Annotated in this window: 74 protein-coding genes and 3 pseudogenes; 27 read left to right on the top strand and 50 right to left on the bottom strand. The window is 71.0% G+C overall.

Annotated features, from left to right (window positions below):
• Window positions 1-182 precede the first annotated feature (182 nt).
• The 3 genes from AB0G04_RS39905 (at window position 183) to AB0G04_RS39895 (ending at window position 3588) form a co-directional block, all read left to right on the top strand.
• Window positions 183-1898 carry a PHP domain-containing protein gene (locus AB0G04_RS39905; RefSeq protein WP_360994474.1) on the top strand — a complete coding sequence of 572 codons (1716 nt, stop codon included), beginning with the start codon at window positions 183-185 and terminating at the stop codon, window positions 1896-1898.
• Window positions 1895-2416: a hypothetical protein gene (locus tag AB0G04_RS39900; RefSeq protein ID WP_360994471.1), complete on the top strand. Its 522-nt coding sequence runs from the start codon at window positions 1895-1897 to the stop codon at window positions 2414-2416. The genes AB0G04_RS39905 and AB0G04_RS39900 overlap by 4 nt, the downstream gene beginning before the upstream one ends.
• Before the next feature lie 251 nt (window positions 2417-2667).
• The gene (locus AB0G04_RS39895) at window positions 2668-3588 is read left to right on the top strand and encodes a 5,10-methylenetetrahydrofolate reductase (RefSeq protein WP_360994468.1); all 921 of its coding nucleotides are present in this window, start codon (window positions 2668-2670) and stop codon (window positions 3586-3588) included.
• Here AB0G04_RS39895 and AB0G04_RS39890 read toward each other — a convergent pair.
• The gene (locus AB0G04_RS39890; RefSeq protein ID WP_360994465.1) at window positions 3576-4478 is read right to left on the bottom strand and encodes an aldo/keto reductase; all 903 of its coding nucleotides are present in this window, start codon (window positions 4476-4478) and stop codon (window positions 3576-3578) included. The genes AB0G04_RS39895 and AB0G04_RS39890 overlap by 13 nt on opposite strands.
• Window positions 4479-4613: 135 nt before the next feature.
• Here AB0G04_RS39890 and AB0G04_RS39885 point away from each other — a divergent pair, with 135 nt between their 5' ends.
• Together AB0G04_RS39885 and AB0G04_RS39880 are read left to right on the top strand one after the other, a co-directional pair.
• Entirely contained in the window at window positions 4614-4910 is a 297-nt protein-coding gene (locus tag AB0G04_RS39885) for an MTH1187 family thiamine-binding protein (protein ID WP_360994463.1), read from the top strand.
• A complete protein-coding gene (locus AB0G04_RS39880) occupies window positions 4907-5581 on the top strand; it encodes an HAD family hydrolase (RefSeq protein WP_360994461.1) in 675 nt (224 codons plus the stop codon). Before AB0G04_RS39885 ends, AB0G04_RS39880 begins: the two co-directional genes overlap by 4 nt.
• Before the next feature lie 46 nt (window positions 5582-5627).
• On the opposite strand, the gene AB0G04_RS39875 is transcribed toward AB0G04_RS39880, so the two are convergent.
• Window positions 5628-6410 (bottom strand): isoprenyl transferase, encoded by a 783-nt coding sequence (locus AB0G04_RS39875; RefSeq protein ID WP_360994458.1) that lies wholly within the window; start codon window positions 6408-6410, stop codon window positions 5628-5630.
• Window positions 6407-7183: a DNA repair protein RecO gene (gene recO, locus AB0G04_RS39870; protein WP_360994456.1), complete on the bottom strand. Its 777-nt coding sequence runs from the start codon at window positions 7181-7183 to the stop codon at window positions 6407-6409. The genes AB0G04_RS39875 and recO overlap by 4 nt, the downstream gene beginning before the upstream one ends.
• Window positions 7184-7289: 106 nt before the next feature.
• Here recO and AB0G04_RS39865 point away from each other — a divergent pair, with 106 nt between their 5' ends.
• Window positions 7290-8060 (top strand): DUF4097 family beta strand repeat-containing protein, encoded by a 771-nt coding sequence (locus AB0G04_RS39865; RefSeq protein WP_360994453.1) that lies wholly within the window; start codon window positions 7290-7292, stop codon window positions 8058-8060.
• Here AB0G04_RS39865 and AB0G04_RS39860 read toward each other — a convergent pair.
• The 8 genes from AB0G04_RS39860 to AB0G04_RS39825 form a co-directional block, all read right to left on the bottom strand.
• The gene (locus tag AB0G04_RS39860) at window positions 8047-9093 is read right to left on the bottom strand and encodes an acyltransferase (protein WP_360994450.1); all 1047 of its coding nucleotides are present in this window, start codon (window positions 9091-9093) and stop codon (window positions 8047-8049) included. The genes AB0G04_RS39865 and AB0G04_RS39860 overlap by 14 nt on opposite strands.
• An 83-nt stretch (window positions 9094-9176) precedes the next feature.
• Complete coding sequence (era, locus tag AB0G04_RS39855) at window positions 9177-10052, bottom strand: GTPase Era (protein ID WP_360994481.1); 876 nt, start codon at window positions 10050-10052, stop codon at window positions 9177-9179.
• Between the two features lie 551 nt (window positions 10053-10603).
• Window positions 10604-10960: a cytidine deaminase gene (locus tag AB0G04_RS39850; protein WP_360994447.1), complete on the bottom strand. Its 357-nt coding sequence runs from the start codon at window positions 10958-10960 to the stop codon at window positions 10604-10606.
• A complete protein-coding gene (locus AB0G04_RS39845) occupies window positions 10953-12299 on the bottom strand; it encodes a hemolysin family protein (protein WP_360994445.1) in 1347 nt (448 codons plus the stop codon). The genes AB0G04_RS39850 and AB0G04_RS39845 overlap by 8 nt, the downstream gene beginning before the upstream one ends.
• Window positions 12300-12301: 2 nt before the next feature.
• Window positions 12302-12772, bottom strand: coding sequence for an rRNA maturation RNase YbeY (gene ybeY / locus AB0G04_RS39840; RefSeq protein ID WP_360994442.1), 471 nt, complete (start codon window positions 12770-12772; stop codon window positions 12302-12304).
• Window positions 12773-12796: 24 nt separating this feature from the next.
• Window positions 12797-13876, bottom strand: coding sequence for a PhoH family protein (locus tag AB0G04_RS39835; RefSeq protein ID WP_360994439.1), 1080 nt, complete (start codon window positions 13874-13876; stop codon window positions 12797-12799).
• 144 nt (window positions 13877-14020) lie between these two features.
• Entirely contained in the window at window positions 14021-15403 is a 1383-nt protein-coding gene (locus AB0G04_RS39830; protein ID WP_360994437.1) for a serine hydrolase domain-containing protein, read from the bottom strand.
• Window positions 15400-15747: an HIT domain-containing protein gene (locus AB0G04_RS39825; RefSeq protein ID WP_360994434.1), complete on the bottom strand. Its 348-nt coding sequence runs from the start codon at window positions 15745-15747 to the stop codon at window positions 15400-15402. Before AB0G04_RS39825 ends, AB0G04_RS39830 begins: the two co-directional genes overlap by 4 nt.
• Window positions 15748-15821: 74 nt before the next feature.
• On the opposite strand from AB0G04_RS39825, the gene AB0G04_RS39820 reads away from it, so the two are divergent.
• Together AB0G04_RS39820 and AB0G04_RS39815 are read left to right on the top strand one after the other, a co-directional pair.
• A complete protein-coding gene (locus tag AB0G04_RS39820; RefSeq protein WP_360994431.1) occupies window positions 15822-18278 on the top strand; it encodes a glycoside hydrolase family 3 C-terminal domain-containing protein in 2457 nt (818 codons plus the stop codon).
• A 49-nt stretch (window positions 18279-18327) separates the two neighbouring features.
• On the top strand, window positions 18328-19113 hold the full coding sequence (locus AB0G04_RS39815) for a class I SAM-dependent methyltransferase (RefSeq protein ID WP_360994428.1): 786 nt from the start codon (window positions 18328-18330) through the stop codon (window positions 19111-19113).
• Window positions 19114-19260: 147 nt separating this feature from the next.
• Here the strand turns inward: AB0G04_RS39815 and AB0G04_RS39810 are convergent, their stop codons facing one another.
• The 3 genes from AB0G04_RS39810 to hrcA form a co-directional block, all read right to left on the bottom strand.
• On the bottom strand, window positions 19261-19995 hold the full coding sequence (locus AB0G04_RS39810) for a 16S rRNA (uracil(1498)-N(3))-methyltransferase (protein WP_360994425.1): 735 nt from the start codon (window positions 19993-19995) through the stop codon (window positions 19261-19263).
• Window positions 19996-20258: 263 nt separating this feature from the next.
• Window positions 20259-21395, bottom strand: a complete 1137-nt coding sequence (gene dnaJ, locus AB0G04_RS39805; RefSeq protein ID WP_360994422.1) for a molecular chaperone DnaJ — start codon at window positions 21393-21395, stop codon at window positions 20259-20261.
• 34 nt (window positions 21396-21429) lie between these two features.
• Window positions 21430-22452 (bottom strand): heat-inducible transcriptional repressor HrcA, encoded by a 1023-nt coding sequence (gene hrcA, locus AB0G04_RS39800; RefSeq protein ID WP_360994419.1) that lies wholly within the window; start codon window positions 22450-22452, stop codon window positions 21430-21432.
• A 153-nt stretch (window positions 22453-22605) separates the two neighbouring features.
• Between hrcA and AB0G04_RS39795 the strand changes: the two genes are divergently transcribed.
• Window positions 22606-23127 (top strand): DUF4870 domain-containing protein, encoded by a 522-nt coding sequence (locus AB0G04_RS39795; protein WP_360994416.1) that lies wholly within the window; start codon window positions 22606-22608, stop codon window positions 23125-23127.
• Window positions 23128-23133: 6 nt separating this feature from the next.
• Here the strand turns inward: AB0G04_RS39795 and hemW are convergent, their stop codons facing one another.
• The gene (hemW, locus tag AB0G04_RS39790; RefSeq protein ID WP_360994413.1) at window positions 23134-24333 is read right to left on the bottom strand and encodes a radical SAM family heme chaperone HemW; all 1200 of its coding nucleotides are present in this window, start codon (window positions 24331-24333) and stop codon (window positions 23134-23136) included.
• Between the two features lie 31 nt (window positions 24334-24364).
• Here hemW and AB0G04_RS39785 point away from each other — a divergent pair, with 31 nt between their 5' ends.
• The 3 genes from AB0G04_RS39785 (at window position 24365) to AB0G04_RS39775 (ending at window position 27834) form a co-directional block, all read left to right on the top strand.
• Window positions 24365-25129, top strand: a complete 765-nt coding sequence (locus tag AB0G04_RS39785; RefSeq protein ID WP_360994410.1) for an enoyl-CoA hydratase-related protein — start codon at window positions 24365-24367, stop codon at window positions 25127-25129.
• Window positions 25130-25279: 150 nt separating this feature from the next.
• Window positions 25280-26080, top strand: coding sequence for a hypothetical protein (locus AB0G04_RS39780; RefSeq protein ID WP_360994479.1), 801 nt, complete (start codon window positions 25280-25282; stop codon window positions 26078-26080).
• A 113-nt stretch (window positions 26081-26193) separates the two neighbouring features.
• The gene (locus tag AB0G04_RS39775; RefSeq protein WP_360994408.1) at window positions 26194-27834 is read left to right on the top strand and encodes a PAS domain-containing protein; all 1641 of its coding nucleotides are present in this window, start codon (window positions 26194-26196) and stop codon (window positions 27832-27834) included.
• A gap of 236 nt (window positions 27835-28070) precedes the next feature.
• Here AB0G04_RS39775 and AB0G04_RS39770 read toward each other — a convergent pair whose 3' ends face one another.
• From AB0G04_RS39770 to AB0G04_RS39755, 4 genes are all read right to left on the bottom strand, one after another.
• A complete protein-coding gene (locus AB0G04_RS39770; protein WP_360994405.1) occupies window positions 28071-28352 on the bottom strand; it encodes a GlsB/YeaQ/YmgE family stress response membrane protein in 282 nt (93 codons plus the stop codon).
• An 81-nt stretch (window positions 28353-28433) separates the two neighbouring features.
• The gene (gene lepA / locus AB0G04_RS39765) at window positions 28434-30314 is read right to left on the bottom strand and encodes a translation elongation factor 4 (RefSeq protein WP_360994402.1); all 1881 of its coding nucleotides are present in this window, start codon (window positions 30312-30314) and stop codon (window positions 28434-28436) included.
• Between the two features lie 315 nt (window positions 30315-30629).
• The gene (locus tag AB0G04_RS39760; RefSeq protein ID WP_360994400.1) at window positions 30630-31367 is read right to left on the bottom strand and encodes an MOSC domain-containing protein; all 738 of its coding nucleotides are present in this window, start codon (window positions 31365-31367) and stop codon (window positions 30630-30632) included.
• A gap of 153 nt (window positions 31368-31520) precedes the next feature.
• Complete coding sequence (locus AB0G04_RS39755) at window positions 31521-32054, bottom strand: DUF4240 domain-containing protein (protein WP_360994397.1); 534 nt, start codon at window positions 32052-32054, stop codon at window positions 31521-31523.
• Between the two features lie 54 nt (window positions 32055-32108).
• On the opposite strand from AB0G04_RS39755, the gene AB0G04_RS39750 reads away from it, so the two are divergent.
• The 4 genes from AB0G04_RS39750 to AB0G04_RS39735 all read left to right on the top strand — a co-directional run bounded on the left by AB0G04_RS39750 (window position 32109) and on the right by AB0G04_RS39735 (window position 35345).
• Window positions 32109-33113, top strand: coding sequence for a phosphotransferase (locus tag AB0G04_RS39750; RefSeq protein WP_360994394.1), 1005 nt, complete (start codon window positions 32109-32111; stop codon window positions 33111-33113).
• Window positions 33114-33303: 190 nt separating this feature from the next.
• Complete coding sequence (rpsT, locus tag AB0G04_RS39745) at window positions 33304-33570, top strand: 30S ribosomal protein S20 (RefSeq protein WP_360994392.1); 267 nt, start codon at window positions 33304-33306, stop codon at window positions 33568-33570.
• 368 nt (window positions 33571-33938) lie between these two features.
• On the top strand, window positions 33939-34550 hold the full coding sequence (locus tag AB0G04_RS39740; RefSeq protein WP_360994390.1) for a tetratricopeptide repeat protein: 612 nt from the start codon (window positions 33939-33941) through the stop codon (window positions 34548-34550).
• 162 nt (window positions 34551-34712) lie between these two features.
• Window positions 34713-35345: a DinB family protein gene (locus AB0G04_RS39735; RefSeq protein ID WP_360994387.1), complete on the top strand. Its 633-nt coding sequence runs from the start codon at window positions 34713-34715 to the stop codon at window positions 35343-35345.
• A gap of 678 nt (window positions 35346-36023) precedes the next feature.
• Here AB0G04_RS39735 and AB0G04_RS39730 read toward each other — a convergent pair.
• From AB0G04_RS39730 to AB0G04_RS39715, 4 genes and pseudogenes are all read right to left on the bottom strand, one after another.
• A pseudogene (locus tag AB0G04_RS39730) lies at window positions 36024-36254 on the bottom strand (hypothetical protein); the annotation flags it as partial.
• Entirely contained in the window at window positions 36251-37234 is a 984-nt protein-coding gene (gene holA, locus AB0G04_RS39725; protein WP_360994385.1) for a DNA polymerase III subunit delta, read from the bottom strand. The pseudogene AB0G04_RS39730 and the gene holA, both read right to left, overlap by 4 nt.
• 387 nt (window positions 37235-37621) lie before the next feature.
• The gene (locus AB0G04_RS39720) at window positions 37622-39985 is read right to left on the bottom strand and encodes a ComEC/Rec2 family competence protein (protein WP_360994382.1); all 2364 of its coding nucleotides are present in this window, start codon (window positions 39983-39985) and stop codon (window positions 37622-37624) included.
• Complete coding sequence (locus AB0G04_RS39715; RefSeq protein WP_360994380.1) at window positions 39985-40767, bottom strand: ComEA family DNA-binding protein; 783 nt, start codon at window positions 40765-40767, stop codon at window positions 39985-39987. The genes AB0G04_RS39720 and AB0G04_RS39715 overlap by 1 nt, the downstream gene beginning before the upstream one ends.
• Window positions 40768-41019: 252 nt before the next feature.
• On the opposite strand from AB0G04_RS39715, the gene AB0G04_RS39710 reads away from it, so the two are divergent.
• Window positions 41020-41787: a putative protein N(5)-glutamine methyltransferase gene (locus AB0G04_RS39710; protein WP_360994378.1), complete on the top strand. Its 768-nt coding sequence runs from the start codon at window positions 41020-41022 to the stop codon at window positions 41785-41787.
• A 9-nt stretch (window positions 41788-41796) separates the two neighbouring features.
• On the top strand, window positions 41797-42828 hold the full coding sequence (locus AB0G04_RS39705; RefSeq protein WP_360994375.1) for a hypothetical protein: 1032 nt from the start codon (window positions 41797-41799) through the stop codon (window positions 42826-42828).
• 30 nt (window positions 42829-42858) lie between these two features.
• On the opposite strand, the gene AB0G04_RS39700 is transcribed toward AB0G04_RS39705, so the two are convergent.
• From AB0G04_RS39700 to pepN, 7 genes are all read right to left on the bottom strand, one after another.
• Complete coding sequence (locus AB0G04_RS39700) at window positions 42859-43707, bottom strand: DegV family protein (RefSeq protein WP_360994373.1); 849 nt, start codon at window positions 43705-43707, stop codon at window positions 42859-42861.
• Between the two features lie 29 nt (window positions 43708-43736).
• Window positions 43737-44108, bottom strand: a complete 372-nt coding sequence (locus AB0G04_RS39695) for a hypothetical protein (RefSeq protein ID WP_360994370.1) — start codon at window positions 44106-44108, stop codon at window positions 43737-43739.
• 35 nt (window positions 44109-44143) lie between these two features.
• Window positions 44144-44776 carry a histidine phosphatase family protein gene (locus AB0G04_RS39690; RefSeq protein WP_360994368.1) on the bottom strand — a complete coding sequence of 211 codons (633 nt, stop codon included), beginning with the start codon at window positions 44774-44776 and terminating at the stop codon, window positions 44144-44146.
• Window positions 44773-45168: a ribosome silencing factor gene (gene rsfS, locus AB0G04_RS39685; protein WP_360994364.1), complete on the bottom strand. Its 396-nt coding sequence runs from the start codon at window positions 45166-45168 to the stop codon at window positions 44773-44775. Before rsfS ends, AB0G04_RS39690 begins: the two co-directional genes overlap by 4 nt.
• A gap of 40 nt (window positions 45169-45208) precedes the next feature.
• Window positions 45209-45814, bottom strand: a complete 606-nt coding sequence (nadD, locus tag AB0G04_RS39680; RefSeq protein ID WP_360994361.1) for a nicotinate-nucleotide adenylyltransferase — start codon at window positions 45812-45814, stop codon at window positions 45209-45211.
• Between the two features lie 22 nt (window positions 45815-45836).
• A complete protein-coding gene (locus tag AB0G04_RS39675) occupies window positions 45837-47339 on the bottom strand; it encodes an ATP-binding protein (RefSeq protein WP_360994358.1) in 1503 nt (500 codons plus the stop codon).
• A 68-nt stretch (window positions 47340-47407) separates the two neighbouring features.
• Window positions 47408-49903, bottom strand: coding sequence for an aminopeptidase N (pepN, locus tag AB0G04_RS39670; protein WP_360994355.1), 2496 nt, complete (start codon window positions 49901-49903; stop codon window positions 47408-47410).
• 215 nt (window positions 49904-50118) lie between these two features.
• Between pepN and trpS the strand changes: the two genes are divergently transcribed.
• Window positions 50119-51084 (top strand): tryptophan--tRNA ligase, encoded by a 966-nt coding sequence (gene trpS / locus AB0G04_RS39665; protein ID WP_360994353.1) that lies wholly within the window; start codon window positions 50119-50121, stop codon window positions 51082-51084.
• Here the strand turns inward: trpS and AB0G04_RS39660 are convergent.
• From AB0G04_RS39660 to AB0G04_RS39610, 11 genes are all read right to left on the bottom strand, one after another.
• On the bottom strand, window positions 51073-51510 hold the full coding sequence (locus tag AB0G04_RS39660; RefSeq protein WP_360994350.1) for a GNAT family N-acetyltransferase: 438 nt from the start codon (window positions 51508-51510) through the stop codon (window positions 51073-51075). The two genes, trpS and AB0G04_RS39660, sit on opposite strands and share 12 nt — an antisense overlap.
• Before the next feature lie 57 nt (window positions 51511-51567).
• Window positions 51568-53070: a GTPase ObgE gene (obgE, locus tag AB0G04_RS39655; protein WP_360994347.1), complete on the bottom strand. Its 1503-nt coding sequence runs from the start codon at window positions 53068-53070 to the stop codon at window positions 51568-51570.
• A gap of 140 nt (window positions 53071-53210) precedes the next feature.
• A complete protein-coding gene (gene rpmA / locus AB0G04_RS39650) occupies window positions 53211-53468 on the bottom strand; it encodes a 50S ribosomal protein L27 (RefSeq protein WP_360994344.1) in 258 nt (85 codons plus the stop codon).
• Window positions 53469-53476: 8 nt separating this feature from the next.
• Window positions 53477-53791, bottom strand: a complete 315-nt coding sequence (rplU, locus tag AB0G04_RS39645) for a 50S ribosomal protein L21 (protein ID WP_106316506.1) — start codon at window positions 53789-53791, stop codon at window positions 53477-53479.
• A gap of 178 nt (window positions 53792-53969) precedes the next feature.
• Window positions 53970-54470: a hypothetical protein gene (locus AB0G04_RS39640; protein ID WP_360994341.1), complete on the bottom strand. Its 501-nt coding sequence runs from the start codon at window positions 54468-54470 to the stop codon at window positions 53970-53972.
• A 109-nt stretch (window positions 54471-54579) separates the two neighbouring features.
• Window positions 54580-57888, bottom strand: a complete 3309-nt coding sequence (locus AB0G04_RS39635) for an Rne/Rng family ribonuclease (protein WP_360994339.1) — start codon at window positions 57886-57888, stop codon at window positions 54580-54582.
• Window positions 57889-58024: 136 nt separating this feature from the next.
• Window positions 58025-58801: a TIGR03936 family radical SAM-associated protein gene (locus AB0G04_RS39630; RefSeq protein ID WP_360994477.1), complete on the bottom strand. Its 777-nt coding sequence runs from the start codon at window positions 58799-58801 to the stop codon at window positions 58025-58027.
• Window positions 58802-58810: 9 nt separating this feature from the next.
• On the bottom strand, window positions 58811-60799 hold the full coding sequence (locus AB0G04_RS39625; RefSeq protein ID WP_360994336.1) for a TIGR03960 family B12-binding radical SAM protein: 1989 nt from the start codon (window positions 60797-60799) through the stop codon (window positions 58811-58813).
• 20 nt (window positions 60800-60819) lie between these two features.
• On the bottom strand, window positions 60820-61167 hold the full coding sequence (locus AB0G04_RS39620) for an STAS domain-containing protein (protein ID WP_360994334.1): 348 nt from the start codon (window positions 61165-61167) through the stop codon (window positions 60820-60822).
• On the bottom strand, window positions 61164-63683 hold the full coding sequence (locus AB0G04_RS39615; protein ID WP_360994331.1) for a SpoIIE family protein phosphatase: 2520 nt from the start codon (window positions 63681-63683) through the stop codon (window positions 61164-61166). Before AB0G04_RS39615 ends, AB0G04_RS39620 begins: the two co-directional genes overlap by 4 nt.
• Window positions 63684-63709: 26 nt before the next feature.
• Window positions 63710-64495, bottom strand: a complete 786-nt coding sequence (locus tag AB0G04_RS39610) for an alpha/beta hydrolase (RefSeq protein ID WP_360994328.1) — start codon at window positions 64493-64495, stop codon at window positions 63710-63712.
• A gap of 301 nt (window positions 64496-64796) precedes the next feature.
• Between AB0G04_RS39610 and AB0G04_RS39605 the strand changes: the two genes are divergently transcribed.
• On the top strand, window positions 64797-66311 hold the full coding sequence (locus AB0G04_RS39605) for a hypothetical protein (RefSeq protein ID WP_360994325.1): 1515 nt from the start codon (window positions 64797-64799) through the stop codon (window positions 66309-66311).
• A gap of 207 nt (window positions 66312-66518) precedes the next feature.
• Here the strand turns inward: AB0G04_RS39605 and AB0G04_RS39600 are convergent, their stop codons facing one another.
• The 3 genes and pseudogenes from AB0G04_RS39600 to AB0G04_RS39590 all read right to left on the bottom strand — a co-directional run bounded on the left by AB0G04_RS39600 (window position 66519) and on the right by AB0G04_RS39590 (window position 72240).
• On the bottom strand, window positions 66519-67199 hold the full coding sequence (locus AB0G04_RS39600; RefSeq protein ID WP_360994323.1) for a lysophospholipid acyltransferase family protein: 681 nt from the start codon (window positions 67197-67199) through the stop codon (window positions 66519-66521).
• Window positions 67200-67331: 132 nt separating this feature from the next.
• The gene (ileS, locus tag AB0G04_RS39595) at window positions 67332-70472 is read right to left on the bottom strand and encodes an isoleucine--tRNA ligase (protein ID WP_360994320.1); all 3141 of its coding nucleotides are present in this window, start codon (window positions 70470-70472) and stop codon (window positions 67332-67334) included.
• A 246-nt stretch (window positions 70473-70718) separates the two neighbouring features.
• Window positions 70719-72240: pseudogene (locus AB0G04_RS39590) on the bottom strand (alkaline phosphatase D family protein).
• 23 nt (window positions 72241-72263) lie between these two features.
• Between AB0G04_RS39590 and AB0G04_RS39585 the strand changes: the two are divergent.
• The 4 genes from AB0G04_RS39585 to AB0G04_RS39570 are packed head-to-tail and all read left to right on the top strand — an operon-like array spanning window position 72264 to window position 75853.
• Window positions 72264-73298, top strand: a complete 1035-nt coding sequence (locus AB0G04_RS39585; protein WP_360994317.1) for a hypothetical protein — start codon at window positions 72264-72266, stop codon at window positions 73296-73298.
• Between the two features lie 28 nt (window positions 73299-73326).
• The gene (locus tag AB0G04_RS39580; RefSeq protein ID WP_360994314.1) at window positions 73327-74304 is read left to right on the top strand and encodes an ABC transporter ATP-binding protein; all 978 of its coding nucleotides are present in this window, start codon (window positions 73327-73329) and stop codon (window positions 74302-74304) included.
• Window positions 74301-75071, top strand: coding sequence for an ABC transporter permease (locus tag AB0G04_RS39575; RefSeq protein WP_360994311.1), 771 nt, complete (start codon window positions 74301-74303; stop codon window positions 75069-75071). The genes AB0G04_RS39580 and AB0G04_RS39575 overlap by 4 nt, the downstream gene beginning before the upstream one ends.
• Window positions 75068-75853: an ABC transporter permease gene (locus tag AB0G04_RS39570; RefSeq protein ID WP_360994308.1), complete on the top strand. Its 786-nt coding sequence runs from the start codon at window positions 75068-75070 to the stop codon at window positions 75851-75853. The genes AB0G04_RS39575 and AB0G04_RS39570 overlap by 4 nt, the downstream gene beginning before the upstream one ends.
• A 6-nt stretch (window positions 75854-75859) precedes the next feature.
• Here the strand turns inward: AB0G04_RS39570 and ndk are convergent, their stop codons facing one another.
• A complete protein-coding gene (ndk, locus tag AB0G04_RS39565) occupies window positions 75860-76276 on the bottom strand; it encodes a nucleoside-diphosphate kinase (RefSeq protein WP_360994305.1) in 417 nt (138 codons plus the stop codon).
• A gap of 3406 nt (window positions 76277-79682) precedes the next feature.
• On the opposite strand from ndk, the pseudogene AB0G04_RS39560 reads away from it, so the two are divergent.
• Window positions 79683-80042: pseudogene (locus AB0G04_RS39560) on the top strand (VOC family protein); the annotation flags it as partial.
• Between the two features lie 12 nt (window positions 80043-80054).
• Here AB0G04_RS39560 and AB0G04_RS39555 read toward each other — a convergent pair.
• Window positions 80055-80423: a MerR family transcriptional regulator gene (locus AB0G04_RS39555; protein WP_360994302.1), complete on the bottom strand. Its 369-nt coding sequence runs from the start codon at window positions 80421-80423 to the stop codon at window positions 80055-80057.
• A 58-nt stretch (window positions 80424-80481) separates the two neighbouring features.
• Here AB0G04_RS39555 and AB0G04_RS39550 point away from each other — a divergent pair, with 58 nt between their 5' ends.
• Window positions 80482-81171: an SDR family oxidoreductase gene (locus AB0G04_RS39550; protein WP_360994300.1), complete on the top strand. Its 690-nt coding sequence runs from the start codon at window positions 80482-80484 to the stop codon at window positions 81169-81171.
• On the opposite strand, the gene AB0G04_RS39545 is transcribed toward AB0G04_RS39550, so the two are convergent.
• Genes AB0G04_RS39545 through AB0G04_RS39535 form a run of 3 tightly spaced genes read right to left on the bottom strand, consistent with a single transcriptional unit; the run spans window position 81172 to window position 85528 of the window.
• Entirely contained in the window at window positions 81172-81567 is a 396-nt protein-coding gene (locus AB0G04_RS39545; protein WP_360994297.1) for a DUF4233 domain-containing protein, read from the bottom strand.
• Window positions 81564-82892 (bottom strand): folylpolyglutamate synthase/dihydrofolate synthase family protein, encoded by a 1329-nt coding sequence (locus AB0G04_RS39540; RefSeq protein ID WP_360994294.1) that lies wholly within the window; start codon window positions 82890-82892, stop codon window positions 81564-81566. The genes AB0G04_RS39545 and AB0G04_RS39540 overlap by 4 nt, the downstream gene beginning before the upstream one ends.
• Window positions 82889-85528, bottom strand: a complete 2640-nt coding sequence (locus AB0G04_RS39535; RefSeq protein WP_360994291.1) for a valine--tRNA ligase — start codon at window positions 85526-85528, stop codon at window positions 82889-82891. Before AB0G04_RS39535 ends, AB0G04_RS39540 begins: the two co-directional genes overlap by 4 nt.
• Before the next feature lie 219 nt (window positions 85529-85747).
• On the opposite strand from AB0G04_RS39535, the gene AB0G04_RS39530 reads away from it, so the two are divergent.
• Window positions 85748-86521 carry a hypothetical protein gene (locus AB0G04_RS39530; protein ID WP_360994288.1) on the top strand — a complete coding sequence of 258 codons (774 nt, stop codon included), beginning with the start codon at window positions 85748-85750 and terminating at the stop codon, window positions 86519-86521.
• A 416-nt stretch (window positions 86522-86937) separates the two neighbouring features.
• Here AB0G04_RS39530 and AB0G04_RS39525 read toward each other — a convergent pair whose 3' ends face one another.
• The gene (locus tag AB0G04_RS39525; RefSeq protein WP_360994285.1) at window positions 86938-87321 is read right to left on the bottom strand and encodes a hypothetical protein; all 384 of its coding nucleotides are present in this window, start codon (window positions 87319-87321) and stop codon (window positions 86938-86940) included.
• Window positions 87322-88090: the final 769 nt, after the last annotated feature.

Genomic DNA, 88090 nt, shown 5'->3' with positions numbered 1-88090 from the left:
GCCGCCTGAACAACCCGACCTCACCCGGCTCCGCTGCGCTACGCCGGGCGCTGCCGCCTGCCCACTTACTCACCTATTTTCGAGTCAGCGGTGCGCGCCAGCCGGGTTCGGTTCTTGATCGTTCGCCGGGTGGTCACTCGACCGACAACGGGTGTTGTCCTGTTCGGACGAGGGTGACGCCCATGGGTCACGGCCACGATCATTCTCATCACCACTCGCACGACGCAGCCACCGGGGGCGATCTCCCCGAGGCTCTCGACCTCTCCGTACCGGCGTCCGAACTGGCACCGTCCGACGCGTCCCGCCGCCGCTTCCTGCTCGGCGCGGGCCTGCTCGGCGCGGGCGCGGCCGCCTCCGTGCTGGCCCACCCGGGCGCCGCCGAGGCTGCCGGCCTGCCGCACACCCACGGCCACGTCGGCGGGGGCACCGGCAAGGGCGGGTTCCGCTGGCTCGCCGGCGACCACCACATCCACACCCAGTACAGCTCCGACGGCCAGTACCGGGTTCTCGACCAGGCGCAGAAGGGCCACGCGTACGGCCTGGACTGGCTCGTCATCACCGACCACGGCAGCGCCGCCCACGCCAAGATCGGTGTGGACAAGGTCAACCCGGACATCGTGAAGACGCGCGCCGAGCTGCCCGAGTTGCTCACGTTCCAGGGCCTGGAGTGGAACATCCCGGCCGCCGAGCACGCCACCGTGTTCGTGCACCCGGGCCGCAACGAGGTCGCGGTACTCAAGCAGTTCGAGAACGCGTACGACGGCTCGATGCTGCCCTCAACCAACACGACCGCCCAGAACGAGGCGCTGGCGATCGCCGGCATCCAGTTCCTCGGCGAGCAGGTCCGCAAGCGCAAGATCGACGGCGCGCTGTTCTTCGCCAACCACCCGGCCCGGCGCGGCATCGACTCCCCGCACGAGATCCGCAACTGGCGCGACGCGGACCCCACGGTCGCCGTGGGCTTCGAGGGCGCGCCCGGCCACCAGGCCGCCGGCATCCCCGCCCCGAACGGTCGTGGCGGTGCCCGCGGCTACTACGACAACAACCCGTCGGCCGCGTCGTTCCCCGGTTACCCGCTGGAGAGCTACCGGACGTGGGGCGGCTTCGACTGGATGACCGCCACCGTCGGCGGTCTCTGGGACAGCCTGCTCGCCGAGGGCAAGGCGTGGTGGATCACCGTCAACTCGGACAGCCACGTCAACTACCTGGACCAGACCGAACGCGGGCCGGGGAGCGACTTCAACGCCAACGGCAAGTACAACGACCCGGTCTACAACGGATCGATCAACACGCAGGCCGGTGACTTCTGGCCCGGCTACTACGGCCGGACCAACGTGGGCGCCTCGTCGTTCTCGTACAAGGCGGTCATCGACGGTCTGCGCGCCGGCCGCGTCTGGGTCGACCACGGGCGCCTCATCAAGGGCCTGGACGCCCGGGTACGCGTCGCCGGCGACCGCCGCCCGTCGAACGGCACCCCGCTCGGTGGTGTCCTGCAGGTCCGGCGTGGCACCTCGACGGAGCTGGTCCTCGACATCGACCTGCAGGACGTTCCGAACTGGGCCGGTTTCGTGCCGACGCTCAAGCGGGTCGACGTGATCGTCGGGACGGTCACCGGCCCGGTGGCGGACAAGGACAGCTTCACCGCCCCGGACACGCGTGTGGTCAAGTCGTTCGAGGTCACGAAGACCGGCGGCCGGATCACGTTCAGCCACCCGCTGGGCCGCCTGGACAAGCCTTTCTACCTGCGGGTACGCGGTACGGACGGTAACCGTACCCAGCCGGGTCTGCTCGGTGCCGGCGTGGACCCGTACGGTCCCCAGCTCGATGTCGCCGGTGCCGCCGACCCGTGGGCCGACCTGTGGTTCTACACCAACCCCATCTGGGTCCTGCCCCGATGACACCGCTCTCCGGATACAGCGTGCCGGCCGCACCCGCGGCCGGCACCGCCCGGATCGTCGGTGTCAGCCTCGGGCACGCCACACTCGCCGAGGCCGACCACTGGATCCGGTCGCTGAGTCCAGCACCGGTGCTCGCCTGCACCCATCTGGTCGCCGACCCGTACCCGCACGTCGCGATCAGTCTGCTCACGGCGAACGCGTTCGAGACCGCGCCGGAACTGGCCGTCGCCGCCACCGCGGCGGCGTTCGGCACGTCCGGCCGGGCGGTGCGTTTCCCGGGGGTGGAACGGCTCACCGGCGCGCTCACTGTCAGCGAGATCCTGCAGCGCAGCTCGATCGCCCGGGTCGAGGTGCTCGGTGGTGGCCTGCCCGATCCGGCGACCGTCGTCGAGACCGGTGATTTCGTGCGGCCGCAGTTCCGCAACGGCGAGCTGGTGCTGGTGACGACTCCGGCCGCGGGCGGAACCCTGATTCCGTTCGAGACCCGGAATCCGACCCCCTGCTGCGTGAGCCACTGAAGATCAACCCCGGGCCGGCGCTCACCGCTGTCTCAGCGGCCGCGAGACAGCGGTGCGAGCCAGCCCGGGGTTCGGGCGGGACCGGCGCCGCCTGTGTTCGGCGGGGACAGCGGTGGGAGGCGCGGCCGGTGGTGGGGTCGCTCGGAGCTCCGCGCGGGGCGGGACGCGTAGCCGTACAGCTGAAGCTCGCACTGCGGGACGGGGCGCCCGCGGTGACCGGACCGCATCGCCGGACCCTTTACGGTTGTCGGATGTCTCGTCTCCCCCTGCGACAGCTCCTGGCCGAGGCGCGCAGCGGCGCGCTCGTGTTCAGCATCACGCCGCCGAAGCGTGCCGCCACCGAGGAGCGGATCAAGGAGATCGCCGAGGTCACCCTCGACCGTCTGTCGGCGCTCGACCTCGACGGCCTGATCCTGTACGACATCGACGACGAGTCGGACCGGATCCCGGAAGCCCGGCCGTTCCCCTACCTGCCGACGCTGGATCCGGCCCGCTACCACGCCGACCACCTGACCGGCTGGCGACTGCCGACGATCATCTATCGCTGCGTCGGGAAGTATTCGGAGCAGGAGCTCCGCGACTGGATGACCGGCGCCGGCGAGCAGGTGCTCGGCGTCTTCGTCGGCCCGTCGTCGGGTGGCAAGAGCGTCCGCACCAGCCTGCGGCGAGCCCAGGAGCTGCGCGCCGAGGTTCGTCCCGATCTGCCGCTCGGCGCCGTGGTGATCGGTGAGCGTCCCGACGAGCACCTGCGCATGCTCGCGAAACAGGAGCGGGGCGCGTCGTTCTTCGTCAGCCAGGTCGTCTACCACCTGAACGAGACGAAGAACCTGCTCAGCGACTATTTCTACGAGTGCCGGGCCCGTGGGGTCCAACCCCGGACGGTGATCTTCACGCTGTCGCTGTGCGGCTCGTTGAAGACGCTCGAGTTCGTCCGGTGGCTGGGCGTGGACGTGCCGCGCTGGCTGGAGAACTCGATCCGGCACGCGGAGGACCCGCTCGCCGAGTCGTACCGGCAGTGCCTGGCGATCGCCCGCGACCTGATCGACTTCTGCGAGCACATGGGCCTGCCCTACGGTTTCAACATCGAGAGCGTGTCGATCCGTAAGGCGGAGATCCAGGCCAGTACGGAACTCGCTGCCGAGGTGGCCGGGATGCTCCGCTACCGTCGCTGATCTACTTCGGCCAGCTCGTCCTCGGTGAGCCGTAGCGCGCCGGCGGCGACGTTCTCCTCCAGATGGGCGACGTCGCCGGTGCCCGGGATCACCAGCACGTGCTCACCCTGCTGCAGCGTCCAGGCCAGCCGCACCTGATGCCCGGTGACGCCGCGCGCCGCCGCGATCCGCCATTCCGCGCCGTCCGTACCGAGGCCGGCGCCGGCCTCCCGAGCCGGCCCGGCGATCGTGAAGAAGGGCACGAAGGCGATTCCCCGCTCGCCGCATTCCCGCAGCAATGCGTCATGGCGCCGCAGATCCACGGCATGAGCGTTCTGCACGCACACCACCGGCGCGACCCGCTGAGCCGCGTCGACATGCTCCACCCCGACGTTGGAGAGTCCGAGATGGCGGATCAGTCCTTCGGCGCGCATCTCCGCGAGCGCCCCGAACCGCTCGGCGGTCTCTTCCGGCCCGATCGGTCGTACGATCCGCAGATTGACCAGGTCCAGTGCCTCGACCCCGAGGCGGCTGAGGTTCTCCTCGACCTGCCGGCGCAACTGCGCCGCCGTGACCGCCTCACCCCATCCGCCGTCCGGGTGCGGGTCCGGTCCGACCTTCGTCGCGATGAGAACCTCCCGGCGGTACGGCCCGAGCGCCTCCCGGATCAGGTCGGTCGCATACCGGACCGTTCCCGGCTGCCCGTCGAGAATCCCGCCCGGGGAGAAGTAGAACGCGGCCGTATCGATGTGGTCGACCCCCAACTCGACGGCCCGCCGGAGCACTTCGACAGCCCGTTCCCGGTCGGCCCGCACCGTGAGCCGCATCGACCCGAACCCCATCCGTCTGACGACCCGGTCCCCGAGTCGCCACTCCCCCGCCGCCGACGCATCGATCCGCTCCGCTGTCACCGGGCGAACCTAAACGGCTTCCCGGGCGGCCGCACTCCCCCGCCGACCCGATACCGACAAAGTGAATCACCTGATACTTTTCAGACAGGCAAGCACCTCTCTCCACCCGTGCGGGTGGGCTGGGAGGATGGGGGCATGCTGGTTGCCTTTTCCGTCACGCCCATCGGGTCCGGCGATTCCGTGGGCGACGCCGTCGCCGAGGCGGTCCGGGTGGTCCGGGCCTCCGGACTCCCGAACCGGACCGATGCCATGTTCACCACGGTCGAGGGCGAGTGGGACGAGGTGATGGCCGTGGTCAAGCAGGCCGTCGACGCCGTCGCGCAGGTCTCGCCGCGGGTCAGTCTCTCGCTGAAGGCGGACGTCCGGCCGGGCGTCACCGGCGCGCTGACCGCCAAGGTCGAGCACATCGAGCGGGTGCTGTCCGAGCCGTGAGACGACTGGTGATGTGGGACATCGACTACACCCTGCTGCGCGGCGGCGGCGTCGCTGCCAAGGCGTGGAAGGCCGCGTTCACCGAGTTGACCGGGGTTCCGTGGCGGGACACCCCGATCTTCGGCGGCCGGACCGACACGGACATCTGCACCGAGGTCTTCGCCGCGCACGGGGTGACCGACTGCACACACGAACGGTTCTTCGCCCGCTACGTCGAGCGGGTGGACGAGATCAAGCACGAGTTCGCGGCGCAGGGGCAGCTGATGCCGGGCGTCCGGGAGGTGCTGGCACACCTGGGTGACGACCCGCGGGTGGTGCAGACCCTGGTGACCGGGAACATCCCGGAGGTGGCCGCGTTCAAGGTGGCGGCGTTCGGCCTGAGCGGGGCGTTCGATGCCGAGGTCGGCGGTTACGGCACCGACGACAGCGTGCGCGCCACCCTGGTACGCCGCAGCCTGGAACGGGCCCGCGTGAAGTACGGCGAGCACTTCCACCCGGTGGTGATCGGCGACACCGTGAACGACGTGACGGCGGCGCTGGCCAACGGCGCGGTCGCGGTCGCGGTGGCGACCGGGGCCACCCCGGCGGCCGAGCTGACCGCCGCGGGCGCGCACGTGGTGCTCCCGGACCTGAGTGACCTGGAAGCGACCGTGAAGGCTCTCACCACCTGAGTTCGGGTGGGCGGTCCACCGGAATGCGCCGGGCGGCTGCGGGAGATCAGGTGGGGCTGACGGGATTGGGCAGCGCCCCGCCGAACCTCCGGTCCCGCTGGGCGAACAGTTCGCAGGCGTACCACAGGTGGCGGCGGTCGAAGTCGGGCCACAGCGTGTCGAGGTAGACCATCTCGGCGTAGGCCGACTGCCAGAGCAGGAAGTTCGACGTACGCTGCTCGCCGGACGGCCGCAGGAACATGTCCACCTCGGGGATCTCCGGGTGGTAGAGGTATTTCGCGATCGTCTTCTCGTTGACCTTGTCGGCCTTCAGCTTGCCGGCTGCGACGTCCCGCGCGATGGCGGCCGCCGCGTCGGCGATCTCGGCCTGCCCGCCGTAGTTGACGCAGAACTGCAGGGTCAGCGTCTTGTTGTTACGGCTCATCTCCTCGGCGGTCTGCAGTTCGGAGATGACGCTCTTCCACAGCCGCCCGGCGCGCCCGGACCAGACCACCCGCACTCCGAGGTCGACCAGCTGGTCCCGGCGGCGGCGGATGACGTCCCGGTTGAAGCCCATCAGGAAGCGCACCTCCTCGGGCGACCGCTTCCAGTTCTCGGTGGAGAACGCATAGGCCGACAGGTAGGGGATGCCGAGCTCGATGGCGCCCTCGATGGTGTCGAAGAGCGAGTGTTCCCCCTGCTCGTGCCCCTTGGTGCGGGACAACCCGCGTTCCTTCGCCCAGCGGCCGTTGCCGTCCATGACGATCGCCACGTGCTTGGGCAGCGCCGCGGCGGGCAACCGGGGTGGCCGGGCGCCGGAGATGTGCGGGGTGGGCGGACGCGGGCTCAAGGGTTCAACTCCCGTCGATCGACAAGCGGAAGCGAGCGCAGCGCCCGTTCCATGTGCCATTGGAGGTGGGCGGCGACCAGTCCGCTGCACTCACGGCGCACCGACGGCGCGGACGCGTCCGCCACCGGCCAGTTCCCGGAGGTGAGGGCGGACATCAGGCCGAGGGTGTCCGGGCTGGGGTGGGCGGAGCCGGGTGGCCGGCAGTCGGGGCAGACCGCGCCGCCGGCCGGCACCGAGAACGCCGCGTGCTGCCCGGCGGTGCCGCAGACGGCACATTCGGTGATCGCCGGCGCCCAGCCCGCGAACGACATGGCCCGCAGCAGGTAGGCGTCGAGGACCAGGCTGCTCGCGTGCTCGCCGGCCGCCAGGGCCTTGAACGCGCCCAGGGTGAGCTGGAAGAGCCGCAGCGCGGGCTCCCGCTCGACCGGGGTGAGCCGCTCGGCGGTCTCGCAGATGGCGCTGGCCGCCGTGTAGCGCGGGTAGTCGGTGAGGAAACTCTTGCCGTACAGCGAGACTGCCTCGACCTGGCTGACCGAGTGCAGTGAGCTGCCCAGTCCTTCGGGCGAGCCGGCGAGTTGCAGGTCGATGTGCCCGAAGGGCTCGAGCCGGGCGCCGAACCGGGAGCTCGTCCGCCGCACCCCGCGGGCCACGGCGCGCAGCCGTCCGTGCCGCCGGGTCAGCAGGGTGACGATCCGGTCGCTCTCGCCGAGTTTCTGCACACGCAGCACCACCGCGTCGTCGCGGTAGAGCTGGCGGCGGTATCCGGCGGGCACCCCGCCATTCTGCCCCCTGCCTACGACAGACCCTGACCCGGATCTCAGGGTCGTCTCCGGGGCCGGTCCGGTGTTGCCCCGGGCATGGGCGGAATAGCGTCAGCCCATGACCCGCAGAGTTGCCCTGATTCTCGCCGCCGCCGTCTCGGCGGGCGCCCTCGCCGGCTGTGACGGGGTGGCGGGTGCTCGGATGACCTTCGACGACACCGAGAACACCAAGATCACCGAAGTCGTGCTCTCCGGCGGCGCCAGTGACGTCACGGTGGAGACCGACGCCACCGCGACCGGCACCCGGATCCGGCGCGTGATCCACGGCGGCACCGACCCGGGTCCGTCCTACCAGCTGGCCGGCGGCGTGCTCACCCTCAGCGGGACCTGCGTGCCCGACTGCCGGGTCGACTTCGTGGTCACCGCGCCACCGGGGGTGGCGGTCAAGGGCGAGCTGCGGTCCGGAGACGTCACCCTGTCCGGGACCGGTCCGGTCGATCTGCGGCTGACCTCCGGCGACGTGATGGTGGAGAACAGCACCGGCGCGGTGAAGGTGCGAGCCACCTCCGGCGACCTCAACGTGGTCGGCGGCTCCGAGGTGAACCTCGAGTCGCAGTCCGGCGACCTCTCGGTGCTGGACGCGGCCGGTCCGGTGACGGTCCGGGCGACCTCCGGCGACATCGGCCTCAAGCTGAACTCGGTGGCCTCGGTGACCGCCTCGGTGGGCAACGGCGACGTCGACGTGATGGTCCCGCCCGGCGACTACCGGCTGCGCACCGTGACCGGCTCGGGCGACCAGGAGATCACCGGGATCAGGGACAACCCCACCTCGAAGGACGTTCTCGACCTGCGGACCGGCAGCGGGGATCTGCGGGTCATCGCAGGCTGACGGCGGGTTCCGGTCTCGGCGTCCCGGTGGGGGCCGGGGAGACCGGGATCGGGATCCGCCGTCCGGGGACCAGCACCGGGCGTCGTCCGGCGGCCACGTCCTCGATCCAGCCGAACGCCGCGATCAGGAACGCCAGCAGCACCGAGACGGCCACGACCCGCCAGCTGATGCCCACCCAGCCGACGATCGGCAGGCCGTGCCGCTCGCCCCACTGGGTGACCGCCACGACCACCGGCACGTGCCACAGATAGATCGTCAAGGCGCGGGCGTTGAGCACGGTCAGCACCCGGTTCTCCCGGATCACCGGCCGCACGCAGCCCAGCACGACCAGGATGAAGGCGGCCGACCAGAGCGCGTTGCCGAGCGGGACGTCGTTGAGGTCCCAGCCGCGCGGGCCGGGATGGGCGGCGGTCCAGGCGAGGGCCGGCACGGCAAGTGCCGCGGCGATGCCGAGCAGTCGCTTACGGCCGAGGCGTTCCAGGTGCCCGTCGTGGTGGGCGAACCCGAGCAGCCACGCTCCACCGTAGAGGGCGAGACTCTGCGCGACCGGCGGCACGGTCACGCCGGCCACGGTGATCACGGCCAGAGCGGCGTACGGCGTGATGATCGTGGCCAGCGGAAAGCGGCGATAGACCGGCCGCACCAGTGGCGAGAGCAACACCATCCAGAGGAAGTCCCGCAGGTACCAGGTGTGGCTGAGCCCCTGGACCCACCATCCGGTGGCCTCCGGGGTGTCGATCGGGAACCCCCAGAGCAGGAGCATCGGATTCCAGGTGGAACTGCCGGTGGCGAGCATGGTGGCGACCGCGATCACCGCGATCGCCCACAGCGAGGGCAGCAGGCGGCGGATCCGGCGTTCCACCGCCCACACCCCGGCCCGGTCCAGCGAGGCGGCCATCAGCGAGCCGGCCAGGGCGAACATGATCGACATCGCCGGGAGGACCACGGTGAACGCGGCCCACCCGGTGATGTGGTAGATCACCACCCGGACGGTCGCGACGGCACGCAGCAGGTCCAGGTACCGATTTCGCATGGCACAAGGTGTTACCCGCGTGCGTCCGTCCTGTGCAAACTATGGTGAAGAACACCATAGTCAGCGAATGTCCACGTTTCGATCTAAAATCCCAGTTTACGAAGCTGTTTGGGATCGCGCTGCCATTCCTTGGCCACCCGTACGTGAAGATCCAGATAGACCCGCCGGCCGAGCAGCTGTTCGATCTCCGCCCGGGCGCGCGTGCCGACGTCCTTGAGGCGTACCCCGCGCGTACCGATCACAATCGACTTCTGGCTGTCGCGTTCCACGTACAGATCGGCATAGATCTTCGTGAGGTTGCCCTCCACGAGCATCTCCTCGACCATCACGGCGATCGAGTGCGGCAGCTCGTCGCGGACCCCCTCGAGCGCCGCCTCCCGGATCAGCTCGCCGATCAGCACCTGCTCCGGCTCGTCGGTGAGCACGTCGTCCGGATAGAGCTGCGGCGACTCCGGCATGTGACGGATCATGACGTCGGTCAGGGCCTCCACCTGGTGCCCGGAAACCGCGCTGACCGGGACGATCTCCGCGAAGTCGTACAGCTCGGAAACGGCGAGCAGCCGCTGCGCCAGAGTCTGCGGATCGACCAGGTCCACCTTGGTCACCACGGCGATGACCTTGGCCTTGAGCGCGCTGACCTCCGACGAGATGAACCGGTCGCCACGCCCGATCGGCTCGTCCGCGGGGAAGCACACCCCGATCACGTCGACCTCGCTCCACACCTCGCGGACCAGGTCGTTCAGCCGCTCGCCGAGCAGGGTCCGGGGCCGGTGCAGACCCGGCGTGTCGACAAGCACCAGCTGTGCGTCCGGCCGGTGCAGAATGCCCCGGATCACGTGCCGGGTGGTCTGCGGCTTGTTCGAGGTGATCGCGATCTTCTGGCCCACGATCGCATTGGTCAGCGTCGACTTGCCGGCGTTGGGCCGGCCCACGAAACAGGCGAAACCCGCACGGTAGATGTCGTCCTGCGGTTTCTCGACACGTGCGGCCTTGTGCCGGTGCTTCTTCCTCGGAGGAAATCCTTTGCCGGTACGGACGTCGCCGTCCACAGGCGCACCGGCACCTCCCGGGCTGACACCACCTTCGGCGCGCCCGGCGGAACCGGACTGGACCGCGTCGCCACGGCCACCCTGATCGCTCCGCCGCGCCGACGGTGCCGCGCCACGGCCGCCCTGATCGCCCCGGCCCGCCGACGGTGCCGCGCCACGGCCGCCACGGGCGCCCTGCTCGCTGCGCCCGGCCGACGGTCCCGGCCCACGGCCGCCCTGATCGCTCCGCCCGGCCGACGGTGCCGCGCCACGGCCGCCACGGGGCTGTGACTCGCCCGTACCGGAGGCTCCTGAGGTTCTGCCTCCGGCCGGCCCGCCGGGTTTGCGCCCACCCGGCACCGCGCCCTGATCGGCGGCTCGCCGGGCCGCCCTGCGCTCCTGCCGGCGCTGCTCGTTACGCTCGCCGGCCGTCAGCCGGCGTTCACCCGGGGCGGGACGCCGGTCCTCGGAGTTCTCCGGCATCAGAGGACCGTGCCGGCGAGAGAGCCGTCCGGACCCGCGAGGTACACCGGCGCGTCGGCGGCCAGGTCGCGCACCGCCGCAAGGCCCGCGCTCTCCAGCTCGGCGGCTCCGGTGACCACGGCGGCCGCCTCGATCTTCGTGGCGCCGGACGAAACGGCGTGCGCCACGGCGAGTTGCAGGGCGCTCAGGGTCAGGCTGGGCAGCGTCACCGAGGCGGCCGCGTAGGTGCGCCCGTCCTGGTCGCGTACCGCCGCACCCTCGGCCGCACCCACCCGGGTGCGGGAATGGCGCGCAAGGGTCACCAGTTTGGTGTCCTCGGCGCTCAGTGCGTTGTCGGTAACGGTCTGCTCAGGCATCTGCGGGCTGTCTTTCCTCGTTCTCGGCAACGTTCTCATCGTCCTGCTCGGCCGGTTCCGGCCGGATCCGGCGCACGAGCACCGAGTCGATCCGGTTCCGTCGGCCGGTGGTGCCCTCAGCGGTCAGGTGCAGGCCCCTGACCTCCGCTTTCGCGCCGGGGATCGGCACGCGGCCGAGCGTCTGCGCCAGCAGGCCGCCGACCGTCTCGACCTCCTCGGCGGGAAGTTCCACGCCGAACACGTCACCGAGGTCCTCGATCGGCAGGCGTGCGGTGACGCGTACCGCTCCGTCCTCGAGGTGCTCGATCGGTGGCCGCTCGACGTCGTACTCGTCGGTGATCTCCCCGACGATCTCCTCGAGAATGTCCTCGATGGTGACCAGGCCCGCGGTGCCGCCGTACTCGTCGACCACGATGACCAGGTGATTGCGGGCCGCCTGCATCTCGGAGAGCAGATCGTCGACCGGTTTCGACTCGGGCACGAAGTTGGCCGGGCGCATCGCCTCGGACACCGGCTGCGAGGTCGCGGCCGGATCACCGTTCTGCGTGCGGCGGATCACATCCTTGAGATAGAGAACGCCGAGCACATCGTCGACGCTCTCCCCGATCACCGGGATCCGGGAGAACCCGGACCGCAGGAACAGGTAGAGCGCCTGCTGGAGTGTTTTCGGCCCCTCGATCCACACCATCTCGGTGCGCGGCACCATCACCTCGCGGGCGATGGTGTCACCGAGCGTGAAGACCGAGTGGATCATCTCGCGCTCGCCGTGTTCCACCACGCCGCGCTGCTCGGCCAGGTCGACCAGCTCACGCAGCTCCACCTGGCTGCCGAACGGCCCCTCCGGGAATCCCTTGCCCGGGGTCACCGCGTTACCGATCAGGATCAGCAACTGGGCGAGCGGGTTGAGGACCTTGCCCAGCCAGCGCACCAGCGGGGCGGTCGCCCGCCCCACCGCGTAGGCGTGCTGGCGGCCGAGCGTGCGCGGCGCCACCCCGACCACGACGAAGCTGACCAGGGTCATGGCACCCGCCGAGACCAGCGCGGCCTGCCATCCGATCCCCCATGTGTCCACGGCCACCAGCGCGACCAGCGTCGTCGCGGTCAGCTCGGACAGCAGGCGCAGCAGGAGCAGCAGGTTGACGTACCGGACCACGTCGGAGGCGACCGCCTCCAGAGCGCCGGCACCCCGCCGTCCCTCCCGGGCCAGTTCGGCGGCCCGGGCCTGGGAGACGGTCGCCAGCGCGGCGTCGGTCATCGAGGCCACGCCGGCGAGGAGCACCAGCAGGATCGCAAGGGTGATCAGTTGCAGGTCCGGCAGGCCGACCGAGGCGGGGTCCATGATCAGCCGGCTTTGCGTCCGGCTCGCCAGCTCTGCAGAAGCTTGTTCTGCAGAGCGAACATCTCCCGCTCCTCGTCCGGCTCGGCATGGTCGTAGCCGAGCAGGTGCAGAGCGCCGTGCACGGTCAGCAGGTGCAGCTCGTCGGCGGCGGCGTGCCCCGCCGCGACGGCCTGCTTGGCGGCCACCTCCGGCGAGAGCACGATGTCGCCGAGCAGCGCCGGCTCACCGGCCCCGGACTCGCCCGGGCCGTGGTCGACGCTGCCCTCGTCCATCGGGAAAGCGAGCACGTCGGTGGGGCCGTCGCTGCCCATCCACCGATGGTTCAGCTCGGCCATGTAGTCGATGTCGACGAGCAGGATCGACAGCTCGGCGAGCGGGTTGACCCCCATCTCGTCCAGGGCGTGCCGGGCAACCGCGAGGATCGCGTCGGTGTCGACCTCGACTCCCGACTCGTTGGCGATCTCGATGGACATAGTGGTGCGATTACCCCTTGCGAATCAGCGCCGTCGACCCGGTGTCCGGCCACCGCTGGCGGCCCGGCCCGGCACGGCGTGGACGGATTGTGCTGCCTGTTGCTCCTGCGCCTCGTCGAATCGTGCGTAGGCGTCGACGATCTCGGCGACCAGCCGGTGCCGCACCACGTCGGAGCTGGACAGCTCCGCGAAGTGCACGTCCTCCACGTTGCGCAGGATCTCCCGCACGACCTTGAGACCGCTGCTGGTGCCACCGGGCAGGTCGACCTGGGTGACGTCACCGGTCACCACGATCTTCGCCCCGAAGCCGAGCCGGGTCAGGAACATCTTCATCTGCTCGGGCGTGGTGTTCTGCGCCTCGTCGAGGATGATGAACGCGTCGTTGAGCGTGCGGCCACGCATGTACGCCAGCGGCGCGACCTCGATCGTCCCGGCCGCCATGAGGCGCGGGATGGTCTCCGGGTCGAGCATGTCGTGCAGCGCGTCGTAGAGCGGCCGCAGATAGGGGTCGATCTTCTCGGTGAGCGTGCCGGGCAGGAAGCCCAGCCGCTCGCCCGCCTCGACCGCCGGCCGGGTCAGGATGATCCGGTTGATCAGCTTGGCCTGCAGTGCCTGCACCGCCTTGGCCATGGCCAGGTATGTCTTACCGGTACCGGCGGGGCCGATGCCGAAGACGATGGTGTTCTTGTCGATGGCGTCGACGTAGTGCTTCTGGCCCAGGGTCTTGGGCCGGATGTTGCGCCCGCGCCGGGACAGGATGTTCAGAGTGAGCACCTCAGCGGGACGCTCGGAGGTGTTCTCCTCGAGCATCCGGAGGGTGCGGCGGACGGCATCGACGCTGAGCGTCTCGCCCTTCTCGATGAGCTCGATCAGCTCGGAGAAAAGGCGCTCAGCGGTCGCGTTCTCGGCCGGGTCACCGGTGATGGTGATCTCGTTGCCGCGAACGTGCACGTCACTGTCGAGGTTGCGCTCGATGAGCCGGAGGATCTCGTCCTTGGCGCCGAGCAGGTTCACCATGATCTTCGGGTCGTTCACCGAGATCTTGGTCTGCGCCCGCACCGGGCTGGTCGAGCCAGTGCTGGATTCGTTCGGCGTACCGGTCATAGGGTGGCCCGAAGGGCCTCCGCCACCTGCTCTCTTTCTCTGCGCCACCCGGGGCCGGGCGGCTCGCTCAAGGATCGTGCCATCCTATCCGCTCCCCGCCCCGCTCGCCGATGCCATTATCGCCGGTCCGTGTAGCGGGCCCGCCTATCCGGGGCCGTCGGAGGCCGGACCGCCGTCGAACCCCTCCTGCCGGCGGGTGAAGCGATACGTCGCCCAGTGCATCCGGATCACCGCGCCGTCACCGTCCCGGGTCAGCCGCAGCAGCTCGCCGGCCTCCCGCCCGGAGACCGTCCGCAGCACGTCGGTCCCGCCCGGCAGCACCTCGAACACCGCCGGCGGCCGGCCCGCCGGGGCCTCGGCGGCGCGCGCCTGCAGGCACCCGTCGTGCCAGGCGAAGACGAATTCCATCCCCTCGCTCCACCAGCGGCCCAGCACCGGCCGGTAGGCCGCCGGGGCGGGCGCTGCCGGGCGCCACGGCACGATGTCCGCCGGGTCCGCCTCGACGGCCGTCCGCAGAAGTTCGTGGACCAGCTCGTTGGTCTCGCTCGCGGTCCCGGACGAGCCGAGCACGGCGCATCCGAGCGCGCCCGGGTTGCCGTCACCGCCACGTCGCCCGTAGACGCCGGCCAGGAAGCCGGGCATCGCCCCGTCATGGCCGACGTGCATCACCCGCTTGCCGTCCGGGGCGAGGATCAGCCCGAGCCCGAAGCCGGCCGCCCAGAGCGACTCGTCGGTGGTGGTCACCGGCCAGCGCATCTCGTCGAGAGTCGCGGCGGCGAGCACCCGGCCGTCCGGGTCGACGATCTCCGGGCTCGCCAGGAAGGCGGCCCACCGGGCCATGTCTCCCGCGCTGCTCCAGAGCTGGGCCGCCGGCCCGACTCCGGCCAGATCGATCGGCGGTTCCGGCCGGACCGCGTCGGAGTAGGCGTCGACCAGGTACCCGACCGCGGCCTCGGCCGGGCGGGCGACCGTGGTGCGGCGCAGACCGAGCGGGGCGAGGACGAGGTCGGCGACGAGTTCCTCCCAGGTGCCGCCGCGGAGTTTCGCGACGAGCTGCCCGAGGACGGCGATGCCGAGGTTGGAGTAGTGGTAGCGCCGGGCGTTCGGCAGCACCCGTTCGGCCCGGTCGAGCTCGGCGAGCATCCGGCCGGCGTCCGGGGTGATCAGGGTGTCCCAGACGTCACCGTACGGCTCGCGCTGGAACCCGGCGGTGTGCGACAGCAGCCGCCGGATGGTGGCGTCGCCGTGTGCCGGCACGTCGAGGTGGTCCGAGATCGGCTGGTCGAGGTCGAGCATCCCCTCGTCACGGGCCTGCATGACCAGGACGGCGGTGAAGGTCTTGGTGACCGAGCCGATCCGGAACCGGGTGTCCGGGCCGAGGGCGTGGGCCGGGTTGCCGGAGTCGCCGACGGAGAAGACCCACGGTTCCCGGTCGGCGCGGTGCAGCGCCACGGCCAGTGCCGGGATGCGCCCGTCGGCCTGGGCCCGGCGGGCGGCGCGCTCGTAGCGAGGGGTGGGTGCGTTCACGGACGGGCCAGCATCGGTCCGAGCGGAGCGCCGCCGACGACGTGCGCGTGCACGTGGAATACCTCCTGACCGCCGTGCCGGCCGGTGTTGAAGATGACTCGGAAACCGTCGGTGAGGCCCTCCGTCTCGGCGACCTTCGCGGCGGTGGCCAGCACGTCGGCGGCTGCGGCCGGATCACCGGCGAGAGCCACCACGTCGGCATGATGGGTGACCGGGATCACCAGGACATGGGTGGGCGCTTTGGGATCGATGTCCCGGAACGCCACGGTCGTCGGGGTCCGGTGCACGACGGTGGCGGGGATTTCGCCGGCCACGATCCGGCAGAACAGGCAGGAGTTTTCCACCTGACGGATCTTATGGGCCGCCGGTGGGCTTAGATGGTCGTCGGACCCTCCGACACACTCCTGGGAGCGCTCTCATGACCGACCTAGACGACCTTCTCCACCAGCTCAGCCTCGAGGAGAAGGTGTCCCTGCTGACCGGACAGGACTTCTGGTCGCTACCCGCGATCCCGCGGATCGGCCTGCGTTCGCTGGTCATGTCGGACGGGCCGGTCGGCGTACGCGGCACCGGCTACACCCCCGACGACCCGTCGGTCGCCCTGCCCAGCCCCACCGCGCTCGCCGCCACCTGGGACGTCGCCCTGGCCCGCCGGGCCGGCCGCCTGCTCGGGCAGGAGTCCCGCCGCAAGGGCGTCCACCTGCTCCTCGGCCCGACCGTGAACCTGCATCGCACCCCGCTCGGCGGCCGGCACTTCGAGTGCTACTCGGAGGACCCGCTGCTCACCGGCGAGATCGCCGCCGGCTTCGTCGAGGGCGTCCAGCAGCACAACGTCGGCACCACGGTGAAGCACCTGGTCGGCAACGACTTCGAGACCGACCGGATGACCGTCGACGTGCAGATTCCGGAACGGGCGCTGCGCGAGATGTACCTCGCGCCGTTCGAACGGGTGGCCGACGCCGGCGGCTGGGGCGTTATGAGCGCGTACAACGGGGTCAACGGGGCACCGATGGCCGCGAACGGCCGCATCCAGGACGAGATCCTGAAGCGCGAATGGGGCTTCGACGGCATCGTCGTCTCCGACTGGCGGGCCGCCCGGGACACCGTGGCGCCGGCGCTCGGCGGCCTCGACATCGCCATGCCGGCGATGGACAACCCGTGGGGCCCGGCGCTGGTCGAGGCGGTCCGGTCCGGGGCGGTTCCCGAGGACCTGATCGACGAGAAGGTACGCCGGGTGCTGCTCCTCGCCGCCCGGACCGGCGCCCTCGACGGCGCTGCCCTGAAGGACGTCCCGCTCGACGAGGACGGCGACGACGTCGCGCTCGACGTCGCGACCGGCTCGTTCGTGCTGGCCCGCAACGTCGACGGGGCACTCCCGCTCGACCCGGCCGGCCTGACCCGCGTCGCGGTGATCGGCGCCCTGGCCACCGACGCGCGGGTGCTCGGTGGTGGCAGCGCCCAGGTCACCCCACGGCATGTGATCTCCCCGCTCGACGGGCTCCGTCACGACCTGCCCGGAGTCGACGTGGCCTACGCGGTCGGCGCCGATCCCCGGCCGTTCCTGCCGGCCGCCCAGGGCCCCGGCTGGGCGCCGTTCCGCTTCGTCATCCACGATCACGAGATCCCGGTCGGGACCGCGACGATCCGCTGGCTCGGCGACCCGCCCGGCGGCCTCGACGTGGCCGGGATCACCACCCTCGAACTGCGCACCGAACTCACCTCCGAGACGGACGGCGAGCACGTACTGGCAATCTCCGGGTTCGGCGCGTTCGAGCTGGTCGTCGGTGGCGAGAAGCTCTACCAGGGCTCTCTGCACCCGCCCGGCACCGGCCGCGCCGACCTGCTGCTGCACCCGCGCGAGCAGCGGTTCACGGTCACCCTGGAGGCCGGCGTACCGGTTCCGGTGGTACTGCGGCAGTCGTTCGAACCGGGTGCGGCCCACTCCGTCTCCACCACGCTCGGTCACCGCCCGCCGGGCCCGGACGACGAGGGGCTGATCGCCGAGGCGGTCGAACTGGCCGCCCGCTCGGACGTCGCGGTGGTCGTGGTCGGCACCACCGAGCAGGTCGAGTCGGAGGGCTTCGACCGCACCTCGCTGGCCCTGCCGGGACGTCAGGACGAACTGGTGACCCGGGTGGCGGCGGCCAACCCGCGGACCGTCGTGGTGGTCAACGCCGGCTCCCCGGTGCTGCTGCCCTGGGCCGACGAGGTGGCCGCGGTGCTGCTCACCTGGTTCCCGGGACAGGAGGCCGGTGCCGCGCTCGCCGACGTGCTGCTCGGGGTCGCCGAGCCGGGCGGGCGCCTTCCCACGACCTGGCCGCGCCGGCAGGAGGACTGCCCGGTCCTGGAGGTGCGCCCGTCCGGCGGCGCCCTCGCCTACGACGAGGGGATCTTCATCGGCTACCGCGGATGGTTGCGGCAGGCGGCCGACCCGCTGTTCGCTTTCGGTCACGGTCTTGGTTACACCGACTGGTCGTACGACCATCTGGCCTGCTCCGGTTCCGAGGTCCGGGTGACCGTCACCAACACCGGCTGGCGTTCGGGCCGGGAGGTCGTTCAGGTCTACCTGTCGCCCGGTGCCGACACCCTGGCCGCGGACGGCGGCTCACCGGCCCCGGACACCGGATCCCCGGCCCCGGACACCGGATCCCCGGCCCCGGACCACGGATCGCCGCTGGAACGGCCGGAACGCTGGCTCGCCGGGTTCGCGACGGTGGACGCGGAACCGGGCGAATCCGTCACCGTGACGATCCCCCTCCCCGAGCGGGCCTTCCAGGTGTGGAACGACGGCTGGCAGACGATCCCCGGCACCTACACGGTGATCGCCGCCCACGCCCTCGACGACCCGCGACGCTCCACCGAGATCACGGTGTGACCCTCGCCGGGGCGGGACTGCCGGTCCCGCCCCGGCTAGGTTGGCGGCCATGACGACGCGCGAACGTGGACAGGTCTTCGGGGAACTGGCCGAGGAGTACGACCGGGTCCGGCCCGGCTACCCGGCCGAGCTGGTGACCGACGTTCTGGCACTCGCCGGTCCCGGCCCGGTGCTGGAGGTAGGTGCCGGCACCGGCAAGGCGTCGGTGCTGTTCGCCGCCCACGACGTCAACCTGACCTGCCTGGAACCGGACGCGCGGATGGCCGCCGTCCTGCGCCGCCGCGTCCCCGGCGTGCCGGTGGTCGGCACCACCTTCGAGGCATGGGCACCCGACCGGCCGTACGGGCTGATCGTCAGCGCCCAGGCCTGGCACTGGGTCGACGCGGCCCGTCGGCACGAGCTGGCGTTCGCGGCCCTCGCGCCCGGCGGTCTGCTCGCCCCGTTCTGGAACGTCTTCCTCGTCCCCGACGGTGACCTGTACGCCGCCCTGGCCGAGGTCGACGCCCGGCACGGTCTGACCGGCAATCACACCCCGCACTCCATGCACCCCGGCAACCTCCCGGCCGGTCCGGTCCCGTTCGCCGAACAGTGGCCGGAGCTCATCGGTATCGAGGCGCTCTTCACCGACCTGCGCACCCTCGGGTACCGCTCGGCGCGCTCCTACCGGTCCGCCGAGTACCGCGCCTACCTGAGCTCGATCTCGATCTACCGGATGCTCGACGACACCCGGCGGGAGACCGTGCTCGACGACACGATCGCGGTCGTCGACGCCCACGGCGGCACGATCGACTTCACCGTCCACACCTACGTGGCCCTGGCTCGCCGCCCCACCTGACCCTCCCGCCCAGCCGGCCATCCCGGCTGGAGACCACCGCTGTCTCAGCACGCGTGAGACAGCGGTACCGGCCAGCCGGGCGTTTTCGGCTGGACATCACCGCTGTCTCAGCACGCTTGAGACAGCGGTACCGGCCAGCCGGGGGTTTTACCAGCGGTTCAGGCGTGCGGAGAGTACGGCGAGGGCGGCCACCCCGGCCGTCGAGGTCCGGAGCACGGCGTGGCCCAGGCGCACCGGCACGGCGCCCGCCTCCCGGAAGGCGTCCAGCTCGGCGTCACTGATCCCGCCCTCGGGGCCGACCACCAGCACGACGTCCCCCGACTCGGGCAGCTCGGCCGCGGTCAGACGCTCGCTGGCCTCCTCGTGCAGCACGAACGCGGCGGCCGCGGCCGCCAGGCGGGCCGTCACCTGTTTCGTCGAGCAGTCCGGCTCACCGCCCACGATCGGCAGCCACGGGCGCCGCGCCTGTTTGGCGGCCTCCCGGGCGGTGGCCGTCCACTTGTCGCGTGCCTTGAACCCGCGGTCGCCACGCCACTGCGCCACCGATCGCGACGCCGCCCACGGCAGGATCTCGTCCACGCCGACCTCGGTCATCGCCTGTACGGCCAGCTCGCCACGGTCGCCCTTGGCGATGCCCTGCACGACGACGAGCCGCGGGTCGGGGGCCGGTTCCTCGGCGACGCTCAGCACGTCGACGTCGACGCTGCCCCGCCCGACGGCGGACACCTCGGCGCGGGCGGTGCCACCCCGCCCGTCGGCGAGGATCAGCGCCTCGCCCACGCGCAGCCGCTGCACGGTGGCGGCATGATGCCCTTCCGGCCCGTCGAGCGTGAACGACGATCCAGCAGGCAGGCTCTCAACCAGAAACAGCGGCGCCGACATTCCCAGAACGCTACCGCCCCACCCGCAACCACCGGCCGCAGGCGTTCGCTCGTACGCCAAGAGACCGTCTGCCCTGACCGCAACCCCCGCCGCAGGCGTTCGCTCGTACGCCAAGAGACCGTCTGCCCTGACCGCACCCACCACGCGCTGCGCCGCCGACGTCGAGACAGCTGAAGACGGCAAGCGAAGCGTCGTCGTTCTCAGCCGTCCCGACGTGGGTTACCAGGCGCAGCGCAGCGAGCCGGAGGGCGAAGCAATCACATTCAGTGGCCGTTGAAAGCGTCTCGCATGCGGCTGAAGAAGCCGCCCTGCTTGCTCAGTTCGGCCACGTCCTCGCCGCGGGTCTTGGCGAAGTCGCGCAGCATCCGCTCCTGGTCGACGGTGAGCTTGGTCGGCGTCTTCACGTCGAGGTGCACGAAGAGCTCACCACGGCCCTGGCCGCGCAGGTGCGGAACGCCCTTGCCGCGGATGCGCAGCGTGCTGGCCGGCTGGGTGCCCGGTTTGACCTCGATGTTCTCTTCACCGTCGAGGGTCTTGATGGTCATCCGGGTGCCGAGCGCAGCCGCCGTCATCGGGAGTGTGACCCGGCAGTGCAGGTCGTCGCCCTTGCGGGAGTAGACGTCGTGCGGTCGTTCGTGGATCTCCACGTAGAGGTCGCCGGCGGTGCCACCGCCGGGGCCGACCTCGCCCTGCTGGGCCAGGCGGATCCGCATGCCGTCCTCGACGCCCGCCGGGATCTTGACGGTGAGCGAGCGGCGTGTCCTTATCCGGCCGTCGCCCGCGCAGGTGGGGCAGGGGCTCGGGATGACCGTGCCGTGGCCCTGGCAGTTCTGGCAGGGGCGGGACGAGACGACCTGGCCGAGGAAGGTGCGCTGCACCGACTGGACCTCGCCGCGGCCGGAGCAGACCTCACAGGTGGCCAGGTGGCTGCCGGGTGCGGTGCCGGCGCCGGAGCACTGGGTGCACAGCACCGCGGTGTCGACGGTGATCGGGGCTTCCACGCCGAAGGCGGTCTCGACCAGGTCGAGTTCGAGGCGCAGGATCGCGTCGGCGCCGGGGCGCGTGCGTGGCCGGGGCCCGCGCGAGCCACCGCCCGCCGCCGTGCCGAAGAACGCGTCCATGATGTCCTGGAAGCCGACGAACGGGCCGGCGCCACCGGCTCCGCCGGGCATGCCGCCACCCGGCGCGAGCGGGTCACCGCCGAGGTCGACGATCTGCCGCTTCTGGTCGTCGGAGAGGACCTCGTACGCCGCGTTGATCTCTTTGAACTTGTCGTGCGCCTCTGGATCCGGGTTGATGTCCGGGTGGTACTGCCGAGCGAGTTTGCGGTAGGCGCGCTTGATCTCGTCGTCGGTTGCCTCCCGGCTCACACCGAGAATTCCGTAATAGTCCTTGGCCACGGGGTTTGGAGTCCTCAATGTCTGCGCGAATCCGTCAATTCTGTGCCAACAGGTCGCCAACGTAGCGTGCCACTGCACGAACGGTAGCGATAGTGCCGGGGTAGTCCATCCGGGTGGGCCCCAGCACACCGAGCCCACCAACGATCGTGGTACCCGGTCCGTAACCACTGCTCACCACGGACGCCGACCGCAGGTTGTCGATCTGATTCTCGTCGCCGATCAGGACCCGCGTGGTGCGGGGTTCCAGATCGCCGATGAGCTTGAGCAGGATGACCTCCTCCTCGAGGGCTTCGAGGACGGGCCGCAGCGTGCCCTGGAAGTCCAGCACACCCCCACGTGTCAAGTTGGCCGTACCGGCCAGCGCGAGGCGCTCCTCACTCCGCTCGACCAGAGTCTCCAGGAGGACCGAGGCCAGGCAGGTCATCGCGGCGCGCCGCCCGGTGTCGCACTCCTCGACGAGTTTCTGCACCAGGGAGGGGGTGTCGGCGAGTTTCTGCCCGGCGAGTTTCTCGTTCACCCGGAGGCGCAGCTCCCACACCTCGCCGTCGGCGATCGGGCCGGGCATCTCGACGAGGCGCTGCTCGACCCGGCCGGTGTCGGTGATCATCACGAGCATCAGGCGGGTCGTGGAGATCGGTACCAGTTCCAGGTGCCGGACCGCGGAACGGGACAGGCTCGGGTACTGGACGACGGCGACCTGACGGGTGAGCTGGGCCAGCAGGCGGACCGTGCGGTGCACGACGTCGTCGAGGTCGACGGCGCCGATCATGAACCGCTCGATGGCGCGCCGCTCGGCCGGGCTCAGCGGTTTGATCTTGGTGAGCCGGTCGACGAACAGCCGGTAGCCGGCATCGGTGGGCACCCGGCCGGCACTGGTGTGCGGCTGCCGGATGTAGCCCTCCTCCTCGAGCACCGCCATGTCGTTGCGCACGGTGGCCGGGGAGACGCCGAGCTTGTGCCTGTCGACCAGGGCCTTGCTGCCCACCGGTTCCTGGGTCTCGACGTAGTCCTCGACGATCGCCCGGAGCACCTCGAGCTTGCGGTCATCCGGATTCATCCGACCCCTCCCCCTGCTGGCACTCCGGCTAATAGAGTGCCAGTCTACTTCGCTGGTGGCGGCAGCGCGATGATCGAAAGTACGTACCGTTCTCAGATCTTGGGGGCGGCATTGCCCTCGACCGGCTCGAACCGGGGTCCTAGCGTGTCAGACATGACTGAACCGCCCCGCCCGCCCGGCGACGATCCTTACCACCAACCCCCGCCGCAGCCCGGCGGTTACCCGCCTCCTCCGCCACCGCCCGATGCCTACCCGCCTCCGCCGCCGCCCTACGGCACGCCCCAGTACGGGCCTCCGCAGTACGGGCCCCCGCCGCACGGTTACGGCTCGGGTTCGCCCGACGACCGCACCTGGATCCTGATCGCCCACTTCGGCGGGGCGCTCGGCGCCTTCTTCGGGGGTACGCTGATGGGCTGGATCGCGCCGCTCGTGGCCCTGGTGGCCCGCGGCAACCTGTCGCCGGTGGTCCGCGCCGAGGCGGTCAAGGCGCTCAACTTCCACCTGCTCTGGGGCATCATCGGCCTGGTCGGCAGTGTGCTGATCTGTGTCGGGGTCGGCTTCTTCATCGTCCTCGCGGCCTGGGTGGTCGCCACCGTCGTCGGTGTGATCGCGGGCGTCAAGGCGGCCAACAACGAGCCGTTCAACTATCCGCTCACCGCGCGGTTCATCAGGTAGGCCGGTTCAGAGCACGTCACGGATGACCGCGTCGGCAAGCAACCGGCCCCGCAGGGTCAGCACGAGCCGCCCCTGCTCGTAGGCGTGCGGCTCGAGCAGCCCGTCGGACAGTGCCCGCGCGGCGCCCGTGGCGTCGACCCGGTCCAGCGGGATGCCGTCCCGCAGCCGCACCCGGAGCATCACGTCCTCCATGTGCCGGTCGGCGTCGGTCAGCAGCTCCCGCGCGAGTCCCGGCGAGGCGCCGTCGGCGAGGCGTTTCGCGTACGCCGAAGGGTGTTTGACGTTCCACCACCGCACCCCGCCGACGTGGCTGTGCGCGCCCGGCCCCAGACCCCACCAGTCGGCGCCGGTCCAGTACAGCTGGTTGTGACGGCATTCACCGCCCTTGAGCGCCCAGTTCGACACCTCGTACCACTCGAAACCGGCTTCGCCGAGGGCGGACTCGGCGGCCAGGTAGCGGTCGGCGGCCACGTCGTCGGACGGGTACGGCAGCTCGCCCCGCCGCATCCGGCCGGCCATCCGGGTGCCGTCCTCGACGATCAGCGCGTACGCGCTCACGTGGTCGGCGCCGGCCTCGATGACAGCCCGCAGCGACCGGTCGAAGTCGTCCGCGTTCTCCCCCGGCGTGCCGTAGATCAGATCGAGGTTGACGTGCTCGAAGCCGGCCTCGCGCGCCTCGGTCGCGGCCTGCGGTGCCCGCCCGGCGGTGTGCCGGCGGTCGAGCACCCGCAACACGTTCGCGGCCGCCGACTGCATGCCGAGCGAGATCCGCGTGAAACCGGCGCCGCGCAGCCGCCGCAGATAGGCCGGGTCCACCGACTCCGGGTTGGCCTCGGTGGTCACCTCGGCGCCCGGCGCCAGCCCCCACGTCCGGTCGATGCCGTCCAGGATCCGGCCCAGGTCGTCGGTGCTGAGCAGGGTGGGCGTGCCGCCGCCGACGAAGACGGTGTCCACCGGCCCGGGTTCGATCACCCGGGCGGCCAGGGCCAGCTCGGCCAGGACCGTGGCGGCGTACTCGTCGCGGCTCGCCCCGCCGCCCAGTTCGCTCGCCGTGTACGTGTTGAAGTCGCAGTAGCCGCAGCGGCTGGCGCAGAACGGCACGTGGACGTAGACGGCGAACCCGTTCGCGCCCACCGCGCGGGTGGCTTCGTCGGGGAGAGACCCGTCACGGGGTACGGGATCACCATCGGGGAGTGCGCCGGCCATCCGACAAGTGTGCACGTCTTACAGTTCCGGCATGGATCTGGTCCGTACCGTCACCGCCGCCGGCGTGACCACTCTGACAATCGACAACCCCGCCAACCGCAACGCGCTGTCCACCGCCCTGCTCGGCGGGATGCTGGACGCACTGGCCGCGTCGGCCGCCGACCCGGACAGCCGGGTGGTCGTCCTCTCGCACAACGGCCCGGTCTTCTCCTCCGGCGTCGACCTCAAGGAGACAGCCGCGGCCGGCCCCGGCGACCGGCTGCCCGCCGAGATGCTCGCCGACGTGCTGGCCGCGCTCTGGGAGTTCCCGAAACCGGTGGTCGCGCGGATCGCCGGACCGGCCCGGGCCGGTGGTCTCGGCCTGATCGGCGCGGCCGACATCGCGGTCTGCGTCCGGTCGGCCACCTTCGCCTTCACCGAGGTACGGCTCGGGGTGATCCCCGCGGTGATCAGTTCCACCGTGCTGCCCCGGCTGGCGCCACGAGCCGCCGCCGAGCTCTATCTGACCGGCGACGTCTTCGACGGGGCGCGGGCGGCCGAGATCGGCCTGGTCACCGCGGCCGTCGACGAGAAGGACCTGGACGACGCGGTGGAACGCTACTGCGCCTCACTCGTCCGCGGCGGTCCGCTCGCCCTCGCCGGCACCAAACAACTTCTCCGCCGTACGCGCGCCGAGACGATCCGTGCCGATCTCGCTGACCTCGCGCACCGCTCGGCCGGGTACTTCAAGTCGGCCGAGGGCCGCGAGGGTGTGGCCGCCGCCCGGGAGAAGCGGGACCCGGAGTGGATTCGATGATCGACCCGGTCGGGTGCGCGGGACCACAGTGACGCCAGGCCCCGAGCGCTCGTTGTCTAGGCTTGGCGTCCGGCCGCAGAGGAGGTGTGGGTGCGCACGAAGCAGATCGTGGGTGTGGTCACGCTGCTCAGCCTCGCCGTCGTGGCGGGTGTGGTCGTCCTGATCAACAGCCTGGCCGGCAGTATCAAGCTGCCCAGCCTCAACCCCGAGTGCACGGTCAGCGCCGACGGTGAGGTGACCCTCGACTCCGCCCAGATGGCCAACGCGGCGACCATAGCCGCGGTGGGCGTCCGGCGCGGCATGCCCGAGCAGGCGATCGTCGTCGCGCTCGCCACCGCTTTCCAGGAATCCAAGCTGGAGAATCTGGACAGCGGCGACCGCGACTCGGTCGGTCTCTTCCAGCAGCGTCCCAGCCAGGGCTGGGGCACGGTCGAGCAGATCAAGGACCCGAGGTATGCCGCGGGCCGGTTCTACTCCGCGCTCAAGAAGGTCAAGGGCTGGCAGGACATGCGGGTCACCGACGCGGCACAGGTGGTGCAGCGGTCGGCCTACCCGGAGGCGTACGAGAAGTGGGCCGACGAGTCCAAGGTTCTCGCCGCCGCGCTGACCGGGCGGGCCACCGGTGCCGTCGAGTGCGTCGTGCCGGACACCCCCGCGATGCGCGGCCCCGAGGCGGCCTCCGTCCTGCTGAACAATCTGCGGCTGGACTGGGGCAAGAAGCTCTCCGGCAACGCCCGCAGCGCCGAGACGGCCGGGCTGACCGTTCAGGTCACCGACCCGAGCGTCGGCTGGCGGTTCGCGCACTGGCTCGTCTCGCACGCCTCGGCCACCGGTCTCGAACGGGTACGTTTCGGCGATCTCGAGTGGCACGCGCCGGAGGGAAAGTGGCAGCCGGTAACCGATGGCCGTACGGGCGATCCGGCACAGGTGGTAGCCGAGGTCTTTCGGTGAGACGCTCCGGAAATATCGGTGACTGCCCGTAATGTATCGCTTGTCCTACCGCCGATTGCTCTGCGTATACATCGACATGGACAGTGCGCAACCGCCCTGGTACTAAGTAGGTCGTGCTGAGGGCGATCGAGTGGATCCTGCTCGGGGCGGGAAGCGTCGGCGCCATTCTCTACGGAGTTCGCCGGCACCGCCCCGGCAGACGCGCTCCCTGGCTGCTCCTGGCCGGAGCGGTCGCGGCCCTCGCCGTCGGCGACGTCTGGTACGCGTACGACCGGATGGCCTTCGCCGACGCCGCCTACCTGGCGATGTTCGTCCTCGTCGCGCTCAGCCTGCTGCAGTTCACCCGCGGCGGCGCGGTGCTCGTCGACCGGGCCCGGCTGATCGACCTGGTCGCGTTCGCCTGCTCCGGCATGCTCGTGGTCTGGGTCTTCATGATCAGCTCGAACGGTCGCTTCCAGACCGTCTCGCCCGTCGACGTGATCGGCGATCTGCTGCTCATCGGCGTCGCCGTGCGCCTGGTGATCGCCGACCACCGCAACGTCGCGGCGATCCTGCTGCTCATCGGCTCGGCGGGCATGCTCACCGGCGACATCTTCTACCCGCTGACCGGCGAGAATCCTCTGGCCGAGTCCGCCTACGTGGTGCTCTACCTGGCCTGGGGACTGTCCGCCCTGCACCCGTCGATGACCCGGCTCACCGAGCCGCGCCCCGCCCACCTCGCGCCGTGGCGGTTCCGCGACACCGTCCTGCTCGCCGCGTCCGCGGCCACCCCGCCGTGCGTGCTGATCATCGAGGCACTCTCCGGGCCGGTCCGGAACGGAGTGGTCATCGCGGTCACCGGAGCGATCACGCTGCTGCTCACCATCACCAGGCTCGCCGACTCGCTCCTGCATCACAGCCAGGCGCTCGCCCGGGAACGGGGGTTGCGGACCGCCAGCACCGCGCTCGTGGCCGCCGCCGACACGACCGAGGTCGAGAGGGCGGTACGGGCCGCGATCCGCCTGCTGCTGCCGGCGAATGCCGTACGCCGGGTGATCCTCGCCACTGATGACGGGCGCCTGTCCCGCGAAGGGATGCCACCGGCGCCGCCCGGAGCCGGCACGCACAGCTGGTGGATCAGTGCCGCCGACCCGGACGAACGCACCCTGATCTGCCCGCTCCGGCTCGAACCGCTCGCCGTCGCCCGGCCCAGCGGCGGGGCCCTGGTCATCACCGGCCGCCGGGAGGCCCTGATCGCCGGCCGCGACGCTCTCGAGGTGCTGGCCGGCGAGACCGCCCTGGCCCTGGACCGGGTCACGCTGGTCGAGGCGGTCGGACGGCGTGACAGCGACCTCTATCTGCGGGCCGTGACCGGGAACACCGCGGAGATCATGGCGGTGGTCGACTCCGACCACCGGATCCGTTACGCCAGCCCTGGGCTGCACCACCTCATCGGTGACACCGAACTGCCGCCGCTCACCGCCTTCGACGACCTCGTTCACCCCGACGACCAGGCTGCGGTACGCCGCGCGTTGCGCTCCGAGGGCCACGGCAAGGTCTACTGCGCCCTGCCCCGGCCGGACGGCACCCAGATGCTGGTCGAGATGGTGTACCGGGACCTGCGGCAGGACCGGCTCGTCCAGGGCCTTGTCGTGACCCTGCGCCCGGTGGGAAGCCGCGGCGACGTGATCGAACCCGCGCCGCACCACGAGCACCTGGGCGAACTGCCCGCCTGGGCCAACCGGCGCAGCGCCCAGCACAAGTTCCGCTACTGAGGCCGGTCGCCTGTACCGGCGTTCCCGTCCCGGATTCCCCCAGTGGTGCCGACGTCCGGGGCAGGGTTCTCATCCGTACCGGCGGTCGATTGCGGAGGTTCTCATCCGCACCGGCCATCCGGATCGGGATTTCCTCCGCGCCCGGTTTCTAATTCGGGAACGCGAAATGCCGGCCCCATCGTTGGGGCCGGCATTGCGCGTTGTGATTCAGATCGCGTTGTGGAGCAGACCGCGCGTCAGCGGGTCAGGTGGCGACGACCACGGGTGCCGGCGACCAGCGCGACACCGATGGCGGCCAGGGCGACCTGGAAGAAGAGCTCGATCCAGTCGAAACCACGGGTGTTCGCGACGCCGAGCGCACGAGCCAGAACGGTGCCCAGCAGCGCGGCGACAACACCGACGACCATGGTCAGCCACAGCGGGATGTTCTGCTTGCCGGGTACCACGAGCCGGCCGAGCGCACCGACGATCAGACCGACGATCAGGGCGATGATGATGCCGGTAAGCGTGAGTTCCATCGAATCCTCCTCGGGGGTGGAGCTTGTTGGTTGCGTCCGTCGAGCCCCTGAGTTCCCGACCCCCCGAGAAATCAAACCGCCCTATTTTTTTGTCGTCCCCTTGGTGTCAGTGCTATCGGATGTCGAGAGCGCGGCGATGAAGGCCTCCTGCGGCACCTCCACGCGACCGACCATCTTCATCCGCTTCTTGCCTTCCTTCTGCTTCTCCAGCAGCTTCCGCTTCCGGCTGATGTCACCGCCGTAGCACTTCGCGAGCACGTCCTTGCGGATGGCGCGGATCGTCTCGCGGGCGATGATCCGGCTGCCGATGGCCGCCTGGATCGGCACCTCGAACTGCTGCCGTGGGATGAGTTTCTGCAGCTTGGCGGCGATGGAGGTGCCATAGGTGTACGCCTTGTCCTTGTGCACGATCGCACTGAACGCGTCCACCGGCTCGCCGTGCAGCAGGATGTCGACCTTCACCAGGTCGGCGGCCTGCTCCCCGGAGGGCTCGTAGTCGAGTGACGCGTAGCCCTTCGTCTTGCTCTTCAACTGGTCGAAGAAGTCGAAGATGATCTCGGCGAGCGGAAGCGTGTAGCGCAGCTCCACCCGTTCGGAGGACAGATACTCCATACCGAGAAGGCTGCCGCGGCGGCTCTGGCACAGCTCCATGACGGCGCCCACGTACTCGTTCGGCACCAGGACTGTGGCTCTCACCACAGGCTCGTGGATCTCCGCGATCTTGCCGCTCGGGAACTCACTCGGGTTCGTGACGATCGAGTCCTTCCCGTCCTCGGTGAACACCTGGTAGACCACGTTCGGCGCGGTCGAGATCAGGTCGAGGCCGAACTCGCGCTCCAGCCGCTCGCCGATGATCTCCAGGTGCAGCAGGCCCAGGTAGCCGACCCGGAACCCGAAACCGAGTGCTGCCGACGTCTCCGGCTCGTAGGTGAGAGCCGCGTCGTTGAGCTTCAGCTTGTCGAGGGCGTCACGCAGCGCCGGATAGTCCGAGCCGTCGATCGGGTACAGGCCCGAGTAGACCATCGGCTTCGGCTCCTTGTAGCCGCCGAGCGCCTCCTTCGCCTGCCGGATGTGGCCGGTGATGGTGTCGCCGACCTTCGACTGGCGGACGTCCTTCACACCGGTGATCAGGTAACCGACCTCGCCGACGCCGAGCGCAGTCGCCTTCTCCATCTCCGGCGAGACGACACCGATCTCCAGCAGCTCGTGCACCGCGCCGGTGGACATCATCTTGATCTTGTCGCGTGCCTCGATCCGGCCGTCGATGACACGGACGTACGTGACGACGCCGCGATACACGTCGTACACCGAGTCGAAGATCATCGCCCGGGCCGGGGCGGCCGCGTCCCCGACCGGTGCCTTGAACTGCCGGACGATCTCGTCGAGCAGGTGCCCCACGCCGACACCGGTCTTGCCGGAGACCCGCAGCACGTCCGACGGCTCGCAGCCGATCAGCTTGGCGAGCTCCTCGGCGTACTTCTCCGGTTGCGCCGCCGGCAGGTCGATCTTGTTGAGCACCGGGATGATGTGGAGGTCGTTCTCCATCGCCAGGTACAGGTTGGCGAGGGTCTGCGCCTCGATCCCCTGCGCGGCGTCGACCAGCAGAACCGCGCCCTCACAAGCGGCCAGGCTCCGCGACACCTCGTAGGTGAAGTCGACGTGCCCGGGGGTGTCGATCATGTTGAGGACGGCGGTGTCACCCTGCTTGTCGCCCTCACGGACGGTCCAGGGCATACGAACGGCCTGCGACTTGATGGTGATGCCGCGCTCGCGTTCGATGTCCATCCGGTCGAGGTACTGCGCGCGCATCTGACGCGGGTCGACCACCCCGGTGATCTGCAGCATCCGGTCGGCCAGCGTCGACTTGCCGTGGTCGATGTGCGCGATGATGCAGAAGTTGCGGATGCGGCTGGGATCGGTCGATCCGATCACGTTCACGCCGGGGTCGAGCGGTCCAGGCACGGTCTTCCGTTCTTCTCGGGCTGGTCTTCTCGGTCTTGCATGTCAACTCGGGCTCGCCGAACCCGGCCTCGGTACGGCTCGGGCTCTCCTGACGCGGTCCGGCCGGGTTCGAGCTCCGTCCGGCTCCGGCTTCATCCGCCCGGGGCCTGCCGGGCTCGGGCCGGCACTCCCTATCGTCCCACGTCCGCGAGGGCAGCTCCGATCACACCCGTTCGACCGCCCGGCCGGCCCTCGTCGGGACCGCCCCGCAGCCTCATGAGCGCCCCTCCCCCCGGCGCCCGGACCCGGTCACACATCGGTCCGGTCGCCGGCCGCTCACACCCGCTCGAGCGGGCCGTGTTCTCCGGGCGGCAACTCGACGGCGATCGGATCACCCGGGCGGATCCGGCCGCCGCGCAGCACGACGCCCATCACCCCGGCCTTACGCACCACACTGCCGTCCTCGGCGCGGCCCAGTACCTCCTTGAGCAGACCGTCCCGGAAGCCGTTGATCTGCGCACACGGATTGCGCAGACCCGCCACGATCACCGCCGGCCGCGGGTCCTGGACACCGTCGGCCGCGTCACGCTCCACAGCGGCGGCCACCGCAGCCGCGGCTCGCGCCGTCGCCTCATCCAGCGTCGCCGACCCGGCCGCCGCGAGCACCGCCCTCACCGGGCTGTCCGCTCCCGTTGACCCATCCGATCCAGCGCCGCCAGCCGGTTCGGGGGAAGACGTCGCCGGCGGGCCGAAACGCAGGATCGTTCCGCGCGGCAGCCCGAGAAGGTCGATCCCACGGGTGGTGACGTTCTCGCCGAGACCACCCGCCGGGACCTGGTAACCCCTGCCGGCGACCTCCTCGAAAAGCTCGCCGTGGATCAGATGGACCTGCCTGAGGTTCGGCTGGTGCGGATCCGCCGCCACCCGGCTCCGATGTCGCACCGTCACCCCGGCATGCACGTCCCCGTCCACTCCCAGGCCCGCGACCAGGACGATCTCGTCCCGGTTGGGTTTCGTGAACGTGTAGGCCTCATTCCGGCTGACCGCGGCAACCGTCCCCGACTCATCACTCATGCCCGTGAGTCTCGCCAACCTCCGACGTCATCCTCGACCCGTTTCCCAACCGGCGAACCCCGGCGCTCCGCCGGCGGCTCCCGCCGGTCACCGGCCTGCCCGAGGCGGCGCCGTCAACCTGCCCAGGGCGCCGTCAACCGGCCCAAGGCGCCGTCAGTCCGGTGGCTCCAGGAACAACGCGGCCAGGCGTGGCAGCCGGCGGTGCATCTCCTCCTCGTTGTCGAAGTCCCACAGATCGCCCACCTCCGGCCGGATCTTCAAGGGCTCGCCGGCCGGGAACGGATTCCCGGTGGCCTGCTCGTAGGCCTGCCGCGCGATGCCGAGCACCTCCTCCGCCGAGCAGGTCGCGCCGGTGTCGGCGACCGCCTTGACCGACGCCACGGTGGCCAGCACGTCCGGAGAGGCCACCACGGCGGCCACGGCTTTGCGGCCGTGGGCGATCAGCCAGCCACGGAAGGCGTCGAACCCGGCCTCGTCGACGCCGCCGTTGATCAGGTAAGCGGCGGCCCAGAGATCCTCCGTGCCCGAGGCGACCATCACCTTGTCGAGGTGACGGCCCCACGCGACGATCTCCTCCGGATCGCGGGAGGCCAGCTCGGCGACGGCGCGCTCGGCCACCACGGCGGGTGTGGCCGGCCGCTCGGCGGTGGCACGGTCGATGACCGCCCAGAAATCGTCGGTTCGCATGCTGCGATCCTGCCAGTGAGGTACGACATTCACGCGAGCGGCAGGATGATGCCCATGCGGCCGATCACTCTGCCCGATGTTCCGTACGACGCGACTGCCGTACGCCCGGATTGGTCTGACCTGCCGGAAACGGTCCGTGACGCGATCGCCGGGCGCCTCGGATCGCCGGTGTCCGCCGCGCGAAGCGCAGGTGGCGGGTTCACCCGGGCCTTCGCGGCCGTGCTGGAGACCGGGGACGGCGAACGCGTCTTCGTGAAGGCGGCGCCGCTCGGTGACCCGGTCTCGCAGTGGTACGCCCGGGAGGCCGCCGTCACCGGCGCCCTTCCCGCGGAGGTGACCGCCGCCCGGCCGCGATGGACCCTGACCGGATCCGGATGGTTCGTGCTGTGCCTGGACGCGATCGACGGGCGTGTTCCGGCGCTGCCGTGGTCACAGGCCGACCTCGACGCGGCCCTGCGGACCTGGTCGGCGGCGGCGACCGCACTCGCCTACCCGTCGCCGCGGCTGGTGGAGGTGGGGGTGCCCACCCTTCCGGAGATTCTTCGCGACGAGATGTCCTGGTGGTCGCTGATCGCCCGGCGCCGTGAGCCGATGCCGGAACCCGCCCGCGAGACCGTCGCCCCGCATCGGCTCGCCGAACTGGCCGGGCTGGAAAGCGCCCTGCCCGATCTGGCGGCCGGTGACGGGCTGTGCCACGGCGATCTGCGTGTCGACAACGTGCTGATCGACCACGACGGGCGGGCGTGGCTCTGCGACTGGACGTGGCCGTGCCTGGGTGCGCCCTGGTTCGACACCGTCACGTTGCTGGTCAGCGCCTATGCCAGCGGGCTGGACACCGATGCGGTGCTGCGGGCCTGGGGCGCGCCGGACGAGGGGGTGGACGGTGCGCTGGCCGCGCTCGCCGGGTACTGGCTGGTCCGGGCCGGGGACGGGCCCAGCAGTGCGTCGCCGCACAGCCGGCAGCATCAGCGGTTCAGCGGGCAGCAGGCGCTGGCCTGGCTGGCCGAACGTCGCGGCTGGACCGGTGCCCCGGAGAAGCGGCGCTGGTTCCGTCGCTGACGCCCGGCGTGTCCTCGGCGGAACGGTGGCCCGGAGCCGTTTTGGCGGCTCCGAGGCGTGCTGGTAGTCTGATTCCTCGCGTGTGGTGACACGCTGTTGTTTCGTGTACCGGCTTGGCCGGGCGGGACGACGGCGCGGTGACCATTCGTTTGAGACCATTTTTCCGAACTAGTCAGGACAAGGCTGTCGCGTGGCGAACATCAAGTCCCAGATCAAGCGCAACCGGCAGAACGAGAAGGCCCGTCTGCGCAACAAGTCGGTCAAGTCTTCGCTGAAGACCGTGATCCGCAAGCTGCACGAGGCGAGTGACTCGGGCAACGTCGAGTCGGCCGGCGCGCTGCTGCGTGACGCTTCGCGTCAGCTGGACAAGGCCGTCAGCAAGGGCGTCATTCACAAGAACCAGGCGGCCAACCGCAAGTCGGCCATCGCCAAGAAGATCGCCTCGCTGTCCGCCTGATCCGCTCACTCCGGATCAGGTCACGGCCGCACTGACGCGGTCGCTGGCGCGCACCACCTTCTGGTGGGGCGGCATGGACAAACCCCGGGCACCGCTGGACCTCAGGGTCCGTGGCGGTGCCCGGTTTCGTTTCCCATGAACGGGCACGCGCGCAGCCGTCGCCTCACACCGTGGATCACCGCCCCACCTCGACGCGGGATCACGAACCGATGGACGCCCGGCCCGGAGCGGTTGCCGTCGGCGGTGACGACCACGCGAGCGGTGTCCCCTCTAGACTGCACCCCCGGCACGCAGAAGCTATGCCAGCGGGGGCGGCGATGATCACCGACGATCGGATCGTACGAGCCAGAGAACTCTATGAGCGAGCGGTGTACACGGGCGACACCAGTGCGCTCGTGGGCGCCGAGGAGGCCTTGAACGCGGTCGAGGCTGATACGGCGCTGGCCCGTGGGAAGATCCTGCACGCGAGATTTCAGAGCGCACCCCGCGAAGCCGGGTCCCTGACCGCCGAGGATCCCGCGGAACTGCCGTTGTTCGAACGCGCCCTGGAGCTGTACCAGGCACTCGGTGACACGCGGGGCGAGGGAGAGGCGCTGTTCTGGATCGGCTGCCTTCACCAGTTCATCCGGCGTGACGACGAGACCGCCGTGCCGCACCTGGAGCGGTCGTACCGGCTGGCGGCCGCGACCGGCGACAAGGCGACGCAGTCCGAGGCGCTGCGGCATCTGGGCATCGCGGCCCACGCCGCCGGCCGGCTCGACGAAGCCCGCGAACAGCTCGAGAAGTCCTCCCGGTTGCGCCGGGAGACCGGGAACCTTCCGGGCGTGGCCGCCAACCTGATCGGGCTGGCTTACATCGCCGCTGCCCAGAACCGTCGCCCGGACGCGCTCGCCACACTCGACCAGGCGCAAGCCATAGCCGACGCCCACGAAGCCGACGCTGTCCTGCGACATATCGAGCAGGCGCGACAAGCGATCTGAGCGGATGTTCGCCCCATTCGGCGCCACCTCCTACTCCCGATCCTGCGGACGTTGCGCCGGGGGCGCGCCCATCGCTGACCATCGGAAGCGGGGCGAGATCTCTGCGTAGACGCCGTCGCCAGGTGCGATTCCCGATGGCCGGAAGCCGTGAAGGCTGCTCGCATGACGACCTCGATCGGTATTCCTGACAGCGATCTCGTCTCGGCGGCGCTGGAGCACGCACGCGCCGGCCTTGGACAGATGCCGGACGACGGGTGGGGGCTGCAGGCGTCCGGTCTGGATTGGACCTGCCGGGAGACGATCGCGCACATCCTGGATGATCTGGGCGCCTATGCGATGCAGCTGTCCGGGACACACCGCCGCGAGGGCTGGACCCCGCTGATGGAGTTCTCACTGGCCCCCGGACGACCCGCGTGTATGTTCTGGCCGGAGGAAGAGGGTGGAACACCAGCGGTGCTCGACTGTCTCGACGCTGTCGGAGGTCTTCTGGTCGCGGTGATCGCCGGCGCGCCCGCCGATCGCACCGGCTGGCATCCGCACGGAAACCCCGACCGCTCGGCTGTGGCCGCGATGGGGATCGTCGAAGTGGTCCTGCACACCCGCGACATCTTGGGCGCGCACCACATCGGCTATCGAGCGCCGGCGCAGCTCGTGGCACCGTGCCTCGATCGAGTCTTGCCCCACGCCGAACGTTCCGATGACCCCTGGCAAGATCTGCTGGCCGCCACCGGCCGTACCCCGGACAGCCGGGGACATGCCTGGCGCTGGGACTTCACAGCCAAGCGTGTTGCCTGATCCACTTGACGGCGACCCATGGCCCGCATCGAGCCGTGGTGCCGTGCGGCCTGATTCGCGCCGCATCTCACCACGCGGTCCGGCTCATTCGTAGCGGCGGGACGCGGCCTGGCGCGCCATCTGCTGCCGCACGTCCAGCTCATCGGCCCACGCCCGCCGGACCGGCGCGTTAACCCCACGCGGCTCCTCCACGGCCGGCTCGGCCGCGGAACGCACCGGATATCCCGCGTCACCGTCGTAGGAGCGGGCAGCGACAGTCGCCGGATAGGCATTTCCGGACAGACCACGGGAGTACGAACCCGGATAGCCGACCGCCGGTACGTCGGACCCGTACCCGGTGGCTGAGGATTCGTGCGAGATGGCCGGCGCGTACCCCGAACCCCCGGCGGCCCACTCACCGTGAGTGGCCCATCCGGGGAACGACGGCGCCTCGTCGGCGAACGGCGCGACAGCCTCGTCGTGGTGGCCACCGAACCGGCCACCGGCACCGAAGGCCGGCGCACCGGTGGCGGAACGGACGGCACCGGAACCCACTTCGGTGACCGCGTCGGAGACGTACGCGACAGAGGATCCGGCGGCACCCGGCGCCCGGGAGGTCCGGCTCATCGCGGCGGGCCGCAGCACGGACGCCCTGGCCGACGCCGCGGTACCGGCTGGGGCGCGGGGAGTGAGTGCCCCGGCGACCAGGTCGTTGAACTTGACCATCAGCGCGACGGTGACCGGCAGCACGATCACGCCCCACCAGCTGACGAGTTCGGCGAGGGCGAGCAGGACACCGAGGACCACCGCGCCCTCCAGGAAGACGAAGCAGAGCAGGCCGCTCGGGGCGAGGTGGCGCAGGCGGAGCACCCGGGCGTAGAGCGGCTGGTGAGGGCGTTCGGCACGGCGCGAACGGACGGTCCTGGTCATCGGGTGCCTCCGTCCCGGCGGGCGGCCGCGATGGCGAAGACGGTCTGTTCGAGGGCGTAGCCACGGTCCTCGGCGCCGCCCTTGACGGCGGCGTTGCAGTCGGCGGCCGCGCGCATGGCATCGACCAGGCCTTCCGGGGTCCAGCCGCGGCTGCGGCCCTGTGCTTTCTCGATCTTCCAGGCCGGCATGCCGAGGGTCCCGGCCAGCTGGTACGGGTTGCCGCGCCCAGCCGAGGCGACCCGCGCCACGGTGCGCACGCCGTCGGCCAGCGCGTCCGCGATCGGCACCGGGTCGACGCCGACGTGCAGCGCCCAGCGGAGGGCCTCGAGCGCCCCGGGCAGGTCGCCGACCATCGCGGCGTCGGCGACGGCGAACCCGGTGACCTCGGCCCGGCCCCGGTAGTAGCGGGCCACCACGGCCTCGGTGATCTTGCCGTCGGTGTCGGCGAGCAGCTGCGAGCAGGCGGCCGCGATCTCACGCAGATCGGTGCCGACCGCCTGGAGCAGCGCGGAAGCGGCCGCGTCGTCGCACCGGACACCGTTGCGGCGGAACTCGTTGCGGACGAACGCGATCCGCTCGGAGTCCTTCTTCATTTTCATGACCGGCACGACGGTGGCACCCGCGGCGCGGAGACCGTCGGCGAAGGCCTTTCCCTTGGCGCCGCCGACGTGGGTGACGATCAGCGTGACGTCGGGGTCGGGGTTCTTCGCATAGGCAAGCAGCGCCGCCGTGAGGTCCTTCCGAGCGTCCTGACCGCTCCGGATCACCAGCGCGCGCCGGCCGCCGAACAGCGACGGGCTCAGCATCTCGGCGACCTCACCGGCCGCGAGCGAGCCGGCGTCGTACTCCCGCACGTCGGCACCCGGGTCGGCGGCCCGCGCGGCCTCGACCGCCTCGGCGACGGCACGGGCGGCGAGAAGCTCCTCATCGCCTTGGACGAGCAGCAACGAGGGGGGTGGCGCGGCATTCACGTGCAACATCGTCGCACGGGCGGCCGACAGTTCTGTGAGTCTCACTCGTTAGCGCAGGCCGCCGATCACCGAATGCGAAACCAGACATATCGACGAACGAAGATGCGGGTACGCCCGTAGAGTCGCCTGCCCAGGCCTGATGCCTCCGTCAACCGACCCGAATGACAACGCACCTATAGAGCTTCATACCGCCATAAACAGGACATAACAATCCCGCTATCCGGGCGTGTCGCAAGCCCGCGCGAGGCGGCGGCAGGGCACCGCGCAAGCCCGGGCAAGGCGAGCCGGCAGGGCACCGGGCGAGCCGGATGGAGTCAGGGTCGCCGCTCGCGGGCCGCAAGGCGGACCGGCGGGGCAACGCGTGAGCCCGGCACCCGGCGGGCCCGGACGAGGACTTCAGCCGGGCGCCTCGCCCTCACCGTGGGCTGCCACCGCCAGCCCTCCGTCGACCACGACTGCCGCCACATCCCCCGATTCATCGGTACGCAGAACGCGCGCCCCGCCCTCCGAGATCCGCCCGAGCAGCACCGCGTTCGGATGCCCGTAGTCGTTGTCCTTGCCCACCGAGACCAGCGCCACCGCCGGATCGACCGCGTCCAGCAACGACGTCGCCTGCAGCGCGCTGCCGTGGTGCGCCACCTTGAGCACGTCCGCCCGCAGCGCGGCCCCTCCGAGCGCGGCCACGAGATCCTCCTGTTCCTCGGTCTCCGCGTCGCCGAGCAGCAGGACGGTCCGGCCGGCGGCAGCGGCCCGGACGATGAGGGAGTTGTTGTTCGGGTCGGAGTTGGTGCCACGCATCGGCGTGACCGGCCCGAGCACGTCCAGCCGCAGGTCGCCGACGGTGGCCGCCCATCCCGGTCCGGCCGCCTGAACGGTGAGGCCCGTCGCGGCGGCGGCCTCCTCGACGGCGGCCCGCCCGCCCGCGGGTTCCGGCCAGTCGGGTCCGATGACCGCGCTGACCTCCCGGCCCCGGAACACCCCGCCGACACCGCCGATGTGGTCGGCGTGGAAGTGGCTCACGACAAGGATCGCGACGTGCCGGATGCCGAGCCGCCGCAGGCACCTGTCGACCGCGTCCGGTTCGGGGCCGGCGTCGACGACCACGGCCCGCCCCGGCCCGGCGGCCAGCACGACGGCGTCGCCCTGACCGACCGCGCACGCCACGACGAGCCATCCGGGCGGCGGCCAGCCGGGGGCGAGCAGCCGCACCGGCAGGGCGCCGAGGATCGCTCCTAGGGCGACCACGGTGGCGAGCCGCCGGACGACCACCCGGCGTGCCGCCACCAGGAAGGCCACCGTGAGCACGGCGAGCAGCACCCCGCCCGGCGCGCCGCCGGGCCAGGGCAGCGCCCCGGCCGGCACGCGTGCTCCGAGGCGCGCCACGAGCACGAGCCACTCGGTGGGCCAGTGCCCGATCCAGGCGGCGAACCCGGCACCGTCCGGCCAGATGGGGGACAGCACCGCCGAGCCGACGCCCAGCAGGGTGGCCGGGGCGATGGCCGGCACCGCGACCAGGTTGGCGGGTACCGCGACGAGGCTGACACTGCCCGAGATGGCGGCGACCACCGGACCGCAGGCGACCTGGGCCGCCGCCGGTACGGCCAGCGCCTCGGCCACCCCGGCCGGGCATCCGCCACGGCGCAACCCGTCCCGCCAGGCCGGGGCGATCAGCAGCAGACCGGCGGTGGCCAGCACGGACAGTGCGAACCCGGGGTCGGCCGCAAGTTCCGGATCGGCGATCAGGAGCACGGCCGCTCCCGCCGCCAGTGCCGGAACCGCGGCCCGGGTCCGTCCGGTGGCCAGTCCGAGCAGTCCGATGGCACCCATGGCCGCGGCACGGATGACGCTCGGTGACGGCCGGGCCAGGATGACGAACCCGGCCAGGGCGACGGCGCACAGCACGGCGCAGAGCAGTGGCCCGGCCCGCGCCCGCCGGACCACGAAGAGCACCACACCCAGGACGATCGCGACATTGGTGCCGGACACCGCGGTCAGATGGGTCATCCCGGTCGTCCGGAAGTCCTCCTCCAGGGCCGGGTCCAGGCGGCTGGTGTCACCCACGACGAGCCCCGGCAGCAGGCCGCCGGAGTCGTCCGGCAGCGGCTCACAGGCGCGCTGGAGCCCGGCCCGCAGTACGCCGGCGCCACGTTGCACCCACGAGGGCCGGCCGGTCAGGCTCGGCGGCTTCCGGGCGGAGAGGACAGCGGCCCGCAGGTCGCCGGGGCGGGGCGGCATGAGCCGGCCGGTCGCCGTGAACCGCTGGCCCGGCAGCAGCGCACGCCACCCCGGATCCGAGCCCAGCACGAGCCCCCGGGCGGAGAGCCGGATCGGCGGCTCCTCCCCCGCGGTGACCGACTCCAGGTCCACGGCGATCAGGTAGGTCGGCGGTCCGGAGGTCGGGGCCAGCGGCCGCGGATCGTCCCGGATCACCGCCTCCACCCGCACGGTCTCCCCCGCCTCGACGAGAGCCGCGAGTGCCGGCGCCTCCCGTACCGACACCTGCGCCGCGGTGGAGACCGCCCCGCACCCCACCCCGAGCGCGACGGCCACCCCGATCCATCGCACCGTTCCACTGCACCACGGGGTGCCGCGACCGGCGGCCGCCGCACCGGGCCGCCCGGCGGCAAGCAACCCGCCCGCGAGGACGAGTCCCGCTCCACCGACCGCGAGACCGGCCGTGGCGGAGAGATGCAGCGAGGCCAGGGCCGCCGCCCAGAGCCCGATGGTGAACCCCGCCAGCCGCAGGTCGGGCACCGCCATCAGACCGTCACCAGCTCTTTGAGCTGCTCGTACCGCGAGTCACCGATCCCCTCGACCTTGCGCAGGTCGCTGATCCCCCGGAAGCCGCCCTGGGCGTCCCGGGCGTCCAGGATCCGCTGGGCCAGGACGGGTCCGACGCCGGGCAGTGTGTCCAGTTCGGCGAGGGTGGCCGTGTTGAGGTTGACCAGCCCGCCGGAGGCACCCGGAGCGGACTGCCCGGAGGGCGCCGCTGCTCCCACCATGATCAGTTCGCCGTCGACGACCTTCCGGGCAAGGTTGAGCATCGCCACGTCCACACCCGGCTCGGCCCCGCCCGCCGCGGTCAGCGCGTCCGCGACGCGTGCCCCGGGAGCCAGACGCACCAGCCCCGGCTTGCGCACCTTGCCACCGACCGCGACGACGATCTCGGCACCGGCGCCCGGCCCGTGCCCGGGACCCGGGCTGGGCGCGACCGACACGGAGCCGGCCGCGATCGGATCGACCCGTGGCCGCGACCTCCACGCCAGGAACGCCGCGACCAGCACGACGACCACCGCCACCGCGGCCATCGCCCGCACGCCGGGCCGCCCGGGGTCGAAGGCCTGCAGCCACTGCCGCCGCGATCCCCCGAAGGCCCCCTCCCCACCGAGTTCAACGCCGGCGGAGAGATCGGGAGAGGGACCCGGAGAGCGCCGGGAAGGAGGACCGGAAGACGGATCGGAGGAGGGAGCCGAGTCCCAGGGATATCCCGCGCCGGCCCCCGAAGACCTCCGCGAACCGCCGCCGTCCGTGCCGGGCCCCATAGTGGCGCCGTCCCCTAAAGGGGAGACATCGTCCTCCTCCGCCGACCATGCCGGAATCACGTCCGCCCAGTCCAGCGGCCCTTCGTCGGGAACCGTCCGGCCGGCCGGGCCCCCGTCGAGCACCGCCCGCAGGCGCGCTCCGACGACGTCACCGCTATCCTTCGCCTCTCGCACGGCCCGACCGTAGGAAGCGTTCCGCTCCCCCGCTCGCGGCCCTGTGGACAACTCGTCAGTGTGGACAGGGAGCGGCACGTGACACGAGGCCAGGCGGTAGCCGCGCTGAGGGCCGCGGGCTGCGTGTTCGCCGAGGACGAGGCGGACGTCCTGATCGAGGCGGCGCGCGACGACCGCACGCTCGGTGCGATGGTCGGCCGCCGCGCCGCCGGGGAACCACTGGAGCAGGTCGTCGGTTACGCCGACTTCTGCGGCGTACGGGTCCGGCTCCGCCCGGGGGTCTTCGTCCCACGTGTCCGCAGCGAGCTCCTGGTCCGCCTGGGTACCGCGGAGCTCGGCCCGTACGCGCTGGTGGTGGATCTCTGCTGCGGTTCCGGCGCCCTGGGCCTGGCCGTCCGGCACCGGGTGCCGGGCATCACCCTGTACGCCGCGGATCTGGATCCGGTCGCGGTGGCCTGTGCCCGGGACAACCTGGCCGACCCGGGCCGCGTCCATCAGGGCGATCTCTTCGAGGCACTTCCCGCCGAGCTGTACGGCCGGATCGATCTGCTCCTGGCGAACGTCCCGTACGTGGCGACCCGGCACATCCCGTTCCTGCCGTCCGAAGCTCGCGACCACGAACCGCGGACGGCGCTCGACGGCGGTGACGACGGCCTCACGGTGTTCCGGGCGGTGGCCGCCGGGGCGGCGCGCTGGCTGGCCCCGGGCGGACTGCTCGTCTCGGAGATCACCGAGGCACAGACCGCCGCCGCGACGACGGCAGCCGATGGGAACGGATTGACGGCCACCGTCGTCACGGACGATGATCTCGACGCTCGCGCGATCGTGGCGCGCCGACAGCGATAGAGGACTACCGTGGGCCTGCTGCGAAGGATCGCCCGCGCCCGGCTGGCCGGACAGGTGATCCGGCGTCTGCGCCGGGCCGGCATCCGGGATGCGCGCTACTACCCGGTCCCCTTCGAGGTGCGGTTCACCGTCCCCGGCGACGACGAGCACACGATTCTGCCGCTGGCCCCGCTGTCGGCCGGGCGCAAGGCCGTGGACACGGTCATCGCCGGCCTGTTCCGGGTCCCGCCCGGCTGGGCCGAGGCGGCGCCCCTGCTACGGCCGGTGCTGCGAGGCGCCGCGCCGGGAGCACCGATGTGCCGCCCGGTTCTGCCGTTCCTGTCCGAGTTCGCCGTGATCGATCAACCGAACACCATGACCTATGTGACCCCGGCTCAGGCTGCAGCCTGGAAGGTGCCAACCGATCGGGTCTTCGACACCGCCCGTGCCAATCTCACCGGCGCGGTGCTGCAGGGTGTCGCCACCGGCCCGGTGATCGTCCGTTTCGTCGACGACGGCAACTCGTACTGGACCTCGCACCTGCTGCTGCCGGGCTGGCTCATGAGGCTGGCCGGCCAGGTCGGCGGTGTCCCGGTGGCCTTCGCCCCGGAACGCGGGACCCTGCTGGTGACCGCCGCCGAGAGCCCTCTGGTCGCGGCTCTCTTCGCCGAGGCGGAGACCATCTTCGCGATGTCCCCGCATCCGCTGTCCCCGATGGCCTACCGCAGTGACGACAACGGCTGCACGGTGCCGTACACCGTCGCGCCGGACCATCCCCTGCACCAGACCGTCCGCCGGGCCGAGCGGCTGCTGGCCGTCCACGAGTACTCGCGGCAACCTCCGGACCCGTCCGTGCACTGCGCGCCGATCGAACTGCTCGGTTCCGCCGCGGAGGGCTGGCGCACCCGCGCCGTCTGGCCGGAGAACGTCCCGGCGCTCCTGCCCGAGGCCGACGAGGTCCAGGCCGGCGACCGCACCCTCCCCTGGTCCGCGGTAGCTCCGCGGCTCACCCCCACCACGCACAGCCCGGCACGCTGGCTGGCGACCGCCTGGCCGCCCTGAGAATCGGCGGCACGTCGCGGTTCGTACGGCTCAGGTTCTTCGATGGACGACGACCCCGGCCAGACCGGGGCCGGTATGGGCGGCGACCACCGCACCGACCTCGGTGAGATAGCAGTCGCGCAGGCGATCGCCGAGTCGTTCGCTCAGAGCGTCGACCAGCGCGGACGCCCGGTCCGGAGTGCCCAGGTGGTGAACTGCGACGTCGGCCTCACCGTCGCCGGCCGCCTCGGCCGCGAGGTCGACCAGCCGGGTGAGGGCTCGCCCGGCGGTGCGCACCCGGTCCCGCACGACGACCGCACCGTCCTCGACGTGCAGGATCGGTTTGACCGACAATGCCGTGCCGACCAGGGCGGACGCCGCGCCGATCCGGCCGCCGCGACGCAGGAACTCGAGGGTGTCGACGTAGAAGAGGGTCGTGACGCGGGCCGCGTGCTCGGTGGCCGCACGGGTGACCGTCGCCAGGTCGTGACCCTTGCGAGCGGACGCCGCGGCGGCGAGCGCGGGGAAGCCGAGGCCCATCGCGGTGGTCCCGCTGTCGACGACCCGGACCCGGGAACCGACCTCGGCCGCGGCGAGTTGCGCCGCCTCGTAGGTGCCGGAGAGCTTGGCGGACAGGTGCACCGAGACGACACCGCCGGCGCCCGCATCGAGCAGTCGGCGGTACTCGGAGACGAACTGCGAAGGCGCGGGCCTCGACGTGCTGACGGCGGCCCGGCGCGCGGTGAGCGCGCGGGCCACCTCGGCCGGCGAGACCTCGATGCCCTCCAGGCCGTCCCAGCCGTTGATGACGACGGTGAGCGGCACGATGGTCAGGTCATACGTGCCGTTCAGTTCGGCCGGCAGGTACGCGGTGGAGTCGGTGACGACCGCGATGGTCATGCAGGCAAGGTACTTGATTCAGATGTGTGTCACCCGGCGGCCACCGAGGTGACCACGAACGGCTTCCCCTGCATGCAGGTGGTCATCATGCCTTCGGCGCTCTTTCCGGCCACGGTGACCTCGGCGCCCACCTGGAGTGCCGACTTGAGCTTCTCGTCCTCGACGATCAGCAGATGGTCGCCGGTGCCGTCCTTGAGGAGCAGGCATCTCGGCTCGACACCGGCGGTGACGGTGCCGGTGAGGACGGTCTCGCCGGGGGCCGCGGACAGCGCCGGGACCGGGGAGGCCGTGGCCGGTTCGGGGGCGCCACCGGCAGGTTGGGTGGTGGGGTTGTTGTTCGCGCAACCGGCGGTGAGCGCCAGAAGCAGCGCGGCGGGGACGACGGTCTTACGGATCAGCATGGTGTTCAGACGTTCCCTGAGGGTGGACGGTTCCATCAGACCGGCGGCGGGACCGGACGGTCGCTGAGGACCCCGACGTTGTACGAGGCCATCTGCCAGCCCCGGGCGTCGTCGTGGGTGAGCTCCACCCAGTGGCAGTTCTGCAGAGCCCGCAGCGTGCGCATCTGCTCACGCCGCCAGCCGAGCAGGTGACCGACGCCCTGGCGGGCCGCGGCGCCGTGGGTGGCGACCACCACGACACTGCCGGCCGGGGCGAGCAGAGCCGCGTCCTGGAGCGCCTCGGAGACCCGTTTACCCAGGTCGTCGAGGGTCTCCACGTCGCCGCCGACGACGTCCTCACCGGCGGTCCAGCGGGCGTGCTCCTCGGGGCGCCGGGCGGCGACCTCGGCCATCGTCAGGCCCTGCCACTCGCCGAAGAAGCGCTCACGGAGCCGCTCGTCGGTGGTGACGGTGAGACCGGTACGGCCGGCGAGCGCGGCGGCGGTGTCGGCGGCCCGGCGCAGATCGCTGGCGACGATCGCGGCCGGGCGCAGGCGGACGAGCAGCTCGGCGGCTTCGGCGGCCTGACGGCGGCCGAGGTCGTTGAGCGGCACATCGGTCTGTCCCTGCACGCGGGAGCCCGCGTTCCAGTCGGTGTTGCCGTGCCGCCAGACGATCAGGCGGATCACGGCGCCTCGGCGCCGGCTTCGGCCAGGTCCCGGTCGACGAACGGGATGATGGGGCAGTCCTTCCACAGGCGGTCGAGAGCGTAGAACTCGCGCTCCTCGACGTGCTGGACGTGCACCACGATGTCGACGAAGTCGAGCAGCACCCAGCGGCCCTGGCGCTCTCCCTCCCGGCGGGCGGGTTTCGCCTTCTCCGGCAGGTTGAGCAGCGCTTCCTCGATCGCGTCGACGATCGCGATCACCTGACGCTCGTTCGCTCCGGAGGCGATGACGAAGGCGTCGGTGATGTAGATCTGGTCGCCGACGTCGATGATGGAGATGTCCTGCGCCTTCTTGTCCGCAGCGGCCTGCGCGGCCGCCAGGGCTAGTTCGAGAGCGCGTTCATTGACGGGCAAAAGGAGTCCCCTCGGTAGGGTTTTCAGGACTTCAAGCGTCTCACACCGGCCCGGTAATACCCGAGTCCCGATAGAGGCCCCGCTTGTTGATGTACTGCACAACACCGTCCGGTACCAGGTACCAGACCGGCAGGCCGGCTGCCACCCGATTACGGCAGTCGCTGGAGGAGATGGCCATGGCGGGCACCTCGACCAGGGTCACGCTGTCGGCCGGCAGATGCTTGTTGGTCAGCTCGAAACCCGGCCGGGTCACCCCGATGAAGTGGGCCAGGCCGAGCATGGTGAGCGCGTCCTTCCACGACATGATCCGGGCCAGCGCGTCGGCTCCGGTGATGAAGTAGAGCTCCGCCGACTGGCCGTACACGGCACGCATGTCGCGCAGGGTGTCGACGGTGTAGGTGGGGCCGTCGCGGTCGATGTCGGCGCGGCTGACGTGGAAGCGCGGGTTCGAGGCGGTCGCCACGACGGTCATCAGGTAGCGGTCCTCGGCGGGCGACACACGACCCTTCTCGTACGGCTGGCCGGTCGGCACGAACATGACCTCGTCGAGGTCGAAGCGGGCCTGGACCTCGCTCGCCGCGACCAGGTGACCGTGATGGATGGGGTCGAAGGTGCCACCCATGATCCCGATGCGCCGTGCGGACATCAGAGAAGGATAACCGCGAAGGTCAGCCGTCCAGCCGGCGGCGAACCGCGGTGAGCAGGTCACCCGCGGTGAACGGCTTCTCCAGCAGCGCCACCCCCGGGTCGAGGGTGCCCTGGGAGGCCAGGATCGGCTGGGCGTACCCGGACATGAAGAGCACCCGGGTGCTGGGCCGGGCCACCACCAGCCGCTCGGCCAGTTCTTTGCCGAGCATCCCGGGCATCACCACGTCGCTGACCAGCAGGTCGATCTTGCCCTCATGGCGGGCGGCCAGTTCGAGAGCCTGCGCGCCGCCGTCCGCCAGCAGAACCCGGTACCCGGCGCCGGTGAGGATCCGGCCGGCCACGTGGCGCAGCGCGTCCTCGTCCTCGGCGACGAGCAGGGTCTCGCCCTTGCCGCCGGTGGTGGCGGGCCGGGCGGCGGCCTCGGGGTGATGCGCGACGCTACCGGCGGGCAGCAGCACGGTGATCGTGGTGCCGACGCCCACCTCGCTGGTCAGGGAGACCTCGCCACCGGCCTGCGTGACGATGCCGTAGACGGTGGCCAGGCCCAGTCCGGTGGCCTCGCCGCTGCCCTTGGTGGTGTAGAACGGCTCGAAGGCCCGCTCGGCCACGTCCGCGGGCATGCCCCGGCCGGAGTCGCCGACCCGCAGCCGGACCCGGTTGTCGAGCAACCCGGTGTCGATCACCAGCCGGCCGCCGGACGGCATCGCGTCCCGGGCGTTCAGGGCCAGGTTGACCAGCATCTGCTCGATCTGGCCGGGGTCGCAGAGGACCATCGGCAGGTCCGGACCGGGCCGGAAGATCACATCGATGTGCTCGCCGACGGTACGTCGCAGCAGTTCCTGGACCTCGGTGACGAGTGCGTTGAGATCGATCGTCTGGGGCCGGACCACCTCGCGGCGGGCGAAAGCGAGCAGCTGATGGGTGAGCTCGGTGCCCCGGTTGCCGGCCCGGATCACCTGACGGGCGTCCGAGACGATCATCGCGGTGTCCGGCTCGGGCGACTCCGCCTCCTCGATCACGAAGTTCGCGTAGTTCAGGATGACACCGAGCATGTTGTTGAAGTCGTGCGCGATGCCGCCGGCCAGCTGTCCCAGGCTCTCCAGGCGCTGGCTGCGGTGCGTGTGCGCCTCCGCGCGAAGGCGTTCCTGTTCCTGCTCGGCACGCAGGCGTTCGGAGATGTCCCGGACCACAGCGACGGCGAGCCGGCCATGCGCGGTGTCGACGAGCGTGGTGGACGATTCGACCGGGAAGTCGGTGCCGTCCCTGCGCCGGGCGGTGGTCACGAGCCGGCCGATCTCCCCGGCCGCGCCCTCCGTGATCATCTGCTCGCGTTCCGGGAGGAGGGCTCGGGACTCGTCGGTGACCAGCACCTCGACGGACTGACCCACGAGTTCGGCGATGGACCAGCCGTACATCTGCCCGGCCCGGTCGTTGGCCAGCACGATCCGGCCCCCGTCCAGGACCAGGATCGCGTCCGGCGCCGCCCGCAGCAGGCCACCGGACAGCTCCTCGGACCACTCCACGCATCCACCCCCGTAGCCACAGGCTACGAGTATCCCGAGGTCACGGGGGTGGAGACAGGCGAATCCGATCACCCGCGGGCGGCCAGCGCCCGGCGCATGTCGTCGTCGGAGTCCTGCACCACGCGGCGCAGGATCTGGTTCCGGCCGGGGGTGGCGATCAGGGCGGCGGCCAGCTGCCGGGTGCGCTCCGAGACGGCCACCGACGGGTACGCCATCGTCGCGATGTGCTCGGCACTCATCCCGCTGCGGGTCCGCAGCATCTCCGGCATGTCGGTGAAGTACCGCTCGACGTACGGCTCCAGCAGCTCCAGCTGCTCAGGCTGCCAGAAGCCGCTCGCGGTCCGCTCGGCGAGACGGTTGGAGAGCGTGGAGTCGCCGACGATCGCGGTCCAGGCCGCCTCCTTGGCCGCGGCGTCCGGGCGGGCGGCCCGGCAGGCGGCGGCCCACTGCTCGCCGGAGGCGCTGCGGTCGCGTTCCAGCTCGGCGTCGATCTCTTCGCCCCCTGCCGACCCGAGCACCGACAGCCGGTACAGGATCAGCCAGCGCAGATCGGCGTCGATCGCGAGACCGTCCGGCACGTTGTCGCCGGCGAGCCAGCCGCGCAGCCGGGCCGTGTCGGTGGTGGCGCCGATCAGGCCGCGGGCCGCGGCCAGCTGACGCGAGTCACCGGGCTGCACGGCGGCGAGCAGCCGGTCGGCGGCCTGCGCGAGCAGCTGGAGGGCCGCCGGGCGGGTCTCCGGGCCGGCGTAGCGGTCGACGAGTCCGCGGGTGGCGCGCAGCACGTCCTCGACGACGGCGGTCTCGCTCTCCACCGGCAGGGCGGCCAGGACCAGGGTGACGAGCTCGGCGATCGGGCGTTCGCCGTCGACCACGGCGTCCAGGGTGGCGGCCCAGACGACCGCGCGGGCCAGCGAGTCGTCCAGGCGGGGCAGCAGCACCGGAACGGCGGCGGCCGAGTCCTCGTCGAGACGGATCTTCGCGTACGTCAGATCGCCGTCGTTCAACAGCAGCAGGTCCGCGGCCGGCTTGCCGGTGAGTTCGGTCAGCACCGTACGCCCGACCGCCTCCAGTTCCACATCGAGGCGTTCCCGCAGCACCACGCTGCCGTCCGCGGCCCGGTCGTAGAGGCCGACGCCGATCCGGTGCGGCCGCAGGGTCGGGTGTTCCGCCGGGGCACTCTGCAGCACCGCCACCTCGGCGTAGTTCGCACCGTCCCGGGTGACCTCGGCGCGCAGCGTGTTGACCTGTGCCTGGCGCAGCCACACCTCGGCCCAGCCGGAGAGGTCCCGGCCGCTCGCCTTGGACAGTGCGCCGAGCAGGTCGGCCAGGGTGGCGTTGCCGTAGGCGTGCGCCTCGAAGTGGTCGTTGAGCCCGGCCAGGAACGCGTCGTCGCCCAGCCAGGCGACCAGCTGCTTGAGGACGGCGGCGCCCTTGGCGTACGAGATCCCGTCGAAGTTGAGGAGGGCCTCCTCGGTGTCACCGACCCGCGACGGTGCGACCGGATGGGTCGACGGCCGCTGGTCGGCTCGCAAGCCCCACGCCTTGCGCTGCATCGCGAACGTGGTCCAGGCGTCGGAGAAGCGGGTGGCCTCGGCGGTCACCCGGGAACCGAGGTACTCGGCGAACGACTCGTTCAGCCACAGGTCGTCCCACCAGGCCATGGTGACCAGGTCGCCGAACCACATGTGCGCCATCTCGTGGGCGATGACGTTGGCCCGGCGCTCACGTTCGCTGTCGGTCACCGCCGAGCGCGGGATCATCTCGTCCCGGAAGACGACGAGGCCCGGGTACTCCATGGCACCGAAGTTGAACTCGGGCGCGAACGCCTGCTGGTAGTGCCCGAAGGGATAGCGGATCCGGAACATCTCGTGGAACCGGTCCAGCGACTGCCGGGTCAGCTCGAACAGCTCCGCGGCCTGCGCCTCCAGATGCTCGGCGAGCGCGGCGCGGGCGTACAGCGCCAGCGGGATGCCGTCGTGCTCGGCGGTGACCACGTGGTACGGCCCGGCGATCAGGCTGGCCAGATAGGTGGAGATTCGCTTGGTGGGCGCGAACTCCCAGCGGCCGCCGTCGCGGGAGACGAGGGCCCCGTTGGTGGCGACCAGCCAATCCTCGGGGGCGGTGACGCTGACCCGGAAGACCGCTTTCAGGTCGGGCTGGTCGAAGCTGGGCAGCACCCGGCCCGCGTTGTTGATGAACAGGTGCTGGTAGAGGTACGTGTGCCCGTCCGCCGGGTCGGTGTAGCGGTGCAGACCCTCGCCGTCGTTCGAATACCGCATGTGAGCGTCGACGACCAGCTCGTTGGACTCGGCCAGGCCGGTCAGCTCCAGGCGGGCACCGGTCGAGGCGGAGGGCGGCAAGGGTGTTCCGTTGAGCGTCATCGAGACGACGTCGGCCGGCTCGAACTCGAGGAAGGTCGCTGCTCCGGCCCGGGCGCGGAAACGCACCACCGTGCGGGATCGGAAGGTGTCCCCGGAGGCGGTGAGGTCCAGGTCGACGTGGTAGTCCTCGACATCGACGAGGGATGCTCGTTCGACGGCCTCGGAACGGGTCAGGGTCGGCATGACGACAATCATGCCCGGATGGGAGCGCGGCCCCTGCGACGGGCGGGCTACTCTGCATCTCGTGCGCGTTCTCAGCAACAACTGGTGGCTGCCCTGACCGGGCGGCTACCTCTGCACGCGTGACCACTTCGCGGCCGCCCGACCGGGCGGCCGTTTCTGTTCAGCCGGTCTCCCGGAGTGCGCGGTCTGCCCGTACCCGATCCGAGGAGATGGACATGACGACCACCCGCCGCCTGACCGGCTTCAAGCCCACCGGGCATCTGCATCTCGGCAATCTGCTCGGCGCTCTGCGTCCGCTGATCGCCGCGCAGGCCGCCACCGAGTCGATCGCTCTGATCGCCGACCTGCACGCGCTGACCCTGGAACACGATCCCGAGCGGGTACGCGCACACACGCTCGAACAGGCGACGGTGATGCTGGCCGCCGGCGTGGACCCGGAACGCACACCGATCGTCGTGCAGTCGCACGTCCCCGAGCACACCGGCCTGCACTATCTGCTGGAGTGCGTGACCGGGTTCGGCGAGGCGGCCCGCATGATCCAGTTCAAGGAGAAGTCGGCCGGCCGCGGTCACGTCCGGTTGAGCCTACTCACCTACCCGGTGCTGATGGCGGCCGACATCCTGCTGTACGACATCCAGCAGGTACCGGTCGGTGAGGACCAGAATCAGCATCTCGAACTCGCCCGTACGATCGCCACCAGGTTCAACGGCCGCTACGGCGAGACGTTCACGGTGCCCGAGGGGGTCCGCCCGGACTCCGCGGCCCGGGTGATGGACCTGGCCGACCCCACCGCCAAGATGGGCAAGAGTCAGGGAACCGGGCAGATCGGGCTGCTCGATCCCCCGCAGACGGTACGCCGCACCATCGCGCGGGCCGTCACCGACGAGCTCGCGGTGGTCCGGCGGGACCGGGAACGGCAGCCCGGCGTCACCAATCTGATCGACATCCTGGCCGAGTGCACCGGGCGGGAGCCGTCCGACCCGTACTCCTACGGAGCGCTGAAACGCGAGGCCGCCGACGCGGTGGAGGCACTGCTGACGCCCATCCGGAAACGGCACGCCGAGTTCGCCGCCGATCCCGCGCACGTCCGGAAGATCCTGGCGGACGGCGCGGCGCGGATCCGCCCGAGAGCACAGGCGACGGTACGCCGTACGCGTGCCGCTCTGGGCCTACTGGACTGAGGCCAGCAGCCGCTTCTCGAAACGCACCAGTCCCGAACCGGCCGGCGTCACCTGCCGGTACCCCGACGACTGGTACAGGGCGATCGCCGCGGGCAAGCGAGCCTCCACCTCCAGCCGGAGCAGGGGCCGGCCCGCGGCGAGCGCCTCCTCCTCGACCGCGACGATCATCTGCCGGGCCAGGCCGCGGCCACGGAAGGCGGGGCGGACGTACATCCGGCTCAGCCCGGCGGTTCCCGGCTCGAGCGCCTGCCACGACCCGCAGGCCACCGCCCGGCCGTGCACGGCACCGACCAGATACTCGGCGGCGTCGTCCGGCTCGGCGGTCCGGCTTCCCGCCCGGACCCCGAACTCGGCCAGTTCCCACTGCTGAGCAGCGAGGAGGGCGGCGAGTTCCGGGTCCAGGGAGTCGCGGGTCTCAATCAGCACGGACGTGACCCTAGGTGACGTCCCTTTCCGGCGGGTTGCGTGGATCTGGCCGGTGGCCTATTCCTCGATGTCGTCGTCCTCGTCGTCGCTGACCAGCACCGGCCGGCTCGAGTTCGAGATCGTGCTGACCGTGCCGTCGGCTGCCATGTGCATCAACTCGTCCTCGTTGCGGACCCGGCGGGCCTTGCGGGCCGCGAGCCGCTGCGCCGCGGACGGACGGGTGTCGAGCTCCTCGAGCCGGGAGTCGGTGCCGCGCGGGCCGGAGACGTACTCCCCGGAGTTCGGGTGCCAGTCGAACTCCCGCGTGCCGATCCGGACCGGGTCGCCTGCCTGCGCGCCCTTCTTGGCGAGTTCCGCCTCGACCCCGAGACGTTCCAGCCGGTCACCGAGGTAACCGATGGCCTCGTCGTTGTCGAAGTTCGTCTGCTTGATCCAGCGTTCCACCTGGGTGCCGCGGATCACGAAGACGCCGTCCTCGTCCTGCTCGATGGTGAAGCCGGTGTCGTCGACCGCCCGCGGGCGGATCACGACCCGGGTCGCCTCCTCGACCGGCTTGGCAGCGCGGTGCTCGGCGACCAGCTTGGCCAGGGCGAAGCCGAACTCGCGCAGGCCCTCCCGGGTCATCGCGCTGACCTCGAACACCTGGTAACCGCGGGCCTCCAGGTCCGGCCGGACCATCTCGGCGAGGTCACGCCCGTCCGGGATGTCGATCTTGTTGAGCACCACGATCCGCGGCCGGTTCTCCAGCCCGCCGTAGGCCGCGAGCTCGGCCTCGATCGCCTCGAGGTCGGCCAGCGGGTCGCGCTCGATCTCCGGGGCGGCCGCGTCCAGCACGTGCACCAGCACCGAGGTCCGCTCGATGTGGCGCAGGAACTGCATGCCCAGGCCCTTGCCGGTGGCCGCGCCGGGGATCAGGCCGGGCACGTCGGCGATGGTGTAGGTCACCTCGCCGGCCTGCACCACGCCCAGGTTCGGCACCAGGGTCGTGAACGGGTAGTCGGCGATCTTCGGCTTGGCCGCGGACATCACCGAGATCAGCGACGACTTGCCGGCGGACGGGAAGCCGACCAGGCCCACGTCGGCGACGCTCTTCAGCTCCAGCACGACGTCCAGCTGGTCGCCGGGCTCACCGAGCTCGGCGAAACCGGGCACCTTGCGCCGGGCGTTGGCGAGCGACGCGTTGCCACGGCCGCCCCGGCCACCCCGGGCCACGGTGAACTCGGTGCCGGCGCCGACCATGTCGGCCAGCACCTCGCCGTCCTCGGTCTGCACGACTGTGCCGTTCGGCACCTTGAGGATCAGGTCCCGGCCGGTCGCGCCGTCCCGGTTCGACCCGGCGCCACCGCCACCGTTGTTGGCCTTGATGTGCGGATGGAAGTGGAAGTCCAGCAGGGTGTGCTGCTGCGGGTCCACCACCAGGGTGATGCTCCCGCCGTGCCCGCCGTTACCGCCGTCGGGCCCACCGAGCGGCTTGAACTTCTCCCGGTGCACGGAGGCACAGCCGTGGCCGCCGTCACCCGCCTGCAGGTGCAGCACTACCCGGTCGACGAACGTGGTCACTTGCGACTCCTACAACTGCTGGCTGGCTCCCACCGCTGTCTCAGCTGCGCTGAGACAGCGGTGACGACCAACCGCCGGGTTCGAGAAAAAACGACAGCGGGCCGCGGACCCGAGGGTCCACGGCCCGCTGTAGAGAAAATCTACTCCGCGACCGGCACGATGCTGACGGTCTTGCGACCGCGCGCGGTGCCGAACTGGACGTTGCCGGCAGCGAGCGCGAACAGCGTGTCGTCGCCGCCACGGCCGACCAGGTCGCCGGGGTGGAACTTCGTGCCCCGCTGGCGGATCAGGATCTCGCCCGCGTTGACGAGCTGGCCACCGAACCGCTTGACGCCCAGCCGCTGTGCGGCGGAGTCACGGCCGTTACGCGAGCTGGATGCACCCTTTTTATGAGCCATGTCCGCGCCTACTTCCCGCTCTTGATGCCGGTGACCTTGACGCGGGTCAGCGGCTGACGGTGCCCCTGGCGCTTGTGGTAACCGGTCTTGTTCTTGAACTTGTGGATCCGGATCTTCGGACCCTTGGTGTGCTCGGCGATCTCGCCGGACACCGTAACGTTGGCAAGCTTGGCCGCTTCGGTCACCAGGTTGTCACCGTCGACGAGGAGGACCGCGGCGAGGGTCAGGGCATCGCCGGGCTGACCCGCGAGCTTCTCGACCTCGATCACGTCGCCCTCGGCAACCTTGTACTGCTTGCCGCCGGTCTTGACGATCGCGTACATCGGACGCGGACTCCCTGAGACTTACGCAGCCGCATGGCTGCTGGCGGATGTTGCTGAGAATCCGGCAGGCGCTCAAGTGATCCACTCAGGTGATCCCGGAAGCGCGCACGGAACTCGCGCCGAAAAGGCGCCGTCGGAAAGACTACTTCATCGCAGGGGCGAGACCCAAACCGGGCCGTCACTCCCGGCCGCAGGCCTTGTCCAGGACGCTGTGCAGCCGGGCGAGCTTCTTGTCGTCGACCTTGGAGATGTCGCCCTTGAGAGCCGTCACCTGCGCTCCCATTGTGCTCAGCGCCTTCTTGACCGCCGGATCGGCGACCAGCTTCGACATGTCCAGCAGGGCGAAGGAGAAGTTCTCCAGATCACGGGTGACCTTCTGCTGGGCCCTGGCCTTCGACTCCTTGCCCTCGGCGGCCGCCTTGATCAGCAGCTGGTAGTCCTCGGCGAAGGTCTTGCCGAATTCGTTGCTGGTCCGGCTCGCCTGGGCACAGATGGCCTCGGTGTCCTCGGAGAGCGCGGTGTCGGTCGGCTTCTCGGCCTGCTGCGACGCGGCAGCGGCCTCGCCCGCCACGGCGGCGGCAGGCCCCGGTGCGGCGGGCGCCGCCGGTTCGTCGCCGCCGGAGCAGCCGGTCAGCAGGACAGCGGAGATCGCCACCGCGGCGAGGGCAGGAATACGCATGGAACTCGGTCTCCTCGGGGGACAGGGATCGATCCGCCGAGGGTAACGGAAAACCCGGCCCGGCAGTTAACTTTCTTTACAAGTAACTGCCGGGCCGGGTTCAGGCTGCTCAGGGCCGGGTACGGCGCCTCGCGCCACTCCGCCTCGACCGTCGCCGGGTGCCCGTGCCGGCACCGACCGCGTCGTCTTCCTCGTCCTCTTCCTCGTCGGCCGCATCCGGGTCGTCCGCCCCGGCCAGTCGCAGCGGCTCGACGTCCGCGCCGTTCTGCTCGTACCGGGACAGGTCGTAACCGCTGATGTCGTACTCGTCGTCGCTGTCCGCGGTGGTCAGCGCGGGCTGGGCCCGCCGGACGATGCCGGAACCCGAGACCGGAGCCGGCGGCACCTCAGCGACCTCAGCGGCCGGACCCACGTCCGCCACGGCCTCGACCGGGGACTCCACCGGCGCTTCGGCCACGGCCTCCACGGCCACCGGCTGCACGGCCACCGGCTGCACGGCCTCGACGGCCACCGGTTCCACCGGCTGCACGGCCTCCACGGCCGCCGGTTCCACCGGTGCACTGTCGGCGCCACCCCGGCGCCGTCGCTGGCGGGCCGGAGGCTGCTGGACCGGCGCCTCGGTACGCGCCGCTGCCGCCACCGTCTTCACCTGCGTACTCGCCGCGCCGCCGTTGCCACCGCCGCTGCCGCCGCCGCTGCCGCCGTTCGACCGCTTCTCCGGCACCGGCTCCGGGTGAACCACCAGGCCCCGGCCCTTGCAGTGGTCACAGGTCTCGCTGAAGGCCTCCAGAAGCCCGGCACCGATCCGCTTGCGGGTCATCTGCACCAGGCCGAGCGAGGTGATCTCGGTGACCTGGTGTTTCGTCCGGTCCCGGCCCAGACACTCGGTGAGCCGCCGCAGCACCAGCTCGCGGTTGCTCTCCAGCACCATGTCGATGAAGTCGATCACCACGATGCCACCGAGGTCACGCAGCCGCAGCTGGCGCACGATCTCCTCGGCCGCCTCCAGGTTGTTGCGGGTGACGGTCTCCTCCAGGTTGCCGCCCGCGCCGGTGTACTTACCGGTGTTGACGTCGACCACCGTCATCGCCTCGGTCCGGTCGATGACCAGGTGACCGCCGGACGGCAGGAAGACCTTCCGGTCCAGACCCTTGAGGATCTGCTCGTCGATCCGGTGCTCGGCGAAGACGTCGTTGACGCCGGTGTGCCGGCGCAGACGCTCGACGAGGTCCGGAGAGACCGAGTCGAGGTAGTTCTCCACCTCGGCGTACGCCTGCTCGCCCTGCACCACGAGCTCACGGAAGTCCTCGTTGAAGAGGTCCCGGACCACGCGGATGACCAGGTCGGGCTCCTCGGACAGCGCACGGGGGGCGTTACCCTCGGCGGCTCGCGCCTGGATGTCCTCCCACTGCGCCTGCAGCCGCTTGACGTCCCGGGCCAGCTCGTCCTCGGTGGCGCCCTCGGCCGCGGTACGGACGATCACGCCGGCACCGTCCGGGACCAGCTTCTTCAGGATGTCGCGCAGCCGCTTGCGCTCGTTGTCCGGCAGCTTGCGGCTGATGCCCGAGGCGTTGCCGTTCGGCACATAGACCAGGTGCCGGCCGGAGAGCGCGATGTGGCTGGTCAGCCGGGCGCCCTTGTGACCGATCGGGTCCTTGGTGACCTGCACCAGCACCGAGTCGCCGGAACGCAGCGCCTGCTCGATGGAGCGGGCGCGGCCCTCCAGGCCGGTGGCGTCCCAGTTCACCTCACCGGCGTAGAGGACGGCGTTGCGGCCGCGGCCCACGTCGACGAAGGCGGCCTCCATGCTCGGCAGCACGTTCTGCACCTTGCCGAGGTACACGTTGCCGACCATGGTTCCGGAGGTGGCCCGGGCCACGTAGTGCTCGACCAGGATCCCGTCCTCCATGACGGCGATCTGGGTCCGGTCCTGCTTCTGCCGGACGACCATGACGCGGTCGACGGCCTCACGGCGGGCCAGGAACTCCGACTCGCTCAGGATCGGCGGACGGGTCCGGCGCTGCTCGCGGCCGTCCCGGCGGCGCTGGCGCTTGGCCTCCAGCCGGGTCGAACCGGAGACACCCTGCACCTCGTCGGTACGGCGCGGCTCGCGGACGCGGACCACGGTGTGCACGCCGTCCTCGATGCCGCCGGTCTCGGTGTCACCGGAACCCTTACGGCGACGGCGACGGCGGCGGCGGGTGACACCGTCGCCCTCGTCCTCCGGCTCCTCGTCCTCGGCCTCGTCGGCGGACGCCTCGGCGCCCTCCTCGGCCTCGTCGGACTCGGCATCGGCCTCGTCGGATTCGTCGGCCTCGTCGGTCGGGCCCTTGCCACGGCCACGGCCGCGACGGCCACGACGCCGCCGGCGGCGGGCACTGGCCTCGTCGTCCTCGTCACCGTCGTCGTCGGCGCCGTCCTCGACGTCGTCGGCGCTCTCATCGGTCTCGTCCGGCACGGGTTCGGTCTCGGTGACCGCGACCTCGGCGGGTTCCTCGGCCACGCCCCGGCGACGGCGGCGGCTGCGGCGGGTGCCCTCGGCGGGCTCCTCCACCACCGGCTCGGCGACCGGCTCGGCGACAGCCTCCACAGGCTCGGCTACCACCGGAACCACGGGCGCCTCGGCGGCCGGGCGACGACGACGGCTCACCGGCGCGGGGGGCTCGGTCGCCTCCGGCGGCATGAACAGGACGGCGGGCGGCAGGGCGGCCTTGCGGGCCCGGGCGCGGCCGACCGGCTGTTCCTCCACGAAGTCGTCGTCGAGCGGGAGGATGCCGACCACCGGGGCGCCGGCGGCGCGGGCCGCGGACGCGGCCTCCACAGCGGCTTCCTCGATGAGGGCGGCCTCGTCCTCCTCGGAGAGCTCGGCGGTGGCCGGCTCCGGCTCGGCCGGTGTGACCACCACGTCCGCCGGGACGTCGGCAGGAGTCGGGTCCTCGAGCAGAGTGGGCTGCTCAGCAGCCGGTTCGACCTTCTTGCGACGGGTCCGGGTGGCCTTCTTCACCGGCGCGGGCGGGACCTCCGCGATCTCCTGGTCAGGAGAGACGGCAGCGGCCGGAACCGCGGTCTCCGCAGCCGGAGCTGTCTCCTCCGCCGGGCTGGTTCCCTCGGCGACGGGCTCCACCTTCTTGCGGCGGGCCCGGGTCGCCTTCTTCACCGGCGCGGGTGCGGCCTCGGCCGCATCGGCTGCTGCCGCGGCCTCGATCCCGGCACCCGGCTCGGACCCGGCACCCGGCTCGGTGGCGGCGTCAGTGACCGGCGTGCCGGACTCCGGCGGAGGCGCTGCCGCCTTCCGTCGCGGGGCCCGCGTCCGGCGTGCCGGGGTCGTGGTTGCGGCGGCGTCACCGGGCGGAGTGGTTGCTCCGTCCCGTTCACCGCCCTGATCTCCCAGGTTGGCTGGGGGCTCGTTATCGAGCATGGGGCGCTCTCCAGTTCTCGGCGACCCCGGGCGCGGGTAAGCGCTGCCACGCAGGATCGCTGCAAAGTTTTTCGGGCCCGGCCTTCACAAGTCGGGCTTGCCGAAGTCTGCCAATGAACGCCGACCGAGTTACCGGTCAGTGCTCTCCGATGCCGACGTCAACGCGGTCCGCGTCCAACGGATCGACGATCTCCCCCTGCGCGGTGAGTGTGCCCTGGGCCAGCCGGGTCACCCGTGGGGGCACCGGCGGCTCCAGGCCGGCCACCACGCGCAGGCCGGAGAGGACGTCATCGGGCCGAACGGCGGGCGTCACCTGCCGTACGACAAGGTCGATTATCGCACACGGTACCGCAACAGCCTCGGAAGGTAGGTCCGGCACATCGGCCACCTCACAACGCGTGACCGCCGCACGCGCGTCGAAACTGCGCCGGCCCTGCTTGGTCATGCGTTCTACCAGGACTTCCGAGGAGTCGAGGAACGCGGCGACGGCCTTCTCCGCCACCGCCGGATCGACCTGAGGAAGCTCGATCCGCCACTGAGAGGCATCGATGCGGTCGGCGAGGCTGCCCGCGCCGGCGATCACCGCCTCCAGCACGTCCAGGCCCGGCGAGAGCGCGGAGTCCAGTGCGACCCGCAACTGCTCCGGGTCGACCGGGGCCTGCAGGCCGATCTCGAGGTACTCGGCCTCGCTACCTACACCGGTCGGCGCGGCGCTGGCGTACGAGATCTTCGGGTGCGGGGTGAAGCCCTGTGAGAAGGCGATCGGTACGGCGGCCCGGCGCAGCGCCCGCTCGAAGGCGCGAGCGAAGTCCCGGTGTGACGTGAAGCGCAGCGGGCCGCGCTTGGCGTACCGGAGTCGGACCCGCTGGACGACGGGGGCCTGGCCGCCGACGGGTTGGTTCTTCGGAGGAATCGGAGTCTCCTAAGCCGGAACCCTTTGCGAAGGGCTTTCATTCGAGTTCGGGGCGGCGGGCTGGGCGGTCGGATGGGTGACGGGAGTCAGAGGGAGCAGCTTCTTACCGGTGGGACCGATCTGGATCTCGGTGTCCATCGCCGGGCAGACGCCGCAGTCGAAGCAGGGGGTCCAGCGGCAGTCGTCCTGCTCGTACTCACTGAGCGAGTCCTGCCAGTCCTGCCAGAGCCAGTCCTTGTCGAGGCCGGAGTCGAGGTGGTCCCAGGGCAGGACCTCCAGCTCCTCGCGCTCGCGGGTGGTGAACCAGTCCAGGTCCACGCCGAACTCCGGCAGCACCTCGTCACTGGCCTCGACCCACCGGGAGTACGAGAAGTGCTCGGACCAGCCGTCGAAGCGGCCGCCCTTCTCCCAGACCCGGCGGATGACCTTGCCGACCCGGCGGTCACCGCGGGACAGCAGGCCTTCGATCAGCGAGGGTTCGCCGTCGTGGTACCGGAAACCGATCGCCCGGCCGAGCGAACGGTCACTGTTGATCTCGTTCTTGAGCATCCGGAGGCGGCCGTCGATGACCTCGGGACGCTCCATCGCGGCCCACTGGAACGGGGTGTGCGGCTTCGGCACGAAACCGCCGATCGACACCGTGCAACGGATGTCCTTGGTGCCGGCGGCCTCCCGACCGGCCCGGATCACCTCGTGCGCCATGTGCGCGATCTCGAGGACGTCCTCGTCGGTCTCGGTGGGCAGGCCGCACATGAAGTACAGCTTGACCTGCCGCCAGCCGTTCGAGTACGCCGTCACGACCGTACGGATCAGATCCTCCTTGGTCACCATCTTGTTGATGACCTTGCGGATCCGCTCCGAGCCGCCCTCGGGCGCGAAGGTGAGGCCGGTCCGCCGCCCGTTGCGGGACAGCTCCTGGGCCAGGTCGATGTTGAACGCGTCGACCCGGGTGGACGGCAGCGACAGCGACACGTTGCTGTCGCTGTACTGCTCGGCCAGGCCGGAGCACATGTCGCCGATCTCGGAGTGGTCGGCGCTGGAGAGCGAGAGCAGACCGACCTCGTTGAAGCCGGAGAACTCCAGGCCCTCCTTGACCATCTGGCCGACCGTGGTGATCGATCGCTCCCGGACCGGGCGGGTGATCATGCCGGCCTGGCAGAAGCGGCAACCCCGCGTGCAGCCGCGGAAGATCTCCACCGCATAGCGCTCGTGGACCGTCTCGGCCAACGGGACCAGGGGCTTCTTCGGGTACGGCCACGCGTCCAGATCCATGGTGGTCCGCTTGGCGACCCGGAACGGCACGTCGGGCCGGTTCGGCACGACGCGCTGGATCCGGCCGTCCGGCAGGTAGTCGACGTCGTAGAACCGGGGCACGTAGATGCTCTCCGTGCGCGCCAGGCGCAGCAGCAGCTCATCGCGTCCGCCGGGCCGGCCCTCGGCCTTCCAGTCCCGGATGATCCCGGTGATCTCGAGGACCGCCTCCTCGCCGTCACCGAGCACGGCGGCGTCGATGAAGTCGGCGATCGGCTCCGGGTTGAAGCTGGCGTGCCCACCGGCCAGGACGATCGGGTGGTTCTCGTCACGGTCGGCGCTGTTCAGCGGGATGCCGGCCAGGTCGAGCGCGCTGAGCATGTTGGTGTACCCGAGCTCGGTGGCGAACGAGATCCCGAACACGTCGAACGCCTTCACCGGCCGGTGCGCGTCGACGGTGAACTGCGGGACGCCGTTCTCCTTCATGAGCGCCTCGAGGTCGGGCCACACCGAGTAGGTGCGCTCGGCGAGCACGTCCTCCTGCTCGTTGAGGACCTCGTAGAGGATCTGCACGCCCTGGTTGGGCAGGCCGACCTCGTACGCGTCCGGGTACATCAGTGCCCACCGGACGACCGTGGCGTCCCAGTCCTTGACGACGGCCCCGAGCTCGCCGCCCACATACTGGATCGGTTTGCTGACCCTGGGCAGCAGCTGCTCGAGCTGCGGGAAGACGGAACTCACGCTCATGGGTGTCCAGGGTACGCGGGTCAACCGCCAAGTTCCGCCGCGGCCCGGTCGAGGTCGGTCGCCAACAGGTCGGCGCGGAAGGCGCAGAGCTGCAGCGTCATCCGGGCGGCCCCCCGTTCCCCGACGACCAGGCGGATCGGTTTCCCCCGGTCGTCGAGGTCACCGACGATGAAGTCGAGCAGCCGCACGCCGGCGCTGTCCAGGAACGAGACCGCCGTCAGGTCGATCAGCACGGCGTCGGCCACGGTGGTCCGTGCCACGATCGCCCGGCCGATGTCGTTGGCGTTCGCCAGGTCGATCTCGCCCTTGAGGTGTACGAGCTCGGCCGTACCCCGCCGGGAGAAGCTGACCCACTGATCCGCCGTCACGGTTCCCCCACCCGGGACTCAGGACCGCGATGCCGCCGCATGACCACTGTCGTGCCCTCCGCGTCCCGGTCGAAGGACACGTCGTCCATCGACTCGTAGATCAGCTGCAGCCCCCGGCCGCGCGCCTCGTCGTCGCCGGTCCCCCGCCAGTGACCCCGGTCGCTGACCCGGATCTCCACGGTGTCCGGGCTGATCGTGGCGGCCACATCGACCACCCCGAACGGATCGTCGGAGTAACCGTGCTCTATCGAGTTGGCCACCGCCTCGGAACAGGCCAGCAGCACCGCGTTCAAGCAGTCGGTGTCCACGCCGTGACCGGCCAGCCAGCCACGCATGTCGGCACGGAGCAGGGCGATCTGCAGCGGGTCGGCGCCGATCGAGCGTTCCAGGCGCTCCTCGGTACCCAGGGTGAGGCAGAGCAGGCACACGTCGTCTCCATGGTCCCGGCCGACCAGGATGTCGGCGAGCCCGGCGGTCAGTCCCTTGAGCGGCGCGTCACGCAGCCGCGCGTACTCGCGGGCCAGGATCTCGAAACCGCGGTCGATGCCGCGGCCACGGCGTTCGATGAGGCCGTCGGTGTAGAGCAGCAGCCGGCTGCCCGCGGCCAGCCGCATCCGGTGCTCGGCCCGGCGCACGTCACCGGCTCGCGAACCGAGCGGCGCGGAACGCGCCCGCAGCAGGTACTGCGGGGAACCGGCCGGCTCGTGCAGCAACGGCGGCAGATGGCCGGCGCAGGCGTACGCCATCTCGCTGCTGAGCAGGTCGATCTCGGCGTAGACGACGGTGGCCATCCGGGCCGAGTCGACCCGGTCACAGAACCGGTCCAGCCCCTCGAGCAGCCGGGCCGGCCCCGCCTCGGCCGACGCCAGCGCCCGGATGGCGCTGCGCAGCTGGCCCATCGTGGTGGCCGCCTCGATACCGCGCCCGACCACGTCCCCGACGACCACGGCCAGCTTGTTCGCGGTGATCAGGAAGGCGTCGTACCAGTCGCCGCCGACTTCCATGTCCAGCGCGGCCGCCTGGTAGTAGGTCTCCACCGCGAACCGCGGATCGGTGCCCGGCACGTCCGCGGCGAGCAGGCTGCGCTGCAGGGTCCGGGCGATGGCCCGTTCCTGCTCGTAGAGGCGGGCGTTCTCCAGCGCCAGCGCGGCACGGTCGGCCAGGTCGGTCAGGAACAGTCGCTCGGCCTCGGCGCCGCGGCGGTCCGGGGCCATCCGCACCGCCAGCGTGCCGAGCACCCGGCCGCGGACCGTGAGCGGCAGGACCGTGCAGCCCAGACCGTCGGCGTCGGCGGCGAAGATCGGTGCCGCGGTCTCGATCACCTCGGCCGTACGGGTCTCGAGCCGGTCCGGGTCCGGCGCCGGGCCGCCGTGGTGCTCGACCAGACCGGCCGGGCCCACCTGCAGGCGGACCAGCGCCCAGTCGGCGATCTCCGGCACCACCCGCTCGACCAGCCGGCGGGCCCGCTGCAGCAGCCGGTGCTCCTCGTCGAGCGCCCGGGTCGTCCGGGCCAGGAACGAGGCCCGCTCCTCCCGGCGCCGGGCGTCGTCGTAGAGCCGGGCCCGGTCCAGCGCCTGCCCGGCCTGCTGTCCCAGCAACCGGATCACCCGCAGCTCACTGTCGGTGAGAACGCGCTCGTCACGGAAGCTGAACGCGAGGACGCCCAGCACCGTCACCCCGCCCTGCTCCTCGGACGGGCCGGTGGTCAGCGGCAGCAGCACCACGCTGCGGCGCTCGGACCGGCGCATCGACTCGGCCAGGTCCGGGAAGTGTCCCTCGGCGTCGGCCACGGTGCGGATCACGTGCAGATCGCCGCGCCGGGCCACCTCCGCGACCGCTCGCGTCGACGAGCGCGGCATGTCGTCCCAGTTGCCGGTGGTCGGATCGGTCGAGGCGACCGCCACCAGCTGGTCCCGTTCGGCGTCGACCAGGTAGATGCTGCTGCTCGCGGCCTGGAAGGCGGGTTCCGGAGCGCGGAGCACCGCCTCCGCGACCTCGGCCTCGGTGGGCGCGGCGGCCAGGTCGGCCACTATCTGCTGAAGCACCTGGACGCGCTGCTCGGACGCCTCCGCGGCCCGGCGGGCAGCAAGCAGCTCACGCTCGTAGCTGCGCCGCTCGGTGGCGTCGAACACCATCGTGCGGATGATCCGGGGCGCTCCGGCCGGTCCTTTCTCCAGCACCGAGTTGACCAGGGTGGGCAGCCGCCGGCCGTCGGCCCGGACCACCTCGAGCGCGATCTCGTGCACCTCGCCCTGCATCGCCAGTAACGGCGCGTAGTGCGTCTCGTGGTAGATCTGGTCACCCGGCGTCAGCAGGTCACGGAACCGCCGGTGGCCGATCAGGTCGGCCCGGGTGTACCCGCTCCACGTCAGGAAGGTCTCGTTGACCCGCACGACGGTGCCGTCCGGGAGCGTCGTCAGGTAACCACACGGCGCATGTTCGTACAGGTCCTCGGGATCGTCGTCCCAGGGCAATCGCAGCTCGCTCGTCACGTCCGGCACGCCAGATTCACTCACGCCAATCCGCCGATCATGCCCGCTGTCTACAACCAGGACTTGATCGCGTCAACCGTCTCCTCCGGCGCGCTCAAGTTCGGGCAGTGGCCGGTAGCGTTCAGGGCGACGAACGTACTGTCCCGGGTGTTCTTGTACACGTACTCACCGACCACCTCCGGGGCGATCACGTCGTCCGAGCACTGCAGGATCAGCGACGGAACCCGGAGGTTCGGCAGGTCGGTCCGGTTGTCGGAGAGGAAGGTGACCCGGGCGAACTTCCTGGCGATCTCCGGATCGGTACGGCAGAAACTGTTCGTGAGCTCCGCGCCCAGTTCCGGTCGTTCCGGATTGCCCATGATCACCGGAGCCATCGCGCTCGACCAGCCCAGATAGTTGCTGTCCAGCGACTCCAGCATCTCCTCGATGTCGGAAGCGCCGAATCCGCCGAAATACCCGTCCGTGTCGTCGTTGAGGTAGCGCGGCGACGGGCCGATCATCACGATCCCGCCGAACCGCTCCGGCTCCCGGATCGCTGCCAGCACACCGATCATCGCGCTCACCGAGTGGCCGACGAAGATCACGTCACGCAGGTCGTGCTCGCGAATGATCTCCAGGACGTCCTCGGCGTACCCGTCGAGCCGTCCGTGCCGGGAGTCCCGGTAGGCCGACAGGTCCGAGCGGCCGCTCCCGACGTGGTCGAACAGGACGATCCGGTGGGTGTCCTGGAACGCCGGGGTGACGAACCGCCACATGTTCTGATCGCAGCCGTACCCATGGGCGAACAGCATCGGCCGGCCGGACTCCGGGCCCGAGATCGTTACCGCGTTTCTCACCGTCGTGCTCATGCGATTGCGGCGCACCACCGGGCCGAGGGCCCCGGGGACGCCCCTCCCTTCCCAGCTGCACGCGAATGACGTTTCGCGCCCAGGTGACCCCGGGCACTGTCCGGCACGAACGGCCGGCCCGATTTGGCGGGTCGGGGTAACCATACGACTCCGGAGCGTTTCGCACATCGCCCTCGTTGTCCGGCATCCATGTCCGGCGTCCCGATCCGGCCCTGGAGTCCCATTGGCACAACATGCCTAACCTGGGTGGGAAAGCTCGCCTCCAGGCGTGCGGGAGGAGATCAAATCCATGGCCGACCAGCAGCCGGGTGACACCGCCCCGGCCGCCGGAATGCCCGACCCCACCCGGTTCGCGGGTTCCGGCGAACCGGCGACCGCCGACCTGCCCGGCCGATGGAGCGGTGCCGCGGCGGTTCCGGAGGCGTCGCCCCGGCGATCGTTGTGGTCGCGCATGGCGGACCGGATCAACGGCACCGCACCCGGACCCGATCCCGAGGACGACCGCACCGCCGTCCCCGCCGTCGATCCGTGGGCCGACCAGGACACCCCGGTCTGGCAGGACGCCTACAGCACCCCGGCCGCGACCACGCCGCTGCCGGAGACCCGCCTCGACATCCCCGGCCCCCCGCCGCCCCGCCTCGACGTCCCCGGCTCGCCGCCGACCCGTCTCGACGTTCCCGGCCAGCCGCTGACTCGCCTCGACACGCCGCCGGCCCGCCTCGACACCCCCGCGGTGCCGGAACCGGCAGCGGCCCAGCGCCCGGCCGGCACTCCGGATCCCATGCGCGGGGCGCCGTCCATTCCGGCGCCCGGGACCTACCCGCCTCCGGCTGCCGGTGCCGGCCTGCCGCCCCTGCTGCCGCCGAAGCTCCGTGCCTGGGGCCGCCGCGCCGCGGCGAGGAGTCAGCAGGCCGCCGCGGACGCGCCGGAGAAGCTGCGTGCCCTCGGCCAGCAGGCGGCGGCCAAGGGGCAGCAGGTCGCCGCCGGCGCTCCTGACAAACTCCGCCAGGTCACGGCCGGCGCCCCGGAGAAGCTCCGCCAGGTCACGGGCAGCGCCCCCGACAAGCTCCGCCAGGTGACGGGCAGCGCCCCGGAGAAGCTCCGCCAGGTGACGGGCAGCGCCCCGGAGAAGCTCCGCCCGGCCGCCGCGGGCACCCCGCGGAAGCCCGGTCTCTTCAGCCGCCGCCCGGCCGCGCAGCCGGCCCCGGTCCAGCGGCGCCCATCCGCGGCACCGCCCTGGGCTCCTCCGAAGCCTCGCCGCAAACGGCGCCTGCGCCGGTTCGCCGCACTCGCCGTCATCGGCCTGGCACTCGCCTACTGGTTCGTTCCGGGCGTCCGGCAGTACCCGGTCACCGCGTCCCTCCCGAGTTCCTTCGCCGACCTGGAACTGCGTGACAACGCCTCCGGCAGACGGGCCGCCCAGCGCCTCGCCGAGCAGTTGCAGGAGACCGGCGCGGACGGTGGCGCCTTCGCCGGCATCTACGCCGACGGCCGCGGCAAACGGGTCACCGTCTTCGGCGTGACCGGTCTGCGGCTGACCCCCGGCGCCGACGTGCGAGCCCAGCTGGACCGCCTGACCGACGCGATCGATCTGAAGAACGTCCAGTCGTTCGACATCGGCGGCTTCGCCGGTCTCGGCGCCCAGCAGGAATGCGGCACCGGCCGCCTGGACGGCACCTCGGTCGTGGCCTGCACCTGGGCCGACCACGGCAGCCTGGCCACGGTCCTGCTCACCCGCCGCTCGGTCACTGACAGCGCCGACCTGGTGGCCCGCCTGAGAACCAAGGTCCTCAACCCCACCTGAAACCCTCATCCGGTACGCCCCGGCCGCCCGGGTCCCGTGGTGACCTACGCCCACCACCGCACCGCACATCACCACGCGGGTTTGGGGGTGACCGTGACCATCGGCTTCAGCCCCGGCGGTCGCGTTGGGGCCGCGGGCAGGCAGCCACCTCGCGCGGTGGCCACGGGACGTGCGACTGCGGTTGTGGCCGGTGTAGCGCGTACGAGATCAGTCGGAAGTTTGGTCGTCGCGTTTGGGGGCGTACCGCGGGATGTATTCCTGACCCGTCAGCTTCTGGATCTCGGCCATCACGTGGTCGGTGAGTTCGCGCAGGGCGGTGCGGTCGTCGGAGCGGCCGGCCGTCTCGATCGGCTTGCCGAACTTGACCGTGATCACACCGCGCTCGAGCTTGGGCACCATACGGCCGATCGGCTGGACCTTGTCGGTACCGGAGACACCGACCGGGATGATCGGCACCCCGGCCGCGACGGCGAGGCGGGCGACACCGGTCCGGCCGCGGTAGAGGCGGCCGTCAGGTGACCGGGTGCCCTCGGGGTAGACGGCGATCAGGTCGCCGTCACGCAGGGCCGGGATGGCGGCGTCGAAGGCGGTGAGCGCGGCGCGGCCGCCGGCGCGTTCGACCCGGATGGCGCCGAGGCCGTGCATCAGCTGCCGGCTGAGGAATCCCTTGGCGCCGGTGCCGGTGAAGTAGTCCGACTTGGCCCAGAAAGCCAGGTGCCGGGGCACCACGGTGCCGAGGACGAGCTCGTCAGCGACGGAGAGGTGGTTGCCCGCGAAGATCGCGCCGCCGGTGTGCGGGATGTGCTCGATCCCCTCGACGTGCGGACGCCAGCTGATGCTGAGGGCCGTGCCGAGAGTGGCTTTGGCGATCGAGTAGAGCAGGGGCAACTCGTCCTCCGGGACGCATGGGGCGGGTGGTGCTGTGAGGTTAGCTGACAGTTGGCGGGAAGTACCCAGTGACCTTGGACCGGCCCGGACGTTCGCCGACTGCAGGCGAACATCCGGGCCGATCGGGTGAAATCAGACCGCCGTCACGCTCACGGTGACCTGTTCGCCGTCGCCGACCTCGCCGGCGAACCCGCCGGTCAGATCGGTGAACTCCACTGACGTGGCAAGCGTCTCACCGGCGACGAAGTCCTGGAACGCCTCGACCGCCGCCCGGACCGCCGGCGAGGCCGACAGCACGAGCGCGATCCGGTCGCTGACGTCCAGGTCGGCGTCGCGGCGGGCCTGCTGCACGACGCGGATCACGTCGCGGGCCAGACCCTCGGTGGCCAGTTCCTCGGTGACGACCGTGTCGAGGACCACGACACCGCCGCCGGCCGGCAGCGGCGCGGAGTTCTCCACGTCGGAGGCGACCAGCTTCAGCTCGTACTCCCCCTCGGCGAGGGTCACCCCGGCCGCGACCGGGGCGCCGTCGACGAGCTGCCAGTCGCCGCTCTTCACCGCCTTGATCACCTGCTGGACCTGCTTGCCGACCCGGGGGCCGAGCGCCCGCGGGACGACCGTGAGAACCTGCTGGCAGTACGCGGCCACGTCGTCGGTGAAGACCACGTCCTTGACGTTGACCTCGTCCTTGAGCAGGTCACCGAGCCCGGCGAGCGCGGCGCCGCCGAGGGTGGCGACGGTCGCGGACGCCAGCGGCAGCCGGACCCGCAGCCCCTTGGCCTTGCGCAGCGACAGCGCCGCTGACGCCACGTCCCGGATCGCGTCCATCGACGCGACCAGCTCGTGGTCGGCCGGGAACACGTCCGCCGAGGGCCAGTCGGTGAGGTGCACCGAACGGCCGCCGGTCAGGCCGCGCCAGATCTCCTCGGCGGTCAGCGGCGCGAGCGGCGCCACCACCCGGGTGAGGGTCTCCAGCACGGTGGCCAGGGTGTCGAACGCGTCCTCGTCGCCCTCCCAGAACCGGTCCCGCGAGCGGCGGACGTACCAGTTGGTGAGTGCGTCGAGGTACGACCGGATACTGGCCGCAGCGCCCGAGATGTCGTAGTCGTCCATCTGCCGCTGAACGTCCGCGACCAGCTCACCGGTCTTGGCGAGCACATAGCGGTCGAGCAGGTGCTGCGAGTCGGCGCGGAAACGGGCCTCGTAGCCGGACGCGTTCGCGTACAGGCTGAAGAAGTACCAGACGTTCCACAGCGGCAGCAGGACCTGGCGCACCGAGTCGCGGATCGCCGGCTCGGTGACCGGCATGTCCCCGCCCCGGAGCACCGGCGACGACATCAGCATCCAGCGCATCGCGTCCGAGCCGTACGAGTCGAACACCCGGTACACGTCCGGGTAGTTGCGCAGCGACTTCGACATCTTCCGGCCGTCCTCGCCCAGCAGGATGCCGTGGCTCAGGCAGTTCCGGAACGCGGGCCGGTCGAACAGCGCCGTGGCCAGCACGTGCATCGTGTAGAACCAGCCGCGGGTCTGCCCGATGTACTCGACGATGAAGTCGCCCGGGTAGTGGTGCTCGAACCACTCCTTGTTCTCGAACGGGTAGTGCACCTGCGCGAACGGCATCGACCCGGACTCGAACCAGCAGTCCAGCACCTCGGGCACCCGGCGCATGGTCGACTGCCCGGTCGGGTCGTCCGGGTTCGGCCGGGTCAGCTGGTCCACGTACGGCCGGTGCAGGTCGGTGATCCGGACACCGAAGTCCCGTTCCAGTTCCTCGTAGGACCCGTAGACGTCGACGCGCGGGTACTGCGGGTCGTCCGACTTCCACACCGGGATCGGCGAGCCCCAGAATCGGTTCCGGGAGATCGACCAGTCGCGGGCGTTGGACAGCCACTTGCCGAACGAACCGTCCTTGATGTGCGACGGCGTCCAGCTGATCTCCTGGTTCAGCTCGACCATCCGGTCCCGGAACGTCGTCACCGCGACGAACCAGGACGACACCGCCTTGTAGACGAGCGGGGTGTCACAGCGCCAGCAGTGCGGATACGAGTGGGTGTACCCGTCGTGGCGCAGCACGACGCCGCGCTCCTTCAGCGTGGCGATCACCGGCTTGTTGGCGTCGAAGACCTGCAGGCCCTGGTAGTCCGGGACCAGCGAGGTGAAGCGGGTGTGGTCGTCGACGGTCACCACGGTCGGGATGCCGGCCGCGTTGCAGGCGTTCTGGTCCTCCTCACCGAAGGCCGGGGCCATGTGGACGACACCGGTGCCGTCCTCGGTGGTCACGAAGTCGGCGCTGAGCACCTGGAAGGCATTCTCCCCGCCCGCCTCCAGGAGGAAGTCGAACAGCGGGGTGTAGCGGCGGCCGGCCAGGTCCCGGCCCAGCACGGTCCCGGTCTGCTCGAAACCTTCGAGCTCCTTGGCGTACGCGCTGACGCGCCCCGCACCCACGAGGAGCTTCTGCCCGTCCTTCTCCAGCACCGCATACTCGATGTCCGGCCCGACGGCGAGCGCCAGGTTGGACGGCAACGTCCACGGCGTGGTCGTCCACACCGCGATGTCCGCACCCTCCAGAAGCGCCTCCGGCCCTGGGCCGGCCGCGAGCCGGAACTTCACCGTCAGCGCCGGGTCGGTCCGGTCCCGGTAGACGTCGTCCATCCGGGTCTCGGTGTTGGACAGCGGCGTCTCACAGCGGAAGCAGTACGCCAGGACGCGGAACCCCTCGTACACGAGGCCCTTGTCATGAAGCGTCTTGAACGCCCACATGACCGACTCCATGTACTCCGGGTCGAGGGTCTTGTAGTCGTTCTGGAAGTCCACCCACCGGGCCTGGCGCGTGACGTACCGCTCCCAGTCCTTGGTGTAGGCGAGCACCGACGTCCGGCAGGCCTCGTTGAACTTGTCGAGGCCCAGTTCGACGATCTGCGCCTTGCTGGTGATGCCGAGCTGTTTCTCGGCCTCGACCTCGGCGGGCAGGCCGTGGGTGTCCCAGCCGAACCGCCGCTCGACCCGCCGGCCCCGCATCGTCTGGTAACGCGGGACCAGGTCCTTCACGTAACCGGTGAAGAGGTGCCCGTAGTGCGGCAGGCCGTTGGCGAACGGCGGGCCGTCGTAGAAGACGTACTCGTTCGAGCCGTTCTCGCCGGCCGGGCGCTGGTCGACGGAGGCCTCGAACGTCTTGTCGGCCGCCCAGTGGTCGAGGACGGCACGCTCGACCGCCGGCAGGTCCGGGCTGGCCGGAACGCCGGTGGCGTCGGTGTGTTTCGGGTAGGCCATCTGGTGTTCCCCTCAAGCAGTTCACATGATGTGACTGCGAGGACGAGCTCGTGGAGAGCCCGCGGTACCACCTCGCTTGACGGGATGACCCCGCCCGCTCATTCGCCGGAGGTCCGCACGGTCCGGTGTCCGCCCGGTTCTACTGGGATCCGAGGATCTTTTCTTCCGGAGGCTCCCCGGTGATGGCCGGTTCGCTGCCTGCGTGCGCACAACGATACCGGCCCGCCTCCGATTCCCTCATCCGCATTACCGGTCGGGTCGCAGCGTCCTCGACCAGAGTGCGGCACCGTCCCGATCACGCAGGCAGACCGTGAGGTCGCCGGAGCCGCCGTCGATCTCCACCTCGCCGAAATGCTGGAAACCGGCCGCCGGTGAGGTGTTCGCGACCGGCGGGGCGTTCACGAAGACGGCCTCCGGGCCGAACGTGCCGTCCAGGGCGTTCGGGCCGAAGGCACCGGCGTGCGCCGGGCCGGAGACGAACTCCCAGAACGGGGTGAAGTCCTGCACCGCCGCCCGCGCCGGGTCGTAGTGGTGCGCGGCGGTGTAGTGCACGTCGGCGGTGAGGAAGACGATGTTCGTCACCCGGTGCCGGTGCGCGGCCCGCAGCACCTCGGCGAACTCCAGTTCGCGGCCCTTCGGCGCGCCCGGGTCGCCCTGGGCCACGCCCTCCTGGGCGGCCGCGCCGTCCGGGACGACCAGGCCGAGCGGCAGGTCGGCGGCGATCACCTTCCAGGTGGCGCGACTGCGGCGCAGGCCCTCGATCAGCCATTCGCGCTGCCGGCGGCCGAGCAGGCCCCGGGACGGGTCGGCGTACGTGTTGCCGTCGTTGGGGTCCTTGACGGTGCGCATGTCCAGCACGAAGACGTCGAGCAGCGGACCGTACGGGATCCGCCGGTGGATCGGCGCGGTCGTGTCGCCGAGCGGCAGCCACTCCAGGTAGGCCTGCCGCGCCCGGGCCGCGAGCACGTCCACCCGCTTCTCGGTGTAGCGCGCGTCGGTCAGGATCTCGCCGGGGTACCAGTTGTTGGTCACCTCGTGGTCGTCCCACTGGTTGATCTGCGGCACCTCGGCGGCGAACCGGCGGTAGTGCTCGTCCAGCAGGTTGTAGGCGTACTGCCCGCGGAACTCGTCGAGGGTCTCGGCGACCTTCAGCTTCGCGTCGGTGAGCACGTTGCGCCACACCCGCCCGTCCGGGAGGGGCACGGTCTCGGTGAGCGGGCCGTCGGCGTACACGGTGTCGCCGCTGTGCAGCAGGAAGTCGGGCCGCCGGCGCCGCATGGACTCGAAGATCCGCATTCCGCCGAAGGCGGGGTCGATGCCCCAGCCCTGTCCGGCGACGTCCCCGGTCCAGACGAACCGGATGTCCCGGCGGCGATCCGGTGCGGAGTTCCCCGCGGACCGGGACGCTGAACAGCCCGGGCCGTTCCAGGCTCTCCACCCGCACCCGGTAGTGGATCCGCTCCCCCGCGGGCAGGTTGTGCAGCCGCACCTTGCCGGCGAGATCGGTGGCCGGGGTGACGATCGGGCCGCGCAGGGTCCGTGACCCCCGGAAGTCGGGCCGCCTGCTGGTCTGCACCCAGAGCCGGCCGGGACGGTCCGCCCGGCCCCAGACGACGGCCGAGTCCGCGGTGGCGTCGCCGCTCTGCACGCCGTGGGTGAGCATCGGACGGGAGCCGCCGGCCGAGAACGCGGGGGCTTCCAGGGTCAGGCCGGCGACGCCGCCCGCCACACCGGCCCGCAGCAGGCCACGCCGGGAGATCGAGGTCATGATGTGATGTCTATCGATCGAACATGGCGTTCGGGTGGCCGTTCCCTAAACTCACCGATGTGATCCGGATCGAGCTCGACGAGCCGACGCTGTCGCGCACCCGGATCGCGATCAGCCCGCTGCTGGAGACGGTGAGCAGCCTCTGGCTGGTGGGGCGTGCGCCGGCCGGGCTGTCGTGGCCGTTCACCGACTGGTTCCGGCGGGTCCGGGACATCCCGGTTCCCGAGCCGGCCCGGCTCCATCTCCGGCTGCCCAAGCGGATGCCCGACTTCCTCGCGCCGATGCCGCTCACCGCGGCGCCGACGATCGAGGATCAGCTGGAACTGCTGCGCCGCACCCCGGCCGAGGTGGTCGACGCGCAGCTCGCGATCCACTACCCGGACGACTCTCTGCCGGCGCCCCTGCGCCCGTTCCGGGACGACCCGGGAACCGCGCTGGAGCGCCTCGCCGAAGGACTCGCCATCTGGTGGGACACCGCGCTGGCGCCGCACTGGCCGGCCATGCGGGCCGCGCTGGACGAGGAGGTGCTGCTCCGGGCACGGGCGCTCGCCGCCGACGGCCCGGACGCACTGCTCTCCCGGCTCCATGAGCGGATCATCTGGGAGCGGCCGGTCCTCACCCTGATCAAGCGCCTGGACGTGGGTTTCACGGTGACCGGCAGCCGGATCCTGCTGGTGCCGCTGATCTTCTCGCGGGGCGGTCTGCTGTGTTCCACCGACGACCGCGACACCCAGATGGTGACCTACCAGTCGCGAGGCTCGGCGGTACTGGCCGACCGCCCGGCGCCCGCACCGGACGACCGGCTCACACTGCTCATCGGCCGGGGCCGGGCCGCCGTGCTGCGCGCCCTGGTCACGCCGTCGACCACCACCGGTCTGGCGGCCGTGCTCGGCCTCGCGATGAGCACTGTCTCCGAGCACCTGGCCGGGCTGCAGGCGGCCGGGGTGGTGCACCGGCGGCGGGCCGGGCGGCGGGTCCTCTACGGTCTGGAGCCGGCCGGCCTGGCCCTGGTGAATCTGCTCGGCGAGGATTCGGTCCGCACCGAATCCGTTTCCTGACATCGACGGTGCCCCTAGTTTCCGGGGCATGGAAAGCGACTACGCCATCGAGGCGGAGGGACTGCGCCGCTCCTACCGCTCCCGTACCGGCTGGCTACGGCCACGCCTCACCACGGTCGACGCGGTTCGCGGGGTGGACTTCACGGTCCGCCGCGGTGAGCTGTTCGGCCTGCTCGGGCCGAACGGTGCCGGCAAGACCACCACCATCAAGATGCTCAACACCCTGCTCATCCCGACCGGCGGAACGGCCCGCATCTGCGGCTTCGACGTGGAGAAACAGACCAGGGAGGTACGGCGGCGCATCGGGTACGTCTTCGGCGGCGACCGCGGCCTCTACGACCGCCTCTCCGCGCTTGACAACCTGCGTTACTTCGCCGAGCTGTACGGGGTCCCGGCGCGCGACCAGAAACGGCGCATCGCCGAACTGCTCGACCTGGTCCGGCTCGCCGGCCGCGAACGGGAGCGGGTCGAGGGCTACTCGCGGGGCATGCGGCAGCGCCTGCACATCGCCCGCGGGCTGCTGCACTCCCCGGAGGTGCTGTTCCTCGACGAGCCGTCGATCGGCGTCGACCCGGTGGCCGCCCGCGAGTTGCGCCAGACCGTGGCGAACCTGGCCGCCGCCGGCACCACGGTGCTGCTGACCACGCACTACATGGCCGAGGCGGACGAGCTCTGCGACCGGATCGCGGTGATCGCCGACGGCCGTATCCAGGCCCTCGGCACCCCGGCCGAACTGCGGAGCCGGGCCGACGGGCGGCGGGTCGTCGAGGTGGAGGCGTACGGCGTGCCGGACAACGCCCTGGCCGCGCTGCGGGACCTGCCGGGCGTACGGGAGACGGCGGTGGAGACCCGCGGCGCGCTGCAGGTGCTGACCGTGCAGTCGGACGCGCACGTCGACGTGCAGGGCGACGTGCTGCGGGAGCTGGCCGGGATCCGGCTGGGCCGGGTCGACAGCCGGGAACCCACCCTGGAGGACGCGTACGTGACGATCGTGAGCGCCGCATGAGGGTCCTGCGCATGCTCGTGATCGGCACGCTGATGCACGCGAGGCACCTCAGCCGGTCCCCGCTGGAGATCGCCATCTCGCTTGTCGTGCCGGTGGTGCAGGCCGTGCTCGCCGTGTACCTGTTCCGTTCCGGCGGCGAGCAGGACCGCCTGCTGCAGGCCGCGGTCGGGGCCGGGCTGATGGGCGTCTGGTCGTCGGTCCTGTTCGGCTCCGGCGGCGCGATCCAGAACCAGCGCTGGCAGGGCACACTCGAAATGGTCATGCTGGCGCCGCGGCGGCCGGTCGTGGTGATCCTGCCGCTGACCATCGCCACCGGGATCACCGGCACCTACTCGCTGCTGGCCACCCTGGTCTGGGGCCGGATCCTGTTCGGGATCCGGCTCGACTTCGCACACCCGCTGGCCTTCCCGATCGCCGCGGTCGTCTGCATCGTGGCGCTCGGCATGTTCGGGCTGCTGCTGGCCTCCACGTTCGTGCTGATGCGCAACGCCAACGCCCTGGCCAACGCCCTCGAATACCCGGTGTGGCTGGTCTCCGGCATGCTGGTGCCGCTGACCGTGCTGCCCACCTGGACCGGCGGAATCGCCGCGGTGCTGCCCACCACCTGGGGAGCGCGAGCCCTGCACGAGGCCACCGTCGGCGGGCCGGTCTGGCCGTCGGTGGCGATGTGCCTGACGATCAGCGCCATCTGCCTGGCGCTCGGCGCGGCCGCCCTGACCGTGGTCGAACGGCGTGCCCGTGTCACCGCCACCCTGGCGCTCGCATGAGCGCGCTACGGCTGGTGACGATCGGCGGCGTGATCGCCTACCGGGCTCTGTTCAACTGGACCCGCCCGGCACTGTTCGTCGGCACCCTGCTCGTGGGGCCGCTGTTCCAGCTGCTCTTCTTCGCCTACCTCGGACGGCAGCTGCGAGTCGGCGACGACCAGTTCTTCCTCGTCGGCAACGCCGTCCTGACCGCGTCGCTGGCGTGCGTGTTCGGCGGGACGATGGCGGTCGCCAACGAACGCCGGTTCGGCACCCTGGGACACGTGCTGCTGTCGCCGCGCAGCCGCACTGCCATCTTCTGGGGACGCGTTCTGCCGTACGCCGGGAACGGGCTTCTGATCTCGGTCTTCACCCTGACCGTGGCGTCGCTGCTGCTCGGCCTGCGCATCCCACCGGCCGCCCTGCCCGGTCTCGCGCTGGCGATGGCGGCCGGCTCACTGGCGTGCGGCTTCTTCGGGTTGACGCTCGGCGCGCTGGGGCTGCGGTTCCGTGACGTCTTCGTCATCTCGAACGTGGCGGTGGCCCTGCTCCTGCTGCTCACCGGGGTGAACGTGCCGCCCGGCGGCCTGCCGCGGTGGATGGCGACCGTCGGGCAGGGGCTGCCGGTCACCCATGCGGCGGAGGCGGCCCGGACCCTCGCCGCCGGACGCGGCCTCAGTGCGGCCGCGCCGGCGATCGGGCAGGAAATGCTGGTCGCAGCCGTTTACGCGCTGGTCGCCGCCGTCCTGCTCAAGTTCTTCGAGGCCGAATCCCGGCGCCGGGCCAGCCTCGACACCCTTTAGCCCGGGCTAGAGCTTCGGGAACCAGAGGGCCAGCTCACGCTCGGCGCTCTCCGGTGAGTCGGAGGCGTGCACCAGGTTCTCCCGGTTGGAGAGAGCGAGGTCACCGCGGATCGTGCCGGCGGCCGCCTTGCGGCCGTCGGTCGCGCCGATCATCGCGCGGACCACCTCGATCACCGAGTCGCCGGAGAGCACCAGCGCGGCGAGCGGGCCGCTGGTCATGAAATCCTTCAGCGGCGGGTAGAAAGCCTTGTCGACATGCTCGGCGTAGTGCGCGTCAGCAAGCGACGCGTCCATCGTGCGCAACTCCAGCGCCTCGACGATCAGGCCCTTACGCTCGAAACGGGACAGGATCTCGCCGAGCAGCCCACGGCGGACCGCGTCGGGCTTGATCAGGACGAGCGAACGCTCGGTGGTGCTGGACACGCAGTTTCCTCCGTAGCGACTACAGGCCGGCACATCAGCGCCAAGCCGACACAGCAACGCCGAGACAGCAACGCCGACACAGCAATGCCGACACAGCAAGGCCGACTTGGTGATGACAGGCCGAACACGCGGGAGTTCAGCCTATCGGTACCGCCGACGGGGCGAGCGGCGATGTCCGGACCGGCGCACTTTCGCGGACGCACCGCCGGGTCATAACCTGACGGGAACTACCGGGAGGTCCACAGTGGCGAACCAGACCGGCCGACCCATCGCCCCGGCGCGAAAGCTGGTGGCCTGGATCATCGGCACGATTGCGTTCTTCGTGATCGCACTCGGTCTTGGCATGTCGAGTTCACCTGTCGCGTTCTTCGGCATCGCCGTGCTGGCCATCGCCATAGCGGTGGCCTTCATGCCGGTGCAGCGCCGAGGCGGGCGAGCCACCGTGGCGGGCAACGCCGAGGTGCGGTCGATCACTCCGGCGCCGGTCGCCGGGGCCTACGGCCGCGCCACCCTCCAGCTGATCGTGGTGGCCCCCGGGCTGGGCGCCTTCGAGGCGACGGTCCGCGAGCCGCGGGTCCCGGTCGAGAAGTGGCCGGCGCCCGGCGCCACCGTGCCGATCACGGTCGACGTCGACGACACCCGCCGGGTCCGGGTCAGCTGGCGCGACGCACCGGTCAGCCGGCCCGGCGACGACCTGCCGCCCCCACCGCCCCCGGCCGGCCGCGCCGAGCCGGACGACCTCGACGACGAGGTCTTCGGTGACGTCGACGAGGCGCCCTGGCAGGGCCGTCCGGACGACTGGGACGTCGAGCCCGAGCCGATGCCGGCGTCCACCGGTGCACGCGGCGCCACGACCGGATACGCCCCCCGGACGGGCGGTACCGTCGTGGTCCGCGACACCCCGACCGGCACGATCGTCGAGGGCCAGGTGGTCGGCACCGACGAGGAGCCGGCTCCGCTGCCCCGCCGGGCCGGCAGTGCGCGCCGCTTCAACCAGGACGCCGCTGACCCCGACGCTGCCGATCCTGACGCCACCGACCCTGACGCTGCCGGCCCTGACCCTGCCGGTCGCGACCATGGTGCGGCCGGTCGCGATCAGGACGCCGCCGGTTTCGACCGGGACCGCGTTCGCTTCGACCGGGGCGCCGCCGACCTCGACCGAGCCTCCGCCGACTTCGACCAGGACCGCGCCGACTTCGGCCAGGCCCCCGCCGACCTCGACCAGCCCCCCGTCGACTTCGACCAGGACCGCACCGACTTCGACCAGGCCCGCACCGACGAGCCCGGGCGCGGCCCTGCCGCCGAGCCGGAAGCCGATCCCGGCGACGACCGGCAAGCGCCCCGGCCGGACACCCCGGACGCCTTCTGGCGTTCCGGCGCTTCGGCTCCCGGTCGCGGTCCCGCTCCCGCTCCCGCTCCCGCTCCCGGGAAGTGGCCCGCGAGCCCGGCGCGTGCTTCCCGCGGCACCGCGGAGACGGCCGCCCACAGCGCTGCCGCTCCGGCGGCGGTCGCCACGGACACCGACCCCGGTCCCGGTCCGGCGGGCGGCTCGCGGTTCCCGTCGGCATCAGCCTCCGGACGGCCGCCGGGTTCGCGTCCGAGCCCACGTCCGCGAAGTGGCTCGGCCACCGTGACGGTCGAGAGAGAAACCTCATCCGGTACGCCCCAGGCGTCGCCGACAGTGACCACCGCCCCGCCGCAGGCCGCCACCACGATGCCCCCGGCGCAGCGAACACCACCCGAGTCCCGCCCCGATCCGGCCGCTGACATCGACCTGGATCTGGACGGCCCGCCCACCACGACGACCGCGGTGCCGATTCCGGCCCCGGCACCGTCCGAACCCGAACGGCACTCCCCGCCCGCCGACGACCGCCGCACTTCACCGGTGGAGGCTGCCTTCCCGGCAGACCCGGCCCCGCCCGAGGGGCGCCGCTCCGCAGCGGACTCGGTCTCCCCCGCCGGGCGCCGCTCACCAGCCGACCCAGTTTCTCCCGCCGGCCGCCGGTCACCAGCGGACCCGATCTCGCCTGCCGGGCGCCGCTCACCAGCCGACCCGATCTCCCCTGCCGGGCGCCGCTCACCAGCCGACCCGATCTCCCCTGCCGGGCGCCGCTCACCAGCAGACCCGATCTCCCCGGCCGGGCGCCGCTCACCAGCAGACCCAGTTTCTCCCGCCGGGCGGTCTTCGGACGCCGGGCGGGCCTCGGGGTTGACGCCACCGCCGCCGCCGGCCGCACGCCCGGCCGACGCGCCCATGCCGCCGCCCCCACCGGTCGCCCGGTCCGGCCAGGCGGCCGCCCCACCGCCGCCGGCCCGGCCGGCCCGTCCGGCCCGCCCCGAGGGTGGCTCGCGCGACCAGCAGGTCTGGGCCCGGCCGGCACAGGGCAACCCATCGCCGGATCCGGCCACCCGGCAGACGCCGCCGACGCCAACCGGCCAGCAGGTTCCCGAAGCCCAGCAGAACCCCTCGGCGGAATCCAGCCGGTCGGCCTGGCACGCTCCCGCAGCCCAGCAGAACCCCGCGGCCCCGGCGGCTCAACCGGCTCCGCAGCCTCGGTCTGCTCCATCGGCCCGCCCCGCTCCTGCACCCCAGCCTGATCCTTCAGCCCAGGGCGATCCCTCAGCCCGGCCCGCTCCGTCGCCCCAGCCCGCTCCATCACCCCAGCCCGCTCCATCGCCCCGGACTGCTCCTTCGCCCCGGCCTGCTCCGACGGCTCAGCAGGCCTCGGCGCCCCGGCCCGCTCCGGCCGACGAACGCTGGGCCCCGCCGGCCGGGCATCCCGCGGTCCCGCCGAATGTGGAGACTCGTCCGCTCGGCAGCCGGACCCGCTTCTTCATGCAGCCGGGCGACGACCCCACCGTCATGGAGGAACCCGGCCCCCGCACGCAGCGCACCCCGTCGTCGGCGGCGGCCGCACCGTCACCGGTGTCGGCGCCCCCGGCCGCACCGGAGCCGGACCGGCCGTTTCCGAGCGCACCGCCGCCGGCCACACCACGCACCTCCGCGCCGCGGCCCGGCATCGATCAGATCGACATCCCGCTGGGCCCGGACATCCAGCTGCGTAATCACGGCCTGCCGATCGACGGCAACCCCGAACCCGCGCCGGAGACCGGACCGCAGGCGGCCGCCGCCCGCGCGGACGGCATCATCGCTCCGCCGGCCGGCGAGCCGGAGACCCCCCGCCGGTCCGCTCTGCGCGACGGCATCCTCGGGGTGGCCGTGGGCCGTGCCGCGGTCTCTCCGGACGCCTTCCCCACCCCGCACCTGGACGACGTACCGGCGCCGGGCGAGGAACAGCGACGGGGCGGCCCGTGGGGTGACCTGAGCGCCCGGCCCGACGAGCACGCGGGTGACGTGTTCACCGGATACCCGAGCGCCCGGCCGGCCGCGGCCGGTTCGATCCACGGCGTCGGCATCACGGTGCTGGTCACCGATCTGGAGCGGTCGACCGAGTTCTACCGGGACATCCTCGGGTTCCACGAGATCGACAACGGCGACGGCAGCGCGGTCCTGGCCTCCGGGGACACTCGCCTGGTGCTGCGGACCGTGCACAACCTGTCGGCCGAGGCGGGCCGCCTGATCTACCTGAATCTGGAGGTCGGCGACATCGAGGCGGTCCACTCGGAGTTGCGGGAGAAGGGTGTCAAGTTCGTCCACTCGCCGCGTCCGGTGAACCGCGGCGACAAGCTGGAGTTGTGGTCGGCCACGTTCCGCGACCCGGACAATCACAACATCGCCATCACCCAGTGGCGGGCCATCCGCTGACCCCGCCCGGTCTCAGGAGGGCTCGTACGCGCACCCCGCCCGCGGGCTGGACGTCAACGTGATCAGGGCGTCGAGCCGGTCCCGCGCGTGGGTCAACCCGGCGATCTGGGCCTCGATCCGGTCGCGCTCGGCGACCAGGATGGCGCGTGACTCCGGTGTGCTGACCCCGGCATCCACGCAGGGCAGCAGGTCGGCGATCGTCTTGCTGGTCAGGCCTGCCGCGTAGAGATTCTGGATGAGTTGCACCCGGTCGACGGCCGGCTCGCTGTAGTGGCGCTGGCCGCTGCCGCTGCGCTGGGCGTACAGCAGGCCCTGCTCCTCGTAGTAGCGCAGCGCACGCACGCTGACGCCGGCCCGATCCGCCAGCTCACCGATCCGCATGGTGACCTCCGTCGCACGACTTGCCTCTGACGTCAACGTCAGGTTCTAGCGTAGCCGCATGCAGATCAACGGAGCAGTCGCCCTGGTCACGGGCGCGAATCGCGGCCTCGGCCGCCACTTCACCAAGCAGTTGCTCGAGCGCGGCGCGGCCAAGGTGTACGCCACGGCCCGCCGTCCCGAACTGATTGACATCCCGGGCGCCGAACCCCTGCGCCTGGACATCCTCGACCCGTCCTCGATCGCCGCGGCGGCCGGGATCGCCACCGACGTCACCCTGCTGATCAACAACGCCGGCATCACGACGTACACCAACCTGGTCACCGGTGATCTCGACAAGATCCGGCTCGAGATGGACACCCACTTCTGGGGCACGCTGCGCATGATCCGGGCGTTCGCACCGCGGCTCAGCGGCGGGGCGATCCTCAACGTGCTGTCCGCGTTGTCCTGGTTCAACTACGAGGGTGCGACCGCATACGGCGCCGCGAAGGCCGCCCAATGGAACATGACCAACGGCGTACGCCTCGAACTCGCACCGCAGAAGACTCTGGTGACCGGCCTGCACCTGGGCGCCGCGGACACCGACATGATGGCCGGATACCAGGGGCCGAAGGCAGATCCCGCCGACGTCGTCCGTGCCGCCCTCGACGGGATCGAGGAGAACCGGCTCGAGGTCGTGTTCGACGAGTGGAGCGCCATGGTGAAGGCGTCACTCGCCGAGGACCCGAGCCGGTTCTACAAGCTCACCTGATCAGCCCAGGATGGTCCGGCGGACGTGCATGGCGTACGCCCAGGTCAGCCCGAAGATCACGCCGACCGCCGCGACCGTCCAGTGCAGGAAGCCGCCGAGGAGCAGCAGTCCCTGAAGTACGGCTCCGGCGGTCCAGGCCCAACTGTGCTTCATGCAGCCGGCCAGGCCGATCGCCAGCACCGAAGCGACGAGCACCGCCGTGATCGCCGGCCCCCGACGGTCCCCCGCCAGCACCGCCAGCGGGGCGACCGTCAGGAGCAGCACGATCACCTCGAGTGCCAATGTCCCGGCGCCGAGTCCCCGTACCGCCGCCTGAGGGTTCTTGAGACCGGAAGGCCGTGGCGCGGCAGCCGGTGTGCCCTCCACCGGCATCGCGTCCTCCTCCGGCCCACTCATCGTTTGAGCAGCTTCCGAGCATCGGCGACGGTGACCACCGACCCGGTGATGAGCACGCCGACGCCGCTCAACTCGCCCGACGAGTCCTCCTCGGCCTGAACGACCGCTTCCGCGATGGCGTCCGGCATGTCCGAGGCGACCGTCACGCGGTCCTCACCGAAGACGTCGATCGCCAGCCGGCCGAGCTCGACGGCCGGCATGGCGCGCGGTGAGCTGTTCTGTGTGACCACGAGCCGCGCGACCACCGGTTCCAGCAGTTCGAGCAGGCCGGTCACGTCCTTGTCGCCGAGTACCGACAGCACCGCGACCAGGTGCCGGAAGGTGAACTCCTCCTCCAGCGCCGCGACCGTGGCCGCCATGCCGTGCGGGTTGTGCGCGCCGTCGAGCAGGATGGTCGGCGCGCTGCGGACCCGTTCCAGCCGGCCGGGCGAGTCGACCCGGGCGAATCCTTCCCGGACCAGGTCGGTCTCCAGCTGTTTGCCGGGGCCCGCGCCGAGGAACGCCTCGACGGCCGCGAGCGCGAGGGCGGCGTTCTGTGCCTGGTGGGCGCCGAAGAGCGGCAGGAAGATCTCGTCGTAGACCCCGCCGAGCCCCTGCAGCGTGAGGACCTGCCCGCCGACCGCCTGCGCGCGGTGGACGACACCGAACTCGCTGCCCTCGCGGGCGAGGGTCGCACCCATGTCGGCGCAGCGCTCCAGGATCGGCCGCATGGCCTCCTCGTCCTGCAGCGCGGTGATCACGGTGGCGCCCTGGTGGATGATGCCGACCTTGTGCCAGGCGATGTCCTCGATGGTGTCGCCGAGCCACTCGGTGTGGTCGAGCCCGATCGGGGTGAGCACGCAGACGCCGGCCTCGATGACGTTGGTGGCGTCCTCCTCACCGCCGAGCCCCACCTCGACGACCGCGATGTCGACGGGCGCGTCGGCGAACGCCGCGTACGCCATGGCCGTCGTCATGTCGAAGTAGGTGAGCGGCTCGGCGTTGCGGGCGTCGATCAGCTCGGCCAGCGGCGCCACGTCGTTGTAGGTGGCGACGAAGCGTTCCTCCGAGACCGGCTCCCCGTCCAGGCTGATCCGCTCGCGGACCGTCTCCAGGTGCGGGCTCGTGTAGCGGCCGGTGTGCAGCCCGTGCGCCTGCAGCAGCGCGTCGATCATCCGGGCCGTGCTGGTCTTGCCGTTGGTGCCGGTCAGGTGGATGGCCGGATAGGCCCGCTGCGGGGTGCCCAGCACGTCCACCAGGTCGCGGATCTTCTGCATGTCGAAGACCATGCGGGTGAAGCCGCGCTTGTCGAGCGCGGCTTCCACCTCTGCGTATTCGTTCGTCATGCGGCCGGGAGAGCGTCGAGGGCGGCGGCGATCCGGACCAGGTCCGCCTCGGCGGTCGCGAGCCGGTCCTTGATCTTCGTGACGACGGCTTCCGGAGCCTTGCCGATGAACGCCTCGTTGCCGAGCTTGGCCCGGCACTGGGTGGCCTCCTTCTCGGCCGCGGCCCGGTCCTTCTCCAGACGGGCCCGCTCGGCGGCCACGTCGATGGCGCCGCGGGTGTCCAGGTCGACGGTGATGCCGCCGGTCACCGCAAGGGTCGCGGTGGTGGTGAAGTCGGCGCCGGGCGCGTCGAGCCGGGCCAGCGAGCGGATCAGCGGCTCGTGCGCGTCGATGCCGACGTTGCCGAGGCCGGTAAGCGCGGCGGTGACCCGCTGGCTCGGCTTGAGGCCCTGGTCGGACCGGAACCGGCGGACCTCGGTGACCACCTTCTGCAGGGCGGCCAGCTCCTCCTCGGCGGCGTCGTCGATCAGTGCCTGGTCGACGGCGGGCCACGCGGCGGTCATCACGGTCTCGCCGCCGGTGAGCGCGATCCACAGCTCCTCGGTGACGAACGGGATCACCGGGTGCAGCAGGCGCAGCAGCTGGTCGAGCACATGCCCGAGGACCCGCCTGCTGTTGTCGGCGGCCGTGCCGGTCCCGGCCAGCACCGGCTTGCTGAGCTCCAGATACCAGTCGCACACGTCGTCCCACGCGAAGTGGTAGAGGGCGTCACAGACCTTCGCGTACTCGTACGTCGTGAAGAGCTGATCGACCTCGGCGACGGTGTGCTGCAGCCGGGAGAGGATCCACTTGTCGATCGCGCTGAGCTCGCTCGCCGGCGGCAGGCCGCCCTCGACGGTCGCGCCGTTCATCAGCGCGAACCGGGTCGCGTTCCACAGCTTGTTGCAGAAGTTGCGGGAGCCCTGGCACCACTCCTCGCTGATCGGCACGTCGGAGCCGGGGTTGGCGCCGCGGGCCAGCGTGAAACGGGTGGCGTCGGCGCCGTACCGGTCGATCCAGTCCAGCGGGTCGACGACGTTGCCGAACGACTTCGACATCTTCTTGCCGTACTGGTCACGCACCATGCCGTGCAGGTTGACCACGTCGAACGGCTGCTTGCCGTCCATGGCGTAGAGACCGAACATCATCATCCGGGCGACCCAGAAGAACAGGATGTCGTAGCCGGTGACCAGGACGCTGGTCGGGTAGAACTTCTCCAGGTCGGCGGTCTGCTCCGGCCAGCCCAGCGTGGAGAACGGCCACAGGCCCGACGAGAACCAGGTGTCCAGCACGTCCTCGTCCTGGTGCCAGCCCTCGCCGGCCGGCGGCTGCTCGTCCGGCCCGACGCAGACGATCTGGCCCTCCGGCCCATACCACACCGGGATCCGGTGACCCCACCACAGCTGACGCGAGATGCACCAGTCGTGCATGTTGTCGACCCAGGCGAAGTAGCGCTTGGACAGCTCCGCCGGCTCGATCTTGACCCGGCCGTCGCGCACCGCGTCACCGGCCGCCTTCGCGAGCGGCCCGGTGCTGACGAACCACTGCAGCGACAGCCGCGGCTCGACGGTCGTCTTGCACCGCGAGCAGTGACCCACCGAGTGCAGGTAGGGACGCTTCTCAGCGACGATCCGGCCCTGCTCACGCAGCGCGGCGACAATAGCCGGACGCGCTTCGTAACGATCAAGACCTTGGAACGGGCCGGGTACGGTGATGACCGCCCGCTCATCCATGATCGCCGGACTCGGCAGGTTGTGCCGCTGGCCGATCTCGAAGTCGTTCGGGTCGTGCGCGGGCGTCACCTTCACGGCACCGGTCCCGAAGGCCGGGTCGACGTGCTCGTCGGCCACGATCGGGATGCGCCGCCCGGTCAGCGGCAGCTCCACCTCGGTACCGATCAGGTGCTTGTAGCGCTCGTCGTCGGGGTGCACGGCCACGGCGGTGTCACCGAGCATCGTCTCGGCACGCGTGGTGGCGACGACGATCGCGTTCTCCCCCTCGCCGTACCGGATCGAGACGAGCTCGCCCTCGTCGTCGCTGTGCTCGACCTCGATGTCGCTGAGCGCGGTCAGACAACGCGGGCACCAGTTGATGATCCGATTGGCCCGGTAGATCAGCCCGTCGTCGTACATCCGCTTGAAGATCGTCTGAACCGCGCGGGAGAGGCCCTCGTCCATGGTGAACCGCTCACGGGACCAGTCGGCGGAGTCACCGAGCCGCCTCATCTGGCCCAGGATCGCGCCACCCGACTCGGCCTTCCACTCCCAGACACGCTCGACGAACGCCTCGCGGCCCAGGTCGTGCCGGGACAGCTGCTGCGCGGCGAGCTGCCGCTCCACGACGTTCTGCGTGGCGATGCCGGCGTGGTCCATCCCGGGCAGCCAGAGCACCTCGAAGCCCTGCATCCGCTTGAGCCGGACCAGAGTGTCCTGGATCGTGTGGTCGAGGGCATGGCCCACGTGCAGCGACCCCGTCACGTTCGGCGGCGGGATCACGATGGTGAAGGGCGGCTTGTCACTCTTCGGGTCCGCGGTGAAGTAACCCTCCGATACCCAACGCTCGTACCGCCGCTGCTCTACCTCGCCCGGCTGGTACTGGGCGGAGAGGCCACCGGTGGGCCGGCTGTCGGGGGTACGGGTTTCGGTCGCATCGGTCACCCGACAAGTCTACGGAGTTGTACCGGGCACCCCGAAATCGCACCTCCCACCGACGGCCGACGACGCTCATCCGAAGCTGCGACCGGGCTCACCTCGAGTGGCGGCCGGGCTCATCCCGACTTGCGATCGGGTTCACTTGGAGTGGCGACCGGGCTCACCTTGAGTTGCCGTCGGCGAACCGGCACCGGCGGTCACACCTCCCCGAGATACGCTTTCCTGATGTCGGACCGCGGTCACCACACGCCTTCTTCCGCTTCCCCCGCCCCGGCGGAGGAAGCGCCGGAACTCGACGTTCCGGCCGCGGCCGACCAGTCCGACCGTCAGTCACCGGCCGCGACCGGCACCGAGAGGCCCTTCGAACTCAGCGCTACCGATGACGGTGACAGCGCGTTCAGCCTGACCGGGTCGGACGAGCCGGACTCCGCTGCCCCGCCGGCCCGGACGGCACGCACCATCGTCCTGTCGAGCCTGCTGGTGGTGGCCCTGGCCGGCGCGGGCACCCTGGCCTGGTTCGGCTGGCAGGTGAACTCACAGCGCCAGACCACGCTGTCCACTCCGGCGAAGATCGGCTCGCTCACCCTGGACGACAGCGAGCAGGCCACCTCCACCGCCGACTACCTGCAGTCCGCGCTCAACGCCGAGATCCAGATGGACAAGGCGGTGGGTGCCGTCTACAGCGACAGCGCCGAGAAGTCCGTGCTGTTCTTCGGCGGAACCACGCTGCTCTGGTCCCCGGAGAGCGACCTGGACTCCGCTTTCGAACTGGTCAACGACGAACAGAGCACCGTGACCGGAATCAAGGAGGTCGCGCCCGGCGAGTTCGGCGGCACCATGAAATGCGGTGTCGCCCAGTCCCAGCAGGACGGCGATCTGACGGTCTGCGGCTGGGCCGACCACGGAAGCCTGGCCCTGGCCATGTTCCCCAATCGTTCGGAGTCCGAGGCCGCCCCGCTCATGCGCGAAATCCGAGCCGCCGTTCAGACCCGCCTCTGACAAGTTCGGCAGCTGGCCCGGCCGCCGCCCCCACAGGGCTCCTCCGTGCCTCCCTCTTTGGAGGTCACGGCCCTCGACGACACAACACCTCGGTCCTGACGACACGGTGCTCATGACGGCCTGACATCTCAGTCCTGACGACACGGTGCTCGGTCACGGCCTATCTCCCACAGGACACTCCTGCGCCACACACCTCCTGGGCCATCCGGCCACCGGGTCTGGCGGTCCGGCGTCCGGCGCCTGACGGTCCGGCGGTCCGGCGTTCGGCGGTCTGGCGTTCGGGTCTGGCGGTCCGGCGTCCGGCGCCTGACGGTCCGGCGTTCGGCGGTCTGGCGTTCGGGTCTGGCGGTCCGGCGTTCAGCGGTCCGGCGGTCCGGCGGTCCGGCGGCCGACGTCCCGCTGTCCCCACCATCGGATCACCCTGCGCACAGGTCCTCACCCGCGATCGCCAGCTCGGTGAGCTTGCCGTTCTTGAAACCGAAGAAGTAGTGGACGCCGAGAAACTCGTCGTTGAACCCGGAATACCCGATGCCGGTGCCGGTACCGGTATCCAGTCCGGTGGAATCGTCGCGGGAGACGAAGTCTGGGTAGGCACGCTGCACCTCGTTCGGTGTGCTACCCAACCGAATCCGCTCGGGAGTGGCGATGTCGCCGAAAGCCGGGATGTAAACCAGGCCCTTGGTTCTCGAGAAGACCACCTGATAGGCCTCGGAACCAGCGGCTCTCACATTCGCCGAACGACAGTCACCGTCGGACACGTCTCCGATTTCGCCGGTGGCGACAGCCTTCTTGACCGTCATCCCAATCTTCAGCTTGCCGAGCCCGAAGGGACCCAGCACAAGCCCGGAACCGGGCGACCTACCAGCCGTCGGGTTCGCGCTCGTAGGCGGCCGGCTCGACGGCGGGAGCCGCGGGGAAGGTGACGTTGCGCCCGCAGGCGAAGCCGGGACCGCTGTCGCCGGGGGCTTGGTGGAAGGGGCAAGAACAACGACGCCGTCGGGTGACGCCTGTCCCGGCACCTGCCTGGGAGGACTGGAGCAACTTCCGATCAAGGCAACACAGCAGGTCATCGCAAGAATCATGCGAACGCCACGCATCGCTACCACCTTCGCCGCAGGTCATCCATTCATTGCGATGCCATCGACGACACAGTGGTTCACAACTGACCGTAACGGAACCATAACGGCCTTTACTCAGGCCGCTGGCGCCACATCCGCGCACGCCAGCCTTCGCTTCAGTCCTGGTCCTGGTCCTAGTCCTAGTCCTGGTCGTGGTGGACGTGGGGGTCCGCGGTAGGGAGGTCGCGGTAGGAGGTCCCCGCCGCCGGCCGCCGTCGCCCTCGCCCTCGCCCTCCCGAGAATCAACTTCGCGCACGTCGGCTCTCGCTCTCGGCCGCAGGGGCCGGCACGGGTGTGCCCGCTGCATGGTCCGGGAATGCAGAAAGGCCCACCCGGTCACCCGGGTGGGCCTTTCGTAACGTTGAGTCCGGCGGCGTCCTACTCTCCCACACCCTCCCGAGTGCAGTACCATCGGCGCTGGAGGGCTTAGCTACCGGGTTCGGAATGTAAC

This window comes from Actinoplanes sp. NPDC023801 (genome assembly GCF_040639655.1).
Taxonomy (GTDB): Bacteria; Actinomycetota; Actinomycetes; order Mycobacteriales; family Micromonosporaceae; genus Actinoplanes.
The sequence above is the reverse complement of the archived record's forward strand: the minus strand, read 5'-3'. Positions and strand labels throughout refer to the sequence as shown.

Excerpts from the sequence above, each read along its gene's own strand:
- hrcA (WP_360994419.1), bottom strand. The coding sequence starts at position 22,452 with ATGAATCCGGATGACCGCAAGCTCGAGGTGCTCCGGGCGATCGTCGAG.
- AB0G04_RS39715 (WP_360994380.1), bottom strand. The coding sequence starts at position 40,767 with ATGGGGCCCGGCACGGACGGCGGCGGTTCGCGGAGGTCTTCGGGGGCC.
- AB0G04_RS39545 (WP_360994297.1), bottom strand. The coding sequence starts at position 81,567 with ATGAGTGGGCCGGAGGAGGACGCGATGCCGGTGGAGGGCACACCGGCT.
- AB0G04_RS39540 (WP_360994294.1), bottom strand. The coding sequence starts at position 82,892 with ATGACGAACGAATACGCAGAGGTGGAAGCCGCGCTCGACAAGCGCGGC.
- AB0G04_RS39895 (WP_360994468.1), top strand. The coding sequence starts at position 2,668 with ATGTCTCGTCTCCCCCTGCGACAGCTCCTGGCCGAGGCGCGCAGCGGC.
- AB0G04_RS39845 (WP_360994445.1), bottom strand. The coding sequence starts at position 12,299 with ATGGACCCCGCCTCGGTCGGCCTGCCGGACCTGCAACTGATCACCCTT.
- AB0G04_RS39770 (WP_360994405.1), bottom strand. The coding sequence starts at position 28,352 with ATGGAACTCACGCTTACCGGCATCATCATCGCCCTGATCGTCGGTCTG.
- AB0G04_RS39635 (WP_360994339.1), bottom strand. The coding sequence starts at position 57,888 with ATGCTCGATAACGAGCCCCCAGCCAACCTGGGAGATCAGGGCGGTGAA.
- AB0G04_RS39820 (WP_360994431.1), top strand. The coding sequence starts at position 15,822 with ATGACCGACCTAGACGACCTTCTCCACCAGCTCAGCCTCGAGGAGAAG.
- AB0G04_RS39865 (WP_360994453.1), top strand. The coding sequence starts at position 7,290 with ATGACCCGCAGAGTTGCCCTGATTCTCGCCGCCGCCGTCTCGGCGGGC.
- AB0G04_RS39835 (WP_360994439.1), bottom strand. The coding sequence starts at position 13,876 with ATGACCGGTACGCCGAACGAATCCAGCACTGGCTCGACCAGCCCGGTG.
- AB0G04_RS39760 (WP_360994400.1), bottom strand. The coding sequence starts at position 31,367 with ATGAGTGATGAGTCGGGGACGGTTGCCGCGGTCAGCCGGAATGAGGCC.
- AB0G04_RS39700 (WP_360994373.1), bottom strand. The coding sequence starts at position 43,707 with ATGACCATCGCGGTCGTCACCGACTCCACCGCGTACCTGCCGGCCGAA.
- AB0G04_RS39905 (WP_360994474.1), top strand. The coding sequence starts at position 183 with ATGGGTCACGGCCACGATCATTCTCATCACCACTCGCACGACGCAGCC.
- AB0G04_RS39815 (WP_360994428.1), top strand. The coding sequence starts at position 18,328 with ATGACGACGCGCGAACGTGGACAGGTCTTCGGGGAACTGGCCGAGGAG.
- AB0G04_RS39605 (WP_360994325.1), top strand. The coding sequence starts at position 64,797 with ATGGCCGACCAGCAGCCGGGTGACACCGCCCCGGCCGCCGGAATGCCC.
- AB0G04_RS39570 (WP_360994308.1), top strand. The coding sequence starts at position 75,068 with ATGAGCGCGCTACGGCTGGTGACGATCGGCGGCGTGATCGCCTACCGG.
- AB0G04_RS39640 (WP_360994341.1), bottom strand. The coding sequence starts at position 54,470 with ATGCGTATTCCTGCCCTCGCCGCGGTGGCGATCTCCGCTGTCCTGCTG.
- AB0G04_RS39850 (WP_360994447.1), bottom strand. The coding sequence starts at position 10,960 with ATGCCTGAGCAGACCGTTACCGACAACGCACTGAGCGCCGAGGACACC.
- AB0G04_RS39525 (WP_360994285.1), bottom strand. The coding sequence starts at position 87,321 with ATGACGGTCAAGAAGGCTGTCGCCACCGGCGAAATCGGAGACGTGTCC.
- AB0G04_RS39695 (WP_360994370.1), bottom strand. The coding sequence starts at position 44,108 with ATGCTGATCCGTAAGACCGTCGTCCCCGCCGCGCTGCTTCTGGCGCTC.
- AB0G04_RS39785 (WP_360994410.1), top strand. The coding sequence starts at position 24,365 with ATGGATCTGGTCCGTACCGTCACCGCCGCCGGCGTGACCACTCTGACA.
- AB0G04_RS39755 (WP_360994397.1), bottom strand. The coding sequence starts at position 32,054 with ATGCGAACCGACGATTTCTGGGCGGTCATCGACCGTGCCACCGCCGAG.
- AB0G04_RS39550 (WP_360994300.1), top strand. The coding sequence starts at position 80,482 with ATGCAGATCAACGGAGCAGTCGCCCTGGTCACGGGCGCGAATCGCGGC.
- AB0G04_RS39585 (WP_360994317.1), top strand. The coding sequence starts at position 72,264 with ATGGCGTTCGGGTGGCCGTTCCCTAAACTCACCGATGTGATCCGGATC.
- AB0G04_RS39720 (WP_360994382.1), bottom strand. The coding sequence starts at position 39,985 with ATGGCGGTGCCCGACCTGCGGCTGGCGGGGTTCACCATCGGGCTCTGG.
- pepN (WP_360994355.1), bottom strand. The coding sequence starts at position 49,903 with ATGCCGACCCTGACCCGTTCCGAGGCCGTCGAACGAGCATCCCTCGTC.
- ileS (WP_360994320.1), bottom strand. The coding sequence starts at position 70,472 with ATGGCCTACCCGAAACACACCGACGCCACCGGCGTTCCGGCCAGCCCG.
- trpS (WP_360994353.1), top strand. The coding sequence starts at position 50,119 with ATGACGACCACCCGCCGCCTGACCGGCTTCAAGCCCACCGGGCATCTG.
- AB0G04_RS39900 (WP_360994471.1), top strand. The coding sequence starts at position 1,895 with ATGACACCGCTCTCCGGATACAGCGTGCCGGCCGCACCCGCGGCCGGC.
- AB0G04_RS39555 (WP_360994302.1), bottom strand. The coding sequence starts at position 80,423 with ATGCGGATCGGTGAGCTGGCGGATCGGGCCGGCGTCAGCGTGCGTGCG.
- AB0G04_RS39580 (WP_360994314.1), top strand. The coding sequence starts at position 73,327 with ATGGAAAGCGACTACGCCATCGAGGCGGAGGGACTGCGCCGCTCCTAC.
- AB0G04_RS39810 (WP_360994425.1), bottom strand. The coding sequence starts at position 19,995 with ATGTCGGCGCCGCTGTTTCTGGTTGAGAGCCTGCCTGCTGGATCGTCG.
- rpmA (WP_360994344.1), bottom strand. The coding sequence starts at position 53,468 with ATGGCTCATAAAAAGGGTGCATCCAGCTCGCGTAACGGCCGTGACTCC.
- AB0G04_RS39885 (WP_360994463.1), top strand. The coding sequence starts at position 4,614 with ATGCTGGTTGCCTTTTCCGTCACGCCCATCGGGTCCGGCGATTCCGTG.
- hemW (WP_360994413.1), bottom strand. The coding sequence starts at position 24,333 with ATGGCCGGCGCACTCCCCGATGGTGATCCCGTACCCCGTGACGGGTCT.
- ybeY (WP_360994442.1), bottom strand. The coding sequence starts at position 12,772 with ATGTCCATCGAGATCGCCAACGAGTCGGGAGTCGAGGTCGACACCGAC.
- AB0G04_RS39735 (WP_360994387.1), top strand. The coding sequence starts at position 34,713 with ATGACGACCTCGATCGGTATTCCTGACAGCGATCTCGTCTCGGCGGCG.
- holA (WP_360994385.1), bottom strand. The coding sequence starts at position 37,234 with ATGTTGCACGTGAATGCCGCGCCACCCCCCTCGTTGCTGCTCGTCCAA.
- AB0G04_RS39575 (WP_360994311.1), top strand. The coding sequence starts at position 74,301 with ATGAGGGTCCTGCGCATGCTCGTGATCGGCACGCTGATGCACGCGAGG.
- AB0G04_RS39750 (WP_360994394.1), top strand. The coding sequence starts at position 32,109 with ATGCGGCCGATCACTCTGCCCGATGTTCCGTACGACGCGACTGCCGTA.
- nadD (WP_360994361.1), bottom strand. The coding sequence starts at position 45,814 with ATGTCCGCACGGCGCATCGGGATCATGGGTGGCACCTTCGACCCCATC.
- AB0G04_RS39860 (WP_360994450.1), bottom strand. The coding sequence starts at position 9,093 with ATGCGAAATCGGTACCTGGACCTGCTGCGTGCCGTCGCGACCGTCCGG.
- AB0G04_RS39530 (WP_360994288.1), top strand. The coding sequence starts at position 85,748 with ATGTCGGACCGCGGTCACCACACGCCTTCTTCCGCTTCCCCCGCCCCG.
- rplU (WP_106316506.1), bottom strand. The coding sequence starts at position 53,791 with ATGTACGCGATCGTCAAGACCGGCGGCAAGCAGTACAAGGTTGCCGAG.
- AB0G04_RS39625 (WP_360994336.1), bottom strand. The coding sequence starts at position 60,799 with ATGAGCGTGAGTTCCGTCTTCCCGCAGCTCGAGCAGCTGCTGCCCAGG.
- AB0G04_RS39795 (WP_360994416.1), top strand. The coding sequence starts at position 22,606 with ATGACTGAACCGCCCCGCCCGCCCGGCGACGATCCTTACCACCAACCC.